Source organism: Streptomyces sp. GD-15H (assembly GCF_045291515.1).
GTDB lineage: Bacteria > Actinomycetota > Actinomycetes > Streptomycetales > Streptomycetaceae > Streptomyces.
Map to the genome: position 1 here is coordinate 4,000,344 of NZ_CP149447.1, position 114,099 is coordinate 4,114,442.

A 114,099-nucleotide genomic window follows, 5' to 3' on the forward strand; every position below is an offset into this window, starting at 1 on the left:
CGTACGTCGGGCTTGGTGCACACCTCCTCGACGACCTCCTCGACGGCACGCATGTAGGTACCGCCGTTCCAGGACTCGAAGTGGTTGCCGATGATCAGAGGTGCCCGGTTTCCGTCGTAGGCCCGCTCGAAGCCCGCGAGCAGGCCGTCCCGCATCTCGTCCCCCCACTGTTCGTGCTTGGCGGGGTCGCCCTGGGTTCTGGTGCCGGACTGGTTGACCATGAAGTTGTAGTCCATGGTGAGCTGTTCGAAGGAGTGCCCGGGGAACGGGACGAGCTGCAGCGACAGATCCCACAGTCCCTGCTTCTTCTTCGGCCACACCTGGTTGTTGACACCACTGGTGTCGTAGCGGAAGCCCAGCTCCCTCGCGGCCTTCGTGAAGTTCTCCTGGCCCTCCAGACAGGGGGTGCGGGCGCCGATCAGCTCCTTGTCGTAGTCGAAGGGGAGGGGGGCCGCGTTCTTCAGGCCGGTGTGGGTCTTCCAGGTCTTCACGAACCATTTGGCCTGGGCGATCTCGTCCTTCCACTCCGCCACCGACCACTCGCCGACCCCGCCGTCGGGGCCGCAGAAGTGACCGTTGAAGTGGGTGCCGATCTCGTTGCCCTCGAGCCACGCCAGGCGCAGCTGCTGCACGGTGGCGGCGATTCCCTCGGCGTCGTTGAAGCCGATGTCGGACCGGCCCGGCGAGTGCTGCGGCGGACGGTACAGGTCACGCTTCTCCTCCGGGAGCATGTACACGCCGCTCAGGAAGTACGTCATGGTCGCGTCGTTCTCCTTGGCGACCTTGCGGAAGTGGGAGAAGAGCTTCTGACTGTCCTCACCCGCGCCGTCCCACGAGAAGACGACGAACTGCGGGGGCTTCTCGCCCGGCTCCAGCCGCTCGGGCTTGGACAGGTGCGGCTGGGCCCCGGTGTACGCGGTGGAGCCGTCGCCGATCAGCCGGACCGTGTCCTTCGGCCCCGGCCCCGGCGCCGGCTTCGCCTTCTTCCGGCCCTGAGATTCCTCGCCGGAACCGTCGGTGCCGGTCCCGCAGCCGGCGAGCGAGACGGCACAGACCGCGGCGATCACAATACCCACGGCGATCCTTCGGGTGGCGGCCATGTCCGCCCACCTTCTTCCTTCTCCAGGGCCAACCCTGTGGGCGGCGATGTCGGGTGCTTGCCGGTCCGCGCCGACAGCGCCGCCAAAGTCGCATGGGACTGAGAAGGAATTAATACGACAAGCCGATGAAGCGCCCACTTCACCCGCGTGAGTGATTCATTACCCCATTTGCTCGGAAAGCATATGTTCGCCCTTTACCGTGAATTACGATTCGTTTACTGAGGGTTGAGATTCTTGCCGTTGAGGCTCCTCGCCGTCGTTGACCGGTCCCGTCGTTCTGGCGCCGTGACCCACGGCCGCGACCGCCCTGCCGTCGAGCGGGTCACCCCCACTTCCGCGACCGTGCAGCCCCGGAGGAGACGGGAAACATGCCAGCCTGTGTTCCCACCACTCACGCCAGCGACCCGAACCGGACCGGGCGTGCCCACCCACCACACAGCCCGCCGCCGACCGGTCCGCAATGTCGGCAACCTCGTGCCACCGCCAGGTGAGGAGAGCGGTGACGACTCGGTGGCCGCCGCCGTCGAGTACGCCGTGGAGGTGCTCGCGGTGCGCTCCATCACGGTGTGCGGGCACTCGGGGTGCGGTACCGTCCAAGCCCTGCTCGACCCGGAGCCGGGCGGTGCCCGCACTCCGCTGAGACGGTGGCTGCGGCACGGACTGCCGAGCCTGGCGCGCGTCGGGGACGAGCACGGGCTGGGCGCACCCCGGCGGGCGGGCACCGGCCGACACGACCGAGCGGCTCTGCCTGGCCAACGCCGTCCAGCAGCTCGACCATCTGCGCGCCCACGAGTCGGTGGCCCGCTCCCTGAAGGACGGAAACCTGGCGCTCCACGGCATGTACTTCCATGTGGGTGAGGCGCAGGCGTATCTCCTCACCGAGACGGCGGGGGAGGGCATGTTCGTCCGGGTACGAGCGGCGGACCTGGCGCGGTGAGGGGCCATCGCGGGTATGAGTGGTGTGACAGAGGCTGAACCGCGTGCCGCCGGCGTCCGTGGGTACGGATGACCCCCTTGGCCACGAAAGCAATCGGTTGACCTCAAAGAGTTGACCTCAAAAGGTCTAAACCACTTTGCCGTCGGCCCTTGTCAGCCCACCCCTGGGTCTGATGAGCTGTGGCCTGGGACACAACGGACACTCCGGGAAAGGCAGATGCCGTGAGCAACGAAAGCCTGGCCAACCTGCTCAAGGAAGAACGCAGGTTCGCGCCCCCCGCCGACCTGGCCGCACACGCCAACGTCACCGCGGAGGCGTACGAACAGGCCAAGGCTGACAGGCTCGGCTTCTGGGCCGAGCAGGCCCGCCGACTGACCTGGGCCAAGGAGCCCACCGAAACGCTCGACTGGTCGAACCCGCCGTTCGCCAAGTGGTTCAAGGACGGCGAGCTCAACGTCGCCTACAACTGCGTGGACCGGCATGTGGAGGCCGGGCACGGCGACCGGGTCGCCATCCACTTCGAGGGCGAACCCGGCGACAGCCGTGCGATCACCTACGCCCAGCTCAAGGACGAGGTCTCCCAGGCCGCCAACGCCCTGCTGGAGCTGGGCGTGCGGAAGGGCGACCGGGTCGCCGTCTACCTGCCGATGATCCCCGAGGCCGCGATCGCGATGCTGGCCTGCGCCCGTATCGGCGCCGCGCACTCCGTCGTCTTCGGCGGTTTCTCGGCGGACGCGCTCGCGACCCGTATCCAGGACGCCGACGCCAAGGTCGTCATCACCGCCGACGGCGGCTACCGGCGCGGCAAGCCGTCCGCGCTCAAGCCCGCCGTGGACGAGGCGGCCGGCCGCGTCGACAACGTGCGGCACGTTCTCGTCGTTCGCCGCACCGGCCAGGACGTCGCCTGGACCGAGGGCCGCGACCAGTGGTGGCACGAACTGGTGGGCCGCCAGAGCACCGAGCACACCCCGGAGGCGTTCGAGGCCGAGCAGCCGCTGTTCATCCTCTACACCTCCGGTACCACGGGTAAGCCGAAGGGCATCCTGCACACCTCCGGCGGCTTCCTCACCCAGACGGCGTACACGCACTGGTCGGTCTTCGACCTCAAGCCGGAAACGGACGTGTTCTGGTGCACGGCCGATGTCGGCTGGGTCACCGGGCACTCGTACATCGTCTACGGACCGCTCGCCAACGGCGCGACCCAGGTCATGTACGAGGGCACGCCCGACACCCCGCACCAGGGCCGCTTCTGGGAGATCGTGCAGAAGTACGGCGTGACGATCCTCTACACGGCGCCCACCGCGATCCGGACGTTCATGAAGTGGGGCGACGACATCCCCGCGAAGTTCGACCTGTCCTCGCTGCGGGTCCTCGGCTCCGTCGGCGAGCCGATCAACCCCGAGGCGTGGGTCTGGTACCGCAAGAACATCGGCGCGGACCGCACCCCCGTGGTGGACACCTGGTGGCAGACCGAGACCGGCGGCATCATGATCTCGCCGCTGCCCGGCGTGACCGACGCCAAGCCGGGCTCCGCCCAGACCCCGCTGCCCGGCATCGCCGCGACCGTCGTCGACGACGAGGCGCGCGAGGTGCCCGCCGGCGGCGGTGGCTACCTGGTCCTCACCGAACCGTGGCCGTCGATGCTGCGCACCATCTGGGGCGACGACCAGCGGTACATCGACACGTACTGGTCGCGCTTCGAAGGCAAGTACTTCGCCGGCGACGGCGCCAAGAAGGACGACGACGGCGACATCTGGCTGCTCGGCCGGGTCGACGACGTGATGCTGGTCTCCGGTCACAACATCTCCACCACCGAGGTCGAGTCGGCGCTCGTCGCCCACCCGTCGGTCGCCGAGGCGGCCGTGGTCGGCGCGGCGGACGAGACGACCGGGCAGGCCATCGTCGCGTTCGTGATCCTGCGCGGTACGGCCGCGGAGACCGAGGACCTGGTCGCCGAGCTGCGCGACCACGTGGGTGCCACCCTCGGCCCGATCGCCAAGCCCAAGCGGATCCTGCCGGTCAACGAGCTGCCGAAGACCCGCTCCGGCAAGATCATGCGTCGGCTGCTGCGGGACGTCGCGGAGAACCGCCAGCTCGGTGACGTGACCACGCTGACCGACTCCACCGTGATGGACCTGATCCAGGCGAAGCTGCCCCAGTCGACCGGCGAGGACTGAGCACGGGACGGCCGGCCGCCACGGGACGGCCGACCGCGGGAACACGGGGGCACCCTGCGCCGCACACGCGCCGGGTGCCCCCGTGACCTCCGTCACCGAAAGCCCTCGGTGCGGCCCGGAAGCACGTTGGTTAGAGTGAACACAAAGGTGGCCGCAGCACGCCACCCGCACACAAGCTGTCTCATGGAGCGCCGGGAAGTCTGGTCGGCACACGATTCGTGCTGCCCGACGACCAGAGGACCACCCCCCGTGACCGCGCCCCGCACCCCCAGCCCCACCCCCCGCAAAGCCTTCGGCCGCCTCTCCCTGCCCGAGCGGAACTTCGTCGCGAACGCGCTGCGCACCGAGACCGTCGGCGGTGTGCTGCTGCTCGTCGCCGCGATCACCGCGCTGGTCTGGGCGAACGTGCCCGCCCTGCGCGACAGCTACGAGAGCGTCAGCCACTTCCACTTCGGCCCCGAGGCTCTCGGCCTGAACCTGTCCGTCGCGCACTGGGCCGCCGACGGACTGCTCGCCGTCTTCTTCTTCGTCGCCGGAATCGAGCTCAAGCGCGAACTCGTCGCCGGTGATCTGCGCGATCCCAAGGCCGCCGCACTCCCCGTCGTCGCCGCCCTGTGCGGCATGGCCGTACCGGCGCTCGTCTACACGCTCACCAGCGGCATCGGCGGCGGTTCACTGGCCGGCTGGGCCGTGCCCACCGCCACCGACATCGCCTTCGCGCTCGCCGTGCTCGCCGTGCTCGGCACCTCCCTGCCGAGCGCGCTGCGCGCCTTCCTGCTCACCCTCGCCGTCGTCGACGACCTCTTCGCGATTCTGATCATCGCGGTCTTCTTCACCGCCGACCTGAACTTCGTCGCGCTCGCCGGTGCCGTGGTGGGCCTGGCCGTCTTCTGGACGCTGCTGCGCAAGGGCGTGCGCGGCTGGTACGTGTACGTGCCGCTCGCCCTCGTCGTCTGGGGCCTGATGTACAACAGCGGCATCCACGCCACCATCGCCGGTGTCGCCATGGGCCTGATGGTGCGCTGCCACCGCCATGAGGGTGAGGAGCAGTCCCCCGGTGAGCGCATCGAGCACCTCGTCCGGCCCCTCTCCTCGGGCCTCGCCGTCCCGCTGTTCGCCCTGTTCAGCGCGGGTGTGGCGGTCTCCGGCGGCGCGCTCGCGGAGGTGTTCACCACGCCCGAGACGCTCGGTGTCGTCCTCGGCCTCGTCGTCGGCAAGACGGTCGGCATCTTCGGCGGTACGTGGCTGACCACACGCTTCACCAAGGCCTCGCTCAGCGAGGACCTCGCCTGGGCGGACGTACTGGCGGTGGCGACGCTGGCCGGGATCGGGTTCACCGTCTCGCTGCTCATCGGTGAACTCGCCTTCGAGGGCGACGCGGCGATGACGGACAGCGTCAAGGCCGCCGTGCTGACCGGTTCGCTGATCGCGACCGCCATGGCGGCCGTGCTGCTGCGGGTACGGAACGCCAAGTACCGCAGGCTGATCCAGGAGGAGGAGCGCGACGACGACCTCAGCGGCATCCCCGACGTGTACGAGGAGGACGATCCGGCGTACCACCTGCGCATGGCGGAGATCCACGACCGCAAGGCCGCCGAGCACCGGCGGCTCGCCCGGGAGAAGACCGAACAGCGGCGCGGGCTTGCCGAAGTGCCGGGCGGGGCAGGCGAGGACCACGACGGTCCGGCATGATCTGACGAGACGGTACAAAAGTCAGGACAGTCGGAGGCACGCGGCCGGACTCGCCCGGTCCGACCCAAGTGGTCGGACCGGGCGGTCGGACGTGGCGGCCGGTCGGACATGGGCCGTCAGACGGCAGACTGAACCGTACGCAGCGGCACACAGAGGCACGCGATACGTACGCAGAAGAGGGAGACCGCGATGAGCGCACCCGACGGCAGCCCGGTCGGCGCCGAACGCAGCATCGGCCAGCTGTTCGCCTCGGCGACGGAGAACATGTCGGCGCTGGTGCACGACGAGATCGCGCTGGCAAAGGCGCAGCTCAAGCAGGACGTGAAGCGGGGTGCGACGAGCGGCGGGGCATTGACCCTGGCCGGCCTCGTACTGCTGTTCTCCCTGCCGATGCTGAACTTCGCCCTGGCCTACGGCATTCACACCTGGACCGACTGGAACCTCGCCCTCTGCTTCCTGTTGTCCTTCGCGGCGAACGTGCTGATCGCGCTCGTCCTCGCGCTGATCGGGGTCGTCTTCGCGAAGAAGGCGAAGAAGGGCCGCGGCCCGCAGAAGGTCGCCGCCTCGGTGAAGGAGACGGCGGGTGTGCTGCAGAAGGCCAAGCCGCACCCGCGTCCCGAACTCGACCTGCCCAAGAACCGGGTCCCCGAGGCGATCGAAGCTGTGGGACGCTCGTCCTCATGACGGATCCCGCCACTCCCTGGGCACAACCCCTCTCGGCCGTACGCCTCGACATCCCGGGCGGCGCCGAGGTGACCCACCGGGACGTGGCCGCCAACGGCGCGCGTTTCCACATCGCGGAACTCGGCGACGGACCGCTGGTACTGCTGCTGCACGGCTTCCCGCAGTTCTGGTGGACCTGGCGGCACCAGCTGACGGCACTCGCCGACGCCGGGTTCCGCGCCGTCGCCATGGACCTGCGGGGTGTCGGGGGCAGCGACCGCACACCGCGCGGTTACGACCCGGCCAACCTCGCGCTGGACATCACCGGCGTGGTCCGTTCCCTCGGTGAGCCGGACGCCGCGCTGGTCGGGCACGACCTGGGCGGATACCTGGCCTGGACGGCGGCGGCGATGCGCCCCAAGCTCGTACGACGGCTCGCGGTCGCGTCCATGCCGCATCCGCGGCGCTGGCGGTCGGCCATGCTCGCGGACGTCAGGCAGTCGTCCGCCATGTCCCACATCTGGGGGTTCCAGCGGCCCTGGGTCCCGGAGCGGCAGCTCACCGCGGACGACGGGGCGCTGGTGGCCAAGCTCATCCAGGACTGGTCCGGGCCGCGCCCGCCCGAGGAGAAGGCGCTGGAGAACTACCGGCGCGCCATGTGCATCCCGTCCACGGCGCATTGCTCGATCGAGCCGTACCGCTGGATGGTGCGCTCCATGGCCCGGCCCGACGGCATCCAGTTCAACCGCCGGATGAAGCGGCCGGTGCGGGTGCCGACGCTGCATCTGCACGGCTCACTGGACCCCGTGGTGCGCACCCGGAGCGCCGCCGGGTCCGGACAGTACGTCGAAGCGCCGTACCGCTGGCGTCTGTTCGACGGGCTCGGGCACTTCCCGCACGAGGAGGACCCGGTCGCGTTCTCCACCGAGCTGATCAACTGGCTGAAGGACCCGGAGCCCGACCGCTGAGCGGAGACACCCGAACAGCGGAAGTGAACACCTGTCCTACGAACGGCCAATTGCCTCGCGCATAGGCCAATTGGCGGCTCCTGAAGCGATTATCGACCATGGGTCGGGGGCAACGTCGGAGTATGGGCTGGACGCACGACTACAGTGACGCAGGCCGTGACCGCCGCTCGGCGGGCGGCAGGGGACCCCACCAGCGAGGCGGTGCACCGCACATGGCGGGTACGGACCTCAGGGTGGGGATTCCACTTATCCTCCGCCGCCGGGCCCGCTGGGTCTCGGTACGGCTGCGTCACCCACGCGGGTGACCGACGGGCCGTGCCCCGCGCGCCGCGTTCCCGCGTCGCGCGTCACGTCGTAGGCGGCTCTCGCCGCCGCCGTGGACCTCGCGCCGCTCAGAGCGCGCAGCTGTCGCTGTCCACCTGCTGGTTCGCGGCACGGCCCTTGGCGATGTCGTCCTGGATCTCGTCCACGGTGAGCGCGTACCCCGTCTCGGCGTCGTCGAGGGACTTGGCGAACACCACGCCGTAGACCTGACCCTCGGGTGTGAGCAGCGGACCGCCGGAGTTGCCCTGACGGACCGTCGCGTACAGGGAGTAGACGTCACGGCGGACCGTGCTCCGGTGATAGATGTCCGGGCCGTTGGCCGTGATCCGCCCGCGGACCCGCGCGGACCTGACGTCGTACGCGCCGTTCTCCGGAAAGCCGGCGACGATCGCGTCGTCACCGCTGCTCGCTTCCTCGGTCGTGAACCGCAGCGCCGGCGCCTTCAGGTCCGGGACGTCGAGGACCGCGATGTCCCGCTTCCAGTCGTAGAGGACGACCGTCGCGTCGTACTTCCTGCCCTCGCCGCCTATCTGCACGGTCGGTTCGTCGACGCCGCCCACGACATGCGCGTTGGTCATGACCCGGCGCTCGGAGAACACGAAGCCGGTGCCCTCCAGGACCTTGCCGCACTGCGGGGCGGTGCCCATGACCTTGACGATGGACCGCTGGGCGCGGGCGGCCACGGGGCTGCCGACCAGGGCGGGGTCGGGGGGCTGGACGTCGGTGATCGGCTCGTTCGCGAACGGGCTGAAGACCTGCGGGAAGCCGTTCTGCGCGAGGACGGAGGAGAAGTCGGCGAACCAGGTGTCGGCCTGGTCGGGCAGCGCGCGGGAGACACCGAGCAGGACCTTGGAACCGCGGACCTCCTTGCTGAGCGTCGGCAGTGTCGTACCGGCGAGGGCGGAGCCGATCAGCCAGGCGACCAGGAGCATGGCGACGACATTGACCAGGGCGCCGCCGGTCGCGTCGAGCGCTCGGGCCGGGGACCAGGTGATGTAGCGGCGCAGCTTGTTGCCGAGGTGGGTGGTCAGCGCCTGGCCGACGGAGGCGCAGACTATGACGACGACGACCGCGGCGACGGCCGCGGTCGTGCCGACCTCGGCGTTGTCCGTCATGACGTCCCAGATGACGGGGAGCACGTAGACGGCGACGAGACCGCCGCCCAGGAACCCGATCACCGACAGGATGCCGACGACGAACCCCTGGCGGTAGCCGACGACCGCGAACCAGACGGCGGCGACCAGCAACAGGATGTCCAGCACGTTCACTGCTTCCAGCCTCGCCTCGTCACTCCGGTCGCTCCCACTCGGCCGGAGTCCGGGGGCGTACGGCACGAACCGCCGTCGTCACCAGCCCCCGGACCGCACGGCACGGCGCCCACCCTGTCATGACCTCTGGTCCAGCGGGACCCGCTTGTCCCGGTCCCAGGGGCGCTCCCACCCCGCGTAGTGGAGCAGCCGGTCGATGACCCCGGCCGTAAAACCCCAGACAAGAGCCGATTCGACCAGGAACGCCGGGCCTTGGTGGCCGCTGGGATGGACCGCGGTCGCCCGGTTGTCCGGATTGGTGAGATCCGCCACGGGAACCGTGAAGACCCGGGCGGTCTCGTTGGGATCCACGACGCCGACCGGACTGGGCACCCGCCACCAGCCCAGCACCGGAGTGACGACGAAGCCGCTGACGGGGATGTAGAGCTTCGGCAGGACGCCGAAGAGCTGGACACCGGCCGGATCGAGCCCGGTCTCCTCCTCGGCCTCGCGCAGCGCGGCCCACAGCGGCCCGTCGGCCAGCGGGTCGCCGTCCTCGGGGTCGAGGGCACCGCCGGGGAAGGCCGGCTGGCCGGCATGCGAGCGCAGCGCGGTCGACCGTTCCATGAGCAGCAGCTCCGGGCCGTACGCGCCTTCGCCGAACAGGACCAAAACCGCGGACTGGCGCCCCGCGCCGTTCGCCGGCGGCAGGAAGCGGCTCAGCTGTCCCGGCGCGACCGTCTCCACGGCCCGCACCACCGGGTCCAGCCAGGTGGGCAGGCCCTCCTGGCTGAGTGTCGCCCGGCCGCCCCGGATATCGCCCGCCCGCGTCATCGCCACCCCCATCGTCCTGCCCCCTGCCCACCCGTTCCCGGCGACAGCCCCAACGCCCGGCGGCCCCTGGAACGTTCCACCGGAGATCGTTCCACCTGCGGCCGCCGTGTCTGCCCTGTCATCCGGCGCCCAGCGGCGGGGCCGGGCGGCCGCCCGCGTCGAGGTAGGCCTGCGGAGGGTTCAGGCGCTGGCCCGGGAAGCCGCCCTTCTCGTACTTCAGCAGCTTCCGCGCCTTCTCCGGGTCCGTCTCTCCCTCGCCGTACGCCGGGCAGAGCGGGGCGATGGGGCAGGCTCCGCAGGCGGGCTTGCGGGCGTGACAGATGCGGCGGCCGTGCCAGATCACATGGTGCGAGAGGTCGGTCCAGTCGCTCTTGGGGAAGAGCCCGCCGACGAAGGCCTCGATCTTGTCGGGGTCGGTCTCGTCGGTCCACCGCCAGCGGCGCACCAGGCGCTGGAAGTGCGTGTCCACAGTGATTCCCGGGCGGCCGAAGGCATTGCCGAGGACGACGAAGGCCGTCTTGCGGCCCACGCCCGGCAGTTTGACGAGATCCTCGAGCCGGCCCGGCACCTCGCCGCCGAACTCCTCCGTCAGTACCTTCGAAAGCCCTATCACCGACTTGGTCTTGGCCCGGAAGAACCCGGTGGGGCGGAGGATCTCCTCCACCTCCTCCGGGTTGGCGGCGGCCAGGTCCTCGGGGGTGGGGTAGTTCGCGAAAAGGGTGGGGGTCGTCTGGTTGACGCGCAGGTCGGTGGTCTGCGCGGACAGGACCGTGGCGACCACCAGTTGGAAGGGGTTCTCGAAGTCCAGCTCGGGGTGGGCGTACGGGTACACCTCGGCGAGCTCCCGGTTGATCCGCCGGGCACGGCGGACCAGCGCGGTACGCGACTCGACCTTGGGCGGCTTGGCTACGACCGCGGACTGCTCGGCGGCGGCCTTCTTCGCGGACGCCGCCTTCCTCGCGGGCGCTGCCTTCTTCGCGGGCGCAGATCCCATCTCGGCCGCCGCTACGCTCGCACTCGCGGTCGAATCCTTCTTCACCGGTGCCTTCTTTGCTGGTTTCGCCGTTTCCCCGCCGCCGTCGGAGCCCTGTTCGCCCACAGCGGAATCATGAGGTGCCGCCACCCGTGCGGCCCCCTGGGCCCGTGCTCTCACCGGCGATTTGGACACCCGGCCAGCCTACGACTCGGCACCGACATTCGCCCCGGCCCCTGACGATCGGCGCCCAATTGGACCCCTGCCGCTTACCCGAGCAGGCCAGTGCGGCATCCTTGTGACAGATCACACTGTTTGGACTGTCCGGCAAAATGGGCACCTCGGTCCCCTGGTACGTGGGGGACAAGACCCCCTGAGCAGGTCGACAAGGAGAGAACACGTGGACGACGTTCTGCGGCGGAATCCGCTCTTCGCGGCGCTCGATGACGAGCAGGCCGCGGAGCTTCGCGCCTCGCTGAGCGAGGTGACTCTCGCACGGGGCGACTCCCTGTTCCACGAGGGCGACCCCGGAGACCGGCTCTACGTGGTCACCGAGGGCAAGGTCAAGCTCCACCGCACCTCACCCGACGGCCGCGAGAACATGCTGGCCGTCGTCGGCCCCGGTGAGCTCATCGGTGAGCTGTCGCTCTTCGACCCGGGCCCGCGCACCGCGACCGCCACGGCGCTGACCGAGGTCAAGCTGCTCGCCCTGGGCCACGGCGACCTCCAGCCCTGGCTGAACGCCCGTCCCGAGGTGGCCACCGCGCTGCTGCGGGCCGTCGCGCGCCGACTGCGCAAGACCAACGACGCGATGTCGGACCTGGTCTTCTCCAACGTCCCGGGCCGGGTCGCCCGCGCCCTGCTGGACCTCTCCCGACGCTTCGGCGTGCAGTCCGAGGAGGGCATCCACGTCGTCCACGACCTCACGCAGGAGGAGCTGGCCCAGCTGGTCGGCGCGTCCCGCGAGACGGTCAACAAGGCCCTGGCGGACTTCGCGCAGCGTGGCTGGCTCCGCCTGGAGGCCCGCGCGGTGATCCTCCTGGACGTGGAACGCCTCGCGAAGCGCTCCCGCTGACGGGATTCCCGGCACACGTGCCGGCGGCCCCGGTGCCTCACAGGCCTCAGCGCCTGACGGGCCCCGGGGCTTTTCGATGAGCCCGTGCTCCCGCTGGACGAGTGCGTGCTCCCGCTGGACGAGCCCGTGGTCCCGCTAGATGAGCCCGTGGTCCCGCAGGTACTCCAGTTGCGCCCGGACCGACAGTTCCGCGGCCGGCCACAGGGAGCGGTCCACGTCGGAGTAGACGTGGGCGACGACTTCGGACGGGGTGCGATGGCCGTTCTCGACGGCCGTCTCCACCTGGGCGAGGCGGTGGGCCCGGTGCGCCAGGTAGTACTCGACGGCGCCCTGGGCGTCCTCCAGTACGGGGCCGTGGCCGGGCAGGACCGTGTGGACGCCGTCGTCGACCGTGAGCGAGCGCAGGCGGCGCAGGGTGTCCAGGTAGTCGCCGAGGCGACCGTCGGGGTGGGCCACGACGGTCGTACCGCGTCCCAGAACGGTGTCGCCGGTGAGGACGGCCCCGTCGGCCGGCAGATGGAAGGACAGGGAGTCGGCGGTGTGGCCGGGAGTGGGGACGACCCGCAGTTCCAGGCCGCCCACGTTGACGACGTCCCCGCCGGAGAGGCCTTCGTCCCCCAGCCGCAACTCCGGGTCCAGCGCCCGTACCTTCGTGCCGGTCAGCTCGGCGAAGCGAGTGGCTCCCTCGGCGTGGTCGGGGTGACCGTGCGTCAGCAGGGTGAGGGCGACCCGCTTGCCGGCCCGCTCGGCCGTGCCGACGACATTCCGCAGATGCCCCTCGTCCAGCGGACCGGGGTCGACGACGATCGCACGCGCGGAGTCGGGTTCCGAAAGGATCCAGGTGTTGGTGCCGTCCAGGGTCATGACCGAGGCGTTCGGTGCCAGGACGTTGACCGCGCGCGCGGTGGCGGGTCCGGAAAGGACCCCACCGCGCGGTTGGCCGGGAAGGGCTGCCGCGTCCGTCATGCGGGTGCTCCACCTGTCGGGATGTGCTTGGTGAACTCGTCGTGCCCCGGCCAGGACAGCACGATCTCGCCGTCGTCCAGGCGCGCGGTGGCCAGTACCGGCGTGAGATCCCGCGCGGATGCCGCGTCGAGCGCCTGCGCCGCCGCCGGGTACGCCGTCAGCTGGCGCAGGGTCGCGATCGTCGGCGGCATCATCAGCAGCTCACCCCGGTCGTACGCGGCGGCCGCCTCGCGCGGGGTGATCCACACCGTGCGGTCGGCCTCCGTGGAGGCGTTCCGGGTGCGCTGCCCCTCGGGCAGCACGGCGACGAAGAACCAGGTGTCGTAGCGGCGGGGCTCGAACTCCGGCGTGATCCACCGGGTCCAGGCGCCGAGCAGGTCCGAGCGCAGGACCAGTCCTCGGCGGTCGAGGAACTCCGCGAAGGACGTCTCCCGCGCGACGAGCGCCGCGCGGTCCGCCTCCCAGTCCGCGCCCGTCGTGTCACCGACCACGGAGTCGGGCGTCGGACCGGCGAGCAGCACACCCGCTTCCTCGTACGTCTCGCGTACGGCGGCGCAGACGATCGCCTGGGCGTCGGTCGCGTCGACGCCGAGCCGGGCCGCCCACCACGCGCGCGTGGGGCCCGCCCAGCGGACGTGGCGGTCGTCGTCCCGCGGGTCGACGCCCCCGCCGGGGTAGGCGTAGGCACCTCCGGCGAAGGCCATGGAGGCTCTTCGGCGCAGCATGTGGACGGCGCAGCCGTCGCCCGCGTCCCTCAGGAGCATGACGGTGGCCGCCCGCTTGGGCGTGACCGGGGTGAGGATGCCTTCCGCGAGCGCGCGGATCCGGACCGGCCACTCGGGTGGGTACCACTGCCCACCAGCCTGCGCATTCACCATGGCCGGAGGCTATCCCGGGCCGGGCGGATGTTCGAGTGCCCAGCGGGAGAAAGGGAACAAGAGAACGCGCGGCGGTGGGACGCGGCGAGGAGAGGCGGCGGACCCGGCGGACGGCACGGGCGAAGCGGCCCTCCGCCGAGTACCGGTCCGCCTCCGTCAGACGCCGACCGCCCCCGCCTGCCCGCGCCCGTCGACGCGCGTCCGTCAGCCCGCGTCCGTCAGCTCCACCTGGATCTCGACCTCCACCGGTGCGTCGAGGGGCAGTACGGCGACGCCCACCGCGCTGCGGGCGTGGACGCCCTTGTCGCCGAGGACCTCGACCAGCAGCTCGCTCGCACCGTTGAGGACGCCCGGCTGTCCCGTGAAGTCCGGGGCCGAGGCCACGAACCCGACGACCTTCACCACGCGCACGACGCGGTCCAGATCACCGGCGACGGACTTCACGGCGGCGAGGGCGTTGAGCGCACAGGTGCGCGCCAGCTCCTTCGCCTCCTCGGCCGTGACCTCGGCACCGACCTTGCCGGTCAGCGGAAGCTCGCCGTTCACCATGGGAAGCTGGCCGGCGGTGTAGACGTACCGCCCCGACAGCACGGCCGGACGGTACGCGGCCAGCGGCGGAACGACCTCCGGCAGGCTCAGCCCGAGCTCGGCCAGCTTGGCCTCGACCGCGCTCACGCCTGCTTCTCCCGCTTCAGGTAGGCGACCAGCTGCTCGGGGTTGTTCGGGCCCGGCACGACCTGCACGAGCTCCCAGCCGTCCTCGCCCCAGGTGTCCAGAATCTGCTTCGTGGCGTGGACCAGCAGCGGAACCGTGGAGTACTCCCATTTCGTCATGCGGCGACTCTAGCCGCTGCCGCCGCCTGCACGGGAAGCCCGGGAAACCCGGGAACCTCAGGAAGCCGGGAAGCCCGGGACTCGCCCCCGGATCCGACGGGGCGCGCGGGGAGGAATTAGGCTCAAAGGCGTGAGCAGGCTTCAGGTGGTCAGTGGTAAGGGCGGAACCGGCAAGACCACGGTGGCCGCGGCCCTCGCGCTGGCCCTGGCCACGGCGGGGAAGCGGACGCTTCTCGTCGAGGTCGAGGGCCGCCAGGGCATCGCGCAGGTCTTCGAGACGGAGGCGCTGCCGTACGAGGAGCGGAAGATCGCCGTCGCTCCCGGCGGCGGAGAGGTGCACGCCCTCGCCATCGACGCCGAGCGGGCCCTTTTGGACTACCTCCAGATGTTCTACAAGCTGGGCAGCGCCGGGCGGGCGCTGAAGAAGCTCGGCGCGATCGACTTCGCGACCACCATCGCGCCCGGTGTGCGGGACGTCCTGCTGACCGGCAAGGCGTGCGAGGCGGTGCGGCGCAAGGACAGGAGTGGGCGATTCGTCTACGACTACGTCGTGATGGACGCCCCGCCGACCGGGCGCATCACCCGTTTCCTCAACGTCAACGACGAGGTCGCCGGGCTCGCGAAGATCGGCCCTATCCACAATCAGGCCCAGGCCGTGATGCGGGTGTTGAAATCGCCGGAGACGGCGGTGCACCTGGTCACCCTGCTGGAGGAGATGCCGGTCCAGGAGACCGTGGACGGCATCGCCGAGCTGCGGGGGGCCCGGTTGCCGGTGGGGCGGATCATCGTGAACATGGTGCGGCCCGAGGTACTGGACGCGGCCGACCTGGAACTCGTGGGGACGGTCGAGCGTTCCTCTGTCGCGTGGGCATTGTCGTCCGCCGGTCTCGGCGGCGCGCGGCGCGGCGGGCACGCCGAGCGGCTGGTGGATCCTTTGCTCACGCAGGCGGAGGAGTACGCCGAGCGGTACGCGCTGGAGGCCGAGCAGCGCGCCGCGCTGGCCGAGGTGGATCTGCCCCTGCACGAGCTGCCGCTGCTCGCGGAGGGCATGGACCTGGCGGGCCTGTACGAACTGGCCGAGGAACTTCGCGCACAGGGTGTGTCATGACCAGCGGAAACCCGCCCGTTCCCGTACCCGGCGGAAGCCTTCCCGCCGGACTCCCCGCGCCCAGCGCGCCCAGCGCGCCCGTCACGCCCGTAGCCCCCAGCGCGCCCGTCACGCCCGTCGCCCCCGTCAGGCCCGTCACGAGTCGGAAGTATCGGAAGCAGGGGATGTCATGAGTCGCCATCCGGAACCGGCGCACACGCGCGCGCACGATCCGGCCCACCCGGCCCGCCACCACCTCTCCCCCGTACGCACGCTCGACATCGACCCACTGATCGAGGACCGGACCACCCGGATCGTGGTGTGCTGCGGCTCGGGCGGGGTCGGCAAGACGACCACCGCCGCGGCCCTGGGACTGCGCGCGGCCGAACGGGGACGCAAGGTGGTCGTCCTCACCATCGACCCCGCCCGCAGGCTCGCCCAGTCCATGGGCATCGACTCACTCGACAACATCCCCCGCCGGGTGAAGGGCATCGACGACTCCGCCGGCGGCGAACTGCACGCCATGATGCTCGACATGAAGCGCACCTTCGACGAGATCGTCGAGGCGCACGCGGACCCGGAGCGCGCTTCCGCGATCCTCGGCAACCCCTTCTACCAGTCCCTCTCCGCGGGCTTCGCGGGCACGCAGGAGTACATGGCGATGGAGAAGCTGGGGCAGCTGCGGGCCCGCGACGAATGGGACCTCATCGTCGTCGACACCCCGCCCTCCCGCTCCGCGCTGGACTTCCTGGACGCGCCCAAGCGGCTCGGGTCCTTCCTCGACGGCAAGCTCATCCGCGTACTGCTGACCCCGGCGAAGGTCGGCGGCCGTGCGGGGATGAAGTTCCTGAACGTCGGGATGTCCATGATGACCGGGGTCCTGGGGAAGGTGCTCGGGGGTCAGCTGCTGCGGGACGTACAGACGTTCGTGGCGGCGATGGACTCCATGTTCGGCGGGTTCCGTACACGTGCGGACGCCACGTTCAAACTGCTCCAGGCGCCCGGGACGGCGTTCCTGGTGGTCGCGGCCCCGGAGCGGGACGCGCTGCGCGAGGCCGCGTACTTCGTGGAACGGCTGGCCGCGGAGGACATGCCGCTGGCTGGTCTGGTGCTCAACCGGGTCCATGGCAGCGGCGCCGACCGGCTGTCGGCCGAGCGGGCACTCACCGCCGCGGAAAATCTTGAGGACTCCCGCATTGTGGATCAGGAGGACGGGAAAGCTGGAGTTCGTAACTCCCCCGATCCATACGACAGTTCAGACGTCCCCGACGGAGGCTCCCCCGCCACCGCGGACGACACGGACACAGACACCGGCACCACCGACACCGACACCGACGGGGTCGACGCGGAGCGGTCCGTCGACCAGCTCACCGCGGGCCTGCTGAGACTGCATGCCGAGCGGATGCGGCTGCTCTCCCGCGAGCAGCGCACGCGTGACCGCTTCACCGCGCTCCATCCCGAGGTGGCGGTGACGGAAGTGGCCGCGCTGCCCGGCGACGTGCACGACCTCGCGGGACTGCGGGACATCGGCGACCGGCTCGCGACCAACAGGCCGGAGCTGCCCGAGGCGCCCGAGGCCACCGCCTGACGCACGCCGCCACGGCCTGACGGACGAACAGACGAGCGGGCAGGACAGGCAGACCGGGAAACGGGCAGACGGACAGACGGGCAGTCCCAAGACGACCCGACACGGCCCGGGACGCCCCGCCGAGGACCCCCCGAGAGCCCTCAGCTCACCGCCGCGTAGTTCGCGTACACCTCGTCGTCGTCGAGGGGCACCACACCCGTCCCCCGCTCGTACTCCGTACGCGCGGTCTCCAGCAGCCGGCGCCAGGACGTCACGGTGGGCCGCCGGCGCAGCAGTGCGCGGCGTTCACGTTCCGTCATGCCTCCCCATACGCCGAACTCGACGCGGTTGTCGAGCGCGTCCGCCAGGCACTCCGTACGCACCGGGCATCCGGTGCACACCGCCTTGGCCCTGTTCTGCGCTGCTCCTTGAACGAACAGTTCATCCGGATCAGTAGTGCGGCAGGCAGCCTGCGCACTCCAGTCGGTAACCCAGCCCATACCGGCGCCGTCCTCTCCCGAATCGAGGCTCCCCCACGGCGGCAGCGGCATATTCACCGCCGCCAGTTGAGGACGTTACGGAAGGTGGGCACAGCGCAACACCCCCAGCGGGCCCAATCTTGAATGGCCCGAACGGACTATGGGTAAGCGGCAGATCACCCGGGGGAGTGACCTGGCGACATGCACGACCATCCCGGCGTTTCGGGTCAATTCCGTTGCGCCACAACGGGCACCACGTGACACACGAGGCGGATCCGGACACGCACCCCACACATCCCGAGAAAGAAAGTCGAGAAGATCCGGAACGATTCGGGGTCGCCGGACGTATTGATACGTGACCTCACTGCTGTGACAGTTGTGAGCAGCTTAGGCCAAGGCCTGTACGCCTGTCCGGAAAACGAGAACGTAGGCTGCTCCCATGCCAAAGAAGCGCTCGGGCGGTGGTCTGTCGCCAACGCAGCAGGCCGCCAAGTTCCTCGGTGTCAGTGTCCTCGCGGGTGCCGTCCTGGCCGGTATCGCACTGCCCGCCGTGGGTGCGCTGGGCCTGGCCGCCAAAGGCTCGGTGGAGAGTTTCGACGAGCTCCCCGCCAACCTCAAGACGCCCCCGCTGAGCCAGCGCACCACCATCCTGGACGCGAAGGGCGGCCAGATCGCCACCGTCTACTCGCGCGACCGCACGGTGGTCGACCTCAAGGACATCTCGCCGTACGTCCAGAAGGCGATCGTCGCGATCGAGGACTCCCGCTTCTACGAGCACGGCGCGGTCGACCTGAAGGGCATACTGCGCGCACTCAACCGCAACGCGCAGAGCGGCGGCGTCACCGAAGGCGCGTCCACCCTGACGCAGCAGTACGTGAAGAACGTCTTCGTGGAGGAGGCCGGCGACGACCCGACGAAGGTCGCGCAGGCCACCCAGCAGACGATCGGCCGCAAGATCCGCGAGCTGAAGTTCGCGATCCAGGTCGAGGAGGAGCTGGGCAAGAAGAAGATCCTCGAGAACTACCTGAACATCACGTTCTTCGGCCAGCAGGCCTACGGCGTCGAGGCCGCCGCCCGGCGCTACTTCTCCAAGTCCGCCAAGGACCTCAACCTCCAGGAGTCCGCCCTCCTCGCCGGCCTCGTCCAGTCCCCGAGCCGGTACGACCCGGTCAACGACGAGGCGGAGGCCACCAAGCGGCGCAATGTCGTCCTGGCGCGGATGGCCCAGGTCGGCGACATCTCCCAGGAGCAGGCCGCCGAGGCGTCGCAGGCACCGCTGGGGCTGAAGGTCAGCAAGCCGAACAACGGCTGCATCACGGCGGTCGCCGATGCGGCCTTCTTCTGCGACTACGTACGTGAGGTGTTCCTGAGCGACCCGGTTTTCGGGAAGGAGAAGGAGGACCGGGCCAAGATCTGGAACCAGGGCGGTCTGACGATCCGGACCACCCTCGACCCGCAGGCACAGCGGTCGGTCCATACCTCGCTCAAGGGCCACGTCAACAAGAGCGACTCGGTCGCCGCGGCGATCACCCTGGTCGAGCCCGGCACCGGCAAGATCCTCGGCATGGGCCAGTCGAAGCCGTACGGCTACGGCAAGAACGAGACCGAGATCAACTATTCGGCCGACCACAGCATGGGCGGCTCCAACTACGGCTTCCCGACCGGTTCGACGTTCAAGCCCTTCGTCGCGGCGGCCGCGCTCGAGGAGGGGCGACCGCCCACCCAGGAATACTCGTCGCCGTACGAGATGCCCTACCCCGACCCCGTCCAGACCTGCAGCGGCAAGCCCTGGATGAACCAAGAAGGCGCCACCGTCCCCAACGAGGACAAGTCGGAGGTCGGTCCGTACCGGCTGAAGGAGGCGATGGCCCTTTCGGTCAACACCTACTTCGTGCAGATGATCGCCGACATCGGTCTGTGCCCGTTGGTGAAGATGACGGACGCCCTGCACGTCGTGGAGGGCAACGGCGAGAAGCTTCCGGAGGTCCCCGCCGTCTCCCTCGGTTCCAGGGGCGTCTCCCCGCTGACGATGGCGTCCGCGTACGCCGCCTTCGCCTCCCGGGGCATGTACTGCACGCCGGTCGCCATCGAGTCGATCACCCAGAAGATCGGCGACCAGCAGAAGTCGCTGGAGGTACCGAAGTCGACGTGCTCGCGGGCGATGAGCGAGAAGACCGCGGACACGGTGAACACCCTGCTGCAGGGGGTGGTCGACTCCGGTACGGGCCGGGCGTCCGGTCTCACGGACCGCGCCAACGCCGGCAAGACGGGTACGACGGACGAGCGCAAGAACGCCTGGTTCGTCGGCTACACGCCGAACCTGTCGGGAGCGGTCTGGGTCGGCAGCGCCACCCAGCAGGTCAAGATGGTCGACATCAGCGTCGGCGGCGCCTACCACGCCAAGGTCTATGGCGGCTCGGTGCCGGGACCCATCTGGCGGGACGCGATGACCGGCGCCCTCACGGGCAAGGACGCCCCGTCCTTCAACCTCGTCGACATCCCGGACCCCGAGAAGCGTGACAAGGACCGTGATCGTGACGGCGAGGACGGTGACGACCGTGGCGACGGCAACCGTGGGAACGGCGGCCAGAACGGCGGTGTCTTCGGCGGCCTGACCGGCGGCAACGGCGGCCAGACCGGCGGCGGAGGAGCCGAACCGGACCCGACCTTCTCCCTCCCGGAGGGCTTCATCCAGGGCCCGGGGAACGGCCCCGGCGGCCGACGCTGACGGCCTGCCCCCTGGTCCGACGACAGCGGAGGGCCCCTCCTTCCCATGACGGGAGCGAGGGGCCCTCCGCTGTTGTTCGCCGTATCCGACCGACCGGCAGGTCAGCCGGCGAGCAGCTTCTTCACCGCGGCGGCCACCCGGCCGCCCTCGGCCTGCCCGGCCACCTTGGGGTTGACGATCTTCATGACCGCCCCCATGGCCCGCGGGCCCTCGGCGCCTGCCGCCTTCGCCTCCTCGACGGCCTGGGCGACGATCGCGTTCAGCTCCTCGTCGGACATCTGCTGGGGCAGGTACCGCGCCAGCAGCTCGCCCTCCGCCTTCTCCCGCTCGGCCTGCTCGGGACGCCCACCCTGCGCGAAGGCGTCCGCCGCCTCACGGCGCTTCTTCGCCTCACGGGTGATCACCTTGAGCACCTCGTCGTCGGAGAGCTGACGCTTCTCCTTCCCTGCGACCTCCTCCTTGGTGATCGCGGTGAGCGTCAGCCGGAGCGTCGAGGAGCTGAGCTCGTCACGCTCCCTGATCGCAACGTTGAGGTCGTCCTGCAGCTTCGCCTTGAGCGTGGTCATGCCCTGATTGTCGCAGGAACAGGCGGAAAGACGCCCGCACATTTAACACCCGTCGTTCCGGGGGACGTTCGGACGGCCCCCAAGCCCTGCCGCACCACCGGGGAGAAGGGACCGCCGGGCACACACGCCCCCGGGTCTGACACGATGGGCGTATGCGCGCGCGATACGGAATCCCCCTGGGAATCACGGCGGCCGGCGCCGCCGGGCTGGTGTACGCGGCGGGCTTCGAGGCCCGCTCCTTCCGGCTGCGGCGGGTGACGATCCCCGTCCTGCCCGCCGGGATGCGCCCCCTGCGCGTGCTGCAGGTCTCCGACATCCACCTGGTGAGCGGTCAGCGCAAGAAGCAGCACTGGCTGCGCTCGCTGGCGGGCCTGCGCCCCGACTTCGTGATCAACACGGGCGACAACCTGTCCGACCCCGAGGGCGTACCGGAGGTCCTGGACGCGCTGGGCCCGCTGATGGAGTTCCCGGGCGCGTACGTCTTCGGCTCCAACGACTACTACGGCCCCAAGCCGCGCAACCCCGCCCGCTACCTGATCGAGAAGGCCACGGGCCTGCACGGCCTGAACGGCAACGCCCCGGCCGTTGGCGCGATCCACAACCCGTGGGAGGACCTGCGGGACGGCTTCGACGCCGCGGGCTGGCTGAACCTGACGAACACCAGGGGCATCCTGAAGCTCGAGGGCGTCACGGTCGAGCTGACCGGCCTGGACGACCCGCACATCAAGCGGGACCGCTACACGGAGGTGGCGGGCGGCCCGTCGAACGCGGCGGACTTCTCGATGGGCGTCGTCCACGCCCCGTACCTGCGCGTCCTGGACTCCTTCACGGCCGACGGCTACCCCCTGGTCCTGGCCGGCCACACCCACGGCGGCCAGCTCTGCATCCCCTTCTACGGCGCCCTGGTCACCAACTGCGACCTCGACACCGACCGGGTGAAGGGCCTGTCCACGCACACCTCGCAGGGCCGCACGTCCTATCTCCACGTGTCGGCGGGCTGCGGTACCAACCGGTACACCCCGGTCCGCTTCGCCTGCCCCCCGGAGGCGACGCTGATGACGCTGGTGGGCCGGGAGTAACGGAGCGTGCGTCCCGTGTGGGGCCGACGGAACCGACCGGTTCCGTCGGCCCCACACGTGCTGTGCCCGCCGTACCCCCATCCAGCCCACCCGCATCGCCCCGACCCGAGCAGGACGTTCACCCCCGCTGGGGCGCACGTCCGCCCCGATACCGGGCCCCTGGTCGGCGACCGTCGCGGCCCACACCGTGTACACGGCGCTCCCCATCGCGGCGGCACTGGGCTGATTGCCCCTCTCCGCCGCAGCATCCAAACCGGATTTCGTCTCCAGCCACCGGTGGGCTAAAGTAAACGTCGTCGCCGCGACAGCAGCGACATCGGGGTGTGGCGCAGCTTGGCAGCGCGCTTCGTTCGGGACGAAGAGGTCGTGGGTTCAAATCCCGCCACCCCGACAGAGAAACAACAGGTGGGGCACCTACTCATTCGAGTAGGTGCCCCACCTGTTTCGTCCGCGTGCCTATCTGCGTGACCACCGCTCCGGACCGCGTTTGAAGATGCCCTCCAGGACTACGGTGACGTCTGGATCACGGGCCGGATCTGATCTGCTTCCGGTAGACCTCCTCGGCCACAGCCGGCGTGCCGGCGCAGCAGCGCCGCCGAGTCGTCACGAATGTCCCGTACGGCACGCACAGCGCGGTCCGCATCGTTGAGCGCCACCAGTGCGTGGTGACGGAACATCTCGCCGGCAGGCGCACGCGGTCAATTCCATGGCGCAGCGATCCACCGCCCGAGTGGGCGGGGTGGTGGACTACCGTGGTGAGCGACCGTGTTGGGCCCACGCGACGCGCGAGCGCACTGGGCCGACGGGACGCGGCACCCCAACCACGCGACCATCACGTACCGATACCGGCTGCAGGGGACCGCCAGGAAGTCGGGCACATTTTGCCTGGGTGTAGTCCCTTTTGACAAAGGATGACCCAGGCATGATCACGCTCACCAAGGAAGACGGCCCGGCCGACCTGGACGGAGTGACCCACCTGTCCATCGGCGTCTCCTGGGACCCCACCGCCGGCAGCAGTGGCGGGGTGCTGGGCAAGCTGCGCCGCAAGACCGGCACCGACCTCGACCTGATCGCCATCGCCGCGCAGGGCGGGGACCCGGTGCGCCTGGCCGGCCTGGACTCGCTCGACCCCATGGGCAACGGCTCCCTGGTGCACAGCGGCGACAACCAGACCGGGCACGGGGACGGCGACGACGAGACGGTGACCGTCGAGTTCGCCCGGATACCGCCCCACATCACGTCGATCGTGTTCGTCGCCGCCGCCTTCAAGAAGGGCAGTTCCCTCCAGAAGGCACGCAACATCAGCTTCAAGGTCTACGACGCGACCGGGGGCAGCTCCCAGCAGGTCGCCGACATCTGGCCGAGCCTGCTCAGCCAGGACAACGGCTGCGCCGTGGCCAAGGCGATCCGGGTCGGCGGCACGTGGAAGCTCGAAGTGATCAATGAGACGGGCAAGATCAAGCAGGGTGACGAGCATGCCCTGATGCGCTTCGCCGTCAGCAAGTAGCACGTCCCCGGGGCCGGCAGGGACAGGTGGCCATTCAGACATTCGGCATAGGGGATGTGGTGAGCCAGCTGCTGCTCCATGGCGAGCGCTCGCGAAATCCGCTGGCGCGGACCGTGCAGTTGACCGGGGACCGGTTGCGGAGGGGCGGAGGCATCACTCCGTTGAGTGAGCTGAACCTCGGCGCCATGGCTGAGGCGTTCCAGCGCGGGCGCTGACTCGGGGGCGGCGGAGTGGAGCGCTCGCTGGCGCGGCTTGCGCAGGGGCCCGGGGTCGTCCCGGTGATCCGCGTCACCGGGACCGCCACGTTGGTGAAGGTGCGACAGGCTGCCGACTTCGCCCACAGGCCTGGGGAGTTGGCGGTCCGGTGGTGTGGTGGGCCCGGCCAGGTGGCCACCCTCGCGGACCGGGCCAGGTCCGAGGGCGTCCCGCTGTGGATCGCGCGGCGCTTCGCGCCGGGGCCCGCCGGGCCCGTCGCGGTCGCTGTGGACCGGCGTCTGATACGCGTGGACGTGTGGGGGCCACACGCTCCCGTGGTACGGATCCGGGCGCCGTACGGCTTCCACCGCGACACCCCCGAGCCGTCCAAGTGACCGCGTCTGACGGTCGGCGAGGTGACGGCGGTGACGGTGAGGGCGGTGGGGGTGATCAGCCCCGGTGCGAGCCGTCACGCGGCGGCCGGCCGGCCGAGCCCAGGTACCCCTGAGGGGTATACGCTGGGAGTATGGGAGCCGCCAGGGTCCTCGTGGGACACGAAGGGGGATGAAGGTCATGGACCACGGCACGCACTACTCCGGTACCTCACGCGGAGAACGCGGAGAACGCGCAGAACGCGGGCAGCACCCCAGCGGCCACGCGAACGCCGCGTCCTGGCCGACGGCGGTGAAGGCGACGCTGCACTGCCTGACCGGGTGCGTCATCGGTGAGGTCCTCGGCATGGTCATCGGCACCGCCCTGCTGTGGGACAACGTGCCGACCATGGCCCTCGCCATCGCCCTGGCCTTCGTCTTCGGCTACTCCTTCACGCTCTTCGCGGTGATACGCGCCGGACTGTCCCTGAAGGCCGCGGTCAAGGTCGCGCTGGCCGCCGACACCGTCTCCATCGCGGTGATGGAACTGGTCGACAACGCCATCATCGCGCTGACGCCGGGAGCGATGGAGGCACACCTGTCGGACGGGCTGTTCTGGTCCGCGCTGCTCGGCGGCTTCGTCGTGGCTTTCGTGATCACCACGCCGGTCAACAAGTGGATGATCGGCCGCGGCAAGGGCCACGCCGTCGTCCACGCCTATCACTGACCTGCGCGCACCACCGCTCGGGCTGTCGCCTCGCGGCGCCGGCGCCGGCCGTGGCGCGTCATCCCGCGGGGCTTGATGATCGACAGGGTCACGGCGCCGAGCAGGACGACCAGCGCGGCTGCCGCGTTGACCACGAGCTGGATACGCAGACCGGCCTGTTCGCCGCCGGACAGCGTCGCCCGTGTCACCACGTCGGCCATGTGGCCGATGGGCTGCATGTGTACCAGCAGTACCAGCGTCGCCAGCACCGTGATCAGCAGTTTCGCCAGGACCCAGTAGTGCCGTAGCAGCCCCCAGGCGGTACCCAGGGACTGGACGAGACCGGTCAGCAGCGAGGCGATGCTCAGCGGGACGAGGACGTTCCAGCCGGTCAGTTCCATCGCCAGGTAGGCGGCCCGCACCGTCTGAGCGTCCCGGCTTCTCAGACCGGTGACGGCCAGAGCAAGGAAGACAGCGACCGCGCCGAACCAGCCCACCGAGACGGAGACGTGGACGGTCAGCGCGGCCCTGCGCACGCGGGGCGGCATCACCGGGCGTGGCCTCCCATACCTCCGCCGGCCAGATGTACGGCCAGGAACAGGACGACCAGGACCACGACGACACCGCCGGAGACCTTCACCCACAGCGGCATACCGGGCTCGTCGGCCGGGTCCCGTGAAGAGGAGGTCGAGGGCGTGTTCATCAGCGGGGTCCTTGTCTCGCGCTTCCGGCAGGAACCCCACTCAATCATTTTTCGAGACACACTGTCTACAATCGATTCAAGGTGTCGCAGCACGAGGCGGTCGGCCCGCATACTGGTGGGATGCCGAAGCTGTGGGACCAGACGGTCGACGCGCACCGCCGCGCCGTACGCGAGACGATCCTGGACGCCGCCGGTGAACTGGTGAGTGAGCACGGCCTGCGCGCGCTGACCATGTCGCAGGTCGCCGAGCGGGCGGACATCGGCCGGGCCACGCTCTACAAGTACTTCGCCGACGTCGAGGCGCTCCTGTTCGCCTGGCACGAACGGCACGTGGCCACGCACGTCGCCCGACTCGCCGAGGTACGCGACCGCATTGGACCGCCCGGTGAGCGCCTGCGGGCCGTGCTCGGGGCGTACGCACTGATCGCCCACGAACAGCACAGCAGTGACCTGGCGGCGCTGCTGCACCGCGGGGACCACGTGGCACAGGCCCAGCAGCATCTGCACGCCCTCGTCCGCGACCTGCTCGCCGAGGCGGCGGCCGATGGCGAACTGCGCGACGACGTCGCACCGGAGGAGATGGCGGCCTACTGCCTGCACGCGCTCACCGCGGCCGGCACCCTCCCGTCGAAGGCCGCCGTCCACCGCCTGGTCGACCTCACCCTGTCAGGGTTGCGCCCCTCCGCCTGACAGGCCGGACGCGGTGACGATCCAGACGTGCCCGGGTACGCGGACCCCTTCGGTGGCCAAAGCGTTTCGGTTCACTCGAGATCCGACCAGAGCGCAAGGACTCGTGTGTGCGACTGGGGTGGCGGGGATGCAGCAAGCCCCGCCCCGAGTCCACGGTCTAACCCATCTGTTGCATCTGTTGCGGCTGGTGCTACTGATTCGGTTGGTGCGGCTGTGCTCCCGTCGAGACCTGTCCCGGGACCAGATGGCGGAGGATCCGGGGCAGGTCCGTCGGGGCCGCGGCGAGGCGGACCGGGGTGCCGGCGTCGTCGAGTTCGGCGACGTGCCAGGTGCTGGGGACCAGGTCGCCGTCGCTGCCCTGAGCGAGACGGACCTTCCCGAGGGTGAGGCGCCCCGGCGGGACCGGCTTCGCCGCGAAGCGGCCCGGACCCGGGTGCGGGACGACGGCGGGCGGACCGCCGCCCAGGGCGATGTGGGTGCCGAAGTGGTGGGGGTTGTAGTCGGTGGCCTCCAGGAAACGGGCCGGGAGGAACACCTCCTCGTCACCGTCCGGGCCGGCGGACCCCCTCCCTTCCTCGGGCACCCGGGCGCGGGTCGCGCGCCACGCCCAGGCGAAGAGGGCCAGCGATGCCACTCCGCCCGCGACCGGCCACACGGTCGTCCGCGGTGAGGTGAACAGCGTGGTGGGGTGCAGGTAGCAGAGCGGGAGCAGCCACAGGGCCGTACCGACGAGCACCGCCACGAAGGGCAGGGCCGCGGGAAGGACCTCGCCGTCGGGGCGCCGGCGGCTCCGCAGCGTCAGCAGCACCCGGGCGGCGGGGTAGCCGGCGACGAGGGTGAGGGCGACCGCGGCGACCGTCACGCTGCCGGGGGTCGGAATGTGCTCGCGCCAGACGTGGCGCTCACCAGCGACCTCCCTCACGCTGCCGTGCCAGAAGGTCAGTTCGACGTCGTCACCGGCGCGGAACGCCTGCGCGGCCTCCTGGGAGACCCGCAGCCGCTCCAGCGGGCGGGCGTCGGTGAAGTACAGCCAGCTGCCCTGCTTGGGGCGTTGCGATTCGGTGTGCTCGATCACCGCCGGGAGCGTCGTCAGGCACGCCTCTCCTCGTTCCGCGGCGGGGGTCTCGGCGGTGCACGGTACGGCCGAGTTCCAGGCCTGCCGGCCCTCCTCGGCACTCGGGACGAACGACGCGACCAGGCCCGCGACCGCGAGCAGCAGCACACTCACGACGAGGGAGCCGATCCAGCCGCGCCCGGTGGTCCGGTACGAGATGACGACGAGGGGACTCGACTCCGGGGTGCCGTGCCGACGGTGCAGCGCCCGGAACGCCTCCAGCGTCTCGTCGAACTCCGGGTCGGGGGTGGTGTAGCTCATCGGCAGGGCAAGGGTCCACTTGCGCCCGCCACGCGGTACCACGATGAGGCGGCGGACATCCTGGACCCGTGGGTCGTTCGCGTGTTTCAGGCGTACGCGCAGATCGGCGATGTCGCTCCAGCGCACGCTCCTGCGGTGCAGCAGGCTGCGGGAGTGCACACCGTGGGCGTCGGCGCGGACCCGCACGGTGACCTTGTGGAGTGCCGTGACCGTGGCCAGGGCGGGCAGCAGGGCGATGCCCGCCCATGCGATCAGGCCCGTGAGGGCCCACATCAGCACGGCCGCGGCCGTTCCGGCCGCACCGAGTCCGACGAGGAACCACCGGAAGCCCGTCCACTCGGGTCGGCAGGTCACTTCCCGGGTATCGCTCATGTCCGGGATTCTGTTCGTCGCACGGCCGTGCCCGCCGGGGCGGCGCCCGGCAGTTTTCCGTCCTGACACATTGCCGATCGCTCACCGGGGCAGCCGGTGACATGGTGGCAGCAGCGGCAGTGAACAGCGGCAGCAAGCAGCTGCACGGGAAGGGGCACGACATGATCATCTTCGGTACCAAGGGATATCTGTACCAGCTCGCGATACTGACACTGGTGTGTGCCCAGTGCGGGAATCCCTCCGCGCACGCGCTCAGGAAGCGGGTCACGAAGTTCACGCTGTTCTTCGTGCCGCTCTTCCCGGTCTCGACGAAGTACTCGACACAGTGCACCTTCTGCGGCGCCGAGTCGAAGGTGACCGCGGAGCAGGCCGAGCAGTTGCAGGCGCAGGCCGCGGGCGCCCCCGGCGGGGGCAGCCGTACGGACAGCCGCCCCGGCCGCACCAGCAGCCGTACCGGCCGTGAGGGCGGCACGGCCCCTGGTACGTCACGTCGGCACGGCGCTTGGTACGCCGCGCTCCTGGTACCCCCATCTATGCTCCACGCGGTTGTTCCGTATGCGCAGATGACAGGTAAGGAGCGGATGCCTCGATGGTGTTCAAGCGGCTGCTCGGTTCGCCGGGTGCGGGCGGGCCCACGGTCGACACGGTTCTGGAGCCGGGGCCCGTCCGGCCCGGCGGAACACTCGCCGGACAGGTACGGCTCGTGGGCGGTGGTGCCGCGCTCGACGTCGAGCAGCTGACCCTCGCACTCGTGGCCCGGATCGAAAACGGGAATGGCGGGAGCGGCGGGAACCAGGTGCCCGCCGTCCTGTTCGAGCGCTTCACCCTCGGTGGTGGGTTCCGGCTGGGCGAGGGCGAGACCCGCACCGTGCCGTTCGGGGTGACGCTGCCGTGGGAGACACCCGTCACCGAGCTGGACGGCCGGGACCTGGGCGTCCGGCTCGGTGTGCGGACCGAACTGGAGGTGGCCGGGGCGCGGGACTCGGGCGACGGCCTCGATCCGCTCGGCGTCGGTCCGCTGCCCGCCCAGGAAGCGATCCTCGAGGCGTTCCAGCGGCTCGGCTACGGTTTGCGGTCCGCCGGTCTCGAGCACGGGCGCATCGGCGGCACCGGGCAGCGGCTGCCCTTCCACCAGGAGATCGGGCTGACCCCCGCGCCGCCGTACGCGGATCGGGTGCGCGAGATCGAGCTGACCTTCCTGACCCACCCGGGCGGCATCGACGTCGTACTGGAGGCCGACAAGCGGGGCGCCGTCCCGGACAGCGACGAGTACCCCGGGCACGACGCGCTCAGCCGGTTCACCGTCGGCCACGACGACACCCGCGACTGGACCACCGAGGTCGACGGCTGGGTGCGTGAGCTGGTCGAGCACCGGGAGGCGTACGGCAGCGACAGCGCGTACGGACACGACGCACCGCACGGCAGGCAGGCCGAGGGCTGAGCCCTTCCCCTGCCTTCCCCGGCCTCCGACTCTCCTGATTCTCAGGTCTCCCCTGACTCCCCCTGCCTTCCGTACCCCCCGCCCCTCACAGCGCTGTCGCCGTGCGGAGGATCCAGAACAGGGTCACGGCCGCGTTGGCCGAGGACATCGCCGATACGGCCGTACCGGCGGCCGCTCCCCAGGCGGCCAGGCCCACCGAGGTGAACACCTCCGGCCAGGGACCCGTCGCCGGAGCCGGGGCGAGCAGCGCGGCCACCCGGCGGGGAACCGGCCCCGGCGCCGCGAACGGCGCTCCGGACGCCGCGAACGCCGGCGGGGGCGGGCCGGACCGGGAGGCGAGCGCCGCCTTGCCGATGGCGGTGGCGACGGTACGGCGGTCACCAACCGCACGGGCCGCCTCCTCGTCCGCCCAGCGTTCCGCCGCGTACGAGACCGCCGTACGCAGCGGGCGCAGGAACGGGTTGGCGTGCGCGGCCAGCCGGACGGCCAGCAGGAAGCGGTGGTGGCGCGCGGTCAGGTGGGCGCGCTCATGGGCGAACAGAGCACGGCGTTCGCCGGGGGCCAGGTGGTCCAGGAGAGCGGTGGTGACCACGACCCGGTCCCGGCTCGGACCGCCACCCGGAAGCGCGTACGCGTACGGGGTGCCGTCGGGCAGGACCGCCACCTCCGTGTCCGGCAGGCCGGCCAGGGCACGGTGGGCGCGCCGGCGGGCGCGGCCGTGCCGCCACAGCGTGCGCGCACAGACCAGCAGTACCGCGCACAGGGCCGGGATGGCCGCCTTCCCCACGACCTCGTCGTAGGGGACCGCCGCCCGCACCTCCGGGTCCGACCAGCCGTCGGGCAGCGGGTTGCCGGGCAGGGTGGCGGTGCCGACCACCATCACCAGGCACAGGCACACCGTGCTGCACACCGCCATCACCGCCGCGACCCAGGTCAGCATCCGGGTCGCGGTCCGCGGGTGCAGATGCTGTTCGGCGAGCCGGGCGATCGGCCATGCCGTCAGCGGCAGGACGAGCGGAAGGAAGACGAACACCCCCATGAGGTCTCAGTCTTCCCCGTCGCTCCGGGGCTGACCCAGCAGTTCCCTCAGCAGCCGTTCGTCGTCCGGGCCGAGACCGGTGACGAAACTGGCCAGGACCGCCTCCCGGTCGCTCTCGGCGTCCAGCACCCTGCGCATCCGGTGCGCCGCGAGGCCGGCGTGGTCGGAGGCGGGGGTCCAGGCGAAGGAACGGCCGGCGCGTTCACGGGTGACCGCGCCCTTGGCCAGCAGCCTGGTCAGGATCGTGATGACCGTCGTGTAGGCGAGGTCCTGGCCCAGGCGCTCCTGCACCCAGCCGGCCGTCGCCGGGCCGTCGGCCTCCCGGAGCGCCGACAGCACCAGTGCCTGCAACTCGCCCTGTGCCCGACGCCGGTGGCGCTGACCACGCCCCTGCTCGCCCTCGACCACGGCCTGTCTCCCTTCCGCCGCCTTCCCGTTCTCGGGCGGTCATCGTATAGACGTGCGGACGCCGTCAAATTCTCTACATTGCTGTAAATTCTACGGGCGGCATCCGGTAACGGCTCACGAGAAGGACGGACCCCCATGTTCGGGTTGAGCGAACTCGCGATCATCCTCATCGTCGTCATAGCCGTTCTCGGCGCGAAGAAGCTGCCCGAGCTGGCCCGCTCGGCCGGTAAGTCCGCCCGCATCCTCAAGGCCGAGGCCCGCGCGGCCAAGGAGGACGAGCGGGAGGACCAGGCGCGGAACCAGGGCCGGCAGCCGGATGCCCCTCACGTCATCCAGGGCGAGACCGTCACCCGGGACACGGCCGCCGACAGCCGGACCCAGCAGCAGCGGCACTGAGCCGGAGCCCGGAGCCGGTCGCCTGCCAGTCCGTTGAGTCCCTTCAGCCGTTCCAGACCTCGTCGTACGGGTCGGGTGGGGCCGGGACCGGCTTCGCTGCCGTGACCTCGAAGTAGGGGACGGGACCGTCGTTGACCGGGTCCTTCGTCCGGCGCGGGGTGTAGGTGCCGCTGATCTCCAGCCAGGCGTCCGGCCGCAGGACCGGGGGGACCTCGCCGGTCAGGGCGATCTTGACCGGCTGGGCGTCCGCGGCGCGGCAGCTGAGGGACATCCGGACCAACTGGGGCGCGCCGGCCGGGTCGAGGGCGACGAAGCCGGTGATCCTGAGGGTGCGGTCGCGGAGGTGGCGGCCGTCGTCGTAGACCGCGCGTGCCGCGTACTCCCCGACCCCGAGGCGGAGCGTGTCCCCGGCGGGGAGGTCCGGGAACCTGAACGGTTTCTGCAGCGCCGTGCCCGTGTGGGTGGCGCTGTACGAGCCGAGGGCCGGTGGTGCCACCAGGATCAGGGCGAGGGCGGGGAGGGCGAGGAGCCAGGCGACACGGGGTTCCCGATGGCCGTGATCGTGACCGTCTTCCCGGTCCCGGTCGTGGTCCCGGCCCCGGCCTCGGTCCCGGTCATGGTCCCGGTTGGGCCTTCGGCGGGTGCCGCGCCACTCGTACCAGACCGTCGCCGCCGCCGTCACGACGAGTACCGCGCCGGACAGCAGGAGCAGCGGGCGCAGGCCCGCCTTGACGTAGCGCAGGTGGAGGTCGGTCAGGCCCGCGTGCAGCACGGTCGCGCCCAGGAGGAAGAGGAGGGCCGCCTGGGCCTGGCGGTTCAGGTTCAGGTTCGGTTTCACAGCAGGACCGCTCCGGTCAGGGCCGAGACCGCCACCGCCAGGACGAGGGTCGCGGGGGCGAAGCGCAGGGTGAAGCCACGGCCGAACGTGCCCGCCTGCATGGCGAAGAGCTTGAGGTCGATCACGGGACCCACCACGAGGAAGGTGAGCCGGGCCGTCAGCGAGAACTGGGTCAGGGAGGCGGCCACGAACGCGTCCGCCTCCGAGCAGATCGACAGGAGGACGGCCAGCGCCGCCAGCACCAGCACCGACAGCACGGGGTTGTCGGCCGCCGACCGCAGCCAGCCGGCCGGGACCACCGCCTTCAGCGTCGCCGCGGCCATCGCGCCGACCACCAGGAAGCCACCGGCGTGCATCACGTCGTGCCGGACCGATCCCCAGAACGCGGCGCCCCGGCGCTGCCCCTCGTAGGACGGACGGGACGGCGGGCGCAGCCAGTCCGCGCGGCCGTGGCGCTGCCACAGCCAGCCCATCGCACACGCCACCAGCAGGCTCGCCACGAAGCGGGCGAGGACCATCACGGGGTCGTTCGGAAAGGCGACCGCCGTCGCCGTCAGCACGATCGGGTTGATCGCGGGGGCGGACAGCAGGAACGCCAGCGCCGCCGCCGGTGCCACTCCCCCGCGCACCAGCGCTCCCGCCACCGGCACGGACGCGCACTCGCAGCCGGGGAGCACCGCACCCGCCGCGCCCGCGACCGGGACCGCCAGGGAGGGGCGTTTCGGCAGGGCACGGGCGAAGAAGGACGGCGGGACGAACACGGCGATCGCCGCGGACAGCAGGACACCGAGCACCAGGAAGGGCAGTGCCTGGATCAGCACCGCGACGAACACCGTCATCCAGCTCTGCATCACGGGCGCGGCCAGGGCCCGACGGAGGGGGTCCTGGGACATCACGGCGAGGAGCAGGAACAGAACGAGGAGGAGAGGGGAGTTGACGTGGCGGGGCTCCCCGACGGCCCGGGCGCCCCGGTGGCGGGCAACTTGGTGACGGCCACGGGCCGGGTACCTCCCACATCGCACGCGAGGGCGAAGCGGGGCCGCTCCTGCCCCGTCCCGCCTTCTTGCCTTCTTGGTACGAAGCGAAGTGCGGCCCCGTTCAACGCCGTTCACCGAGTGCTCCTGGAACCGCCTGCGTGTATAAGGCAGTCTTTCCTCTCGTGGTGAGCCTTCCGAATCAGACCCTGCCGGACGATCCCCCCGCACACATGGTGGTGTGCGGTGACGACGGGCTCGCGCATCGGCTCGCCGCCGAACTGCGGGGCGTGTACGGCGAACAGGTCACCCTCGTCGTGCCGCCGTCCGGACTCCGGGTGCGGGAACCCGTGGTCGGGCGGGCCCGCGCGGCCTCCGCCGCCCTGCTCGACCGGTTCGTGAACGCCACCGTCAACCGCGGCAACGGCGGTTCCGACGGCGCCTCCGACCAACGGCTGGTGGAGGCCGCCGAGCCGACCGACGCCGTACTCGCCGAGGTGGGCGTGGCGCGGGCCGCGGCACTGGCCCTGGTGTACGACGACGACGAGACCAACATCCGCGCCGCCCTCACCGCCCGCCGGATCAACCCCCGGCTGCGCCTCGTGCTGCGCCTCTACAACCGCCGCCTGGGCCTGGCACATCGAGGAACTGCTCGACCAGGCAGCCGAGTTGGCCGGCGGCGACACGCAGGGATACGGGGACCCCGTCGTCGACACGTCCACCACCGTGCTGTCGACGCCGACACGGCCGCACCCGCCCTGGTCGCCACCGCGCTCGTCGGCACCAGCAAGATCGTCGACACCGACGGGCTGATGCTGCGCGCGGTGGAACGGCGTCCGCCGCGCCCCGGCGAGGTGGCCGATCCCGGGCTGTGCACCCTGGCGTTGCTGTCCGCGACGAGCAACGACCCGGGCGGGTCGGAGGGTTCGGAGGACAGCGGCGATCAGGGGCCGCAGATGCTGCCCGACGCGGAGGCCGTCGCGGCGGCGACCGGACGCGGCACGATGGTGCTGGAGCAGGTGTCGTACTCCGGGCCGCCGTTGCCGGCGGTGCGGGCCCAGGTGCCCCCCTTCGCCTCCCTGTTCTCGCAGCGGCTGCGGTGGTCGCTGGCGGGGCTGGCGGCGGCCGTGGTGGCGCTGGCGGTGACACTGACCCTGGTCACGAAGGACCATCCGCTGCACGCCACGTACGTCACCCTGCTCGACCTCTTCGCGATCAACGAACCCGCGCACAACGAGTCCAAGGGCGAACAGATACTGCAACTGCTTTCGGGACTGGTCGGGTTGCTGCTGCTGCCGGTGATGCTGGCGGCGGTGCTGGAGGCGCTGGGGACGTTCCGTACCGCGTCGGCGCTGCGGAAGCCGCCGCGCGGACTGAGCGGGCACGTGGTGCTGCTGGGGCTCGGCAAGATCGGCACCCGGGTGCTGACCCGGCTGCGTGAGCTGCACATTCCCGTGGTGTGCGTCGAGGCCGACCCGGAGGCCCGGGGCATGGCCACGGCGCGGCGGCTGGGCGTACCGGTGGTGCTCGGGGACGTCACCCAGGAAGGCGTGCTGGAGGCCGCGAAGATCCAACGGGCCGACGCGCTGCTCGCGCTGACCAGCGCCGACACCACGAATCTGGAGGCCGTGCTGTACGCGCGGTCCGTGCGGTCCGATCTGCGGGTCGTCCTGCGGCTGTACGACGACGAGTTCGCGACGGCCGTGTACCGCACCCTGCGGGCCGCGCACCCCGGCGCGCTGACCCGGAGCCGCAGCGTCTCCCACCTGGCCGCGCCCGCGTTCGCGGGGGCGATGATGGGTCGGCAGATCCTGGGGGCGATCCCGGTCGAGCGGCGGGTGCTGGTGTTCGCGGCACTGACCGTGGGCGGGCATCCGCAGCTGGAGGGCAGGACGGTCGGCGAGGCGTTCCGGGCCGGGGCGTGGCGGGTGCTGGCCCTGGACACGGCGGCCACGGCGGTACGCGCGCCGGGCACGGACGGAGACGGGGACGGAAACCGCGACGGAAACGGACCCGGGGACAGGGGCGGGGGCGGGAACGGCGACGCCGGCCCGGTGGCGGCAGGATCGTCGGGGCTGGTCTGGGACCTGCCCGACACGTACGTCCTGCGCAGCGAGGACCGGGTGGTGCTGGGCGCCACCCGGCGGGGGCTGGCGGAACTGCTCCGGCGCAGGGGAAGGGAGCGGGCCGGGGCGTGACGTGAACGCGGGCGGCCGGTGCTTCCCGGGCCGCAGCCCGGGAAGCACCTCTGTCCTCGGCGCCCTCGGCCCTCCCCCTCCGTGCTCAGCCCTGCTTCCCCAGGTACCGTTCCGCGAAGTCCAGTTCCAGGCGTACCTGCTTGATCCGCTCGTCGACCACCAGGGAGCCGTGGCCCGCGTCGTAGCGGTAGACCTCGTGCGGGGCGTCGCGGGACTGGAGGCGGTGGACGTAGTTCTCGATCTGGCGGATCGGGCAGCGCGGGTCGTTGACCCCGGCCGAGATGTAGACCGGCGCCTTCACCCGGTCGACGTAGGTGATCGGGGAGGACGCCTCGAACCGCTCGGGAACCTCCTCGGGGGTGCCGCCGAGGAGCGTACGGTCCATGGCCTTCAGCGCCTCCATCTCGTCGTGGTACGCCATGACGTAGTCGGCGACCGGGACCACCGCGATGCCCAGCGTCCACGCGTCGGGCTCGGTGCCGAGGCCCAGGAGGGTGAGGTAGCCGCCCCAGGAACCACCGGTGAGGATGAGGCGGTCCGGGTCCGCGAGGCCCGAGGTGATCGCCCACTCACGGACCGCGGCGATGTCCTCCAGCTCGATCAGGCCGACCCGGTGCTTCAGCGCGTCGGTCCAGGCGCGGCCGTAACCCGTGGAGCCGCGGTAGTTGACGCGGACCACCGCGTAGCCGTGGTCGACCCAGGCGGCCGGTCCCGCGGCGAAGGAGTCGCTGTCGTGCCAGGTGGGGCCGCCGTGGATGTCGAAGACCGTGGGCAGCGGGCCGCTCGCGCCCTCGGGCTTCTGGACCAGGGCGTGGATCCGGCCGCCGGGGCCCTCCACCCAGACGTCCTCGACCGGCACCGAACCGGGCGACTTCATGCCCGGCGGGTCCAGGACGACCCCGCCGGCCGTGGAGCGGACCGCCGACGGCTCCGCCGCCGACGACCACAGGTACTCCACGCTGCCGTCCGGGCGGGCCGTCGCGCCCGAGACCGTGCCGGGCGGGGTGTCGATCTCCACCAGCTCGGGGCCGGCCAGGTCGTAGCGGAACAGTTCGCTGCGGGCCTCGAAGCTGTGCGCGATCAGCAGGCCCGTGCCGTCCGGGAACCACTCGGCGCTCACGTCACCCGGCAGTTCCAGGGCGAGGTCCGTCTCCTCCCCCGTCGCCACGTCCCACACCAGGGGCTCCCAGCGACCGCGCCGCTGGTGACCGATGAGCAGACGCGTGTCGCCGTCGACCGGGGCGAAGCCCAGCACCTCCAGGCCCAGCTCCTCGGTGCCGCCCCTGGTGTCGTCCAGTTCGGCGACCGTCGTGCCGTCGGGGCGCAGCACACGCAGCGCGGAGTGCATCGCGTCGCCGTGCTCCGTGTGCTCGATGGCGATGAGCGAGCCGTCGTGGGAGAGGTCGCCGACGCCCGCCGACTCGCGGTGCCGGTAGAGCTCCACGGGCTCCTCGCCGGTGCGCACGAGGTGGATCGTCGTCCCGTCCTCGTCCGTGGAACGGCCCACGACCGCCGTGCGCCCGTCCCGGGCGAGGACGAGACCGGCCGGGTACGAGGCGTCCAGGCCCTCGGCGGCGAGCTCGTCCGCGCCGCCCGCGAACCGCTGCCGGCGCCAGACGCCGAACTCGTCGCCGTCCTTGTCGTCGAACCACCAGATCCACTCGCCGTCCGGCGAGAGCACGCCGTCCGTGGTGCCGTTGGGCCGGTCCGTCACCTGGCGCTGCTCACCCGTCGACCGGTCCCAGGCATACAGCTCGTACGTCCCCGTCGCGTTCGACACGAACAGGGAACGGTCGGGGGCGTCCTCCGCCCAGTCGGGCAGGGACACCCGGGGCGCCCGGAAGCGCTTCTCCCAGTCGGGCATCCGCTCGCCCTGTTGTACTCGCTCGGTCCGGTCCGTCCGCCGCGCCGGTGCGCCGGACCCGTTGCTCTCAGTCATGACCCCATACTGCCCGCCCCGGAGGGTGTCGCGCCGCCGAGGCCCCCAGCCTGTGGACAACCCGCACCGGATCTCCCACCGGAGCCGCCACCACCGGGGCCACCACTGTTCCCCCGGGCAACCCCCACGGGCCACTGGGGCCGCCCCCGCGAACCGCTCCTTCCGCGCGGCCCCGTACCGTGGGAGCGTGTACCGGTTTCTGCTGACGCCCCGATGGTGGGGGATCAACGTCTTCGTGCTGCTCGCCATCCCCTTCTGCATCTTCATGGGTTCGTGGCAGCTGGGCCGGTTCGAGGACCGCGTCGAGAACCACCGCGGCGCCGAGGAACAGGCCGCCTCCGCCCAGCGGGACCAGGCCCGGCCGCTGGACACACTGCTGCCGGTGACCAAGGCGACCTCCGGCAAGCAGGCCACCACGAGCGGCCACTACGAGGAGCAGCTCCTCGTGCCCGACCGGGACCTCGACGGCAAGCACGGCCACTACGTCCTGACCCTGCTGCACACCGACTCCGGCAAGGTACTGCCCGTCGTCCGCGGCTGGCTGCCCGGCGAGCCCGACCCGGCCGGGGCGCCCGCGCCGCCGGCAGGCGAGGTCACCGTCACCGGGGCGCTCCAGGCGTCCGAGACACCCGGCAGCAACGGCGTCAGCACCCGCAGCGGCCTGCCGAACGGGCAGACCGCCGCGATCAGCGCGGCGTCGCTGGTGAACCTGGTGCCCCACGACATCTACGAAGCGTGGATCACGCTCAACGAGGGCGACTCGGGGATGCGGGCGGTGCCCGCGGCCGCGCCGGGCGGTACCGGGCTGGACCTCAAGGCGTTCCAGAACCTCGGCTACACCGCCGAGTGGTTCGCCTTCGTGGGCTTCGTGGTCTTCATGTGGTTCCGCCTGCTGCGTCGCGAGGTGGAGCTCGTCCGGGACGCGGAACTGGGCCTGGCCGCGGAGGAGCGGCAGGAGCGCGAGCCGGAACCGGACGAGAAGCGGTCCAGCCCGTCAGAGGTGTGACCGGGACCGGGACGTTCGTCCCGGTCGGCTCGTCGGCGTCAGCTCGTCAGCAGTCCCGTCCAGTAGACGGTGCCCGCGCAGGCGTTGGCCACCGTGGCGGTCGCCGTGCCCCCCGTCGCCGCGGTGTACGTCACGGTCACACTTCCCTCCACCGGACCGTCCGCCTTGAGGAGCTGGGCCGCCGTTCCGGTGTCGCCGCCCGTGGACATGCCACTAGTGGTCGTGGGGTCTTCCTGCGAGGGGCTCGGGTCGGGTGAGGGTTCGTCGGTGTCGCCCCCCGTGTCGCCGCCGGTCCCCCCGCCCGTGGGACAGGTCTCGGAAGGCACCCAGGCGAACTTCACGTCGTACGTCTCACCCGGCTTGAGCACCAGCCCCGCGGACTCCAGCGACGGGTCGGGCAGGTCGGCCGCAGCGTCCCCCGCCACATGCCGGGCCGAGCCCACCCTGGCGGGGTCGGCCGCACCCAACGGAGTCACGCTCACGCTTCCGGGCCCGCCGACGCTACAGCTCGCCGCGGACACGTTGCCGACCCGGAAGGAGCCGTAGACCGCGCCGGTCGAGTCGGGCGCGACGCTGCTCGCGACGGCCGGTCCGAGCTGCGCGGCCGTGCAGGCGGTCACCCTCGCCGCCGCGCTCGACGAAGGGTCCGCCCCCTCGGGTTCGCCCGTGCTCGAGCCGGGTCCGGCGCCCTTCTCCCTGTCCTTCTTCCCGTCCTTGTCGGTCCCCTCGACCCGGTCCGAGGTACCGCCCGCGGTGGTCTCGCCGCCGTCGGGGTTCTTGCCCTCGCCGGTGCCGCCCTGCGCCTCCGAGGCGTGGCCGACGGCGGACGGGTTGGCGTCCGAACCGGTGACGTGGGAAACGTGCACGAGGGCCGGGACGGCCGTGCCGAGGAAGAGGGCCGCGGCCGCCGCGCCGACGAGGATCTGCCGCTTGCGCGCCCGGCGGGCGGGGACCGCGCGCCGCAGGTATTCCAGCGAACCGTCGCTCGGTGCCAGCTCTCCCACCGAGCGGTGCAGCAGACTCCGCACTTCCAGCTCGTCCAGCTCGGCCAGCCCGGCCGACTCGACCGGCTCGGCCGGTCGGTCCGAGTCGGTCAGCTGGTCCGAGTCGATCGGCTCGTCAGGGTTGAGCCGATCCGCGCCCCGGTCGGGGCCCCGGTCGTCCAGGCCGTCGTTCACAGTTCCGTTCCCAGCGTGCGATTGCTTCGACTGCCGCCCGGGTGGGGACACCAACCCACGCAGTACGCGCAGGCCGTCACCACCGGACGGACTCGGGCCGTCGGCCCCGGACCCGTCCCCACCCCCGGACGTGTCCTCGGGCACGCGTTCGTCGGGCTCACGTTCCTCAGCCTCAGCCGCGCGCTCCCCAGGCCCGCGCTCCTCAGCCGCGCACTTCTCGGGCCCCTCCTCCTCCGGCCCGCGCTCCTCGCCGCGCGTATCCCTGTCGCCGCTCATACCGGTGCCCCCATGGCCACCCGCAGCGCCGCGATCCCTCGCGAGCCGTACGCCTTCACCGAGCCCAGCGAGATGCCGAGCGTCGCCGCCACCTGCGCCTCGGTCATGTCCGCGAAGTACCGCAGCACCAGCACCTCGCGCTGACGGCGCTGCAGTCCCTTCATCGCCTTGATGAGGGAGTCGCGCTCCAGCTGGTCGTAGGCGCCTTCCTCCGCGCTCGCCATGTCGGGCATGGGCTTGGAGAGCAGCTTCAGGCCGATGATGCGGCGGCGCAGCGCGGAACGGGAGAGGTTGACAACCGTCTGACGCAGATACGCCAGGGTTTTCTCCGGGTCCCGGACGCGTTTGCGGGCGGAGTGGACGCGGATGAACGCCTCCTGGACGACGTCCTCGCACGAGGCGGTGTCGTCGAGGAGCAGCGCGGCGAGGCCCAACAGCGAGCGGTAGTGCGCGCGGTAGGTCTCGGTGAGATGGTCGACGGTCGTGCCGGCTGCCACGACGTCCTCGGCACCGCCGTCACGCTGACTGGGTATGCGGGCGGGCCGCGTCGCTGGCATCGGCGCGATCACCGGCATGCCACTGGACGCACCGGCCTTGCGGGGTCGGAGAGCCTGGCGGGGCGGGCGTAGAGCCGTGCCACGCGGCGTTGTGAAGTCGAGTACCTCAGCCACGCCAGTTGGACACACTTCCCCCATGAGGGTTGTACGTGCCGCGCGTCACGTTTGCCGCGCCCGGCGCCGGCCGACCGCCGTCCACGCCAGGCAGCACCATCGACAGCACACCGAATGCCCTCATGCGTCCCGCTCTTCCCCTATATTTCATATGAACGGACGTCCCCACGTCCGGTTCCAGACGTCCCCACGTCTGAAAAGACCACCGCGTCCCCACGCACCCGACCACAGGGGTGACCGCAAAGACGCTTCCCGCCCCTCGCTCGGTTGCGTGGGGCGGGAAAGTAAATCTTCAACTGTCGGCCGGTCAGGATCAAGAGATCCTAGCCATCCTGGCCGGATCACATGAGGCACGCAGATTCTACAAACTCATCCCTGTGACCAAGGGTTATTTACGCCTCGGCCGCCACGAGTTCGGCGATTTGCGCGCTATTGAGCGCGGCGCCCTTGCGTAGGTTGTCACCGCAGACGAAGAGTTCGAGCGCCGTCGGGTCGTCCAGCGCCCGCCGTACCCGCCCCACCCACGTCGGATCGGTGCCGACGACATCGGCGGGCGTGGGGAACTCGCCCGCGGCGGGATTGTCGTAGAGCACGACGCCGGGCGCCGTGGCGAGGATCTCGCGGGTCGCGTCGACGGTGACCTCGTTCTCGAAGCGGGCGTGCACGGTGAGCGAGTGCGTGGTGATCACCGGCACCCGCACACAGGTCACGGCGACCGGGAGCCGCGCCAGGCCGAGGATCTTGCGGGACTCGTCGCGGACCTTCATCTCCTCCGAGGACCAGCCGTCCTCGCGCAGCGACCCGGCCCACGGCACGACGTTCAGCGCGACCGGCTCCGCGAAGGGTCCCGTGTCGTCCCCCACCGCCCGCCGTACGTCACCGGGGCCGGTCCCCAGCTCCGTACCCGCGACCAGGGACAACTGCTCCCGCAGGGTGCGCACGCCCGCGTGCCCTGCGCCGCTGACCGCCTGGTACGAGGAGACGACCAGTTCGCGCAACCCGAACTCGGCGTGCAGCGCGCCCACCGCGACGATCATCGACAGGGTGGTGCAGTTCGGGTTGGCGACGATCCCGCGCGAACGCATCCGCGCGGCATACGAGTTGACCTCCGGGACGACGAGCGGCACCTCCGGGTCCATCCGGAAGGCGCCGGAGTTGTCGACCACCACCGCGCCCCGCGCGACGGCGACGGGCGCCCACCGCTCGGCGACCTCGTCGGGGACGTCGAACAGTGCGACGTCGATCCCGTCGAAGGCCTCCTCGGTGAGCGCCACGACCTCGACCTGCTCGCCGCGCACGGCCAGCTTGCGGCCGACCGAGCGCGGCGAGGCGATCAGTCGGATCTCGCCCCAGATGTCCGCCCGCTGGGACAGGATCTGGAGCATGACCGTGCCGACGGCCCCGGTCGCTCCCACGACCGCGAGTGCCGGCCGCCCGGAGCGCTTCATCAGCGGCCGGTGCCCCCGTAGACGACGGCCTCGTCGCTGTCGGCGTCCAGCCCGAAGGCGGTGTGCACGGCGCGGACGGCACCGTCCACGTCGTCCTTGCGGGTGACGACCGAGATACGGATCTCGGAGGTCGAGATCAGCTCGATGTTCACGCCCGCGTCGGACAGCGCGGTGAAGAAGTCGGCGGTGACCCCGGGGTTGGTCTTCATACCGGCGCCGACCAGCGAGATCTTGCCGATCTGGTCGTCGTAGCGCAGGGACTCGAAGCCGATGGTGCCCTTGTTCTTCTCCAGGGCCTCGATGGCCTTGTGGCCCTCGGTCTTCGGCAGCGTGAACGAGATGTCCGTCAGGCCCGTGGAGGCCGCCGACACGTTCTGCACCACCATGTCGATGTTGATCTCGGCGTCGGCGATCGTGCGGAAGATCGAGGCCGCCTCGCCCGGCTTGTCCGGCACACCGACGACCGTGACCTTGGCCTCGGAGGTGTCGTGTGCGACACCGGAGATGAGCGCCTGCTCCACCTTCTTGTCCCCTCGCTGAATCGGCTCACTGCTGACCCACGTGCCCGGCAGTCCACTGAAGGACGAGCGGACGTGGATCGGGATGTTGTACCGGCGGGCGTACTCCACACAGCGGTGGAGCAGCACCTTCGACCCGGAGGCCGCCAGTTCGAGCATGTCGCCGGTCGAGATCCAGTCGATCTTCCGGGCCTTCGGCACCACCCGCGGGTCGGCGGTGAACACGCCGTCGACGTCGGTGTAGATCTCGCACACCTCGGCGTCGAGGGCGGCCGCCAGGGCCACCGCGGTGGTGTCGGAGCCGCCGCGGCCGAGCGTGGTGATGTTCTTGCCCTGCTGGCTGACGCCCTGGAAACCGGCGACGATGGCGATGTTGCCCTCGTCCACCGAGGCGCGGATCCGGCCGGGCGTCACATCGATGATGCGCGCTTTGTTGTGGACCGAGTCGGTGATGACACCTGCCTGGCTACCGGTGAAGCTCTGGGCGTTGTGGCCCAGGTTTTTGATCGCCATGGCCAGCAGGGCCATGGAGATCCGCTCTCCCGCGGTCAGCAGCATGTCGAGTTCGCGCCCGGCAGGCATCGGGGATACCTGCTCGGCGAGATCGATCAGCTCGTCCGTCGTGTCGCCCATCGCGGAAACCACGACGACCACCTGGTGGCCGTTCTGCTTGGCTTCCACGACCCTCTTGGCGACGCGCTTGATGCCTTCGGCATCGGCTACGGAGGAGCCTCCGTACTTCTGCACGACAAGGCCCACGTGCGCTCCTCGCTCAATCCGTCGTTGTCCCACGTTTTGCGCACATGTCTGCACACCGTGGTCGGCTCATTCTATCGGGCACCCGAAAAACGCCTCGCCGATATCGCATCGTGAGATTCTCCGGCGCCCGTGCAGGGGGGCTCATGCCCAGCCCGACGCCGACCACTCGGAAAAGCGACCTGCGTCACACCCTCGCGGTCGCTCACACCTTCACGGCCGCTCCACGAGAACGCCCTCCCGCCCCGCACAGGCGGCCAGCGCCCTGACGTCCCCCGGAGCGTCGGTGAGGATCGGCGCCTCGTCGTGGGCGAGGGAGGCGAGCACGACGCTGGCGTCGATGACGTCGGAGGTCTTGTTCCTCTGACAGAGCACGGCCGCCGCCTTGGCGCCGGACTCCGTCAACGGCGCCACTCGGCAGCCGCTCAGCGCCCAGTGCAGCATCGCCGCCGAGGCGCTCTCGTCCCAGCACTGCGCCGGCACGCCGGCCGGAACGATCGGGATGTCCCCCCGCAACAGCAGCGCCTTGTGGCGCCTGAGGAATCGCCGGTCGTTCTTCGCGGCGGCAATGAGCGCGCCGCTGTCGTAGACGACATGACTCATGCGCTGCGCCGTTCCTCGCCGGGTCGCTCTTCGCCTGCGCGCTCGAAGAGGCCTGCCGCCCAGGCATCCGCCTCGGCCATCTCCGACTCGGTGAACGGCCCGTACGTCGCCCCGTACTCCGCCATCGCCCGCAGACCGGCGCGGATCAGGCGGGTGCGGAGACGTGGAGCCCGGGTCCTGTGGGGGTCGCCTTGGAGTCGCGGACGTGGATGGTGGGGGCGAGGGCGACTTCCACGCAGCCTCCACCCTCGTCGTCGCCGTAGCTCGACTTACGCCATGCCGGCGCTACTTCGACGCAGTCGCCGCCCTCGGAGTCGCTGTAGCTCGACTTGATCCAGCGCAGTTGGTCACTCATGACTGATCCACCATCCGCTCGAGGAAACGGGTCTGCTCGGGGAGCTGGTCGCCGACCATCTGATCGAGGCGACCGACGAGGATGCCGGGCCGATCGTGGCCGAAGCGGGCCGGGGGCGGTGGGTGTACTTCCTGCTTCCGCCGGGAGCCGTGCAGCGGTGCGACTGGCCGCTCGGGGTGCAGCGGCTCGGTGGCCGGGACGACCGCACGGTCACCTACATCGGCATCCCCACGCTGGACGGCGACACCTGGCCGCTGCGCTGGTACAGCGCGCCGACGGCGACCGCACCCCACGTCGAGCCCGAGGCGTTGCTCCCGTTGTTCCGCGCCCCGGTCGGGCCCCACCCGCCGTTCGGTCGCGGCACCCGATCGTCACCGTGATCCTTGCCCGCGTGCCCATGTGCACGCTGTCGTTCACGCGGGCGGACGCCGGCAGTTGCCCTTGTCGGGGCTTCGTGATGGCGGAGCCGGGGGGCGGGCACCTGCACCCCTGCGCACGGGTCACCCACCGGAAACGTGAGCACTTCGGCCGGAACTGTTCATAGAGCGCCCATATGAGCGTCAAAGTGACACTTGCCCGCCGACTGCTCACGCCTCCAGCGAAGGGATCCCTCCCCCGTCCGCCGTGTCGGGAGCACCGGTTCCGTTATGTGACCGGGCGCATGCCCAGGGAGGTGCCGAGCTCCTCCGCCATGACCCTGCCCGCCTCGAATTCGAGGGTGTCGTCGCCCATGCCCTGGTCGGTGTCGAGGCCGTCGAGGGCGGCCAGGGGCTGGTCGAGGCGGACGTGGGCGACGACGGACTGCAGGGCCCGCAGGGTCGCCGACGCGGTGGAGCCCCAGTTGGAGAAGTAGGAGAACTGCCACCACCACAGCGCTTCCGTGGTGCGGCCGGCCCGGTAGTGGGCCATGCCGTGGCGGAGGTCGGTGATGACGTCGGTGAGGTCGTCGGAGATGCGGGCCGGGACGGGCGCCTTGCGGGGCTCGTAGGGGTCGAAGACCTCGGAGTAGACGTCGACCGGCTCCAGCAGCCGGGCGAGGTTCTCGCGGAGTTCGTCCACATCGGCCTCCGGGCCCCCGTCGGGCTCGTAGCGCTCCTCGGGGACGATGTCCTCGTGGGCGCCCAGCCGGCCGCCGGCCAGCATGAGCTGGGAGACCTCCAGCAGGAGGAAGGGGACCGCCGAGTCGGGCTCGTCGCCCCTGGCGACCTCGGTGACGGCGACCAGGAAGCTCTCGATCTGGTCCGCGATCTGGACCGAGAAGTCGTCCGGGTCCCGGTCGGTCGCGTGCAGTGTGGCATCAGACATCTAGAAGTCGTCTCCCCTCGAAGGCGCGACCGAGGGTGACCTCGTCCGCGTACTCCAGGTCGCCGCCCACCGGGAGGCCGCTGGCCAGACGGGTGACCCTCAGACCCATGGGCTTGATCATGCGGGCGAGGTACGTGGCCGTGGCCTCGCCCTCCAGATTCGGGTCCGTGGCCAGGATCAGCTCGGTGACCGTGCCGTCGGCCAGCCGGGCCAGCAGTTCCCGGATGCGCAGATCGTCGGGGCCCACCCCGTCGATCGGACTGATCGCGCCGCCCAGGACGTGGTAGCGGCCCCGGAACTCGCGCGTGCGCTCGATGGCCACGACGTCCTTGGGTTCCTCCACGACGCAGATGACCGCACGGTCGCGGCGGGTGTCACGGCAGATGTTGCAGAACTCCTCCTGCGCCACATTGCCGCAGGTCGCGCAGAAGCGGACCTTCGCCTTCACTTCCATCAGGGCGTGGGCGAGACGCCGCACGTCCGTCGGCTCCGCCTGCAGGATGTGGAAGGCGATCCGCTGGGCGCTCTTCGGACCGACGCCGGGCAGCCGCCCGAGTTCGTCGATGAGGTCCTGTACCACGCCTTCGTACAACGGACTGCCGTCCTTCCTGGAATTCCTTCAGTACGTACCGTAGAGGCCCGCGCCCCGTCTTAGAAGGGCAGACCGGGGATGCCGCCGCCCAGGCCCTGGGCCAGCGGGCCGAGCTTCTGCTGCTGGAGCGTCTGAGCGTTCTCGTTGGCCGCCTGGACGGCCGCGACGATCAGGTCCGCGAGGGTCTCGGTGTCCTCCGGGTCCACCGCCTTCGGGTCGATCTCCAGCGACCGGAGCTCACCACCGCCGGTGACGGTGGCCGTCACCAGGCCGCCGCCCGCCTTGCCGTCGACCTCCATGTGCGCGAGTTCCTCCTGCGCCTTGGCCAGGTCCTGCTGCATCTTCTGGGCCTGCTGGAGCAGCTGCTGCATGTTGGGCTGGCCACCACCGGGGATCACGATTCAGCTCCTAGGTCGGTCCGTCCGTACGGGACTTTCTCGTTCGGCACGAGCCTACGTGGTCCGGGCAGCCGTCGCCCCAGCACTCTTTCGAGTGAGTCCCGGTCGAGCCCTCTACCTGATCACGGCCCTCTTTCGGGCGGAAGAGCGGCCGAACACCCGATGCCCCCACCCGTTGGGCGGTAGGAAGGGCGCGGCACGTCCGCGCCAGACGTCGGGCAGACGTCGAGCAGGAGTCGGCAGGGGTCAGTAGGGAGTACGGGGTGGGTCAGCCGGAGATGCAGCCCGAGGGCCGTCCGCAGGACGGCCCCGGCGAGGGGGCGGCCGGGCTGCGGCCGGGCGATCTGGCCGGGCGGGTGTTTCCGCTCGGGGACTGGGGCGAGCCCGTGCTCCGGTTGGACGAGCTGTACCGGTGGGTGGAGCGGGGGGCGCTGGACACCGCCGCCTGGTACCTCGCGGACCGGGTGTGGAAACGGCGCTGCGCGCGGGCCCTGCGCACCGGGACCGCGGTGGGAGCGGTCACCGGGGCGGCGCTGCCGCTGCTGGATCTGACCCGGGTGGCCGACGGGGTCACTCCCTGGGGGTACCTGGCGTTGCTGCTCGCGGTCGCGTGTGGGGCCGCTGACCGGTTCTTCGGGGTGACGTCCGGCTGGATGCGGGACGTGGCGACCGCGCAGGCGGTGCAGCGGCGGCTTCAGGCGTTCCAGTTCGACTGGGCGTCGGAGTGCGTCCGCGAGGTGCTGGGCCCGGCCGAGGGCACCGCGAGCGAGGCGGCCGAGCGGTGCCTGTCGGTGCTGCGGCGGTTCTCGGAGGACGTGAGCGAGCTGGTGCGGGCCGAGACGGAGGACTGGATGACGGACTTCCGCGGCAGGGTCGTGCCGTCGGGCGTCCGGGGTGCCGTGGCGGGCACGGGCCGCCCCGAAGCGCCCGCGCCGCACGGCCGCTTCCCCGCCCCTCCGGGCCCGGCCCGGCCGAACATGCCCCGGCAGCGCCCTCCGGAGCCGAGGTAGTCGGGGCAGCGGGATTCGTGGACCGAGGTTCGCCGAACGTTCGACAGCTCTCGGTGAGAGCGGAGTGGGCCGGATGCCTCAGTTCCGGGTGTAGGTGAGCTGGTCGCCGTTGCTGGTGTTCACGCGCTGGAGGGAACCGTCGGGGAGGAGGGTGATCTCGGTGGCGGACCCCGGGGTGCAGGCGCTGCGCGGCTGACCGACCGTCACGGTGGACGGGCCGATCCGCAACCGGTCGCCGGAGCCCGGCGCGCTGGAGAGGCTGCCCTCGAACACGCAGTGGTAGGTGCCGTTGCCGGTGGGCCCGTCGGCGACGAGGGACATGACCGTGTCTCCCACCTCGCCCTGCTGGATGGTCAGCTCGCGGGTGTGCAGCCCGCTCGCGTTGTCGATGGTCGTGGACCAACTGCCCAGGTACCCCGTCGGGATCACCCCGTCCGCCGCCGGCGAGGTGCCGGGCCGATCCGTCCCGCCGGACTCGCCCGTACCGCCTGATCCGTCCGGCCCGCTCGAGGCCTTCCCGTCGGTCGCCGTGCCCGTGGGACTGCCGCCGACGCTGTTGCCCCCGTCGCCGTTGCTCATGAGCGCGTACACCGTGCCGCCGGCGGCGATCGCGACGACCAGCGCGATGACGACGAGCAGCGCGGGGAACGGTCACTGCGCGGTGTCTGCGCCGGACCGTACGGGGGCGGGGTCGGGCCGAAGGGCGGTGGGCCGTGGGGCGGGGTGGAGCCGGCGGCCCCGTAGGCGTGGTACGGGTAGCCGTGGCCGGGGGACCGGGGGTGCGGTTGGGCGTGCGGCTGGGGATGGCCGTACGCGGCGGGGACCTGCCCGGCCGCCGGGCTGCCCGGGGTCGGGCCCGGGGGCGGGGTGGTGTTCTGGCCGGCGACCAGGGTGGGCAGGTGGTTCACCGGCGCACCGTCACCGGGGGCGCCCGGCGCGGGCGGGGCGAATGCATGGGGCGGGGACTCCGGTGGGGCGGAGCCGTCGGTGGCGGGGGCGTGTTCGGGGGTTGCGGCGGGCGCGGCGCCGTCCGATCCGGGCGGCGTGGGCGGTGCGGGTTGCCCGGCGGCTCCGACGGCCCCTGCCGCTCCCGCTGCCGATCCCGCTCCGACGGCTCCACCGGCGTTTCCGCTGCCCGGTGGGGCGGTCGGGGGTGCCTCCGGGTCCTCCGCTTCCAGCAGCCGCACGGCGTGCCGGCCGAGCTGTGCGACCAGGGCGCTCGGCAGCCAGGGATCGCGGGAGCGGCCGTCGACGACGGTGTCCTCGGCGCCGGTGCGCTCCAGGATCTGGTCGAGCGTGGGGCGGTGGGCGGGGTCCTTCTTCAGGCAGTCCTTCACCAGGCCGGCGAGGCCCTCGGGGACCCGGCCCAGGTCGGGTTCCTCCTGGGCGATGCGGAACATCAGGGCGTGCACCCCGCTGTTGGCGGTGCCGAAGGGAAGCTCGCCGGTGGCCGCGTAGGCGAGCACCGAGCCGAGGCAGAAGACGTCGCAGGCGGAGGTGATGCGGTCGCCGCGCACCTGCTCCGGCGCCATGAACCCGGGCGAGCCGACGAGTGCGCCGGTGCGGGTGAGTCCGCCGTCGGTCACGGTCTCCCTCGCCCGCGCGATCCCGAAGTCGATGACGCGCGGCCCGTCGATGGTGACGAGCACGTTGGACGGCTTGAGGTCGCGGTGCACGATGCCGGCGGCGTGGATGTCCTTCAGCGCGTGCGCGAGACCAGCGGCGAGAATGCGTACCGAGCGCTCGGGCAGCGCGCCGTGGTCCTGCCCGACGACCTGCTGGAGACTGGGCCCTGCGACGTACCCGGTGGCGACCCACGGCACCGGGGCCTCGGTGTCCGCGTCCAGCACCGGAGCGGTCCAGGCGCCGCCGACCTGCCGTGCGGCCTGCACCTCCTGGCGGAAACGGGCCCGGAACTCCTCCTGCTGGGCCAGCTCCTCACGGACCAGCTTGACGGCGACGGTGCGTCCCCGGTCGGAACGGGCCAGGTAGACGTACCCCATTCCGCCGGCCCGAGCCGCGCGAGCAGCCGGTACGCGCCGACTCTCCCCGGGTGCCGACCGCCGGGCGCCCCCATCGCGTCCCCCGGTTCATGCCTTTCCATCGTTGCGCCGCCTTCCCCCCACAGTGAGCAACAGCCCGAGGATAGTGCGGGCCGGGGCCGGGGGAGTCGGGCGCCGTCTACGGTTCCGTAACAGGCGGGCCGAGCTCGTCGAGCGCGGTGGACAGGCGTTCCAGCGCGTGGACCGCCTGTGCGAGCTCCGCTTCGCCGAACGCCTTCGCCAGTCGTTCGGCGAACGCGGCGTGACCGGGGTTGATCACTGCGACGGCCGCGCGCCCCTGCTCGGTGACGGCGAGTAGCTTGGCACGGCGGTGGGCCGGGTTGGGCCGGTATTCGGCGAGTCCGCGCTCCACCAGCAGGTCGGCCGTACGCTGCACGCTCTGCCGGGTGATGCCCATGGCGCGGGCGACCCCGGAGACGGGCAGCGGTTCGCCGAGGACCGCGCCGAGCACCTGCCACGAGGCGGCGGTGAGTCCGGCGGGCCGGGCCAGCTCCTCGGCGACCGCGAGGAACTGGCCGTTCAGCCGGAAGACACCGAGCGCGCCGCGGCTGAGCAGGTCCTGCTGCTCCCGGCTCACCGGGCCAGGGCCTTCTCGAGCTCGGCGTACGCCTCGGGGTCGGAGTCGTGGAAGAGGCGGTACCAGGCGTCGATCACCGGTTCGTCGTAGGCGCCGACCAGGCGGAAGACCTCGCGGGCGAAGGCGACGGGTTCGGTCGGTCCGGCGGTGACGAGTCCGCCGTCGGTGACGGCGTCGGCCTCGACGTACCGCTCGCCGCCGGCGTATCCGGTCGCGGCCAGGTAGAAGGAGGCGGCAGCGGTGTGCGCCCGCTCGTCGAGCAGGCCCTCGCGGGCGAGTCCGGCGGTGGCACCGCAGATGGCGGCGACGGGCACACCGGCGTCGAGGAAGGCGCGGGCGGTGCGGGCGAAGGGGGCGAGTGCGTCGCCCTCGTCCCACAGGTCGGCCCCGGTGAGGATGAGGAGCGAGCTGTCCTCGGGCCGCAGTTCCTCGAGCGCGAGGTCGGGCAGCACCCGCAGCCCGCCGGCGCTGGTGACGGGCGCTCCGGTGGGGGCGACGGTACGGACCTCGAACCCGGCGAGCGCGAGGTGCGCGGTGGTGTGACCGGTCTCCCAGTCGGCGTAGGTGTCGTAGACGGCGAGATGGGCGGGCTTGCGGGTCATGACGTTCCCTGGGGGGTGCCGGTGGATGCCGCGGATGCCGTGGGTGTGACGGGGGCCGAGGGCATCCGACGCCTCACCCATTGACAGCATGCTGACATTTAGGCAGCACGCTGTCAACAAGCAGCGGGTCGGCCGTCGACGGCCGTCGACAACCTGTCGCGGAAAGCGGCGATCCGCAGACAGGCCGCCGATGTCGTGCGGCCGGTGCCACGGCCTACCCTCGGCCCCATGACTCCTCAGCCGAACCCCGAGGTCGGGGCCGCCGTGAAGGCCGCCGACCGTGCGCACGTCTTCCACTCCTGGTCCGCGCAGGAGCTCATCGACCCGCTCGCCGTCGCCGGGGCGGAGGGGTCGTACTTCTGGGACTACGACGGCCGGCGCTACCTCGACTTCAGCAGCGCGCTCGTCTACACCAACATCGGTTACCAGCACCCCGAGGTCGTCGCCGCGATCCAGGAGCAGGCCGCGCGGATGACGACGTTCGCGCCCGCGTTCGCCATCGAGGCGCGGTCGGAGGCGGCGCGGCTGATCGCCGAGCGGACGCCGGGGGACCTCGACAAGATCTTCTTCACCAACGGGGGCGCGGACGCCGTCGAGCACGCCGTGCGCATGGCGCGGCTGCACACCGGGCGGCCCAAGGTGCTCTCCGCGTACCGCTCGTACCACGGCGGCACCCAGCAGGCCGTGAACCTCACCGGTGATCCGCGCCGCTGGGCCTCCGACAGCGGAACGGCCGGGGTCGTGCACTTCTGGGCGCCCTTCCTGTACCGCTCCCGCTTCTACGCCGAGACCGAGGAACAGGAGTGCGCGCGGGCGCTCGAGCACCTGGAGGCGACGATCGCCTTCGAGGGGCCGTCGACGATCGCGGCGATCATCCTGGAGACCGTTCCGGGAACGGCGGGGATCATGCCGCCGCCGCCCGGTTACCTCGCCGGGGTCCGTGAGCTGTGCGACAAGTACGGCATCGTCTTCGTCCTGGACGAGGTCATGGCCGGGTTCGGCCGGACCGGCACGTGGTTCGCGGCGGACCTGTTCGACGTGGTGCCGGATCTGATGACCTTCGCGAAGGGCGTGAACTCCGGGTATGTGCCGCTCGGCGGCGTCGCGCTCTCCGGGGCGATCGCCGACACCTTCGGGAAGCGGCCGTACCCGGGTGGGCTGACGTACTCCGGGCATCCGCTGGCCTGCGCCGCGGCCGTCGCGACGATCAACGTCATGGCCGAGGAGGGCATCGTCGAGAACGCGGCACGGCTCGGCACGTCGGTCGTCGGCCCCGCGCTGCACGAGCTCGCGGAACGGCACCCCAGCGTGGGCGAGGTCCGCGGGGTCGGCATGTTCTGGGCGCTGGAACTGGTGCGGAACCGGGAGACCCGGGAGCCGCTGGTGCCGTACAACGCGACCGGCGAGGCGAACGCCCCCATGGCCGCGTTCGCGGCTGCCGCGAAGGCGGGCGGGCTGTGGCCCTTCGTGAACATGAACCGCACCCATGTCGTGCCCCCGTGCAACACGGACGAGGCCGAGCTGAAGGAGGGTCTGGCGGCACTGGACTCGGCCCTGTCGGTGGCGGACGAGTACGTGGAGTGACCCGGCGTCCCGGCGCCCTCGTGCCCGCCGTGGTCCCGTGCCCGCCGTGGTGCCGTGGGCCGGTGGCCCCGGCGGGCACTCGAACAGGCTCGGGAGGGTGAACGCGTAGGGTGGCGGCACCGTGGACAGATGTGTGCACGCCATTCGAACGCGATGAGGGAGACGCCCGACCATGCCCGGCACCGGCGGCAACGGCGCGGTGACCCGCAGCACGCTGCGGCAGCAGATCGCCGACGCGCTCCGTGACGAGGTGCTGGCCGGGCGGCTCCAGCCGGGACAGGAGTTCACCGTCAAGGAGATCGCCGACCAGTACGGGGTGTCCGCGACCCCCGTGCGGGAGGCACTGGTCGATCTGTCGGCGCAGGGACTGCTCGACGCCGACCAGCACCGGGGGTTCCGGGTGCGCGAGTACTCCGTCGACGACTTCCGCGGCATGATCGAGGCCCGCGGCCTGGTGATCGACGGGATGTTCCACGCCCTGACCGACCCCGACGGCCGCCTGGTCTCGCTCCGGCCCGAGGAGCCCCGGGTCGCCGCCACGCTCGCCGGGGTCCGGCGGCGCGGCGAGGAGGCGCAGCGGTCGGCCCACGCCGGGGACCTCACCATTCTGATCGGCTACGACCTGCGCTTCTGGCGCGAACTCGGGGCCCTGTTCGGCAACCCCTACCTCACCGCCTTTCTGCACCGGCTCCGCGTGCAGACCTGGGTGTGCATGGTGCAGCATCTGCGGCACTTGCCCGATCTCCGGGGACGGCTGTGGTCCAAACACACCGATCTGGTCGATGCCCTGTCGCGCCGTGACACCGATTCCGCGCGCGCGGTCATCGAGTCGTACAACGCCCACTCCCTGACCCTCGTCGAGCAGCTCCCACCGGACTGAGCGGCTGCCGATCGACTCGGGACGGAAGCCGGAGCCCGGGGGCGGCGCCCGCGTCGTCTGTGTTCGTATGGGTAGGGGACCTGCACGAGGGGAGCCGCCCTCGCCCCGCGCCGATACCCTTCTCTGACCTACCCCTTCTGTGCGAGGAGCCCTCTTTGGCCTGTGACCTGTGGCTGGTACCGCTCGTCGACGTGTTGTGCCACACGCCCGACAATCCGTTCGCCGAGGAACTCGCGCAGTACAACAAGGTGCTCGCCGAGGCCGGGCTGCCGCCGGTGCCGGTGTACCAGTACATGCCGGGACTGTCCGGCGAGGTCGCCCCGGTCGCGGGTTTCGACTACGACGCGCTGCACTTCCTGCGGCGCACGTATCTGCTCCAGGTATGCGGGCTGCCGGTCACTCCGGTGGGCGAACTGGGCAGTGACTACGAGCAGTTGCTGGAGATGTTCGAGGCGACGGCCCAGCAGTCGCACCTGGTCTGGCACTACGACCACGCCGGGGCCTACGTCCCCGTGGACTTCCCGACCCCGCTCTCCAGCGACGAACTCCTCGCCGGCGGCGGTCCGCTGGGCTCCTCCCACGCACTGCTGCGGGAACTGGAACTCGTCGCCCCGGCCCTCGGCATCGACCCCGCGAATCCCCCGGCGGCGCCGGAAGCCCCGCAGGGACCGACCGAGCTGGAGGAACCCGCCGTCCCGGCCCCGTACGACCCCAGCCCCTTCGCCCGCGAACGCCACGTCTGGCTGGGCCTGCACGCGGCGGCGACCCGGAGCCTGGCGCAGGGGTCGATGATCGTCTTCAGCTGAGACGTCGCCGGGCCCGAATCGGCCGGCCCACGGTCCCGCACTGCCGCCCGGCACAGGAAGCCGGACGGCAGCAGACCAGGTCAACGCTGACGCGGCAGCCTAGTGACGTGCGGCAAGCGCGGGAATCCACCAGGCTCAGGGACGTGAAACGTCCCGGTGACCACGCCGGTCACCGGGACGGGGAGTACGTACCGCTCGGCCTACAGGAACGAGTTGATCTCGATCGTCTCGTCGCGGCCCGGGCCCACGCCGATCGCGGAGATCGGGGCGCCGGACATCTCCTCCAGGGCCTTGACGTAGGCCTGGGCGTTCTTCGGGAGGTCGGAGAAGGACTTCGCCCCGGTGATGTCCTCGGACCAGCCGGGGAGCATCTCGTAGACCGGCTTCGCGTGGTGGAAGTCCGACTGGGAGTAGGGGAGCTCCTCGACGCGCTTGCCGTCGATCTCGTAGGCCACGCAGACCGGGATCTGCTCCCAGCCGGTGAGGACGTCGAGCTTGGTGAGGAAGAAGTCGGTCAGGCCGTTCACGCGGGTCGCGTAGCGGGCGATCACCGCGTCGAACCAACCGCAGCGGCGGTCGCGGCCGGTCGTGACGCCCCGCTCGCCGCCGATGCGGCGCAGCGCCTCGCCGTCCTCGTCGAACAGCTCGGTCGGGAAGGGGCCGGCGCCGACGCGGGTCGTGTACGCCTTGAGGATGCCGATGACCCGGCTGATCCTCGTCGGGCCCACACCGGCGCCCGTGCAGGCGCCGCCCGCGGTCGGGTTGGACGAGGTGACGAAGGGGTACGTGCCGTGGTCGATGTCGAGCAGGGTGCCCTGGCCGCCCTCGAAGAGGACCACCTTGTTCTGCTCGAGGGCCTCGTTGAGGACCAGGACGGTGTCGGCGACGTAGGGCGCCAGCTTCTCCGCGTAGCCCAGCAGCTCCCCGACCACCTGGTCCACGGCGATCGCGCGCCGGTTGTAGAGCTTGGTGAGCATCTGGTTCTTGACGTCGAGCGCCGCCTCGACCTTCTGGGTGAGGATCGACTCGTCGTACAGGTCCTGGACCCGGATGCCGACGCGGTTGATCTTGTCGGCGTAGGTCGGGCCGATGCCGCGACCCGTCGTCCCGATCTTGCGCTTGCCGAGGAAGCGTTCCGTCACCTTGTCGACGGTCACGTTGTACGGCGTGATGATGTGCGCATTGCCGCTGAGCAGGAGCTTGGACGTGTCGACGCCCCGCTCGTTCAGCCCGCTCAGCTCGGAGAGCAGGACGGAGGGGTCGACGACGACGCCGTTGCCGATGACCGGAGTGCAGCCGGGGGACAGGATTCCGGAAGGGAGCAGGTGGAGGGCGTACTTCTGATCACCCACGACTACCGTGTGGCCGGCGTTGTTGCCGCCTTGGTAGCGCACCACGTAGTCGACGGAACCACCGAGCAGGTCCGTCGCCTTTCCCTTGCCTTCGTCACCCCACTGAGCACCGAGCAGCACAAGTGCGGGCACGCGCGTACACCCCTTCCGGGCGGGGCATGTCCAGGGTCAGGGGCGTACGCGGTGGATCTCCGCCGCGTGCACCGCGACCACCGTTGGCCGCCAACCGTCGGACCGGGTGCCCCGGAATAGACGAAGCCCCTGCGCAAAAGTGCAAAGGGGCTCTTGCACAAAGATGCTACCCGAGGAAGCGAGGCATGGCCGAGGTGGCGACTTCCCCGACGTCCGATCAGCTCCTGGTGGTCATCGATCCGGTCGCCCGCCGCAGGGACGGCGAGTCCGTGCGCATCGCGAAAGACGTGCTCAGTGGGGGTGCGACGACGAAGGTCTGCCTGCCGGACGGGCCGGAGGAGTTCGCCCGCGCGCTGGCCCGGCGGGGTTCCCGGCGCCCGGTGGTGGTCGGCGACGACCGGGCCCTGATGCGGGCGGTGGGGCTGCTGCACCGGCAGCGCGAGCTGACCGGCTGCGCGCTGTCCCTGGTGCCGGTCGGCGGCGCGCTGTCCCTCGCCCGGTCACTGGGGGTGCCCACGGGGACGGTGGCGGCGGCGCGGGCCGTCCTGGACGGCGCCGAGCGGCGGATGGACCTGCTGGTGGACGACAGCGACGGCGTGGTGCTCGGCGCCGTACGGATTCCGCCGACCGGCACGGCGGGGACGGCCGACGCGGCGGGCACGGCAGGGGTTCGGGAGGAGGCCGGGGCGGGGCTTCCGTGGCTGCGGACGTACCAGTCCCTGGTGCGGACCCTGGTGGCGGTCCGGCCGTCCCGGATCGCCACCGCTCCCGAGGGCGGGCCCTCGCGGCTGCGCGTGGAGGTCGACGGGGAGACACTCGTCGACCTGCGCCAGCCGGTGGAGGCGGTCTCCGTCGTCCCCGGCCCCGGTGGGAGAGCCCGGGTCGAGGTGCGGCCGGTGTCCGTCGGCGCGGAGGCGTCGCCCCTGCTGGCCGAGGGGCACACGGTGACGGTGTCCGGCGCACACTTCCGCTACCGGGCGGACGCCCTGGTGTCGGGCCCCGTACGGACCCGGACGTGGGTGGTCCGGAAGGACGCCTGGGGGCTGACGCTGCCGACGTGAGCGAGCCCTCCTCGGCCGTGCGTCGGGCTCACTCCCGGCCGAAGTGCTCCTCTCGGTGGGCCCGCCAGCGTTCCATCATCGACTCGATCTCCTTCTCGGCGAACTCGAAGAAGGCCAGGGTCTCCGCCAGCCGGCGGCCCGCCGGGGTGTCGCGGCCCAGACTGGTGACGCCCTCGCGCAGGGCTTCCTCCCAGCGCCGGATGACGGCCTCGCGGTTGGTCAGGGCCTCGTACCACTGGTCGCCGTGGACCCGGTACCGCTCCCGGCGCGAGCCGGGCTCGCGCTCGCGGGAGACCATGTGCTGCTGCGCCAGATAGCGCACCGCGCCGGAGACCGCGGCTGGTGAGATTTTGAGCTGCTCCCCCAGTTCGGCGGAGGTCCGGACCCCGGTGTCGGAGGCGAGCAGGGCCGCGAAGACCCTGGCCGGCATGCGCGGCAGCCCGGCCACCACGAGCTGCGCCGCGAAGTGCTCGACGAACCGGGAGACCGCCTCGGGGTCCCGCTCCGGCCGCCCCGTCTCTTTGGTCATGACCCGCTCATCTCTCCCGTCGGCCCGTACGTGTCCTGTCCGCCCCGCTCAGCGCGCCCGTGACACATCCGCTGCTCAAGTGAGGTCGGGGCGGTCCAGCCCAACATTTACGCACTTCCTTATCTTCACAAATTTGTGAAACAAGCGTACCTTCCGATGCATGACGAAGGCCATCACCGTGTCCGGACTCCACAAGTCGTTCGGTCGCACGCGCGCGCTCGACGGTCTCGACCTGGACGTCGAATCCGGCGAGGTCCACGGCTTCCTGGGCCCGAACGGCTCCGGCAAGTCCACCACCATCCGCGTCCTGCTCGGTCTGCTGCGTGCCGACTCGGGCACCACCCAGGTGCTCGGCCTCGATCCGTGGGCGGACGCCGTGGAGCTCCATCGCCGCCTCGCCTATGTCCCCGGCGACGTGGAGCTGTGGCCGACCCTCACCGGCGGCGAGGCCATCGACCTGCTGGCGCGGCTGCGCGGCGGCCTGGACAGGAAGCGTCGCACCGAGCTCATCGAGCGCTTCGACCTGGACCCGACCAAGAAGGGCCGCGCCTACTCCAAGGGCAACCGGCAGAAGGTCGCCATCGTCGCCGCGCTCGCCTCCGACGCCGAGCTGCTGCTGCTCGACGAGCCGACCGCGGGACTGGACCCGCTCATGGAGGTCGTCTTCCAGGACGTCATCGGCGAGGCCAAGGCAGCGGGCAAGACCGTCCTGCTCTCCAGCCACATCCTGGCCCAGGTGGAGAAGCTCGCCGACCGCGTGAGCATCATCCGGCTGGGCCGCACCGTCCAGTCCGGCACCCTCAGCGAGCTGCGCCACCTGACCCGCACCACCATCGAGGTGGAGACCGAGCGGCCCGCCGCCGGCCTCGGCGAGCTGCCCGGCGTTCACGACCTGCAGACCCTCGACGGGGCCACCGGCCGGGTCCGTTTCGCCGTCGAGGGCGGCCAGGTCGACGGAGCGGTCCGCAAGCTCACCGAGTTCGGCATCCGCAGCCTCATCAGCCACCCGCCGACCCTGGAGGAGCTGATGCTCCGCCACTACGGCAGCGAGCTCGCCGCCAACGGGCACGGTACGAACGGAGACCCGCGATGACCACCGCGACCGCCGCCCCCGAGGCTCCGGCACCCGCCGGACCGGTCGCGGGCGGCAACGCGCTGGCCGGGACCCGGACGCTGATCCGCTTCGCCCTGCGCCGGGACCGGATCCGGCTCCCGGTGTGGGTCCTGGCCCTGTTCCTCGGCACGCTCGCCACGGCGGGCAACTTCAAGACCCTGTACAGCGACCCGGAGGACCGGGCGAACGCCGTCCGGAGCATGGACAGCCCGGCCGGCCTCGCCATGTCCGGCCCCCGCCACTACCTCGACGACTACGACTTCGGCTCCATGCTGGGCCACCAGATGCTCGGCTTCATGGCCGTCCTCGTCGGCCTCATGAGCGTACTGATCATCACCCGGCACACCCGCGCCGAGGAGGAGACCGGCCGCGCCGAGCTGGTGCGCTCGACCGTCGTCGGCCGCCACGCCCACCTCGCCGCCGCCCTGTCCGTCGCGGTCCTGGCCAACCTCGCCCTGGCGCTGCTGCTGGCCTTCGGCCTGGCCGGCATGGGGCTCGAGGACGGCGGCACGGCAGGCTCGCTGCTCTACGGTTTCGGCCACGCCGCCGTCGGCCTCGTCTTCGCCGCCGTCGCCGCGGTCACCGTCCAGCTCACCGCGCACGCGCGCGGCGCGTCCGGTATGGCGCTCGCGGTCATCGGCGTCGCCTACGTGCTGCGTGCCGCCGGCGACAGCGGCGAGAACGGCACCCTGTCCTGGCTGTCCCCGATCGGCTGGGTGCAGCGCAGCTACCCGTACGTCGACAACCGCTGGTGGCCGCTGCTGCTCTGCCTGGCGTTCGCGGTGGTGTGCGCGGCGGCGGGTTTCGTGCTCTCCACCCGGCGGGACGTGGGCGCGGGCCTGCGTCCGGAGAGGCTGGGCAGCCCCACGGCCTCCGACGCGCTCAGCACCCCGCTCGGCTTCGCCCTGCGGCTGCACCGCGGCATGCTGATCGGCTTCAGCTCGGGCCTGTTCCTGATGGGCGCGATGTACGGATCGATCCTCGGGGACGCCGAGGACATGCTGAAGGGCATCGACGAGCTCCAGGAGGCCCTGGACCGCATCGGCGGTGCCGGCGTCGCCGAGTCGTTCGCCTCCATGGTGATGGTCGTCCTCACGGTCGTGGCGGCGGTGTACGTCGTCATGGCGGCCCTGCGGCCCCGCTCCGAGGAGACGGCGGGCCGCGCCGAGCCCCTCCTCGCCACCGGCCTCTCGCGCGCCCGCTGGGTCGGCGGCCACCTGGCCGTGGCCATGGGCGGCGGCACCTTCGTGCTGCTGATGGCCGGGCTCGGCTTCGGCATCGCGGGCGCGGCCTCGACCGGTGACGGTTCGCTGTTCCCGAAGCTGGTGGGGGCGGCCCTCGCCTACGCGCCCGCCCTGTGGGTCACGGTCGGTGTGGCCGTGGTGCTCTTCGGCTGGTTCCCACGGGCGAGTCAGGTGGCCTGGGTCGTGCCGGTGTACGCCTTCGTGGTCGGCTACCTCGGCCAGATCCTCCAGTTCCCGAGCTGGATGAACAACCTCTCCCCGTTCGGCCATGTCCCCCGGCTCCCCGCCGCGGACATGAACTGGCTCCCCCTGCTCCTGCTGTCCCTTGTCGCCGCCGGTCTGGTGTGGCTGGGCCTGGCGGGCTTCCGGCGGCGGGACCTCGAGACGAAGTGACCGTGCCGCGGCCCTGCCCGGCGGGACTCGCCCCCGACGGGCAGGGCCGGCGCGGCGTGGGCCGGTGACCTGACCACCCTGCGGCTTTGCGGGCTCGCGCCCTTGAATCGACCGCCCAGTGCCGCTGGGGACTGCATTTTCGCGGCCACTTGAACCGGCCCCGCACCGCTGCTGAGAAGAGGTCAGCCGCCCGTCATACACCGAGGCGGGCGAAGCCTCGCAGGTCCCGGACTCACGACCTCGTACAGCGCCCAGGCCGGGGGTCGGCGCGAGTACCCCTCGAAATCCTCGAGCGAGTCGGACGCCCGCGGCCAGGGCATGCCGCCCACACAGTGCGGGCCTTCGTCGTGTGGTGGGATGCGGCCTCGACATGTGCGATGCCGGGACACTCGCCCACGCCCCGGGGATGACACACCGTCCCGAAGGCGTGAGCACTTTGGCTACCGCTGTCCCGATGCCGCTCGTTCGAGCGCTCACGTGACACATGCCCGCCGACTGCTCACGCTTTTCAGCAAGGCGTCCGTCTCCGGCCCCGCGGTGTCGGGACCGCGGGGCTCCCCTGCACCACCCGGTGGGGCACCACTCATCGCACGAACGCGATCCCTTTGGGGGTATGTGCGTAAGAGGTCGCGCAGACAGGCGCGGTGGTGGACCCCGACAGCGAAGCGGGCACAGGTCTTGGTGATCATGGAGTTGCGACGCTCTGTGATCACCGGGAAGACCTGTGCCCGTGCTGCCCTCACGGCTGACCGAACCACTCTGGGGCCGATTCGCGGTCCTGCTGCCCGAGCGGCCGGAGTACCCCCCGGACCATCCGCTGGGCTGCCACCGCCCCGCATCAGCGACCGGATCGTCTTCGACAAGCTCCTGCAGCTGCTGCGGTTCGGCTGCTCCCACCAGGCGATCGCCGACACGACCTGCTCGGCCACCACGGTCCGAGGTCGCCGCGACGAGTGGACCCGGCTCGGCGTCCTCGCCCGGCTCAAGCAGATCGCGCTGGAGTCCTACGACCGGATCGTCGGCCTCGTCCTCGACCAGATCGCCGTCGACGGCTCGATCACCAAGGCTCCCGGCGGCGGCGAGGTGGCCGGGCGTTCCCCGGTCGACCGCGGCAAACAGGGCCTGAAGCGCTCCGGAATGACGGACGGTCACGGCATCCCGCTGGGCCGCGTCCTGGCCGGAGCCAACCGCCACGACTCCCCGCTGCTCGCTCCCGCACTGGACCGCCTGGACGACCTCGGACCGCTGCCCGCCGACATCACCGTCCACCTGGACGCCGGCTACGACTCCGACACCCGCACCCTGCTCAGCGAACGCGGCCTGCACGGCCGGATCGCGCACAAGGGTGAGAAGGCGCCGATCCAGGCCAGCCAACGCTGGCACGTGGAGCGCACCCACGCCTGGCAGAACGCCTTCCACCGGCTCGCGCGCTGCTCCGAGCGCCGGGCCACCGTCATCGGCGCCTCCTTCGACCTCGCCGACACCGTCATCGCCGTACGTAGCCTGATCCGCCGGGCATGGACGACCCACCGCTGGGACGAACGCCCGCACCGCCGCCCATGGCCAGCCCCCTGTGCGGGGTCTTGCGCGGCCAGAGACCGGACCACTGCGATCGACACATTGCGGGAGGCCCTGGCCTCGCGGGGCGTTCCACCTCGGCCGTGTGGAGGACACGCGTTGGCGGGCTTGATCGTATCCCGCACACCTGGTGAGCCGTCAGCGAACGCAGACACGGCCGCCGGGGCGACCGTGCAGGCTGGGGGGCATGGATGTGATCGAGGTACTGCCGAGGCTACGCATGCTCCGCTTCCCGGTGGGGGCGGCCTATCTGTGGCGGGACGACGACGAGCTGACCCTGATCGACACCGGGACGGCGGACTGCGCGGCGCGGATCGAGGAAGTACTGGACGGCGAACTGCGGCGGCTCGTGCTGACGCACTGGCACGAGGACCATACGGGCTCGGCCGCCGAACTCGCCGCCCGGCACGGCGCGGAGGTGATGGCTCATCGGCTGGAGGCGCCGGTGATCCGGGGCGAGGCGGCCGGGGCGCCACCAGTACTGGAGGAGTTCGAGGTACCGATCCGGGCGGCTCTTCCGCCGCTGCCGCCGGCCCCACCGTGCCGGGTGGATCGGGAGGTGGAGGACGGCGATGTCCTGGAGTTCGGCGGCGGGGCGGTGGTGGTCGCGGTGCCCGGGCACACGGACGGGTCGATCGCGCTCCACCTGCCCGGGCCGAGGGTACTGTTCACCGGCGACGCGGTCGCCAATGTCGGCCGGACCATGCTGGGGGTCTTCAACACCGACCGCGCCCGGGCCATCCAGTCGCTGCACCGGCTTGCCAAGCTGGAGGTCGACACCGCGGTCTTCGGGCACGGTGACCCGATGACGCACGGTGTGGCGGCCGCCCTGCAAGGAGCAGCCGCCTCAGCGGTGTGACGAAGGTCGGCTCTTCCGCAGGCCGGGCGGTTTGATCCCGGAGGCCGAACGGCCTCGTTGTCCCACTCCCAGCGCCCTGATGGCAGCGCAGGCACAGGCCCCTCCGATGGTCACAGAGCGTTGCCACTCCGTGATCACGGAACCTGTGCCTGTCCCGTCTGCCCACCGGCCCCAGCAGCCGCCTGTCCGCGCGACCTCTGAACTTCGCTTTTTACTTCCAGGGGCGGTTTGCCCTGGAAGTAAAAAGCGAAGCTGAGGTCCCGTTCGTGGAACGGGCCCGGTACCCCGCCCTCCCAGAGGTGACGCGGCCCGGGACGGCGGACTCAGACCTCGACCGCCAGCCCTTCCAGCCCCCTGATCACGAAGTTCGGCTTGCGCTTCGGCTCCTCCGCCAGGCGCAGCGCCGGGGCCTGCTCCAGCAACGCCCTCATGGACGCCGCGAGCTCGATACGGGCCAGGGGTGCGCCGATGCAGTAGTGGATACCGGCGCTGAAGGAGATGTGCGGGTTGTCCGCACGGGTGAGGTCCAGGTGCCCAGGGTCGGTGAAGAAGGCCGGGTCGTGGTTGGCGGAGCCGAAGAGCATGGCGATCTCCGCGCCCCGGGGGATCACCGTGCCGTCGATCTCGATGTCGTCCAGGACCCAGCGTTCGAACAGCTGGAGCGGGGTGTCGTAGCGCATCAGCTCCTCCACTGCCGTGGGGACCAGGGAGTGGTCCGCGCGGAGGGCGGCCAGCTGGTCCGGGTTCCGGAACAGCGCCCACCAGCCGTTGACCGTGGAGTTCACCGTCGCCTCGTGGCCCGCGTTCAGCAGCAGCACGCAGGTGGAGATCATCTCCTGCTCGGTGAGCCGGTCGTCGTCCTCGTCGTGGGCCGCGATCAGCCCAGAGACCAGATCGTCGCCCGGCTTCGCGCGACGCTCGGCGATCAGCTCCCGGAGATAGTCCGAGAACTCGACCGAGGCCCTGACGGCCTTCACCGCCGACCCCTCCGACGGATTCAGCTCGTACATCCCGCAGATGTCCGCCGACCAGGGGCGCAGCGGGGCCCGGTCGGACTCCGGGATGCCCAGCATCTCGGCGATCACCGCGACCGGGAGCGGTTCGGCCACGTCCCGCAGCAGGTCACCGCCGCCGGCGTCGACCAGCGCGGCCACCAGGTCCGCCGCCAGCCCTTCGACGTACGGCTTCAGCCGCTCCACCGTGCGCGGGGTGAACGCCTTCGACACCAGGCGCCGGATCCGGGTGTGGTCCGGCGGCTCCAGGTCGAGCATCCCGTGGTCGTTGAGGGTGTGGAACGGCTCGTGCTCGGGCGGCGGCGCCGTCCGGCCGAACTCCTCGTGCGTGAAGCGGTGCTGGTACGTCCGCCCCAGCCGCCGGTCGCGCAGCAGCGCCGAGACGTCCGCGTGGTGCGGCACCAGCCACTGGTTCGTCGGCTCGAACCAGTGCACCCGCCCCCGTTCCCGCAGCTCGGCATAGCCGGGATACGGATCGGCGACGAACGCCGGGTTTCAGGGGTCGAACGCGAGGTCGGGTTCAGCCGTCATGCCCGGACCATAGGACGCCGACCGGCCCTGTGCCCAGAGCCCCCATCGAAAGCGGCTTCCCCTGACGGCGATGTGGGAGACCGGCAGGGTCTGCCCCCTTGCGACCTGCGGGCGGGCGCGGGACCGAACAGCACCTTGGCCGGATGCGCACCCGCGCTCATGGCGTTTGCCGTACGAGGCAGGAAACTCTGGCCATGTTCAGCAGACGATCAGCCGCAGCAGCTGCAGTTGCCCTTGTCGCGATGGCTGTGGCCGCGTGCGGAACCCAGCGGGGCGAGCAGACGCAGTCGGCGAGTCCTCCGCCTTCCTTGACCGAGGAGGCCACTGACCGGGTGGGGTCACGCCCTCGGTCAGGGGTGACGCTTCACGTGCTCGATGAAGGCGGCGAAGGAGAGGGCGGGGACGGAGAGGACGGCGCGGGCGGGGGCCTTGGAGTCGCGGATGGCTATGCGGGGGTGCGCCTCCGCGATCTCGACGCAGGTGTCGCCGTCGCCGCCGCCCGAGTAAGTGGACTTACGCCAACGCATGGCCTCAGTCATGTCTCGCCTCACAGTTCCTTCGACAAGCGGTGGATGAAGTCCCGCGACGCGGTGGGAGCCAGCGACGCGTCCCGCATTCTAAGAAACAGCGTTCGAAGTTGCTTCAGTTGTGCGTCCGCATCGATGAAGGCGACTCCGGTGGGGGCATCCCGCAGACCAGTGTCCAATTGAGGCACCGGACCACCCGCGTACATCATCGAGATCCCGGCGCCACCAAAGCCGTCCTGATCGAACGGGATGACCCTCACCTTGGCCTGGCCCTGCTCGATTCGGTCCAGGATCTGCTGGAGTTGAGCGCGGGAAACACTGCGCCCGGCCACGCGGACCCGAAGAGCGCACTCGTGGATCAGCGTCTCGTACGAGGTCGCGTTGTCGCCTGCGATCACAACACGTCGCTTCATCCGGTGTTCCACCCGAGGGGCCAACTCGCTATCGGGCAGGCCGGGATGCACGTACGTATAGAGCGCGCGTGCGTAGTCGGCGGTCTGCAGCAGCCCTGGAACGTGCGTGATCACGACCTCTCGCAGGAACATCGCATGGTGCTCGACTTCGGCGGTGTCCTGGAACACCGGCGGCAGTACTCCCCGGTACTCCTCCCACCAACCGCGCGTCCGGTCGGTCGCCATGGCCACGAGCGCATCGATCAACGCCTCGTCCGTGCAGGCATAGTGAGCCGCGAGCCGCCGCACCCGTTCTTCGCTGACACCGGCGAAGCCCAACTCCATCTGGCTGATCTGAGCCGAGGTCGAATTCAGCAACCCGGCTACCTCGCGCGCCTTCAGTCCAGCCGCCTCGCGCAGACGTCGCAGCTCGGCACCCAGACGCACCTGTCGCCCGGTGGCATGACTTCTCGGCGGCATCCGTCCTCCTCAACACCCCTGTTGGCGCTCCTCATTCGGGTGTCAGACTACGACAACCGGTTGCAGTGGCGATAATTATTGCCGTACCGTCAGTGACGCGACGCACACGCTGCGAAACACCGGGGTACCGGAAGCGCACCGCTCCGTCCTGTCATGACGGCTGCGGCAATGACACCGCCCGGTGGCTGCGACGCCCCCTCACCTCACCGAACGGAGTCGACGCATGCCCGAAGACGAGCCTTGGGAGTACTCCCTGTACATCCCGAACGACCTCCGCGCCGTCACCATCAGTCGCCGCACCCTCCGTCTGATCCTCACGATGCACGGCCTGATCCGCCTCGTCGACGTCGCCGAACTGCTGGCAACGGAGCTGATCAGCAACGCCGTGCTGCACACCAAGGGGCCTGCCGCGCTGCGGGTGCGCTGGTCGGCCGGCGTGCTGCGGATCGGTGCGTGGGACGCGGATCCCGAACCTCCGCCCGCTCCTGCGGGGTTGGCCGGCAGCGTCACCGATGAGGACGGCCGAGGGCTTGCCCTGGTCAGGGCCTGCTCCAACCTGTGGGGCTGGCAGCCGCTCTCCAGGTTCGGCAACCGGGGCAAGTACGTGTGGTGCGAGCTATCCGGTCAGCCCGGTGTCACCAGCCGCGCCTCGTAGGCGAAGACGGCTGCCTGGGTGCGGTCCCGGAGGCCGAGTTTCACCAGGATGCGGCTCACGTGGGTCTTGATCGTCGACTCGGCGACCACCAGCCGTCCGGCGATCTCCGCGTTCGACAGGCCCTGCGCGATGAGTACCAGTACCTCGGTCTCCCGCTCGGTCAGGTCGCCGTACGCCGCCTGCGCGGCCGGTATCAGCCGCGGCGCCTCGGACAGCTTGGAGAACTCGGTGATCAGACGTTTGGTCACCGTGGGGGCGAGCAGCGCCTCTCCGGACGCGACCACCCTTACCCCGTCGGCGAGTTGGCGGGCCGAGGCGTCCTTGAGGAGGAAGCCGGAGGCGCCCGCGCGCAGCGCCTGGTAGACGTACTCGTCGAGGTCGAAGGTGGTCAGCACCAGCACCTTCGCGGCGCCGTCGGCGGCGACGATCTCGCGGGTCGCCTCGATGCCGTTCAGCTCGGGCATGCGGATGTCCATCAGGACAACGTCGGGGGCGAGTTCGCGGACCCGGTCCACCGCCTCCCGGCCGTTGACGGCCTCGCCGACGACCTCGATGCCCGGCATCGCGTTCAGCAGGACCGAGAAACCCTCGCGCACCATCATCTGGTCGTCCGCGATCAGGACGCGGATGGCGTGGTCGCCGTCGCTCATGCCTCTCCCTCGTTCGCCGAGGCGACCGGCAGGAACACCGCGACCTCGTAGCCGCCGTCGTCGGTCGGGCCGGCCGTCATCTCGCCGTTCAGCATGCCGACCCGCTCGCGCATGCCGGTGACGCCGTGTCCCGCGCCGGGCGAGGGTTTCACCAGGTTCGGCGCGGGCGCCGGGTCGTTGACCACGCGGAGGCCGAGGCCGCCGAGGACGTACCCGATCTCGACCCGGGCGCTCGCCCCCGGCGCGTGCCGCAGGCTGTTGCTCAGCGCCTCCTGCACGATCCGGTACGCCGACAGCTCCACGCCCTGCGGCAGCTCGCGCACCGCCCCGGTCACCACCTTCTCCACGTCCAGACCGGTGTCCCGCACATTGGCGAGCAGGGCGTCCAGGTCGGCGAGGGTGGGCTGCGGGGCGTCGGGGGCCTCGTAGTCCTCGGCGCGGACCACGCCGAGGACCCGGCGCAGTTCGGTGAGGGCGGCCACCGCGTTCTCGCGGATGGTGGCGAAGGCGCGCTCCAGCTCGGGCGGCGGGTTCTCCACCCGGTAGGGCGCGGCCTCGGCCTGGATGGCGACGACCGACATGTGGTGCGCGACCACGTCGTGCAGCTCGCGGGCGATGGTGGTGCGCTCCTCCAGGAGCGTGCGCCGGGAGCGTTCGTGCGCGGTGACCGTCTGCTGGGCGGTCACCTCCTGCTCGGCCGTCCGGCGAATGTGCCAGACGGCCACGCACAGCAGGATCAGCGCGGAGTAGACCAGCATGGGGGCGGTGTTGGTGCCGTGATAGTACGGATCGACCGGGCCGAGCAGGATCTCGGCCAGGCCCCCGTACAGCGCCGTGAGCGCCCACATCCAGGCGGTGGTGCGGGGCCTGGTGCGCAGTGCGACGACGGTCAGCACCGTGAGGTGGCAGACGAAGGAGCCTGGCCACGGCCAGTCGCCCCAGGTGTTGCCGAACAGGGTGGAGACGGCGGTGGCCCCCATGGACAGCCAGAACGCGCCGACCGGCCGGACGAGGGTCATCAGGATCGGGACCCCGGCGAGCAGACCGAGGATCACGCCGAAGGGGCCGTCGGAGACGCCGAACGCCAGGAGGGCGATCGCGACGATCAGGGCGTGCGGTGCCCAGCCCGCGTACTCCCGCAGGCGGCCGGGCAGCAACCGCACCAGGCGGCCGTTCGTCTCGCGGCGCGGGAGCGGGCGATAGTCGAACGCGTGGTGGATCAGGTCCTGGCGCAGCCCGCGCAGGGCGTTCTGGGCCAGCCGGTACTCCGGGCTGCGGGTCTTGGCCCCGTCCCCGGGCGGCGAGGCCGCGGGGCTCGGGCGGGTCGTCTCGGTCACGGTCACACGTTAGGCCGACCGGGGGACCGACGTCGTCCCCGGTGAGAGGGGTCCTGGGGCATCCGTCTCAAGTACTACGAGGCGGCACCGGACAGCGCGACGGACCCGACCGGGCACCCGGTTGCCCAGTTCACCAGGCGAGTTGGGCGATCTCCTCCGCCACCACCGCGCACGCGTCCGCCGCCGGGTCGATCAGCGGGAAGTGACCGGCGTCCTCCAGCAGCGTCAGCCCGACCACCTCACCGGCCTTCGCCGCCGCTTCCGCGTACGACTCGGCGACCACCTGCGGGACGTCGATGTCGCCCCGGCCCTGGACGAGGACCGTGGCGATACCGGTGGGCAGCAGCAGCGCCGGGTCCGCGTACGGCCGGCGCTCCACGAACCCCTCGTCACCGCCGAGGAGTTGGCGTGCCGCGCCGCCGCAGACGTCCAGCTTGTCGGCGATCGCGAAGTCGGCGATCGGGGCGAGCGCGACGACCCCGCGCAGCGGGGCGGGACGGTCGGTGCGCCAGGGGGCGGCGGTGGGCAGGACGTGCCGGGCGGCGGCCCACAGCGCCAGATGTCCGCCGGCCGAGTGGCCGGTGAGCACCATGCGGCGCGGGTCGGCCGCCGGCAGGTGCCGCCGGGCCAGCTCGGGCAGCGCGTCCAGCGCGGCACAGACATCGTCGAAGGTGGCGGGCCACCGGCCCGCGACCGGGTCCCCGCCTGCCTCGGCCCGGCACCGCGCCGGTACTCGACGTTGGCCACGGCGAAGCCCCGGCGGGCCAGGAAACCGGCGAACGGGCTGATGTGCCGCCGGTCGTAGGGTGCGCGCCAGGCACCGCCGTGCAGCACGACGACCAGGGGGCGGGGCCCCCGCCGGTCCCGTCCGCAGCCCGTGGGGCGTAGAAGTCGACCACCTGCTCCGGGTCGTCGCCGTAGGCCGCGGTGGTGTCGGGTTCGACGGGCGGATGGGAGAAGGCCGACTCCTCCTCGGCGGCGGCCCGGGCGGCTGCGGAGTCGTCCGTCATTCTCCAACCTCTCAGCGATGAAACGTACTTGGCGGACGAGAGAAGACTTCGGCCGTTGGCCGGGACGGTATCAGCCCGATGACAGGCATGGACATGGGGATATCACGCTCGGTGAACGTCCTGCGGAGCGGGGGCGGCAGCAGTCGGCAGCACACCTCCCGCACCGACATCCGCCCCGCGCCCGCACCGCGCGGACACCGCCCCGGCCGGCCCGCCGCCTACGCCCCGGTCCCCGCCGAGACCTCCGTCGAGACCTCCGCCAGGACATCGGCCAGTACCCGGGCCGCCCGCTCCACGTCCGCGAAGCCGACGTACAGCGGGGCGAAGCCGAAGCGGAGCACGTCCGGTCGGCGGAAGTCGCCGACGACCCCGCGCCCGATCAGCCGCTCCATCACGTCACCGGCGCCCTGGCAGCGCAGGGCGATCTGGCTGCCCCGCTCCCGGTGCGCACGCGGGGTCACGCACTCGACCCGGCCCTCGGGGGCGTACGCCTCGACGCACTCCAGGAAGAAGTCCGTCAGCGCGAGGGACTTGGCTCGCACCGCCTCGACCGTGACGTCGTCCCAGACCTCCAGCGCCGCCTCCAGGGCGAGCATGGAGAGGATGTCCGGGGTGCCGACCCGCCCGCGCGGCGCGCCCGGCGCCGGTTCGTAGTCCGGGCGCATCCCGAAGGGCTCCGCGTGGGAGTTCCAGCCGGGCAGCGGGGAGTCGAAGAGGTCCTGCAGGTCCTCGCGCACGTAGAGGAACGCCGGTGAACCGGGTCCGCCGTTCAGGTACTTGTAGGTGCAGCCGACCGCCAGGTCCACGCCGTGCGCGTCCAGCCCGACCGGCAGCGCGCCCGCGCTGTGGCACAGGTCCCAGACGACGTACGCCCCCACCAGGTGCGCGGCGGCCGTGAGCATGGGCAGGTCGTGCAGCCGGCCGGTGCGGTAGTCGACGTGGTTGAACAGCACGGCGGCCGTACGGGTGCCGAGCACGCCCGGAACCTCGGACGGGATCGCCGGGCGCAGCGTGCAGCCGGTCATCCGGGCCGCCGACTCGGCGATGTAGCCGTCCGTGGGGAACGTGGTCGCGTCGACCACGATCTCGTTCCGCCCCGGGTCCGTCAGCCGCGCCATCCGCACGGCGGCCACCAGCGCCTTGAACACGTTGACGCTTGTCGAGTCGCCGACCACGATCTGCCCGGCCGCCGCCCCGACCAGCGGCGCGATGCGGTCGCCGATCCGCTCGGGCGCCGTCCACCAGCCGCTCTCTGTCCAGGACCGGATGCGCAGCTCGCCCCACTCCCGGCGGACCACGTCCTCGATCCGGCCGGGGACGGCGACGGGCAGCGCGCCCAGCGAGTTGCCGTCGAGGTAGACCGCGCCGTCGCCCTCCTCCCGCACGAATTCGGCGCGCTTGACGGCCAGTTCGTCGGCCGCGTCCAACTTCTCCGCCTTCAGCTCCAGCTCAGACATGGGATCGCGCCGTCCACAGCTCGGGGAACACGTTCTTCCGCGCCCGCTTCTCCAGCCAGGCCACCCCGGCGGAGCCTCCCGTGCCCGCCTTGGCGCCCATCGCGCGGCGGGTGGCGACCAGGTGGTCGTTGCGCCAGCGCCACACCAGTTCGGCGACATCGGTCAGCGCCTCGCCCAGCCGGGCGGTCTCGTCCCGTTCGTCACCCGAGTAGACGGCCGCCCAGACGGCCTCCACCTGCGGCGACGGCTCGTACCGCCGGGCCACGTCGCGGCTCAGGACCTCGTCGGGGACGGGGTGCCCGCGCCGCGCGAGCAGCCGCAGCACCTCGTCGTACAGGCTCGGCTCGTGCAGCACCTTCTCCAGCTCGGCGTGCGCCCGCGGCGCACCCCGGTGCGGAACCAGCATGGACGCGGACTTTTCGCCGAGCAGGAACTCCAGACGCCGGTACATCGCCGACTGGAAGCCGGAGCCCTCGCCGAGCGCACCGCGGTAGGCGTTGAACTGCGCGGGGGTGAGCTGTCCGAGCGGCTTCCAGGAGGCGTTCAGCGCCTCCAGTTCCCGCACGGACCGCTTCAGCGCGTCGATCGCGGTCGGTACGTCGTCGCCCCGCAGCGCGTTCGCCGCCGTCTCCCACTCGTGCACGATGACGGTGAACCACAGCTCCATCACCTGGGTCGTGACCAGGAAGACCATCTCTCCGGGATCGTCGGAGAGGGTGTGCTGGAGGTGGGTGAGGACATCGGCCCTGACGTAGTCCTCGTAGGGGGTCGTGCCCTCGAAGTCGAGATGCGGGGTCTCCGGCTCAAAAGCCTCGTGGGACATCGCTGTCTCCTGAAATGTACTCCGGGTAGCGGTCCGCCCCTGCCGTTACCGACACGGGGGCCCCGGTCCCCACGGTGCATCCTCCGTAATGGTCCCCACGACCGCAAGGTCTGCCCGGTGCGAACCCCGCGCCGGGCCTGCCGGGCCTGCCGGGCCTGCCGGGGGCCCGATTCCCTGAGACGATCGGGTCATGGGCCGCGGAATGCGTAACGGTCACAAGGAGTCGAACGGCCACAGGGAGTCGGGCGGCCGCAAGGAGCCGACGGAAAGGGAGCGGCGGCTGCGTGGGCTGCCCGCCGCGATCATCGCGGCCGCGCTCGTCCTCAGCTTCTTCACCCGGGGGAGCCTCAACACGTTCCCCTTGCTCGTGGCCGCCCCGGTGGTGGCCGCGCCACTTCTTTCCCTGCGCGGGACGGTCGCCACCGGCGTGGCGGCGAACCTCGTGGGACTCGGCCTCGTGCTCCTGAGAAGAGAGCCGACCGACGACGAGCTCGTCCCGTTCACCAGCCTGGTCATTCTCACCGTCGTCGCAGCGCTCCTCAACGTGCTGCTGGCCCGCGACCGGGCGGAGTTGAGAACGAGCCGCGAGGTGGCGGCGGTGCTGCAGCGTGCGGTGCTCCCGGAGCTGCCCGACCGGGTGGGACGGCTGGCCGTGGCCACCCGGTACGAGGTCGCCCACAGGGAGGCGGCCATCGGAGGGGACTTCTTCGCGATCAAGGAGACTTCGCACGGCATCCGGATGCTCATCGCCGATGTCCGCGGCAAGGGGCTCGAGGCGATCCGTACGGTCAACGTCCTGCTCGGATCGTTCCACGAGGCCAGCTACCACCGACCGGATCTGCCGGGCGTCGTCCGGCAACTGGAGGACCGGATGCAGGAGATCATCAGCCGGTCGAGTGGAGAGGAGGCGGAGTCGTTCACCACGGCCGTCATCGCGGAGCTGCCTCCCGACCACTCCGTGCTCCGCGTCGCCAACCGGGGCCACTCGGCGCCCCTGCTGGTCCACGACGGCAAGGTGCTCCCGCTGGAACCGACCACACCGGCGCTGCCGCTGGGCCTGGGCATGCTCGGCGGCGACGAGGTCCCGGTCGACCTGTTCGACCTGCCCTCCGAGGCCACGCTGGTGCTGTACACCGACGGCATCAACGAAGCCCGCGACGCGGACGGTGTCTTCTTCGACCCCGTTCCGGTGCTCTCCCGGCCACTCCCGCCCGATCCGGACACGGTCCTCGGCACCGTCCTCGACGCCGTCTTCCGGCACACCGAGGGACGTCTGCAGGACGACGCGGCCCTCTTCGCCGTCACCCTGGACCCGCCCGCGCCGACCGCCTCGGACACGTCGGTCGCCACCGCCCTGGACGCGCCGCTCTCCACAGCCCTGGACGCGCCCGTCTCCACCGCACGGCCCCGGGATGACGGCTCGCCGTAGGTGGCAGACTGGCGTCATGACCACTCAGAAGAACCTGCTCGGCGGCCCGGACCCGACACATCTGCCGGAGAACGAGGAGGCGTACCGCCTGCTCGCCGAGGACTCCCTGCCGCCCGCCGAGGTGGTGGCGAAGTTCCCGACGTTCTCGCTGGCCTGGGCCATGCTCGCCGATGACGCCTTCGAGGCGGGGCGAGTGGTGGAGTCGTACGCATACGCCCGAACGGGTTACCACCGGGGGCTCGACGCGCTGCGCCGGGCCGGCTGGAAGGGCCACGGCCCCGTCCCGTGGAGCCACCGCGCCAACCGCGGTTTCCTGCGCTGCCTCGCCGCCCTCGCCCGCGCCGCCGAGGCGATCGACGAGAAGGACGAGGCGGAGCGGTGCCGCCAGTTCCTCCAGGACAGCAGCGCCGAGGCGTACGAGGAGCTGAAGCGGGCCTAGGTTCCGGACTCCCGGGGCCCAGGCGGCGGTGGTGTTTCACGTGAAACACCACCTTTCCGCCCCATCTCGGGCTCGGCCTGGGTCTCGGTCTCGGCTTCCAGTGGAGGTACGGCCACGCTGCCGTGGATGCGGCATTCGGGACGCCGACAGCCCGGCGCGGGACGCCGTACGGTCGCGAAGGCGAGGGCCGAGCCCACCACCAGGACCCCGGCGCACAGCACCATCGCCCGCCGGAACGCGTCGTCGAAGGCGTCCGGCAGCCGGTACGCCTCCGGCCCCATCCCGACCAGCAGCGGCAGCGCGGCCACCGCCACCAGACCGGCCGCGCGGGCCGCCGCGTTGTTGATGCCGCTGGCCAGGCCCGCCCGCGCGGTGTCCACGGCGGCGAGGACGGTCGCGGTCAGCGGCGCCACCAGGGTGACCATGCCGAGGCCCAGCACCAGCAGCGCCGGCAGCACATCGGTCACATACGAGGCTCCCGGACCCACCCGCGTCATCAGCAGCATCCCGGCGGCACACAGCAGCGGTCCGACGGTGAGCGGGATGCGCGGCCCGATGCGGTCGCCGAGTTCGCCGGAGCGGGCCGAGAGCAGCAGCATCATCGCGGTCGTGGGCAGCAGGGCCGTACCGGCGGCGAGCGCGGACCAGCCGACGGCGACCTGGAGCTGGAGCGCGGCGAGGAAGAAGAAGCCGCCGAAGGCCGCGTACACGCACAGCGTGACGACGTTGACCGCCGTGAACTGGCGGGAGGCGAAGATGTCCAGCGGCATCATCGGATACTCGCGGTGTTTCTCGACGGCCACGAAGGCGACGGCGGCGGCCAGTCCGGCGACCCCGGCGACGGCGACCACGAGGGCGCCCTCATCGGCCTCGATCAGCGCGTACGTCACCAGGGCGAGGGCGAGCGCGCCGAGGACCGCGCCGAGCACGTCGAAGCGGCCGGTGGCCTGCTGCCCGCCGTCCGACTCCGGGACGTGGCGTACGGCGATCGGGGCGCACAGCACGGCCGGCGGCACGTTGATCAGGAACACCCAGCGCCAGCCCGGCCCGTCCACCAGCCAGCCGCCGAGGAACGGGCCGACCGCCGCGCCGATCCCGCCGAAGCCGGACCACAGGCCCACCGCCCGGCCCCGGTCGTTGGGGTGGAAGGACGCCTGGATCAGGGCGAGCGAGCCGGGCGTGAGCAGTGCGCCGCCGACGCCCTGCAGGGCGCGGGCGGCGATCAGCGCACCGGCGTTCGGGGCGAGACCGCACAGCAGGGAGGCCGTCGCGAACCACAGCACCCCGACGACGAACACCTTCCGGCGGCCGAACCGGTCACCCAGCGCCCCGCCCAGCAGGATCAGCCCGGCCAGCGTGACCAGGTACGCGTTGACCGTCCACTGCAGGGCGGCGAGATCCGCGTCGAGGTCGCGGCCGATGCGCGGGAGGGCGACGTTGACGACGGTGGAGTCCAGCAGGGCCATGCTGGAACCGAGCACCGTGGTGAGCAGAATCCACTTGCCCTGCGGGGAGGCCAGCCGGACATCGGCCATGCAGGGAGCATACGGAAGCGGGTCAGGCCCGGCACCATGTGCGCCGGGCCCGACGCACTCGTACGAGCGACTACTTGATCCTGGTGCCCGTGGAGCGCAGGTTCTGGCAGGCCTCGAGGACGCGGGCGGACATCGACGCCTCGGCCAGCTTGCCCCAGGTGCGCGGGTCGTAGGTCTTCTTGGAGCCGACCTCGCCGTCGACCTTCAGGACACCGTCGTAGTTCTTGAACATGTGGTCGGCGACCGGACGCGTGAAGGCGTACTGCGTGTCCGTGTCGATGTTCATCTTCACGACGCCGTTCTCCAGCGCGGTGAGGATCTCCTCGGCCGAGGAGCCCGAGCCGCCGTGGAAGACGAAGTCGAACGGCTGCGAGCCGGCCGGCTTGCCGTACTTGGCGGCGGTGCCCTCGTTGAGCTCCTTCAGCAGCTCGGGACGGAGGACGACGTTGCCCGGCTTGTACACACCGTGCACGTTGCCGAAGGACGCGGCCAGCAGGTAGCGGCCCTTCTCGCCGAGGCCGAGCGCCTCCGCCGTACGGATCGCGTCGTCGACCGTGGTGTAGAGGGAGTCGTTGATCTCGTGCGAGACGCCGTCCTCCTCGCCGCCGGTCGGGGTGATCTCGACCTCGAGGATGATCTTCGTGGCGCGGGCGCGCTCCAGCAGCTCCTGGGCGATGCTCAGGTTGTCGGCGAGCGTCTCGGCGGAGCCGTCCCACATGTGGGACTGGAACAGCGGGTTGCGCCCGGCCTTGACGCGCTCCTCCGAGACGGCGAGCAGCGGACGGACGTACCCGTCGAGCTTGTCCTTCGGGCAGTGGTCCGTGTGCAGGGCGATGTTGACGTCGTACTTCTCGGCGACGATGTGCGCGAACTCGGCCAGGGCGACCGCGCCGGTCACCATCTCCTTCTTGTGCTGGCCGCCCAGGAACTCGGCGCCGCCCGTGGAGATCTGGACGATGCCGTCACTCTCCGCCTCGGCGAAGCCGCGCAGTGCCGCGTGCAGAGTCTGGGACGAGGTGACGTTGATGGCCGGGTAGGCGAACTTTCCTGCCTTCGCCCGGTCCAGCATCTCGTTGTAGGCCTCGGGAGTTGCGATGGGCATCTGTCCGCTCCTTATGCGTGCGGTGTGGCGTACTGGGTGCTGTCGGCCCTGACCTGGAACCTTGGATGCGACGTCGTTGTCGGCCCCATCTTCCCAGACTTGTCCGGCTGGTCGACGGTGCAGGTCAAGTCGTTATGTCGGGTGATGTCGGGCGGAGAACCGGCCGATCGGCCGAAACTCCGGCCGAGACGCAGGTCGAGACGTCGGCCGAAACTCCGGCCGAGACGTCGGCCGAGACGTCGATCGCGACCTCAGTCCAGGCCGAGCTGGTCCTTGCCGAAAGCGAACAGGTACGGCACCCCGGCGCCCTCCTGGATCTTCTCGGCGGCGCCGGTCGCCCGATCGACGATGGTCGCGACGGCCACGACCTCGCCGCCGGCCTCACGCACGGCCTCGACGGCGGCGAGCGGAGAGCCGCCGGTGGTGGAGGTGTCCTCGACGACCAGGACCCGGCGGCCCCGGATGTCCGGGCCCTCCACACGCCGCTGCAGACCGTGCGCCTTGGCCGCCTTGCGGACCACGAAGGCGTCCAGCCTCCGGCCGCGCGCGGCGGCGGCGTGCAGCATGGCGGCGGCCACCGGGTCGGCGCCCATGGTGAGGCCGCCGACCGCGTCGAACTCCAGCCCGGCGGTGAGGTCCAGCAGCACCTGGCCGACCAGCGGGGCGGCCTCGCCGTCCAGGGTGACGCGGCGCAGATCGACGTAGTAGTCGGCCTCGAGACCCGAGGAGAGGGTCACTTTGCCGTGCACCACGGCCTTGTCCTTGATCTGCTGCAGCAGCGCGCCGCGTACGTCACTCATGGCAGCCAGGGTAGACGGCCTCAGGGCCTGCGCCAGGTCCAGGTGGTCGCGGCCTCCAACGGCTCCAGCGGGGTGACCAGGCGCGGGTGGGTGTTCAGCCCGTCGGGCGGCCCGGTCTGCGGCTCCACGCAGACGGCCTCGCGCTGCTCGTCGTAGACCACCACCCACTCCTCGCGGCTGGTCACCTTCAGCTCCAGCCGCCCCGGCCAGGTGAGGGTGACGTCGACGCCGCCCGGCATGCCGAAGCAGTCGTCCCAGGGGCCGGGCCGGGGATCGACACGGTTGCCGGTGGGCAGGTGGTCGTCGCCGCGCTCCTCCTGCCACGCGGGCGTGAAGTCGATGCGCACACCCGCCGTGTCCGCGGCGTCCGCCGTGTCCGCGGCGTCCGCCGTGTCCGCGGTGCCGAGGACGCGGTTGAACCACGGGTGCCAGCCGATCTGCGCCGGGAAGGAGGACTCGTACGTCTCGACGGCCATGGCCAGGGTCAGGGAGTCCGCGCCGAGCGTGATCACCTGCGTCACCCGCCCGGAGTACGGCCACGGCTCCACGAGGTCGTACGTGAGCACGGCCTCGTGGGCGCTCGCGCGGGCGGTGCGCCAGGCGGTGTCACGGACGGTGCCGTGGATGGCGTTCGGCGGGGCGTTCAACGGCATCTGGTGGACGGTGGCGCCGTTCCAGAACCGGCCGTCCCGGATCCGCCCGCACCAGGGAACCATCGGGAAGCACCCGTAGCGGTCGCCCTGGCGCAGCAGTTCGACGTCCCCGACCCGCAGTCCCGAGACCCGCCCGCCGTTCCCCGGCCGCACGGTGACCTCCGCGTCGCCCGCGGTCAGAGTGATGTCCTTGTTACTCACGGGACGACCCTACTGGGGTGTTCAAGAGGCTTTCCGCGGTTCGGGCCGGGCCCGCGCGCCCCGGGGTCCGCCGGGGCGGGGTTCAGCGGTGTCTGCGCAGTGCCCGCACGGCGACGATCGCCGAGGCCACCGCCAGGGCGGCCGCCGGAACGGCCCAGCGCAGGGAGGTGGCCGCGGCGACGGTCTGCGGGGCGGGGACGGGGGCGTAACGGCCCCGGGGCGGGGCGTGGTCCACCTCCTCGGCGCTGCGGCCGATCATCGTGCGCCGCGCGTGCGCCGCCTCGGCGACGGCGTCGTCGGCGTCGCCGATGTCGTCGACCTCATACACGTCGTCTGTGAGGTCGGTGTCGTCCACGTCGGCCACATCGTCCCCGGCCTCCTCCTGGGCCTCGGGGTCGAGGGACGGCAGGGGGATCTCCGTGTCGAAGACGGAGGCCGGCTCGGGGGCGGGGGGTTCCTGCGCGGGAGACTCGTCCGCGGGCGCCGCGTCAGCACGCGCCGCGTCCGCGGGGGGCTCCCCCGCTGTCGCTCCCAGGTTCTCCGCGAAACGGTTCAGTAGACGGGTCAGCGCCGATGCCACCGCGTCCGCCGGCAGCTCCGTGACCCGGCCGTCGGCCGTCGCCGTGCCGTCGACGGTGAGCGTGGCGCCGCCCTCCGTGGCCAGCGGGCGCAGCCGCAGCGCCAGTCTCACCGCGCCGGTACCGCGCGTCTCGACGGCGTCGCCCTCGACGGCGTAGGAACCGTCCTGGCGCCGGGACACCCGCACGGAGCCCCGGTAGGTGAGGGAGTGGCTGCCGATGCGGAGCTTCAGCCGGCCGGCGATCGGATCCGCACCGGCGTCGTGCTGGAGCCCCGGCACCGCGCGGGCGACCCGTGCGGGGTCGTCCAGCGCCTCCCTGAGCCGCTCCACCGGAACCGGAACGAACACCTCGTGCTCCATGACTGCGGAGCCTACCCATGGCGAAGCCGGGCTGTATCCCCGTCGGCGCGAAAGGGCGGTACGTCGGGATGTGAGCCGGCTCAGCGGGCGTACCTGGGATGCAGCAGCGTCGACGGGGGAAGGCCGGGAACACGGGTGCGTGCGGCGGCTCGCGCACCGGCCGCGAGGGAGCTGTCGGTGAGGGTGCGCGGGCGGGGGCCGGACGGGTCCAGGCGCAGCTCGGGGACCGTGCGGGCGGCCAGGACGAAGCCCCGGTCGCCCCTGCTGTACGGGCTGGTGCGGAAGCCGGCCGAGCGGACCGTCGACTCCACCGTCCAGAACGCCCGGGGGCGGGACGCCACCGGCCCGGCGTGCACCACGAGCCGTCCGCCGGGCGCCAGGACGCGCCGGGCCAGGCCGTAGAACTCCTGCGAGTACAGCTTGGTGCTCTCGGTGACCTCCGGGTGCGGCAGGTCGGAGACCACCACGTCGTACGCCGCCGGGGGCGCCCGGCGCAGCCAGTCGAAGGCGTCCGCGGTGCTGACGCGTACGCGCGGGTCGTCGAGGGCGTGGTCGTTCAGCGCGGACAGGGCCGGGTCGTGGCGGGCCAGCCGCACGACGCCCGCGTCGAGTTCGACGACGTCGACCCGCCGCACGCCCCGGTGGCGCAGCACCTCGCGGGCGGCCAGTCCGTCGCCGCCGCCGAGGACGAGCACACGCGCGTGCGGACCGGTCATCGCGGGGTGGGTCAGCGCCTCGTGGTAGCGGAGTTCGTCCCGGTTGCCGACCCGCAGGCGGCCGTCGAGGAACAGGCCCAGGGGGCGGCCGCCGAGGCCGCCGGTGAGCACCACTTCCTGCACGTCGGTCTGCAGGGCAACCCGGACGTCCGAGCCGTACATGGCGTGGCGGGCGGCCCGTTCGAAGTCGTCGACGAAAAGAACGGCCGAGGCGAGGACGGCCAGCACGCAGAGGTTGGCGACCACCAGCAGCCGACGTGCACGGCGGGTCAGATCCTGCCGGAAGAGTCCGAGCACCAGCGCGCCGCCGACCACCGTGTTGACCGCGCCGGTGATCAGCGTCCCCGTCAACTGGCCCAGGAACGGCAGGAGGAGGAAGGGGAAGGCGAGCCCACCGACGAGAGCGCCGACGTAGTCCGCGGCGAACAGGTCGGCCACCGCGCCGCCCGCGTCCTGGCGGCGGATCCGCTGGATCAGCTCCATCAGCAGCGGCACCTCGGCCCCGATCAGCAGGCCGACGGCGAGGGAGAAGGCGACCAGCAGAACATGCGGTCCGTGGGTCCACGGACCGCCCCAGGCTCCGGTCCAGGCGAAGACGGCGTACAGGGCCATCGCGCTGCACCCGCCGACCAGGGCGAGCGCGGCCTCGACGGCGCCGAAACCGGCCGCCGCGTGCCAGGCGCAGCCGCTTGGCGGCCAGCGAGCCGATCCCCATGGCGAAGACCATGACGGACAGCACGACGGACGCCTGGGTGACCGAGTCCCCCATCAGGTACGAGGCGAGCGCGAGGAGTTCGAGTTCGTACACGAGTCCGCAGGCCGCACAGACGAACACGCCCGCGAGGACCAGGAACCGGCCGGTGCCCTGCCGCACCGGCAGCCTCAGCGAGCTGCCCGGGGGGCTGCTGTCGTCGCCGCCGTTGCCGCCCGGCCTGTCCCGGGGTTGTGCGGAGCGGGACGGGGCGGGGGCCTGCGCTTCGATCACCCCTGCGACGTTACGTTACGCCTCCGGCGCGGACCGTCACCCACACGTGTGGTGTCTGTTTATCCCTGACCGGTTCCGGTACCAGTGGGAACCTCCGCGCGGGCACGCTCCAGAGCCCTCCCAGGGCCCCCAGGGCCCTTCCAGAGCCTTTTCCCAGAGCCCCCCAGAACCTCTCCCGAGAGCCCCTCAGACGGCTGCCTTCACCCGTACGCCCACCCTCGTACGGGTCACCACCAACTGGCCGTCCTGGGGGTAGGCGTGCCAGGTCCGCCAGTGGACCTGGTTCTCGTGGCGCTGGGCGAGCATCGCGGTGAACGCGTGCGGGCTCCCGGGGAACACCCCGGCGAGACCGTGCGGATGGTCGGAGACCAGGGCGAGCAACTCCTGTGCGCGGCCCCCGAAGGAACCCGGGGAGAGCATCTCCACGTGGGCGGCGAATTCGTACTCCCAGTCGCCCACCCGTTTGGCGACCCCCAGCGGAAGGGGCGTACTGCTGCCCGGAATGCACGCCACCGTCTCCGAACAGACGCCCCGCTCCTCTTCCAGCAGCACCTGGTGGGACGCGCCGAGGAGCCTCAACTGGACCTTGGCCCCGGTCAGTTCGAGATCGAGCGTGGCCAGCGCGGGAAGTGGCTCGCGCCCCAGGGCCCAGGCGAGGTCGGCCGCGCGCGTGTCGGTGTAGGAGGTGGTCAGAGTCGTGAGCATGGGTCGGCTCCGCAAACGCACAAGGAGAGGGGCGGGAGAGGGAGATATGGGGGCGGTCGCACCCCGGTCGCACCCGGGGGGTTCGGCCCGTCAGCCCGGTCGGCCGGTCGGAAATGAGGTCCGCAGGGAGTCCGAGGGCTGTGTTGGTGATTCAGAGGGAATCACGAACTGCCGTGCCGCCACAGCGTTTTTACCCAACTTCGTGGGCTTTCCATCCCCTCGGGGGCTCTCCAGGTCACCTGTTCAACCCGGCGCACTCCTGGCGCACACCTGGCGCATACGCGGGTGCACCGCACGGTGGGCCCGCCCCGGGCGCGGACCCCACCGTCGCGGACGCGTCACCCCGGCACGGAGGCGGGCCCCCGTCAGCTGCCTCCGCCGCATCCGCCGCCGCCCCCGCACGACGACCCGCCCCCGCACGACGATCCGCCGGAGGACGAGTCACTTCCGCAGGACGCCCCGCCGGAACTTCCCCCTGCCTCGCCGGCCCACCAACTGCCGCGCCGCTGCCTGGACGCCCCCACCCGGCGGCCGGGATGGCGCGCCGGGGCCACCACGAGCGCCTTGTACAGCACGAAGACCAGCGCGAAGAGCAGAACCAAGGTGATGCCGATGACCATGGCGCCACCGTCCTTTCGTCCCCGTGAATCCCCCGAAGCGACCCCCCGTGGGTGCCTCGCTCACGTGTGTGGACGGGAGATGCCCGCTGCCCGCACGACCCAAAGCAGAGTTGAGGAAGTCCAGAGGTTCGGCGCAGGATGACCGGCATGACCTCCAGCGCGCGCCCCTTCCTGAACCGCCGGCTCGCCGAGTTCGGGACCACGATCTTCGCGGAGATGTCCGCCCTGGCCCTGCGGACCGGCTCCCTCAACCTCGGCCAGGGCTTCCCCGACACCGACGGCCCCGAGGAGATCAGGGAGGCGGCGGTGCGGGCGCTGCGGGACGGCCGGGGCAATCAGTACCCGCCCGGCCCCGGCGTCCCCGAGCTGCGCACCGCCGTTGCCGCGCACCAGCAGCGCCACTACGGCCTGTCCCTCGACCCCGACACGGAGGTCCTGGTCACCGCCGGCGCCACCGAGGCGATCGCCGCCGCGCTGCTCGCCCTGCTGGAAACCGGCGACGAGGTGATCGCCCTGGAGCCGTACTACGACTCGTACGCGGCCTGTATCGCCATGGCGGGCGCCACGCGCGTGCCGGTCACCCTGCGCCCACGCGAGGGCCGTTTCCGCCTCGACCTCGACGAGCTGCGCGACGCCGTCACCGACCGCACCCGCCTGCTGCTGATCAACACCCCGCACAACCCGACCGGCACCGTCCTCACCCGCGAGGAACTGTCCGCGATCGCCACGCTGGCGGTGGAGCGCGACCTGCTGGTGGTCACGGACGAGGTGTACGAGCACCTGGTCTTCGGCGACGCCGAACACGTACCGCTGGCGACCTTCCCGGGCATGCGGGAGCGCACGGTGACCATCTCCAGCGCGGGCAAGACGTACTCGTTCACCGGCTGGAAGGTCGGCTGGGTTACCGGCGCCCCCGATCTCGTCGCCGCCGTCCGCTCGGCCAAGCAGTTCCTGACGTATGTCGCCTCCGGGCCCTTCCAATACGCCGTGGCCGAGGCCCTGCGCCTGCCCGACTCCTACTTCGCGGACTTCCGCGCGAACATGCTGGCCAAACGGGACCTGCTCGCGGGCGGCCTGGAGCGGGCGGGCTTCAAGGTCTTCCGCCCGGCCGGCACGTACTTCATCACCACCGACATCCGGCCCCTTGGTGAGAACGACGGTTTCACCTTCTGCCGTGCGCTGCCGGAGCGCTGCGGGGTGGTCGCGATCCCCAACGCGGTCTTCTACGACCACCGTGAGCAGGGCGCACCCTTTGTTCGCTTCGCGTTCTGCAAGCGGACAGGCGTACTGGAGGAGGCGGCCTCCCGACTCAAGACGCTGGCTGCCTGACAGCCACAGCCGTACCAGCAAATGTACCGGCCACACGGCCTGGTTGCTCCGAGCCGCCGCGCACCCGCACTCGACTGCCGCCTGGTCGACCGGGACGCCGGTGATCGGCAGTCGTATCACGCAGCCCGCCTGTCGGCGGACACACTTCCCTCAGCGATCAACCGGCGACGCCAGGCCCGGTGACAGCGCCCCCGGATCATGCAGGACAGGGGCAGCAAAGAGTCATACCGGCCCCGAAGGATACGAACCCGAGCTGGGCTCTACGAAGAAGGTGATGTGCGGGCAGTAGCCCTCCTCGGCCAGCCAGGCGCGGGCCCGGCCGCGCTGCCGCTCATCGCAGAACCGGTGGTACCGGCTCCAGGAGCGCTCGTCACCAGCGAGGACGTCCTTGAAGCGCCGGAAGACGCCCCGCCCACCGATGGCGATCCGCAGCCTGTCGGCAAGGGCGGCGTCCTCGACCTCTTCGATGAACAGCTCCATGTCCCGGTACCCGGCCCGGGACCCCAGAGCCGGCACGTACAGCCATCGCTCGGAATCGTCGTCCTCCTCGGCCCCGGGCCCAGGCCCCAGCTCATCGGTGAAGGCAGGCCAGCACTCCCCGGTGGTCAGATCGATCCGGCCACCGGACTCGGCCGGGTCGCCCTCCAGCAGCATGGCGAGCATCTCCAGATCGACCGCGAGCGGGCGCAGGAGGGGGATCGCCGCGTCTCCCGTGGCCGCGCGCAACCGGTCCGCCAGCTCCCCATCGCCCCGGAAGCCGCGCTCCTGGAGCGCGCCGAGAAACAAGGCCGCCATCTCCGCAGCCCCCGGCAGGCCCTGCGCCGCGGCCCCGGCCACACCATCGCCGGCCAGCTGCAACACCTCACGCACGGGTCCACGACGCAACGCCGCAAGCAACGCCACTCCGTCCTGCGCGTGGAGCGCGCCACGCAGGGCCCGCAGCCCGTCCTCGCCCCATCCCTCAACCACGACCCCGACGGTAGCGCGCCACCGAGGACGTACGACGCCGGGACCCATCGGTTTCCCTCCGCCCGGCTCCGTGCCAGTGCCAGCGCACCCGGCGCCTGGGGGGCAGACGGTGTTGCCCGGTCAGCGGCGCCGCTTGCGGCCGCTCTTGCCTGAGGAGCGCCGAGCCTTCCGGGCGCGACCGACGCGGGCGCCGTGGGTACCCAGTGCCCGGGCCGCCAGCTGCCTGAGCTCTTCGAGTCCGGCCCGGTCCGGGTGCGCGGAGTCCAGTGCGGCGGCAACCGCCTCCCTGGCCTGGGAGCCCTGGGTGCGCAGCGCCTCCTCGGCGCCGTCCCGGCCGCCCGCCAGCTCCACAAGCTGAAGCAGGCTCTCGGCGAGCACCAGCAGATACTCGGCATCGGTCATGTCCTCGGGGGGCAGCAGTTCACGCTGAGCCAGTGCGTTCAGCGCCAACGGCGCCAGCTGTGTGTCTCGCCGCAGCGTGCGCAGCAGTCGCTCGCCCTCGCCGTCCGGCAACGCCACCTGCAGTACGTCGAGCATCGCCTGCGCACGTGCGCGGAAGGCCATGGTCCCTACAGCGTCCGTCAGTTGCTGCAGAGCGGCATCCCGCTCCCCGCGGGCCGAAAGCCAGCCGGCCAGCTCCGTGCTGGCGGTATCCGGGTCGTAGTCCTCGGCCAGCGCCCCCAGCAGACCGGCCGCCGGTACCTGAGCCAGCTCACCGACCAGCGGTGCGTCCCGGCCGGCCGCCAGCAGCCGCTGCCGTACGGCCCGGGTGCCCAGTTCGGTGAGACGGATGAGCTCCACCGGCCCTGCCGTCAGCTCTTCACGCCGGGCATCGGCGCGCTCCTGCGGCGCCGGATCCGCTGCCGCCCCCGCAACACCCAGCAGTTCCGCAAGCTCCGGCGGCATGTCCGCGGGCAGTTCGGGTCCAGCCTCGGAGAGATCGACGTCCAGGAACACCGGGTCGGCCATCCCGTGGTCACGCTTGATCGCCCCCAGGTCGTCCAGCATGGCGAGTACCGTGCGCAGGTCCCGGTCGGCGTGCTCGAACCACATCCGGTGCCGGAGGTCCGATCCGCTGTCCAGCTGGAAGCGGGCCCGGTAGGCCAGGTGCACGGAGTCGCGCAGCCGCGGCCAGGGCATCGGGTACGGCAGGCTGTAGAGCGTGTTCAGCACATCCTCCAGCACGTCCTCGTACGCATCGAACAGCATCGACTCGACGTGCCAGCCGCTGCGCGCCCCGATCAGGGCCTGCCGCAGCTCGAAGCACGCGTCGAAGGCGCGCAACCACAGCTGAAGCGGGTCGGCCAGCACCGGCCGGGCCCTGGCCACCGCGTACAACCGCCCCTTGGCCACCCGGACCAGCCGCGCCTTCTTCGCCCACTCCACCAGCAGCCCCAGCCGCGGCAGGTCGGCCGAAGATCGCACGCCCTCGGTCTTGTCGCCGGTGCTCAGCGCATCCACCAGCTCGCGGGCATCCGCCATCCGCAGCCGTCCCGTTCCCGTCACCGCCCGGCCGTCGCGCCCCGCCCACTGGGCGAGCCCGCGCAACTGCGACACGATCGCCGACACCTCGGCCCGTCGTCGCAATTCGTTGTCCGTGGGGAGCGTCACGGGCAGCTGTGGTTCGGCCCGGGCCGAACCGGACGGCGCGCGGCCGGTCAGCCGTTGCTCCATGATCGCGTCGAGGGTCTGCTGATCGTAGGCGACCTCCCCGCGCTGTGCCCGGTCCGCGAAGCGCTGCAACGCCGCCCCGTCCCGGATGTCCACGCCCTGCTCGGCGGCTGTCGTCATCCAGTACTTCGCCAGGCCCCAGCGGGTGCGGTCCGCCATCGCCACCGGGTACTGTTCCGCAGCCGCGTCGACCGCGGCGAGGGAGTCCTCAAGTACGGGGCCGCGCGGGTCCGCCAACTGCATGGCGTGCAGATAGCGCAGCAGTGTGCGCAGTGTGCCCGGGGCGTCGCCGCGTTCCTCCCCGGGGAGTTCGGTGACCTGCCGGGGAAGCCAGGAGAGGAGCAGCTCTTCCACGTGCCGCGGCTCCCACCACCCGAGTCGGCCATCGACAGTCGCCCGGTGCCGGTACTCCAGCGTCGCCTCGGCCAGGAAAGCGTCCACCGGCAGGCCCTGCTCCCCGGCCCACCGGACCAGCCGGTCGACCAGCAGTCCACACGCCGCCTCGAAGTCCTCATCGGCCTCGGGTTCGATCCGCATCCGCATGAAATTCGTCCAGCCTGTCCGCAGCAGTCCTTGCCGTACCACGCTATCGCCGAACCGGGGCCGACAAACCCGGCCGAGGACGAGCGGCCCGCTGCCTCAACGGCACTGCGTGGCGGTTGGCGCCCGCAGCACACGCGGCTTCGAACTTCCTTGCCCCGAACCGGACTTCGCCGTACGGACTCGCGGCACAGAACGGTCCGCTTCCCTGGCCGACCCCGATCGACGAAAGGTCGGGGCCCAGCCGGCTGCCCGGACCAGGAACGACCACGTCCGATGGCAGCGGTGCCAACGGCACGGGCCCGGCGCACCGGAGTCCGTCGTCAGCGGGCGTCCGCCTCGGGCTCCGGGCGCGGGAGTTCGTCGAGGTCGAGGGTGAAGGTGCGGCCGTCGGCCAGGGGGATGGGGAGCTTGCCCGTCCCGTACTTGTGGGTGTGTGCCGCGATGTAACCGGTGGCGGTCGGCTGAGTGTGGAGGACAACTTCCTGGGCGTAGGGGTCCACGATCAGGTAGACGGGGATGCCGTAGCGGCCGTACTTCGCGGTGCAGTCGTCGTAGTCCTTGCGTGCGGAGGAGGTCGAGACGACCTCGGAGATCAGCAGGACGTCCTCGAAGCTGTAGCGCTTTCCCTCCCGGCGGGCATCCTCGCGGAGGATCGTCAGATCGGGGGCGGAGTTCTCGTCGGCGGGGAAGTCGATGTAGACGTCCGAGGCGGTCTTCGCGTGGCGTCCGAGGGACACGACCGTGTCGTACTGCATCGACTTGATCGTGCTGGAGTGCTCGAAGCTTTGCGGAGTCATGATCACCTTTCCGTCAGCTCCGAACAGGACCGTGTACCCCTCGGGGAACTCGGTGTGCATGATCGCGTCGACGCTCATGGACGGCTCCTTCCCGTGTGGGGTCAGGATACGGCGGACAGCGCCGTGTCATCGAGCCCGGCGGTACAACTGTGAGATCAGCTGGACAGGCTCCGCAGCCGCCACAGCTCCGTCGTCATGGGGCTTGCCGCGTGGCACGCGAATAGGCGTACGAACGACGAGTCGGCTGGGTGACGGGACCGCCCGACCTGGTGACGGCGGTCCGCTCGGCCAAGCAGTACCTGACCTACGTCTCCGCGGGCCCGTTCCAGTACGCGATCGCCGAGGCACTCGCGCTGCCGGAGTCGTACTACACCGCGTTCCGCGCGGACCTGCGGGCCAAGCGGGACCTGCTGGCGGCGGGCCTGACGGAGGCGGGCTTCGGGGTGTTCCGGCCGGCGGGCACGTACTTCATCACCGCCGACATCCGTCCCCTGGGCGAGACCGACGGCGAAGCCTTCTGCCTCGCCCTGCCGGAACGCGCCGGCGTCGTCGCCATCCCCACCTCGGTCTTCTACGACCACAGGGAGGCCGGCGCCCCGTACATCCGCTTCGCCTTCTGCAAACGCACCGAGGTACTGGTGGACGCGGCGGAACAGCTCCGCAAAGCATTCACGCACTGACTGCCGTCCTACGGGACCGGTCGTCACGTTCCTCGTAGGGCTTTGTTAGGTACCCCGATTGTTCGTGCGTAGGTAGTGTTGTGATCTTCTTTCGGGTGTGACACCGGAGGAGATGGAGACGGTCCGCCCGCGCCTGGAGGCGTTCGCGGCCGAGATGCTGGGCTCGCTGCCGCGGCGGGACCAGCGGGCCAAGGGTGAGCTGTACCTGCGTGGGCTGATGCTGGACGGCAAGCGCAAGTCGATGCAGCCGATGGCCGAACGCCTGGGCGTGGACCACCAGCAACTCCAGCAGTTCGTCTCCTCCTCCACCTGGGACTGGGTCAAGGTCCGTGAGCGGATGGCCCGTTGGGCCGCCGCCCACATCTCGCCGGAGGCGTACGCCATCGAACGACGTGGGCTTCCCCAAGGACGGCTACGACTCCCCGGGGGTGGCCCGGATGTACTGCGGCGCGCTGGGCAAGCGCGGCAACTGCCAGATCGGCGTCAGCGTCAACCTGGTGTCCGACCGCGCCTCGGCGGCCGTCGACTGGCGCCTGTTCCTGCCCGAGAGCTGGGACGACGCCCAGCACGCCGGCGATGTGCTGCTGGCGGAGGCGATCCGGCACCGACGTGCCAGGGCCGGCATCCCCGAGGCCGAGCGGCACCGGGAGAAGTGGCGCCTGGCCCTGGACATGCTCGACGAAGTGCGCGGGGACTGGGAACTGCCGGACCTGCCGGTCGTCGCCGACGCGGGATACGGGGATGCCACCGGCTTTCGCGAGGGGCTGACCGAGCGCGGCCTGGCCTACGCCGTGGCGGTCAAGGGCACCACCACCGCTTACCCGGGTGACGCGGTCCCCGAGCGCCCGCCGTACTCCGGTCGGGGTCGCCCACCCGTCCCGACCTACCCCCAGCCGCACACCACCTTGCGCCAACTCGCCCTGGATGCAGGAAGGTCGGTGGTGCGGACGGTGACCTGGCGCCAGGGCAGCAGGGTCGGCAAGCACAACCCCCGCGCCGAGATGCGCTCGCGCTTCCTGGCGCTGCGGGTCCGCCCCGCCAACCGCACCATCCGCCGCTTCGCCGACGGCTCCCTGCCCGAGTGCTGGCTGCTGGCCGAGTGGCCACCGGGCTCCGCCGAGCCCACCGACTACTGGCTGTCCACCCTGCCTGCCGACACCCCGCTGCGTGACCTGGTCCGGATCGCCAAGATCCGCTGGAGAGTTGAGCACGACTACCGCGAGCTCAAGGACGGCCTGGGCCTGGACCACTTCGAGGGCCGCAACTACTCCGGCTGGCACCGGCACACCACCCTCGCCTCCCTCGCCCAGGCGTTCTGTACCCTGCTGCGACTCGACCCAAAAGTCCCTGCGCCGGCCTGACCCTGTACGCGGTCCTCCGCGAACTCCAGGCCCTCCTGGCCACCTGGGCCGGCGCCTGCTCGATATGCGGCCGGCCCGCACCGACACCAGAACCACACCACAGGACCTAACAAAGCCCTACTCGTTGTCTGCCGCGCCTCACCCACCCGGGACTTTCGCGCTGGAGACCGCCCGGTCACGGCCGTCGTTCCGGCGCTTGCCGCACCACAGGGACCGACGTACAATTTTCTGTACGTGAAAGGAGGGTCGATCGTGAAGACCATGACGTATTCCGAGTCGCGCGCGCGGTACGCCGAGGTACTCAACTCCGTCACCGACGACCGCGAAGAGGTCGTTATCACCCGGGCGGGACATGACCCGGTCGTCATCGTCTCCCTTGAGGACTACGAGTCCCTGAAGGAGACGGCGTACCTGCTGCGAAGCCCGGCGAACGCCCGGCGCCTGCTCGCGTCCATCGACGAGCTGGAAAACGGCGGCGGCACCGTGCGCGAGCTGGCGACCGACGAATAACGGCCGCGAATGAAGATCACCTTCTCCTCCCGCGCCTGGGAGGACTACCTGTGGTGGCAGCTTCAGGACCGGAAGATCCTGAAGCGCATCAATACGCTCATCGCGGATATTTCCCGGAACGGCAACGAGGGGATCGGCAAACCGGAACCGCTCAAACACGGATTCCAGGGCTACTGGTCGCGCCGCATCAACGACGAGCACCGGCTGATCTACAAGGCCACCGAGGACGGCGTCCTGATCGCACAGTGCCGCTACCACTACGAGAGCTGACAGGACTCAAACGGGTCCAGCACAGCCCCTGCCGGTGTCGGCAACGCAGGATCGTGTTCCGCCGGGTGGTGCAAGCGCGCTTCAGGTTTCGGTCCATTGGCTGGCTGCACCACCCGGCGGGACGCCATCTCACGCAGCAACCACACAGGTCGGCAACGGACGAGAGCTGGGTTCTGGGTCCTTACCGGATCACAACAGGGACACGGTGGTCAGGTCCTCCTCGGCGCGCCCGGCTTCATCGGCGGCGCTGGGATCCGACTTTGGTCGCAGACCTGCGCAGCCGCTTGGCAAGCGTCTTGTCCCGATCCCTCAGCTGTCGACCTGCCGCTTCCAGGACGGCCCCGGTGGCGGGGTGGTCGCAGCGCCACAGATCGTCGGCGGCCTGCTCCAGGAGAGGCAGCACCAAGTCCTCCTCCTGGTCCAGAAACGCGGCAAGTGCCTCGTCCGCTACGCCCAGCGGGCCCCACAGATGGTCCACGAGCCCCCACAGTTGGAGTTCCCGACCCTGCCCCTCGGGGATCTCACCACGGCCGGCCAGCGCGATCGCCGCGGTCTCGGCACAGCCAGGGACCCGTGAGGCCGCAGCTTTACGCAGGACGGCGAGCGCCTTGGGCTCATCGAGTTCTGCCAGCACCGGCGGGGCGGCCAGGCGACGGAGGGCCGCATCGGCTTCCAACCCGGCGCAGGCGTCGATGAGCTGGACAGCGGCCGGGCCCTGGCCCCGATGGCTGATCCATCCGGTGATCTCGGCGTGGGCGGCGTCCTGGTCGTAGTCGAGCAGGGCGTCCAGCAGCGTCGGGGCGTCGGCGTCGGCCAGTTCGCCGATCAGCGGAGCCTGGTATCCCTCGGCGAGCAGGTACTCGCGCAGTCCGTGGCGTCCCAGTGGTGTGAGCCTGAGCCGTGCCCCGGCGGGCGGGGTGCCGTCGCTGTCTTCGGTGCTCGCCTCGATGCCGAGGATGCCGAGGAGGGTGTGTTCGCGCTGCCGGCTCGTCTCCGGGCCGGTCTCGACCTCCGCTGCCTGGTACTCGGCGAGGATGAGGGCCGCCTGCTCGAGGATCTGCAGGAGGAACAGCTCGACCAGTCGTGCCTCCTGCTTCGGGAGGCCCTCGCGGAGTGCGCCGACGAGCAGCGCCGGGTCCAGCCATTCGCCGTCGGGAACCTCGTACAGTGCCCGCAGCACCACCGCTGCCAAGCCGTCTCCGTCCTCGTCCTGCATGCCCAGCGCGGCCGGCAGCCACGGAGGCAGACCGAGGTTTTCGAACTCGTTCAGGGCGTCGAGTTCGTCCTCGAGGGCCTGGCACCAGGTCTTCAGCACTCCCTCGTCCCCCGCGGTGGCAGGCAGGTCGGCACCGGGACGGGCGGTGCCTGCGCTGATCTCCACCAGGCCCGCGTACAGAGCGAGCTGCCAGGGGCCGTCCAGGCAGGGCAGGTCGCCGGAGCTGCGCAGGCGGGCCAGCCGCTCGTCGCGCTCCGCGGGCCGCAGTGCTCCCAGCTCGTCGTCCTGGGCCCACAGCTCGAGTTCCTGGACGGCCAGGCGGCCCAGTGCGGGCTTGAGCACATCCCGGGACGTGACGGCTCGTCCGCTCCGGCACCAGTGGGCCAGGCGGAGCGCGGAGGCGATCAGCGGTACCTTCCGGGCGGCTGCGGCGAGCTCCGCGCGCGGTGCCAGGGAGACGGGTCGCACCGGGACGGACTCCACGGCGAGGTCCTCGTCGTACTCGTCGTCGTGTACCTCGCCGCAGGAACAGCGCCGCCCGCTGGAGGCGGCTTCGGCCGGGCCGAGCTTCCCCGCGGTGCGGGGGTGGCCGTGGGCGGCCGCGGGTCCAGTTCGGCCAGTTTCCGGTCCAGGGCGTCACGGTCGAAGCAGGCGGGGTCGAACCCCTCCTCGCGCAGGGTTTCGACCAGGTCGGTCCATGGCTCGGGGGCCGGTGCGCCACGGTCCACGACGGCGTCGAGTACGGCCTGCAGCCCCCAGGCGCCGCCGGTGTCCTCGGCACAGGGCATGGCACGGCGTCCACCGGTGCAGCGGACGCGTCGGTCGGGGGTGGACGCGGGGAGGGTCTTCTCCAGGGTGATCCGGTGCCGCCAGTCGTCGCCGAAGTCGTAGGTGTACTCCAGCCGACCGCCTTCGTAGGGCAGTACCTCGGCCACGGTCACGGACTCCTCGTCGGCGTCGCGGAAAGGATCGTGGTCCAACGGGCCGTCGAAGTCGACGAATTGGCGGCCGGAGGAAGGTTCGGTGAAGGAATGCAGGTGCGAGTCGTCCCAGCCGAAGCATGCCTGGATGATGTCGTGCAGACAGCCGAGCGAGGTGTCGGCGGGCAGGGTGACCCGGCGCCAGATCGGCGGGCTGGTGTCTCGCAGAGCGATCTTCAACTGGTAGGTCGGCACGAGCTTGGCGGTCACGGCGAAGGGTTCCCTCAAGGCGGAGACGGATTCCGGCACCGATGAGAGGCCACAACCGCAAAGGTGTCGCGGCCGTCTCTGCTGGGTGCCGGTGACATCTTCCCGCACTGCGCCGAGTGAGCGAAGCACTTCTGGCACGCGCTGCCCGTCTGCGGGGATAGCCTTGACCCGCCGAGGGCTCGCGGGTGACCTGCGCCCTCCCGAAACAGTTGCAGGAGCCTGTGCCAGGAGTGGGCGTAGTGGCGAAAGTTTACCCGTCGGCGGAGCAAGAGTCGACAGCTCCGGACTGGGAACGGATGGTCGCCTGGCTGCCGGAGCTCGCCCGGGGCGAGGCGGTGTTCCTTCCCGCGGATCCGCCCCGGATGGGCCGGATGGCGTTCTGGACGCCCGGGAGTGAGCCGCCGGACCTAGGGGTGGAACCCGAGGAACTCACCGTGGTTCGCCCGCACGGTTCATCCGTGCGCCGGGCGCGGGTGGTCGCCGTGTTGCTGCCGGTGGAGCAGGCGCTGCCGCTGTTGACCCGCTGCCGGGCACTCGGTGCGGACGGCAGTGGGCGGGCGTCGGCCGGTACCGCGTTCTGGGGCACAGCGGCCCTGCTGGGATTGCGGCTGCTCGCCCGGGGCCGGATGCTGCCCGGGGTGTTGCCGGAAGGATTCGACGCGTGGCGGATCGGCCCGCTGGACACCGAGGACCACGAGCGGCTGGCTTCCCTGGCCGCCGCCATACCTCCCTGGGCCCGCGCGGTCGCGGTTCCCGGGCTCTCCCCCCTCACGCTTCCGGCGGCCGAGCCGCTGCTGCGGGCCTTCCTGGACGCCGTGGCCGATTCCCTCGCCCGCCCTCCCGCCGCCCGCCAGGTGACCGGCGGACCGGCGTTCGCGGTCCGAGCTCCGCAGTCCGTGCCCGAGCAGCGAGGCTGGGCGGCGGAGGTCGCCGCCGGCCGCGACGCGGGTCTGGCGGTGTCGCTGCGGCTGGAACTGGGCCGCGCGGACTCCTTCCGAGCCGTGGTCCAACTGCGCAGCCTGGCCGATCCCACGGTGCTCGCCGACGCCGCGGACCTGTGGTCCGGCAGGGCCACCGCCCCCGAACTGTTCGGTCCACGGGCCAAGGTGGACACGCTGCTGACGCTGCGCCGGGCCGCCCGTGCCTGGCCCCCGGCCGGCCGGATGCTGGACTCCGCCGCCCCGGCCGGTCTGGAGCTGTCCGACGAGGAGGCCCAGTCGCTGCTGGGCGACGCGGCCGAAAGCCTTGCCGCCGCCGGCGTCGCCGTGCACTGGCCCAAGGAGCTGGTACGCGAGCTGACCGCTTCCGGCGTCCTGGAACCCGTACGCCGCCAGGGGACGCAGTCCTCGGCCGCGTCCTTCCTGTCCTCCGGCGGCCTGCTGGACTTCCGCTGGCGGGTCGCTCTCGGGGACCAGGAGCTCACGGAGGAGGAGCTGGAACGGCTGGTCCAGGCGCACCGGCCGATCGTGCGGCTGCGCGACCAGTGGGTGGTCGTGGACCCGGAGTTGGTCCGTCGGCTGCGACGGGCCGCGCAGTCCAGGACGACCTCGCTCACCCCCATCGACGCCTTGGGCGCCGCGCTGACCGGCAGCGTCGAGGTGGACGGCGAACAGGTGGCGGTCACTGCGAGCGGCGTACTGGAGGAGCTGCGCTCCCGGATCGCCGCCCCCGAGGAGCGCGCCGCGCGCGAGCCCCAGGGGCCGCCGAAAGCCCTGGCCGCGACGCTGCGCGACTACCAGCTGCGCGGCCTGAACTGGCTGCATCGGATGACCTCGCTCGGCCTGGGCGGCTGCCTCGCCGACGACATGGGCCTGGGCAAGACCGTCACTCTGATCGCTCTCCATCTGCGTCGCCAGGAACGGAAAACCACCGCCGGCCCCACCCTGGTGGTCTGCCCCGCCTCGCTGCTCGGCAACTGGGAGCGCGAGATCCAGCGCTTCGCGCCGGCCACCCCGGTGCGCCGCTTCCACGGCCCCGGCCGCGACCTGGCCGGCCTCGGCGGCGGAGCGGACGGCGGCTTCGTCCTGACCACCTACGGGACCATGCGCCGCGACGCCGAACGCCTCACCGGGCAGCCCTGGGGTCTGCTCGTCGCCGACGAGGCCCAGCACGTCAAGAACCCGCACGCGCTCACCGCCCGGGCCCTGCGCCGGATCCCCTCGCGGGGGCGGGTCGCGCTGACCGGCACCCCGGTCGAGAACAACCTGTCCGAACTGTGGTCACTGCTCGACTGGACCACTCCCGGCCTGCTCGGCACGCTCACCTCCTTCCGTGACCGCTACGCCACGGCCGTCGAGGGCGACCGCGACGAACAGGCCGCCCGGCGGCTGGCCGCGCTGGTCCGCCCTTTCCTGCTGCGCCGGCGCAAGGCCGACCCCGGCATCGCGCCCGAACTGCCGCCCAAGACCGAGACCGACCAGCCGGTGTCCCTGACGAAAGAACAGGTCTCGCTGTACGAGGCGCTGGTACGCGAGCTCATGGCCGAGATCGAGGAGAAGCAGGGCATCGCCCGGCGCGGCCTGGTGATGAAGCTCCTCACCGGCCTGAAGCAGATCTGCAACCACCCCGCGCAGTTCCTGAAGGAACCAGCGGGCGTCAAGCTCCCGGGCCGCTCGGGGAAACTGGAACTCCTGGACGAACTCCTGGACACCGTCCTGGCCGAGGACGGGTCGGCCCTGGTCTTCACCCAGTACGTGGCCATGGGCGCGCTGATCGAGCGCCACCTGGCCGACCGCGGCGTGGACACCCTGTTCCTGCACGGAGGCACCACGGTCAAACGCCGCGAGGAGATGGTCGACGCCTTCCAGAGCGGCGAGAAGAAGGTGTTCCTGCTGTCCCTCAAAGCCGCCGGGACCGGTCTGAACCTGACCCGGGCCGGACACGTCGTCCACTACGACCGCTGGTGGAACCCGGCCGTGGAGGACCAGGCCACCGACCGCGCCTACCGGATCGGACAGACCCAGCCGGTCCAGGTGCACAAGCTGATCGCCGAGGGCACTGTGGAGGACCGGGTCGCCGAGATGCTCCGGCAGAAGCGGGAACTGGCCGACTCGGTGCTCGGCTCGGGCGAGGCGGCGTTCAGCGAACTGAGCGACAGCGAACTGGCCGAACTGGTCACACTGCGAAGGACGGGACGATGACCAGGCGTAGCCGGCCGGGCAAGTCGGCCGCCCGTACCTTCGAGGCACTCCCGTCGGCCAAGGGCAGCCGTGCACCCTTCGCCGAGTCCTGGTGGGGCCGCGAATGGCTACGCTCCCTGGAGGAGTCCTCCCTGGACTCCGGCCGCCTTTCGCGCGGCCGGACCTACGCGCGCGGCGGCGCGGTCGGACCGGTCACCGTCGCCCCCGGCTCGGCCGCCGCCCCGGTGCAGGGCAGCCGCCGCACCCCGTACCGCTCCACGGTCCAGGTCGAGCGGCTGACGGACCGGCAGTGGGACCAGTTGCTCGACATGATCGCCGAGCGGGCCGCCAACATCGCCGCGCTGCTGGACGGCGAGATGCCCACCGGGCTCGCCGACGACGCCGCAGCCGCCGGCGTCCCGCTGCTGCCCGGCCCCCGGGACCTCGACCCCGAGTGCAGCTGCCCCGACTGGGGCTACCCCTGCAAACACGCCGCCGCCCTCTGCTACCAGGTCGCCCGGCTCCTGGATCGCGACCCCTTCGTGCTGCTGCTCCTGCGGGGTCGCGGCGAGCGGGAGCTGATGGACGAGCTCGGCCGCCGCAACACCGCCCGTGCCTCCGCCGAAGCCGCCGCGTCCGCAGCGACCGCAGGCGCGGCTCCGGCCGCGCTCCCGGCCCGGCCCGGTGATCCAGCCGGGCCCGCCTTCGCCTCCCGTACCGCGCTACCGCCCCTGCCCGGCCCGCCGCCGCTCCCCGATCGGCCCGGCCGCGGCCCCGCGCTGGTGGATTCCGCCGTCCCGGAGCCCGGTGTGGACCCGGCCGCCCTGGAACTGCTCGCCGTCGACACCGCGACGCGTGCCCATCACCTCCTCGCCGGAGCTCTCGGCACACGGCACGCCGATACCGCCCCACCCGCCCCGCTCACCGAATGGCAGGACGCCGTCCGCCTCGCCGCCACTCACCCCACCACGGACGTCTTCGCCAGGATCGCCTCGAACTGCGGCCGCACCCCCGGCGAACTCGCAGCCGCCACCCGTGCGTGGCGACACGGCGGCGCAGCATCCCTGGACGTGCTGGAAAGCCCCTGGAACCCACCCGCCTCCCGCCTGGAACGCGCCCGCGAGGCGCTGCGCGCGGACTGGGCCGACGGCAGACCACCCCGGCTCCGCTCCTGGCGCAACCGCTGGACCGTCGAGGGCCGCGACAGCCAACTGCGGCTGGGCCGCGACGGACTGTGGTACCCGTACACCAAGGACCGAGGCACCTGGTGGCCGGCCGGACCACCCGACGCCGACCCTGCCGTCGTCCTGACCGCCCTCCTCGCAACCTGACCCGCGCCGCAGGCAAGTAGGTGTACGAACGACGAGTCGGCTGGGTGACGGGACCGCCCGACCTGGTGACGGCGGTCCGCTCGGCCAAGCAGTACCTGACCTACGTCTCCGCGGGCCCGTTCCAGTACGCGATCGCCGAGGCACTCGCGCTGCCGGAGTCGTACTACACCGCGTTCCGCGCGGACCTGCGGGCCAAGCGGGACCTGCTGGCGGCGGGCCTGACGGAGGCGGGCTTCGGGGTGTTCCGGCCGGCGGGCACGTACTTCATCACCGCCGACATCCGTCCCCTGGGCGAGACCGACGGCGAAGCCTTCTGCCTCGCCCTGCCGGAACGCGCCGGCGTCGTCGCCATCCCCACCTCGGTCTTCTACGACCACAGGGAGGCCGGCGCCCCGCCTCCTCCAACACGCCCTTCTGCAAGCAGAAGGGCGTGTTGGAGGAGGCGGGGCGGCGGCTGAAGGCGGCTGAGCGGGCCTGAGCACGAAGGAGCCCGGTTCCGGGCGCGACCTCGAGGTCGGTTCCGGGCCGGGCTCCTTCACGCGTACGCGCGGGAAAAGGGCTCCCTACTCGTCGTCGGGCTTCTCCGCGTCGTTGATCTCCTGCTCCAGGCCCAGCTGCTCGACGAGCCACTTGTCGAACTCGATCGCGGCCCGCACCCAGCTGACCGTCGAGGAGACGAAGTGCTCCAGGCTGACGCCCATGCCGATGAGCATCTGCGCCTCACCGATGAGACGGACGGTGCCGTCGTCGTGGGTGTGGGTGTAGACCTTGGGCCACAGGGTGCGACGGTTCCAGTCGTCGATCGACTCGAGCAGCTGCTGCTTCTCCTCGATCTGGTGCGGGCGGTCGTAGAAGGTCCGCACGGAGAAGATCTGCTGGTCGTCCTCCCCACGGAACATGAAGTAGGTGCGGAACTGCTCCCACGGCGCCGCGAGGTCACCCTCGTCGTCGACGACGTACTTGAGCTCCATCTGGTCGAGGAGCTGCTTCACGAGGTCCTGATCCGGGACGACGGGGCCCGCCGGTCCTTGGGGCTGCGGCTCGGGCTGGCCCCCGAAATTGGGAATCGAGGACGGGTCGATGGACATGCTGGGACACTCCTGCGGTCGTCTGGCGTCCGGCCGTGGATGTGGGACCAGACGTATTCCCCACCCTCTCTCTCTTGGCCCGTGCCGGGCAACCTGCCTGGCCGATGGGCTTTCGCCGCGGTCCGGTCTCCATGACCACATTTCGTCGACCATGGAGACCGGGCCCTTGGACCACTACAGCGTCTTGCCCGCCGCCGGGCCCACCAGGAGGCCCGCGCCGGAGCGGTCCACGCGGACCGTGTCGCCGTCCTTGATCTCGCCGGAGAGGATCTCCTTGGCGAGCCGGTCCCCGATGGCGGTCTGCACCAGACGGCGCAGCGGACGGGCGCCGTAGGCCGGGTCCATGCCCTCCTCCGCCAGCCAGGCCAGCGCCTCGGGGGTGACGTCCAGGGTGAGCCGGCGTTCGGCGAGGCGCTGGGCCAGCCGGTCGAGCTGCAGCGCGGCGATGCGTTCCAGCTCGGCCTTGGTCAGCGCGGAGAAGACGACCAGGTCGTCGAGCCGGTTGAGGAACTCCGGCTTGAAGGAGGACCGTACGACCTCCAGCACCTGTTCCTTCTTCTGCTCCTCGGTGCTGATCGGGTCGACCAGGAACTGGCTGCCCAGGTTGGACGTGAGCACCAGGATCGTGTTGCGGAAGTCGACCGTGCGGCCCTGGCCGTCGGTGAGCCGGCCGTCGTCGAGGACCTGGAGCAGGATGTCGAAGACCTCGGGGTGGGCCTTCTCCACCTCGTCGAGGAGGATCACGCTGTACGGCCGCCGTCGCACGGCCTCGGTGAGCTGGCCGCCCTCCTCGTAGCCGACGTAGCCGGGCGGGGCGCCGACCAGGCGGGCCACGCTGTGCTTCTCGCTGTACTCCGACATGTCGATGCGGACCATCGCCCGCTCGTCGTCGAAGAGGAAGTCGGCGAGCGCCTTGGCCAGTTCGGTCTTGCCGACGCCGGTGGGGCCGAGGAAGAGGAAGGAGCCGGTGGGGCGGTCCGGGTCGGCGATTCCGGCGCGGCTGCGGCGTACGGCGTCGGACACCGCCCGTACGGCCTCGAGCTGGCCGATGAGCCGCTTGCCCAGCTCCTCCTCCATGCGCAGCAGCTTCTGCGTCTCGCCCTCCATCAGGCGGCCGGCCGGGATGCCGGTCCAGGAGGCGACGACGTCGGCGATGTCGTCGGCGCCGACCTCCTCCTTGACCATGGTGTCCTTGGCGGCCTCCTCCTCGGCCTCGGAGGCGGCCTCCAGGTCGCGCTCCAGGGCCGGGATCTCGCCGTAGAGCAGCTTGGAGGCGGTGTCGAAGTCACCGTCGCGCTGGGCGCGTTCGGCCTGGCCGCGCAGTTCGTCGAGCCTCTCCTTCAGCTCGCCGACGCGGTTGAGGGACTGCTTCTCCTTCTCCCAGCGGGCGTTGAGGCCGCGCAGCTCCTCCTCCTTGTCGGCGAGGTCGCGGCGCAGCTTCTCCAGGCGCTCGCGGGAGGCCGGGTCGGTCTCCTTGCCGAGGGCCAGTTCCTCCATCCTCAACCGGTCGACGGCGCGCTGGAGCTCGTCGATCTCGACGGGCGAGGAGTCGATCTCCATGCGCAGCCGGGAGGCGGCCTCGTCGACGAGGTCGATGGCCTTGTCGGGCAGGAAGCGGGAAGTGATGTAGCGGTCGGAGAGGGTCGCCGCCGCCACCAGGGCGCTGTCGGCGATCTGCACCTTGTGATGGGCCTCGTAGCGGCCCTTCAGGCCGCGCAGGATGGCGATGGAGTCCTCGACGGACGGTTCGGCGACCAGCACCTGCTGGAAGCGCCGTTCGAGCGCCGGGTCCTTCTCGATGCGCTCGCGGTACTCGTCGAGGGTGGTGGCGCCGACCATGCGCAGCTCACCGCGGGCGAGCATCGGCTTGAGCATGTTCCCGGCGTCCATGGCGGAGTCCCCGCCGGCCCGGCTCCGACCACCGTGTGCAGCTCGTCGATGAAGGTGATGATCTGCCCGTCGGATTCCTTGATCTCCGCGAGGACGGTCTTCAGCCGCTCCTCGAACTCGCCGCGGTACTTGGCCCCGGCGACCATCGCCCCCAGGTCGAGCGCGACGAGCCGCTTGTCCTTCAGCGACTCGGGCACGTCGCCCTTGAGGATCCGCTGGGCGAGCCCCTCGACGACGGCCGTCTTTCCGACGCCGGGCTCACCGATGAGTACGGGGTTGTTCTTGGTGCGGCGGGACAGCACCTGCACGACCCGCCGGATCTCCTGGTCCCGTCCGATGACCGGGTCGAGCCTGCCCTCGCGGGCGGCTTCCGTGAGGTCGGTTCCGAACTTCTCCAGGGCCTTGTACTGGCCCTCCGGGTCGGCTGTCGTCACCCGGCGTGCTCCTCTCGCCTGCTGGAAGGCATCCTGCAACTTCTTCGCGGTGGCACCCTGCCCCGTCAGCACCTCGCCGGCGGCGCCGCCCTTCGCGGCGATGCCGAGCAGCAGGTGCTCGGTGGAGAGGTACTCGTCCCCCAGGTCACGCGCGCGGGACTGGGCGTCGGCGATGACGGCGAGCAGTTCGCGGTTCGGCTGGGGCGGCGCGACGGTGGACCCGGTGACGCTCGGCAGGCCGGCGAGGACGCGTTCGGCTCCGGCGCGTACGGCCGCCTGGTCGGCGTCGACCGCGGCGAGCAGGTCCGTGATGTTCTCGTTGTCCTGCCCCTGGAGCAGGGCAAGCAGCAGATGGGTGGGGGTGAGGTCGGGGTGCCCCTCGGTTACGGCCCGGTTTCCGGCGGCGTTGATCGCGTCCCGGCTCCGGTTGGTCAGCTCGGCGTCCACGTTCGCGTTCTCCTCCTTGCGATGACCGTACAGCGGCCTTCATGGCTGACTCGGTCAGCGTACACAAACTTGAGTCTATTCCACTCAAGGCGGCGACGGGAGGGTCGGCGAGGCTTCGTTCCCGCTTCCCGGGCCTCCTCGGCCTCCCACCTTCCGGCGCGACCGCGCCCCGCGCACGCCGACGACGGACGGGGCGGGCCACGGACAACGCAGCGGCGCGAGGCGCGAAACGGGAGACGGGAGAGACGGCCGGCGCGAGGCGCGAGACGGGCGTGAAGACCCGGGCCGAGAGGGGCCCGGGCACAGAAGGACGGCCGACGGCCGCCGACAGTGGGCGCCACGGGCGGCCGGGAGCACGCGGCGGGGCCGGAACACCACAAGCGGGACGGGACGCCCGTGGCTCGCTCCGGACAGGACGCCACCGTCGCCCGATCCGGCGGCGCGGGGGGCAGCGAGAGCACGCTCACACGTGCGAGAAGGCAGGGGGCGGGACCGAGGTGAGAGCCGGTACGGCCGGACGACCGGTTTCGGCCATCGCTCGACCCTGCCCATACCCGGAGGTACCACCGAAAACTACAGTGGCGTCACCGTGTTCAGGTCACGGTGACGCCACTGCGGGGGGAAGCACCTGAGCGATCTTTTACGACGGGGGAATCGCGTCAGGCGCTGCGGGGGGTGGCCGAGATGGTCCGATGGACCGGGGAGTCGGACTCCACCTGCTCGTGGTCCCGCTGGTCCAGGTTCACAAAGATCATTCCGTACCGGATGGCACACCGCACGGGCTGCGGCGCCCCCCGAGGGCGCCGCAGGCACCGGTACGCCCGTACGTCTCCGTCCTCGTCCCGCGTGACGACGACCGGTTCACCGAACACGGTCACCATCAGCGAATCACCGCTGTGGGGGATGGCGGTGACCAGGTCGATGAAGTGCCAGCCGGACCGGTAGGCGGTCGCCATCTCGCGACGGAAGGAGCGGTCGTCGGGTGGTGTGGTCATCGCCATCAGTCCCAGGTGCTGTCGGCCGGGGAGGCCGGCCGCTCGTCCATGGCGGCCACAGAAGACTGAGTGCTGCCCACGTGATGCGCGCCGCTCTCCGCACCGGAGGGGCCGGCCAGGGTGCCGAAGGCCACAACGGCGGAAAAGGCGGCGACAAGCACCGAGCGAAGCATTCTCTTACGCATAGTCGGCTTCGTCCTCACTTGAAGGTCCCCTCTATCCCCCGTCCGATAAGACGATGGCTCATTCGGGCACGTCATGGCCACACAATCGGTGCATCATGTTCCTGCACGTTCAGGACCCTGGGGGGTGGAGATTTGGCAACAAACGGGACTAAGGCGACACATCCCCATCCGGTGACCGAGCTGTGCCCGGAGGGGAGCCGCCTCTACGCGGACGCCCTCCGCGCCGGACACATACTGCGCACGGACGCCGAGACCGCCCCCTGCCTGAGGGAATTCGCTCTCCTCCATCCCGATCCCGACGACCCGAGCCGCCTGCGGCCGGTACCGCCCTCGGTCGCCCTGGCCCAGCGGCTCAACCCCATCGAACGCGAGATCACCGAACAGCGGCGGCTGTCCATCACGCTCGCCGAGGCCTTCGAGCCGTTCATGGACATCAGCGCCCAGGAGACGAGTCCCACCCACTCCATCACCGTGCTGGAGGGTCTCGACCGAATCAACACCGCACTCGGCCTGGCGACCGCCCAGTGCCACTCCGAGATGCTCACGGTGCAGCCGAGCGGCCATCGCCGCCCCGAGAACCGGCTCCTGGAGGCGCTGGAACGGGACCGGCCGCTGATCGAACGCGGGGTGCGGATCCGGACCCTCTACCAGCACACCGCCCGGTTCAGCCCGGACCGGCTGGCCTACGTCGACCATTTCACCGACGGCAAGGTGGAGTACCGCACCATCGACGAACTCGTCGAGCGGCTCGTCATCTGTGACGAGACCGTCGCCTTCATCCCCATCCGTGAGGATCGGCAGGTGGCCCTCGAACTCCGCCACCCCGGCCTGGTCCGCTATCTGGTCAAGGTCTTCGAGTTCATGTGGAACCGAGCCGTCCCGCTGACCGCCGGCGCCCCCTACGAAACCGCGCCCGACGGCATCACCGAGATCCAGCACTCCATCGCCAAGCTGCTCGTGGAGGGCCACGTGGACGAGGCCATAGCCCGACGCCTCGGCATGAACGTACGTACCTGCCGCGCCCACATAGCCAAGCTGGCGTCCGCCCTGGGCAGCGGCAGCCGTGCCCAACTGGGTTACCTGATCGCACAGTCGGGGATCCTCAAGCAGGAGCAATGACACCGGGGAGCAAGCTGCGCGTGACGGGGAAGGCGCACGACCACGAGGTGGAGCAGGTGTGCGAGAAGGGCCTGAACCTGTACACACGCGCACTGCGCCAGGGCCGCATCCCCGCCGACGAGGCCGATGAGATTCCCTGTCCCCTCGTCCTCGGGCTCCTGAACCCGGCGCCCGACGACCGGAACCTGCTGGAACCCGTGGCGCCGGGTGTCGCGCTGCACCGGCTCCTGCGGGCCTCCGCCGACCGGATCGCCGAGGAGCGGCGGCGGGAGGAACGGCTGACCGAGACATTCGCTTCGCTGGCGCGGAGGGAGGGCGTCCCGGACATGCCGTCGAGCGCGTCCGCGATGAAGGTCCTGGAAGGCGTCGAAGGCATCAACCGGGCGCTCACCGACGCCATGGCCGACGCCTCCCGGGAGCTGCTCTGCGTCCAGCCCAACCTCCACTACACCGACGCCAGGGGCCGTCGGGCGCAGCCGCGGGCCCTGGCCCGCGATCAGGCGCTGCTCGACCGCGGCGGACGCATCCGTGCCCTGTACCAGCACACCCAGCGCCATCTGCCGCTCATCCACTCCCGCTACGAGCGGCTCAGGGGCGACGTCGAGGCACGCAGCCTGGACGAGGTCACCGACCGGCTCATCGTCGTCGACCGTGCCGTCGCCTTCATGCCGGCCGACAAGGAGGCCACACGCGCGCTGGAGATCCGCCAGCCGACCGTGGTCGGCTTCCTCGTCACGGTGTTCGACCGGCTCTGGCGGCTCGCCACCCCCATGTACCCCGAGGCCGCTCCGCAGCCCTCCGTCAACGGCGTCACCCCCCGCCAGCACGCCATCGCCGCGCTGCTCGTCGAGGGGCACACCGATGCCGTCATCGCGGAACGCCTCGGCATGAACATCCGCACCGCCCGCGAGCACATCGCCAAGCTCGCGGCGACGCTGGGCAGCGGCAGCCGTGCTCAGCTCGGGTATCTCATCGCGCGCTCGGGGATTCTCGTCCGGGAAGAGTGACCATCGTCCGGCGCGCGCCGTCCAGGCCGGCCTGCGCGATACGCACGCCCAGTTGGGTACGGCTGGCCGCGCCCAGGGTCTCCGAGAGGCGGGCGATGTGCGCCCGGCAGGTGCGCACACTGATGCCGAGGCGCTCCGCGATCACCGCGTCCTGGTGGCCCTCCGCCAGCAGCGCCGCGATGGACTGCTCACGGTGCGAGATGCCCTCGATGCCGGTGTCGGGCAGCGGGGCGGTCAGCGGGATGGCGAGCCGCCACAGCCGCTCGAAGACCGTGCCCAGGTATTCCACCAGCGCCGGGTGCCGCAGCTCCAGCGCCATCGTGCGCTCGGCGTTGGCGGGGATGAAGGCGACCGTGCGGTCGAAGAGGATCAGCCGCTCGATCACCTCGTCCAGCGTCCGCGCCTCCACCGCGTCGCCCATCAGCTCCAGGTACGTGTGCAGCCCCTGGCCGTGCCGGGCCACATGCGTGTAGAGGTCCCGCATCCGCACCCCGCGCCCGCGCAGCGCCGTCGCCCGGTGCAGTCCCTCCGACAGCTCCGCCTCGCGCCGGATGCCGCCGGGCTGGACCGTGAGCACCTCGGTGGTGCACGCCTGCGCCGCCTCGTCCATCGAGGCCTGGATACGGGCCAGTCCGTCCAGCACCCGGATCGCCGGGCCCTCCGTGGCCGAGGGGGAGGCGGGCACCTGGTGGCCGAGACCGGCGTACCACTCGAACGCCGCGACGGCCGAGCCCACCCGGCGCTGGCTCGCGCTGACCTCGTCGTACATCCCGCGCAGCAGCCGGGTCATGACCTCCTGCGGGGCGGTCGGCACCAGCCAGTCCATGTCGTCGGGATCCGGGTGCAGCAGGGCCAGTTCCATCAGGCAGGGCACCGGCTCCGCGTCCCGGCGCGGCACCCGGCCGCGCCGTACGGCCCGGGAGTACACGCGGTCCCCGGCGTCGCACAGTCGGTCAGCACCATGCGGATGCTCGTCCGTCCCGCGCCCGGCCATCGCCCGCTCCACCCCCGGTTCCGCCACTTTCCGATGCGCCACTATGCGCGGACACCCCCGGCTCCGCAACACGACTCCCGTCGGTGCGGCGGCCGGCAAGCATCGGTATGACCCGCTGTCTCCGTGCCTGACGCGGTCACCTCGCCACCACTGGACGGGCGGCCGCGGGCGGCCGAAAAAACGCCGGAACGGCGGGACTCGGGGTGGTGACGGGACAACACCGCCGGGGAGCACGGTGATCCGCGCGCCCTTGCAGAACGTTCACGCACCCCGGACGGAAGACGCGGCGGCCGGCGGCTACTTCAGGCCGGCCGCGGCGCACGCCTCCTTGTACTCCGCCGTGCAGATGTCCGCCACCTTGTAGATCTCGTCGGCGATGACCGTGTCCTTGATGTTGCCCTTCGTCAGGGCGACCACGGGCACGAGCTGCGCCGGGATGTCCTTGTGCGTGGGGCTGTCGACCCGCTCGCGGGTCAGCGCGTCGAACTGGATGCTCTTGCCCTGGACCCGCGCCACGGCTATCTCCGCGGCGTTGTCGGCCTCCAGCGGGTAGGACTTGTAGACGCTCATGAACTGCTCGCCCGCGATGATCCGCTGAACCCCCACCAGTTCGGCGTCCTGCCCGGTGATCGGGGGCAGTTCGGTCACCCCGGCGGCCTCGAGTGCCTTGATGATGCCGCCCGCCAGGGTGTCGTTGGCCGAGTAGACGGCGGCGATGTTGTCCTTGCCGATCGCGTTGATCGCCTCGGCCATGTTGGCCTCGGCGTTCTCCGGCTTCCAGTCCTTGGTGTCGTAGGACTTGGCGATGGTGACCTTGCCCTTGAGCTCCGACAGCGCGCCCGCCTTGAACTGCTTGGCGTTCGGGTCGGTCGGGGAGCCGTTCATCATGACGATCTTGCTGGTGAGCGCGTCGTCGCCACCGAGTTTCTCCAGCAGGGAACGGCCCTGGACCTCGCCGACCAGCTCGTTGTCGAAGGAGATGTACGCGTCGATCGGGCCCTCGGCCAGCCGGTCGTAGGCGATGACCGGGATGCCCGCGTCCTTAGCCTGCTTCACGTCCTCGGCGACGGCACGCGAGTCGACCGCGTCCAGCACGATGACGTCGACCCTGTCCTCGACCATCTGCTGCATCTGGCTCGACTGCTTGTCGGCGTCCGCCTCGGCGTTGGCGTAGGCGACCTTCCCCTTGTCATTGGTGAGCGACTCCACCTTCTTCTTGAAGATGGGGTAGTCGAACTGCTCGTACCGGGTGTTGGCCTTCTCCGGGAGCAGCAGCCCGACCGTGATGTCGTCACCCTTCGTGGGGCTCGCGTCGTCGCTGCTCCCTGTCGCGTTGATGACGCCGCAACCGGCAAGCATGACGGACATCGAGGTGGCGGCCACTGATATGGCGATACGACGCATGCGAGGGCTCACTTCAGGTGCGTTTTGGACGTGGGCACAACATTGCGGCCCATGTGACTGAAAAGCCAACGCTTCAGCCACCACTGGCGTCAAGACCAACTACTTAACGAGATGAACACAACACGGTGCGCTGAAGTCGTGAGGACCCGGCGAAAGACTCGCACAGACGCCCAGGAGAAGCACACATGCGCTGATCACAGGCGCGCGCGGGTCCTGCGCCGGGCGCACGGGACGGCGGGTGAGGGGGCGTCAGCAATGTGCGCACATGTGAAAGGCCCGGAGGTTCGGACGAACCTCCGGGCCTTTCAGGACACTTCACTTTTCAGCCGAACGGAACTTCCCCGTCAGGCCGGGTCGTTCGCAGGGCGGTGTGTTGCCGGAGCCCGGCGCGTCCGTCGGATCAGTCGGGCTGCTGCTGACGCTTCGGCCGCCACACCACCAGCGCGCTGGTCTGCTGCACCTCCTGGTACGGCACCAGGTCCCGGCGGTACGACGCGTGCACCGCGGCCTCGCGCTGCCGCATGGTCGCCGCCGCGCCGTCCAGCGCGCCCTCCAGCTCCGCCACCCGGGCCTGCAGCGCGACGACCTGGTTCTCCAGTTCGATGATGCGCTTGATGCCGGCCAGGTTGATGCCCTCGGCCTGCGACAGCTGCTGCACCTGACGGAGCAGCTCGATGTCACGGGCCGAGTAGCGGCGGCCCCGGCCGGCGGCGCGGTCCGGCGAGACGAGCCCCAGACGGTCGTACTGGCGCAGGGTCTGCGGATGCAGACCGGAGAGCTGGGCCGCCACCGAAATGACGTAGACCGGCGTGTCCTGCGTCAGTTCATACGGATTGTGTCGACGGCCGTCCATCTCCATCAAGCTCCCTTCGCGGCCTGGAACAGCTCCGCCCGCGGATCCTCACCCGCGATCGCCTCGCGATACGCCTCCAGTGCGTCACGAGCCTTCCCCGGCAGGTCCTTGGGAACACTCACCTCGACGGTGACCAGCAGATCGCCGCGCGAGCCGTCCTTGCGGACCGCTCCCTTGCCGCGGGCCCGCATGGTCCGCCCGTTGGGCGTCCCCGGGGGCAGCTTCAGCGTGACCGGCGGACCGCCGAGCGTCGGGACGCGGATCTCCCCGCCGAGGGCCGCCTCCGGATAGGTGACCGGGACGGTGACGGTGAGATTGTCGTCCCGGCGGCCGAACACCGGGTGGCTGCCGACGTGCACGACGACGTACAGGTCGCCCGCCGGGCCACCGCGCTCGCCCGGTGCGCCCTTGCCGCGCAGCCGGATCCGCTGGCCGTCGCTGACGCCCGCCGGGATGCGCACCTGCATCGTCCGCGAGGACTTGGCCCGGCCGCTGCCCTTGCAGATGTCGCAGGGGTTCTCCGCGATCAGGCCGCGGCCCTTGCAGTCCGGGCACGGGTCGGTGAGCGAGAAACCCCCGCCGCTGCCCCGGGCGACCTGTCCGGTGCCGACACAGGTCGGGCACACGCGCGGTGTGCCGTTCTTGTCGCCGGTGCCCGAACAGCCCTTGCAGGCCTGCTGGGAGGACATCCGCAGCGGGACCGTCGCCCCCTCGATGGCCTCGGTGAAGCTCAGGGTGACCTCGGACTCGATGTCCTGGCCGCGCCGGGGCTGGGTACGCGTGGTGCCGGTGCCGCCGCGGTTGAACAGCCCGCCGAAGACGTCACCGATCCCGCCGCCGAATCCGCCGGCACCTCCCTGGCCACCGCCCTGGCCGCCTCCGAAGAGGTCACCCAGGTCGAAGTTGAACGACCCCCCGGCGCCGCCCGCTCCCGGCCCTGGCCGGAAGCCGCCGCTGCCGAAGAGCGACCGGGCCTCGTCGTACTCCTTGCGCTTCTTGGCGTCGCCGAGGACGTCGTTCGCCTCGGAGATCTCCTTGAACCGCTCCTCCGCCTTGGCGTTGCCCTTGTTGGCGTCCGGGTGGTACTCGCGGGCGAGTTTCCGGTACGCCTTCTTGATCTCTGCCTCGGTGGCGTCCTGAGGGACGCCGAGGACCTTGTAGTAGTCCTTCTCGATGAAGTCCTTGGTACTCATCCCCGACGTCCCTCCTTCCTTGCCCGCCGGGGCGGACCGGCCTGTTCTGCCCGCCCCGGCTTCCTCACGCCCGCTGAGGCGTCAGCCCTCCTGGGGGCCACCGGTCTCCTTCTCGTCCGCCGCCGCCTCGGTCTCCTCCTCGGCCGGCTTGTCCGGCTGAGCGCCCGGCTGCGGCTCGGCCACGGCCACCCGCGCGGGGCGGATGGTGCGCTCACCGATGCGGTACCCGGGCTGCAGAATCGCCACGCACGTCGTCTCGGTGACGTCCGGGGCGTAGGAGTGCATCAGGGCCTCGTGAACCGTCGGGTCGAAGGGCTCGCCCTCCTTGCCGAACTGCTGCAGGCCCATCTTCGCCACGGTCGACTCCAGCGACTCGGCGACGGACTTGAACCCGCCGACCAGCTCGCCGTGCTCCCGCGCGCGGCCGATGTCGTCGAGCACGGGCAGGAGCTCGGTCATGAGGTTCACCGCGGCGACCTCCTTGACCGCGATCCGGTCGCGCTCGACCCGGCGGCGGTAGTTCTGGTACTCGGCCTGGAGGCGCTGGAGGTCCGCGGTGCGCTCATCGAGCGCCGTACGCACCTGGTCCAGCTGGGCCACCAGCCCGGCGTCGGGACCCGAGTCCCCGGCCGGGGCCGCCGCCTCCTCCGCGGAGGGGGTGGCGACCTTCGGCTCGGCGTCATCGGTCGGAACGCCTGAGGGGACGTCGGGCTGCTGCGACTGTTCGTCGAAGCCCGGGGTCTCCTCGGTCACGCCGCACCGTCCTTACGTTCGTCGTCCACGATCTCGGCGTCGACCACATCGTCGTCCGCCCTGGCGTCACCGGCACCCGCACCGGCTCCGGCGGCACCGCCCGCGGCCTGGGCGTCGGCGTACATGGCCTGGCCCAGCTTCTGCGAGACGGCGGCGACCTTCTCCGTGGCGGTGCGGATCTCGGCGGTGTCCTCGCCCTTGAGCTTCTCCTTCAGCTCGGCGACGGCGCCCTCGACCTCGGTCTTGATCTCGCCGGGAACCTTGTCCTCGTTGTCCGCGAGGAACTTCTCGGTCTGGTAGACGAGCTGCTCGCCCTGGTTGCGGGACTCGGCGGCCTCGCGGCGCCGGTGGTCCTCCTCCGCGTACCGCTCGGCCTCCTCACGCATGCGGTCGACCTCGTCCTTCGGGAGCGAGGAGCCGCCGGTGACGGTCATCTTCTGCTCCTTGCCGGTGCCGAGGTCCTTCGCCGTGACGTGCATGATGCCGTTGGCGTCGATGTCGAAGGAGACCTCGATCTGCGGGACGCCGCGCGGCGCCGGGGGCAGACCGGTCAGCTCGAACATGCCGAGCTTCTTGTTGTACGCGGCGATCTCGCGCTCGCCCTGGTAGACCTGGATCTGCACCGACGGCTGGTTGTCCTCGGCCGTGGTGAAGATCTCGGAGCGCTTCGTCGGGATCGTGGTGTTGCGCTCGATCAGCTTGGTCATGATGCCGCCCTTGGTCTCGATGCCCAGGGACAGCGGGGTGACGTCCAGCAGCAGGACGTCCTTGACCTCGCCCTTGAGGACCCCGGCCTGCAGCGCGGCACCGATCGAGACGACCTCGTCGGGGTTGACGCCCTTGTTGGCCTCCTTGCCGCCGGTCATCTCCTTGACGAGCTCGGCGACGGCGGGCATCCGGGTGGATCCGCCGACGAGGACGACGTGGTCGATCTCGGACAGCGCGATGCCGGCGTCCTTGACGACGTTGTTGAACGGCGTCTTGCAGCGCTCCAGCAGGTCCGCGGTCAGCTGCTGGAACTGGGCTCGGGTCAGCTTCTCGTCGAGGTGCAGGGGGCCCTCGGCGGAGGCGGTGATGTAGGGCAGGTTGATCGTGGTCTCGGTGGACGAGGACAGCTCGATCTTGGCCTTCTCCGCCGCCTCGCGCAGCCGCTGGAGCGCCATCTTGTCCTTGGCCAGGTCCACGCCGTGCCCGGACTGGAACTGCTTGACCAGGTAGTCGACGACGCGCTGGTCCCAGTCGTCACCACCGAGGTTGTTGTCACCGTTGGTGGCCTTCACCTCGACGACGCCGTCACCGATCTCCAGGAGCGAGACGTCGAACGTACCGCCACCGAGGTCGAAGACCAGGATGACCTGCTCGTCCTTGTCGAGGCCGTACGCCAGGGCGGCGGCCGTCGGCTCGTTGACGATGCGCAGCACGTTCAGACCGGCGATCTCGCCGGCTTCCTTGGTCGCCTGACGCTCCGCGTCGTTGAAGTACGCCGGGACGGTGATGACCGCGTCGGTCACCTTCTCGCCCAGGTAGGCCTCGGCGTCCCGCTTCAGCTTCTGGAGCACGAAGGCGCTCATCTGCTGCGGGTTGAAGTCCTTGCCGTCCAGGTTGATCTTCCAGTCGGTGCCCATGTGGCGCTTGACCGACCGGATGGTCCTGTCGACGTTGGTCACGGCCTGACGCTTGGCCACCTCACCGACCAGCACCTCACCGTTCTTCGCGAAGGCGACGACGGAAGGCGTGGTCCTGGCGCCCTCAGCGTTGGTGATGACGGTGGGCTCACCGCCCTCCAGAACGCTGACGACGGAGTTAGTCGTGCCCAGGTCGATGCCGACCGCACGTGCCATTTCGATTCCTCCAGCTGACTTGAGTGGAACAGGCTCAAGCATGCCTGACGTCCGGCGCCGGGTCAACAGAGCTGAGTCGAACGGACTCAACTCTTATCCGTTCCTTACGCGCAAGGAGGGGCCGACCTGCGATTTCCTCGAGACGGGAGCCGGGAGCGAGGCGGGAGCACGGTGGAACCGAGGGGGGAGTGAGGCGAGAGCGAAGCGGGAGCCCTCCGCGAGCCATCCGCCAGGAGCGACTCCCGGGCCGCCCGCATTCGCCCCTTCGGCCATTCGACCCTTCGGCCCTGGAGCCTCAAGACAACGGTCTACGGACACAAGTGTGCGGCACAGATATAAGTTAGTGGGATATGCCCAGATTCGCGGGGCGTGACGCGGTCACATCCGGGACGCCCCCCAAGGCAACCCTCAGCGACCCAGATCACCCCGCACCCGGCTACAGTGCGGCCGGAGTTAGGGGTAGTCTCAGACGGACTGTATAAGTTACCGATTAGTAATGTCGGGAATCCCGTGGCAGGAGCCCCGACCAAACCCTCGCAGGCCCGAGGAGCCCCCATGCAACTCGCCGCGATCATCGTGTCGCTGGTCCTGACCGTGGTCGGCGTTGCCCTGCTCGCACGCGCGACCGGCCAGTTCGTCCGGTACTTCCAGCTGGGCCAGCCGGTCCCGGCCGGCACCCGGACCGACAATCCCTACCAGCGCAGCGTGACCCTGGTGCGGGAGTTCCTCGGCCACACGCGCATGAACCGGTGGGGCGTCGTCGGCATCGCCCACTGGTTCGTGGCCATCGGCTTCCTGACGCTGCCGCCGACCATCGTCACCGCCTACGGCCAGCTGTTCCGGGCCGACTGGACGCTCCCGGTGCTCGGCGGCTTCCTGCCGTACGAGATGTACATCGAGTTCATCAGCGCCATGACCACCCTCGGCATCGCCGTGCTGATCGTCATCCGCCTGCTGAGCCTGCCCTCGCGGCCCGGCCGCAAGTCCCGGTTCACCGGCTCGAAGATGGGCCAGGCCTACTTCGTCGAGTACGTCATCCTCACCATCGGCCTGGCCATCTACGTGCTGCGCGGCCTCGAGGGCGCCCTGCACCACGTGGACGGCTACCAGGCCGCGTACTTCGCCTCGTACCCGCTGGTGGTGGCCTTCCAGGGGCTGAGCCTGGCGACGCTGCAGAACCTGGTCTACCTCTTCGCCATGATCAAGCTGAGCACGACCATGATCTGGATGATCACGGTCAGCCTCAACACGAACATGGGTGTGGCCTGGCACCGCTTCCTCGCCTTCCCGAACATCTGGTTCAAGCGCGAGGCCACCGGCGACACCGCGCTGGGCGCCCTGCAGCCGATGACGTCGGGCGGCAGGCCGATCGACTTCACCGACCCCGGTGACGACGACGTCTTCGGCGTCAGCCAGGTCGAGCAGTTCTCCTGGAAGGGCCTGCTGGACTTCTCCACCTGCACCGAGTGCGGACGCTGCCAGTCGCAGTGCCCCGCCTGGAACACCGGCAAGCCGCTCTCCCCCAAGCTGCTGATCATGAGCCTGCGCGACCACGCGCACGCCAAGGCCCCCTACCTGCTGGCCGGCGGCGGCAAGACGATGGAGGGCGAGGAGAAGGCGTCCGAGGAGCAGCTGGGGGACGTGCCCGCGGCGGCGCTGGCCGAGGCCGAGCGCCCGCTGATCGGCACCCTGGAGGAGAACGGCGTCATCGACCCGGACGTCCTGTGGTCCTGCACCACCTGCGGCGCCTGCGTCGAGCAGTGCCCCGTCGACATCGAGCACGTCGACCACATCGTCGACATGCGCCGCTACCAGGTCATGATCGAGTCCAGCTTCCCCTCGGAGGCGGGCACCATGCTCAAGAACCTGGAGAAGAAGGGCAACCCCTGGGGCCTGGCCAAGAAGCAGCGCCTTCAGTGGACCAAGGAGGTCGACTTCGAGGTCCCGGTCGTCGGCAGGGACCTCGAGGACCTGTCCGAGGTCGAGTACCTGTACTGGGTCGGCTGCGCCGGCGCCCTCGAGGACCGCGCCAAGAAGACCACGAAGGCGTTCGCCGAACTCCTGCACATCGCGGGCGTCAAGTTCGCGATCATGGGCGGCGACGAGAAGTGCACCGGCGACTCCGCCCGCCGCCTCGGCAACGAGCCGCTGTTCCAGGAGCTCGGCATGGAGAACGTCTCCGCGCTGAACATGGCGTTCGGCGAGGAGACGGACGAGGCGGGCAGGGTCACCGACCAGTCGCGGAGGCCCCGGTCGGCGAAGAAGATCGTCGCCACCTGCCCGCACTGCCTCAACACCCTGGGCAACGAGTACCCGCAGCTCGGCGGCGACTTTGAGGTCATCCACCACACCCAGCTGCTCCAGCACCTGGTGGACGCGGGCAGGCTGATCCCGGTGACCCCGGTGGAGGGCCTGATCACCTACCACGACCCGTGCTACCTGGGCCGGCACAACAAGATCTACACGCCGCCGCGCGAGATCATCGCCAGCGTCCCGGGCCTCAGGAACGAGGAGATGCACCGGCACAAGGAGCGCGGCTTCTGCTGCGGCGCCGGCGGTGCGCGGATGTGGATGGAGGAGCGGATCGGCAAGCGCGTCAACGACGAGCGCGTCGACGAGGCGCTCGCCCTGAACCCGGACATCGTCTCCACCGCCTGCCCGTTCTGCCTGGTCATGCTGACCGACTCGGTCAACGGCAAGAAGAACGACGGCAAGGCCAAGGAGTCCATCCAGGTCGTCGACGTCGCCCAGCTGCTGCTGGAGTCGGTCAAGACGCCGCTCGACCCGGCGGGCGAGTCGGAGGCGGAGAACGCCCCGGAGCCGGAACCGGTGAAGTAGGCACGAAGGCGCGTACGCACGTAGGCGCCCAGGCACGAAGGGGCCGTCCTGCAGGACGGCCCCTTCGTCATGTCCACGTACAACCATCCGCGTCCTTCGCCGGTCTCCTCGCCGACGATCACCCGTGAACCGCAGGCCGTCCACCCACACGGTCGCTCCCTCTCCCGGAGACCCACATGCGCAGACGCACCGCCGCCCTGGCCGCCGTTCTCCTGGCGAGCGGCCTCACCCCCGCCGTCCTCGCCACCCCCGCCTCCGCCGCCGTCGCCAAGCACTACGACGACTTCAACGGCGACGGCCACCGCGACCTCGCCTACCGCGGCAACAGCGACGTGGACCGCACGGGCGGCACCGTCACCATGGTGTACGGCACCAAGGGCGGCCTCGACACCACCCGCCCCCAGCTGATCCACCAGGACAGCGCGGGCATCCCGGGAGCGGGCGAGGAGGACGACTTGTTCGGTGAGTCCCTCGCGAGTGCCGACCTCAACAGGGACGGCTACGCGGACCTCGTCGTCGGCAACCCCAGCGAGCATGTCGGCAGCACCAAGTACCGGGGCACGGTCACCATCGTCTGGGGCTCGAAGTCCGGCCTGTCCGGCGGCACCAACGTCACCCCCAAGTCAGGGGCCGCCGGCCACTTCGGCCGCGACGTGGCCACCGGCGACTTCACCGGCGACGGCTCCCCCGACCTCGCGCTGATCGGGGGCGAGGAGGCATGGCTGTACCGCGGCCCGTTCACCAAGTCCGGCAGGACCGGCAGCGTGAGCAAGGTCGACAAGACGGGAGGCGGCTGGTACTCGCACGGCCTCGCCGCGGGCAAGGTCAATGGCGACGGCCGGACGAACCTGGTGCTT

At 71.0% G+C, this 114,099-nt stretch carries 97 protein-coding genes, 1 tRNA gene and 12 pseudogenes (2 of these 110 running past the window's edge); 47 read left to right on the forward strand and 63 right to left on the reverse strand.

Features of this window, described 5'->3' with window-relative positions; all coding sequences use genetic code 11:
- On the reverse strand, positions 1-1,100 hold the 5' portion of the coding sequence (locus WJ438_RS18660; RefSeq protein ID WP_406726260.1) for a hypothetical protein. The gene continues 178 nt to the left of window position 1, outside the view; only the first 1,100 of its 1,278 coding nucleotides appear in the window; its start codon is at positions 1,098-1,100; its stop codon lies off the left edge, out of view.
- A 453-nt stretch (positions 1,101-1,553) separates the two neighbouring features.
- Between WJ438_RS18660 and WJ438_RS18665 the strand changes: the two are divergent.
- From WJ438_RS18665 to WJ438_RS18690, 6 genes and pseudogenes are all read left to right on the forward strand, one after another.
- Positions 1,554-2,037, forward strand: a pseudogene (locus WJ438_RS18665) (carbonic anhydrase); the annotation flags it as partial.
- Positions 2,038-2,258: 221 nt separating this feature from the next.
- A complete protein-coding gene (gene acs, locus WJ438_RS18670; protein WP_406726261.1) occupies positions 2,259-4,214 on the forward strand; it encodes an acetate--CoA ligase in 1,956 nt (651 codons plus the stop codon).
- 249 nt (positions 4,215-4,463) lie between these two features.
- The gene (nhaA, locus tag WJ438_RS18675) at positions 4,464-5,906 is read left to right on the forward strand and encodes a Na+/H+ antiporter NhaA (RefSeq protein WP_406726262.1); all 1,443 of its coding nucleotides are present in this window, start codon (positions 4,464-4,466) and stop codon (positions 5,904-5,906) included.
- Between the two features lie 189 nt (positions 5,907-6,095).
- Positions 6,096-6,590, forward strand: a complete 495-nt coding sequence (locus WJ438_RS18680) for a phage holin family protein (RefSeq protein ID WP_406726263.1) — start codon at positions 6,096-6,098, stop codon at positions 6,588-6,590.
- Positions 6,587-7,537, forward strand: coding sequence for an alpha/beta fold hydrolase (locus WJ438_RS18685; RefSeq protein WP_406726264.1), 951 nt, complete (start codon positions 6,587-6,589; stop codon positions 7,535-7,537). The genes WJ438_RS18680 and WJ438_RS18685 overlap by 4 nt, the downstream gene beginning before the upstream one ends.
- Positions 7,538-7,659: 122 nt before the next feature.
- Positions 7,660-7,842, forward strand: coding sequence for a hypothetical protein (locus tag WJ438_RS18690; RefSeq protein WP_406726265.1), 183 nt, complete (start codon positions 7,660-7,662; stop codon positions 7,840-7,842).
- A gap of 87 nt (positions 7,843-7,929) precedes the next feature.
- Here WJ438_RS18690 and WJ438_RS18695 read toward each other — a convergent pair whose 3' ends face one another.
- The 3 genes from WJ438_RS18695 to nth form a co-directional block, all read right to left on the reverse strand.
- On the reverse strand, positions 7,930-9,129 hold the full coding sequence (locus WJ438_RS18695) for a MarP family serine protease (RefSeq protein WP_406726266.1): 1,200 nt from the start codon (positions 9,127-9,129) through the stop codon (positions 7,930-7,932).
- Positions 9,130-9,246: 117 nt separating this feature from the next.
- Entirely contained in the window at positions 9,247-9,942 is a 696-nt protein-coding gene (locus WJ438_RS18700; protein WP_406729731.1) for an NUDIX hydrolase, read from the reverse strand.
- A 118-nt stretch (positions 9,943-10,060) separates the two neighbouring features.
- Positions 10,061-10,936 carry an endonuclease III gene (gene nth, locus WJ438_RS18705; RefSeq protein ID WP_406729732.1) on the reverse strand — a complete coding sequence of 292 codons (876 nt, stop codon included), beginning with the start codon at positions 10,934-10,936 and terminating at the stop codon, positions 10,061-10,063.
- A 379-nt stretch (positions 10,937-11,315) separates the two neighbouring features.
- On the opposite strand from nth, the gene WJ438_RS18710 reads away from it, so the two are divergent.
- A complete protein-coding gene (locus WJ438_RS18710; protein WP_406726267.1) occupies positions 11,316-11,990 on the forward strand; it encodes a Crp/Fnr family transcriptional regulator in 675 nt (224 codons plus the stop codon).
- Positions 11,991-12,125: 135 nt separating this feature from the next.
- Here WJ438_RS18710 and WJ438_RS18715 read toward each other — a convergent pair whose 3' ends face one another.
- The 4 genes from WJ438_RS18715 to WJ438_RS18730 form a co-directional block, all read right to left on the reverse strand.
- Complete coding sequence (locus WJ438_RS18715; protein WP_406726268.1) at positions 12,126-12,956, reverse strand: MBL fold metallo-hydrolase; 831 nt, start codon at positions 12,954-12,956, stop codon at positions 12,126-12,128.
- Entirely contained in the window at positions 12,953-13,834 is an 882-nt protein-coding gene (locus WJ438_RS18720) for an NUDIX hydrolase (RefSeq protein WP_406726269.1), read from the reverse strand. Before WJ438_RS18720 ends, WJ438_RS18715 begins: the two co-directional genes overlap by 4 nt.
- A gap of 204 nt (positions 13,835-14,038) precedes the next feature.
- Entirely contained in the window at positions 14,039-14,509 is a 471-nt protein-coding gene (locus WJ438_RS18725; protein WP_406726270.1) for a RidA family protein, read from the reverse strand.
- On the reverse strand, positions 14,506-14,667 hold the full coding sequence (locus WJ438_RS18730) for a DUF4177 domain-containing protein (protein WP_019355547.1): 162 nt from the start codon (positions 14,665-14,667) through the stop codon (positions 14,506-14,508). Before WJ438_RS18730 ends, WJ438_RS18725 begins: the two co-directional genes overlap by 4 nt.
- A gap of 130 nt (positions 14,668-14,797) precedes the next feature.
- Here WJ438_RS18730 and WJ438_RS18735 point away from each other — a divergent pair, with 130 nt between their 5' ends.
- On the forward strand, positions 14,798-15,775 hold the full coding sequence (locus WJ438_RS18735; RefSeq protein WP_406726271.1) for an ArsA-related P-loop ATPase: 978 nt from the start codon (positions 14,798-14,800) through the stop codon (positions 15,773-15,775).
- A 169-nt stretch (positions 15,776-15,944) separates the two neighbouring features.
- Positions 15,945-17,342, forward strand: coding sequence for an ArsA family ATPase (locus tag WJ438_RS18740; protein WP_406726272.1), 1,398 nt, complete (start codon positions 15,945-15,947; stop codon positions 17,340-17,342).
- A gap of 140 nt (positions 17,343-17,482) precedes the next feature.
- Here the strand turns inward: WJ438_RS18740 and wblA are convergent, their stop codons facing one another.
- Positions 17,483-17,821: a transcriptional regulator WblA gene (wblA, locus tag WJ438_RS18745; RefSeq protein WP_181383401.1), complete on the reverse strand. Its 339-nt coding sequence runs from the start codon at positions 17,819-17,821 to the stop codon at positions 17,483-17,485.
- 418 nt (positions 17,822-18,239) lie between these two features.
- Here wblA and WJ438_RS18750 point away from each other — a divergent pair, with 418 nt between their 5' ends.
- Positions 18,240-20,528 (forward strand): transglycosylase domain-containing protein, encoded by a 2,289-nt coding sequence (locus WJ438_RS18750; protein WP_406726273.1) that lies wholly within the window; start codon positions 18,240-18,242, stop codon positions 20,526-20,528.
- Between the two features lie 101 nt (positions 20,529-20,629).
- Here WJ438_RS18750 and WJ438_RS18755 read toward each other — a convergent pair whose 3' ends face one another.
- Positions 20,630-21,094 carry a GatB/YqeY domain-containing protein gene (locus WJ438_RS18755; RefSeq protein ID WP_406726274.1) on the reverse strand — a complete coding sequence of 155 codons (465 nt, stop codon included), beginning with the start codon at positions 21,092-21,094 and terminating at the stop codon, positions 20,630-20,632.
- A 152-nt stretch (positions 21,095-21,246) separates the two neighbouring features.
- Here WJ438_RS18755 and WJ438_RS18760 point away from each other — a divergent pair, with 152 nt between their 5' ends.
- The 6 genes from WJ438_RS18760 to WJ438_RS18785 all read left to right on the forward strand — a co-directional run bounded on the left by WJ438_RS18760 (position 21,247) and on the right by WJ438_RS18785 (position 24,973).
- Positions 21,247-22,173: a metallophosphoesterase gene (locus tag WJ438_RS18760; protein ID WP_406726275.1), complete on the forward strand. Its 927-nt coding sequence runs from the start codon at positions 21,247-21,249 to the stop codon at positions 22,171-22,173.
- A gap of 317 nt (positions 22,174-22,490) precedes the next feature.
- A tRNA-Pro gene (locus tag WJ438_RS18765) sits at positions 22,491-22,564 on the forward strand.
- Between the two features lie 531 nt (positions 22,565-23,095).
- On the forward strand, positions 23,096-23,680 hold the full coding sequence (locus WJ438_RS18770; RefSeq protein ID WP_406726276.1) for a TerD family protein: 585 nt from the start codon (positions 23,096-23,098) through the stop codon (positions 23,678-23,680).
- Positions 23,681-23,706: 26 nt separating this feature from the next.
- Positions 23,707-23,895, forward strand: a complete 189-nt coding sequence (locus tag WJ438_RS18775; protein ID WP_406726277.1) for a hypothetical protein — start codon at positions 23,707-23,709, stop codon at positions 23,893-23,895.
- Between the two features lie 171 nt (positions 23,896-24,066).
- Entirely contained in the window at positions 24,067-24,270 is a 204-nt protein-coding gene (locus WJ438_RS18780) for a hypothetical protein (RefSeq protein ID WP_406726278.1), read from the forward strand.
- Between the two features lie 178 nt (positions 24,271-24,448).
- Positions 24,449-24,973, forward strand: coding sequence for a DUF4396 domain-containing protein (locus WJ438_RS18785; RefSeq protein WP_406726279.1), 525 nt, complete (start codon positions 24,449-24,451; stop codon positions 24,971-24,973).
- Here the strand turns inward: WJ438_RS18785 and WJ438_RS18790 are convergent.
- Complete coding sequence (locus WJ438_RS18790; protein WP_406729733.1) at positions 24,967-25,500, reverse strand: hypothetical protein; 534 nt, start codon at positions 25,498-25,500, stop codon at positions 24,967-24,969. The two genes, WJ438_RS18785 and WJ438_RS18790, sit on opposite strands and share 7 nt — an antisense overlap.
- Positions 25,500-25,655, reverse strand: a complete 156-nt coding sequence (locus tag WJ438_RS18795; protein ID WP_406726280.1) for a hypothetical protein — start codon at positions 25,653-25,655, stop codon at positions 25,500-25,502. The genes WJ438_RS18790 and WJ438_RS18795 overlap by 1 nt, the downstream gene beginning before the upstream one ends.
- A gap of 120 nt (positions 25,656-25,775) precedes the next feature.
- Here WJ438_RS18795 and WJ438_RS18800 point away from each other — a divergent pair, with 120 nt between their 5' ends.
- Positions 25,776-26,345, forward strand: a complete 570-nt coding sequence (locus WJ438_RS18800; protein WP_406726281.1) for a TetR/AcrR family transcriptional regulator — start codon at positions 25,776-25,778, stop codon at positions 26,343-26,345.
- Positions 26,346-26,535: 190 nt separating this feature from the next.
- Here the strand turns inward: WJ438_RS18800 and WJ438_RS18805 are convergent, their stop codons facing one another.
- Positions 26,536-28,092: a PH domain-containing protein gene (locus WJ438_RS18805; protein ID WP_406726282.1), complete on the reverse strand. Its 1,557-nt coding sequence runs from the start codon at positions 28,090-28,092 to the stop codon at positions 26,536-26,538.
- 161 nt (positions 28,093-28,253) lie between these two features.
- On the opposite strand from WJ438_RS18805, the pseudogene WJ438_RS18810 reads away from it, so the two are divergent.
- Positions 28,254-28,555, forward strand: a pseudogene (locus tag WJ438_RS18810) (zinc-ribbon domain-containing protein).
- Between the two features lie 126 nt (positions 28,556-28,681).
- Entirely contained in the window at positions 28,682-29,533 is an 852-nt protein-coding gene (locus WJ438_RS18815; RefSeq protein ID WP_406726283.1) for a sporulation protein, read from the forward strand.
- An 85-nt stretch (positions 29,534-29,618) separates the two neighbouring features.
- Here WJ438_RS18815 and WJ438_RS18820 read toward each other — a convergent pair whose 3' ends face one another.
- Positions 29,619-30,572 carry a M56 family metallopeptidase gene (locus WJ438_RS18820; RefSeq protein WP_406726284.1) on the reverse strand — a complete coding sequence of 318 codons (954 nt, stop codon included), beginning with the start codon at positions 30,570-30,572 and terminating at the stop codon, positions 29,619-29,621.
- Between the two features lie 6 nt (positions 30,573-30,578).
- Positions 30,579-30,980, reverse strand: a complete 402-nt coding sequence (locus WJ438_RS18825; RefSeq protein ID WP_406726285.1) for a BlaI/MecI/CopY family transcriptional regulator — start codon at positions 30,978-30,980, stop codon at positions 30,579-30,581.
- Positions 30,981-31,115: 135 nt separating this feature from the next.
- Between WJ438_RS18825 and WJ438_RS18830 the strand changes: the two genes are divergently transcribed.
- Positions 31,116-31,376 carry a twin-arginine translocase TatA/TatE family subunit gene (locus tag WJ438_RS18830; protein ID WP_406726286.1) on the forward strand — a complete coding sequence of 87 codons (261 nt, stop codon included), beginning with the start codon at positions 31,116-31,118 and terminating at the stop codon, positions 31,374-31,376.
- Positions 31,377-31,419: 43 nt separating this feature from the next.
- Here the strand turns inward: WJ438_RS18830 and WJ438_RS18835 are convergent, their stop codons facing one another.
- Positions 31,420-32,196: a TIGR03943 family putative permease subunit gene (locus tag WJ438_RS18835; protein WP_406729734.1), complete on the reverse strand. Its 777-nt coding sequence runs from the start codon at positions 32,194-32,196 to the stop codon at positions 31,420-31,422.
- A 14-nt stretch (positions 32,197-32,210) separates the two neighbouring features.
- On the reverse strand, positions 32,211-33,236 hold the full coding sequence (locus tag WJ438_RS18840) for a permease (RefSeq protein WP_406726287.1): 1,026 nt from the start codon (positions 33,234-33,236) through the stop codon (positions 32,211-32,213).
- A 185-nt stretch (positions 33,237-33,421) separates the two neighbouring features.
- Between WJ438_RS18840 and WJ438_RS18845 the strand changes: the two are divergent.
- A pseudogene (locus tag WJ438_RS18845) lies at positions 33,422-35,386 on the forward strand (potassium channel family protein).
- An 85-nt stretch (positions 35,387-35,471) separates the two neighbouring features.
- On the opposite strand, the gene WJ438_RS18850 reads toward WJ438_RS18845, so the two are convergent.
- The gene (locus WJ438_RS18850; RefSeq protein WP_406726288.1) at positions 35,472-37,325 is read right to left on the reverse strand and encodes a prolyl oligopeptidase family serine peptidase; all 1,854 of its coding nucleotides are present in this window, start codon (positions 37,323-37,325) and stop codon (positions 35,472-35,474) included.
- A gap of 187 nt (positions 37,326-37,512) precedes the next feature.
- On the opposite strand from WJ438_RS18850, the gene WJ438_RS18855 reads away from it, so the two are divergent.
- Positions 37,513-38,331, forward strand: a complete 819-nt coding sequence (locus tag WJ438_RS18855; RefSeq protein ID WP_406726289.1) for an SURF1 family protein — start codon at positions 37,513-37,515, stop codon at positions 38,329-38,331.
- Between the two features lie 38 nt (positions 38,332-38,369).
- Here the strand turns inward: WJ438_RS18855 and WJ438_RS18860 are convergent, their stop codons facing one another.
- From WJ438_RS18860 to WJ438_RS18890, 7 genes are all read right to left on the reverse strand, one after another.
- The gene (locus WJ438_RS18860) at positions 38,370-39,509 is read right to left on the reverse strand and encodes a hypothetical protein (protein ID WP_406726290.1); all 1,140 of its coding nucleotides are present in this window, start codon (positions 39,507-39,509) and stop codon (positions 38,370-38,372) included.
- A gap of 272 nt (positions 39,510-39,781) precedes the next feature.
- Entirely contained in the window at positions 39,782-40,456 is a 675-nt protein-coding gene (locus tag WJ438_RS18865) for a SigE family RNA polymerase sigma factor (RefSeq protein ID WP_406726291.1), read from the reverse strand.
- A gap of 392 nt (positions 40,457-40,848) precedes the next feature.
- Positions 40,849-41,904: an aspartate-semialdehyde dehydrogenase gene (locus tag WJ438_RS18870; protein WP_406726292.1), complete on the reverse strand. Its 1,056-nt coding sequence runs from the start codon at positions 41,902-41,904 to the stop codon at positions 40,849-40,851.
- On the reverse strand, positions 41,904-43,181 hold the full coding sequence (locus WJ438_RS18875; protein WP_406726293.1) for an aspartate kinase: 1,278 nt from the start codon (positions 43,179-43,181) through the stop codon (positions 41,904-41,906). The genes WJ438_RS18870 and WJ438_RS18875 overlap by 1 nt, the downstream gene beginning before the upstream one ends.
- 210 nt (positions 43,182-43,391) lie before the next feature.
- A complete protein-coding gene (locus WJ438_RS18880) occupies positions 43,392-43,781 on the reverse strand; it encodes a twitching motility protein PilT (protein WP_406726294.1) in 390 nt (129 codons plus the stop codon).
- Entirely contained in the window at positions 43,778-43,906 is a 129-nt protein-coding gene (locus tag WJ438_RS18885; protein WP_406726295.1) for a hypothetical protein, read from the reverse strand. The genes WJ438_RS18880 and WJ438_RS18885 overlap by 4 nt, the downstream gene beginning before the upstream one ends.
- 20 nt (positions 43,907-43,926) lie before the next feature.
- A complete protein-coding gene (locus WJ438_RS18890; protein WP_406726296.1) occupies positions 43,927-44,136 on the reverse strand; it encodes a DUF397 domain-containing protein in 210 nt (69 codons plus the stop codon).
- Between the two features lie 95 nt (positions 44,137-44,231).
- Between WJ438_RS18890 and WJ438_RS18895 the strand changes: the two genes are divergently transcribed.
- Positions 44,232-44,516, forward strand: a complete 285-nt coding sequence (locus WJ438_RS18895; RefSeq protein ID WP_406726297.1) for a hypothetical protein — start codon at positions 44,232-44,234, stop codon at positions 44,514-44,516.
- Between the two features lie 265 nt (positions 44,517-44,781).
- Here the strand turns inward: WJ438_RS18895 and WJ438_RS18900 are convergent, their stop codons facing one another.
- Genes WJ438_RS18900 through WJ438_RS18910 form a run of 3 tightly spaced genes read right to left on the reverse strand, consistent with a single transcriptional unit; the run spans position 44,782 to position 46,431 of the window.
- Positions 44,782-45,441: a DUF5063 domain-containing protein gene (locus WJ438_RS18900; protein WP_406726298.1), complete on the reverse strand. Its 660-nt coding sequence runs from the start codon at positions 45,439-45,441 to the stop codon at positions 44,782-44,784.
- Positions 45,434-46,033 (reverse strand): recombination mediator RecR, encoded by a 600-nt coding sequence (recR, locus tag WJ438_RS18905; protein ID WP_406726299.1) that lies wholly within the window; start codon positions 46,031-46,033, stop codon positions 45,434-45,436. The genes WJ438_RS18900 and recR overlap by 8 nt, the downstream gene beginning before the upstream one ends.
- Before the next feature lie 59 nt (positions 46,034-46,092).
- A complete protein-coding gene (locus WJ438_RS18910; RefSeq protein WP_406726300.1) occupies positions 46,093-46,431 on the reverse strand; it encodes a YbaB/EbfC family nucleoid-associated protein in 339 nt (112 codons plus the stop codon).
- A gap of 263 nt (positions 46,432-46,694) precedes the next feature.
- Here WJ438_RS18910 and WJ438_RS18915 point away from each other — a divergent pair, with 263 nt between their 5' ends.
- A complete protein-coding gene (locus WJ438_RS18915; protein ID WP_406726301.1) occupies positions 46,695-47,441 on the forward strand; it encodes an SLATT domain-containing protein in 747 nt (248 codons plus the stop codon).
- 78 nt (positions 47,442-47,519) lie between these two features.
- On the opposite strand, the pseudogene WJ438_RS18920 reads toward WJ438_RS18915, so the two are convergent.
- From WJ438_RS18920 to WJ438_RS18930, 3 genes and pseudogenes are all read right to left on the reverse strand, one after another.
- Positions 47,520-49,545 (reverse strand): annotated as a pseudogene (locus tag WJ438_RS18920) (serine/threonine-protein kinase).
- Between the two features lie 77 nt (positions 49,546-49,622).
- Positions 49,623-50,081 carry a MarR family winged helix-turn-helix transcriptional regulator gene (locus tag WJ438_RS18925; protein ID WP_406726302.1) on the reverse strand — a complete coding sequence of 153 codons (459 nt, stop codon included), beginning with the start codon at positions 50,079-50,081 and terminating at the stop codon, positions 49,623-49,625.
- The gene (locus WJ438_RS18930) at positions 50,078-50,683 is read right to left on the reverse strand and encodes a DJ-1/PfpI family protein (protein ID WP_406729735.1); all 606 of its coding nucleotides are present in this window, start codon (positions 50,681-50,683) and stop codon (positions 50,078-50,080) included. Before WJ438_RS18930 ends, WJ438_RS18925 begins: the two co-directional genes overlap by 4 nt.
- Positions 50,684-50,911: 228 nt before the next feature.
- On the opposite strand from WJ438_RS18930, the gene WJ438_RS18935 reads away from it, so the two are divergent.
- The 3 genes from WJ438_RS18935 to WJ438_RS18945 all read left to right on the forward strand — a co-directional run bounded on the left by WJ438_RS18935 (position 50,912) and on the right by WJ438_RS18945 (position 53,953).
- On the forward strand, positions 50,912-52,267 hold the full coding sequence (locus tag WJ438_RS18935) for an aspartate aminotransferase family protein (protein WP_406726303.1): 1,356 nt from the start codon (positions 50,912-50,914) through the stop codon (positions 52,265-52,267).
- Between the two features lie 172 nt (positions 52,268-52,439).
- Positions 52,440-53,147, forward strand: coding sequence for a GntR family transcriptional regulator (locus WJ438_RS18940; protein WP_406726304.1), 708 nt, complete (start codon positions 52,440-52,442; stop codon positions 53,145-53,147).
- Positions 53,148-53,302: 155 nt separating this feature from the next.
- Positions 53,303-53,953: a hypothetical protein gene (locus WJ438_RS18945; protein WP_406726305.1), complete on the forward strand. Its 651-nt coding sequence runs from the start codon at positions 53,303-53,305 to the stop codon at positions 53,951-53,953.
- A 200-nt stretch (positions 53,954-54,153) separates the two neighbouring features.
- On the opposite strand, the gene WJ438_RS18950 is transcribed toward WJ438_RS18945, so the two are convergent.
- Positions 54,154-55,437 (reverse strand): adenylosuccinate synthase, encoded by a 1,284-nt coding sequence (locus WJ438_RS18950; RefSeq protein ID WP_406726306.1) that lies wholly within the window; start codon positions 55,435-55,437, stop codon positions 54,154-54,156.
- Positions 55,438-55,622: 185 nt separating this feature from the next.
- On the opposite strand from WJ438_RS18950, the gene WJ438_RS18955 reads away from it, so the two are divergent.
- Positions 55,623-56,498 carry a diacylglycerol kinase family protein gene (locus tag WJ438_RS18955; RefSeq protein WP_406726307.1) on the forward strand — a complete coding sequence of 292 codons (876 nt, stop codon included), beginning with the start codon at positions 55,623-55,625 and terminating at the stop codon, positions 56,496-56,498.
- A 28-nt stretch (positions 56,499-56,526) separates the two neighbouring features.
- On the opposite strand, the gene WJ438_RS18960 is transcribed toward WJ438_RS18955, so the two are convergent.
- Positions 56,527-57,027, reverse strand: coding sequence for a GbsR/MarR family transcriptional regulator (locus WJ438_RS18960; RefSeq protein ID WP_406726308.1), 501 nt, complete (start codon positions 57,025-57,027; stop codon positions 56,527-56,529).
- Positions 57,028-57,187: 160 nt separating this feature from the next.
- On the opposite strand from WJ438_RS18960, the gene WJ438_RS18965 reads away from it, so the two are divergent.
- The 4 genes and pseudogenes from WJ438_RS18965 to WJ438_RS18980 all read left to right on the forward strand — a co-directional run bounded on the left by WJ438_RS18965 (position 57,188) and on the right by WJ438_RS18980 (position 62,215).
- Positions 57,188-58,120: an ABC transporter ATP-binding protein gene (locus WJ438_RS18965; RefSeq protein ID WP_406726309.1), complete on the forward strand. Its 933-nt coding sequence runs from the start codon at positions 57,188-57,190 to the stop codon at positions 58,118-58,120.
- Positions 58,117-59,778 carry an ABC transporter permease gene (locus tag WJ438_RS18970; RefSeq protein ID WP_406726310.1) on the forward strand — a complete coding sequence of 554 codons (1,662 nt, stop codon included), beginning with the start codon at positions 58,117-58,119 and terminating at the stop codon, positions 59,776-59,778. The genes WJ438_RS18965 and WJ438_RS18970 overlap by 4 nt, the downstream gene beginning before the upstream one ends.
- 724 nt (positions 59,779-60,502) lie before the next feature.
- Positions 60,503-61,338: pseudogene (locus WJ438_RS18975) on the forward strand (IS5 family transposase); the annotation flags it as partial.
- A 205-nt stretch (positions 61,339-61,543) separates the two neighbouring features.
- Complete coding sequence (locus WJ438_RS18980) at positions 61,544-62,215, forward strand: MBL fold metallo-hydrolase (protein WP_406726311.1); 672 nt, start codon at positions 61,544-61,546, stop codon at positions 62,213-62,215.
- Between the two features lie 323 nt (positions 62,216-62,538).
- On the opposite strand, the pseudogene WJ438_RS18985 reads toward WJ438_RS18980, so the two are convergent.
- The 3 genes and pseudogenes from WJ438_RS18985 to WJ438_RS18995 form a co-directional block, all read right to left on the reverse strand.
- A pseudogene (locus WJ438_RS18985) lies at positions 62,539-63,759 on the reverse strand (cytochrome P450).
- 350 nt (positions 63,760-64,109) lie between these two features.
- Complete coding sequence (locus tag WJ438_RS18990) at positions 64,110-64,298, reverse strand: DUF397 domain-containing protein (protein ID WP_406726312.1); 189 nt, start codon at positions 64,296-64,298, stop codon at positions 64,110-64,112.
- Positions 64,299-64,306: 8 nt separating this feature from the next.
- Positions 64,307-65,158 (reverse strand): helix-turn-helix domain-containing protein, encoded by an 852-nt coding sequence (locus tag WJ438_RS18995; RefSeq protein WP_406726313.1) that lies wholly within the window; start codon positions 65,156-65,158, stop codon positions 64,307-64,309.
- Between the two features lie 223 nt (positions 65,159-65,381).
- Here WJ438_RS18995 and WJ438_RS19000 point away from each other — a divergent pair, with 223 nt between their 5' ends.
- Complete coding sequence (locus tag WJ438_RS19000; RefSeq protein WP_406726314.1) at positions 65,382-65,813, forward strand: ATP-binding protein; 432 nt, start codon at positions 65,382-65,384, stop codon at positions 65,811-65,813.
- On the opposite strand, the gene WJ438_RS19005 is transcribed toward WJ438_RS19000, so the two are convergent.
- The 5 genes and pseudogenes from WJ438_RS19005 to WJ438_RS19025 all read right to left on the reverse strand — a co-directional run bounded on the left by WJ438_RS19005 (position 65,783) and on the right by WJ438_RS19025 (position 71,090).
- Entirely contained in the window at positions 65,783-66,463 is a 681-nt protein-coding gene (locus WJ438_RS19005; RefSeq protein ID WP_406726315.1) for a response regulator, read from the reverse strand. The two genes, WJ438_RS19000 and WJ438_RS19005, sit on opposite strands and share 31 nt — an antisense overlap.
- On the reverse strand, positions 66,460-67,800 hold the full coding sequence (locus WJ438_RS19010) for a sensor histidine kinase (RefSeq protein ID WP_406726316.1): 1,341 nt from the start codon (positions 67,798-67,800) through the stop codon (positions 66,460-66,462). Before WJ438_RS19010 ends, WJ438_RS19005 begins: the two co-directional genes overlap by 4 nt.
- Before the next feature lie 130 nt (positions 67,801-67,930).
- Positions 67,931-68,810: pseudogene (locus tag WJ438_RS19015) on the reverse strand (alpha/beta hydrolase).
- A gap of 218 nt (positions 68,811-69,028) precedes the next feature.
- Positions 69,029-70,267 carry a kynureninase gene (gene kynU, locus WJ438_RS19020; protein WP_406726317.1) on the reverse strand — a complete coding sequence of 413 codons (1,239 nt, stop codon included), beginning with the start codon at positions 70,265-70,267 and terminating at the stop codon, positions 69,029-69,031.
- Entirely contained in the window at positions 70,260-71,090 is an 831-nt protein-coding gene (locus WJ438_RS19025) for a tryptophan 2,3-dioxygenase family protein (protein ID WP_406726318.1), read from the reverse strand. The genes kynU and WJ438_RS19025 overlap by 8 nt, the downstream gene beginning before the upstream one ends.
- Positions 71,091-71,280: 190 nt before the next feature.
- Here WJ438_RS19025 and WJ438_RS19030 point away from each other — a divergent pair, with 190 nt between their 5' ends.
- Both WJ438_RS19030 and WJ438_RS19035 read left to right on the forward strand, forming a co-directional pair.
- The gene (locus tag WJ438_RS19030; protein WP_406726319.1) at positions 71,281-72,519 is read left to right on the forward strand and encodes a PP2C family protein-serine/threonine phosphatase; all 1,239 of its coding nucleotides are present in this window, start codon (positions 71,281-71,283) and stop codon (positions 72,517-72,519) included.
- A gap of 16 nt (positions 72,520-72,535) precedes the next feature.
- The gene (locus WJ438_RS19035) at positions 72,536-72,958 is read left to right on the forward strand and encodes a DUF3151 domain-containing protein (RefSeq protein ID WP_406726320.1); all 423 of its coding nucleotides are present in this window, start codon (positions 72,536-72,538) and stop codon (positions 72,956-72,958) included.
- Here the strand turns inward: WJ438_RS19035 and WJ438_RS19040 are convergent.
- The 7 genes and pseudogenes from WJ438_RS19040 to WJ438_RS19070 form a co-directional block, all read right to left on the reverse strand.
- Positions 72,955-74,493: an MFS transporter gene (locus WJ438_RS19040; protein WP_406726321.1), complete on the reverse strand. Its 1,539-nt coding sequence runs from the start codon at positions 74,491-74,493 to the stop codon at positions 72,955-72,957. The genes WJ438_RS19035 and WJ438_RS19040 overlap by 4 nt on opposite strands.
- Positions 74,494-74,563: 70 nt before the next feature.
- Positions 74,564-75,595 (reverse strand): class II fructose-bisphosphate aldolase, encoded by a 1,032-nt coding sequence (fbaA, locus tag WJ438_RS19045; RefSeq protein ID WP_406726322.1) that lies wholly within the window; start codon positions 75,593-75,595, stop codon positions 74,564-74,566.
- A 251-nt stretch (positions 75,596-75,846) separates the two neighbouring features.
- Positions 75,847-76,395 carry an orotate phosphoribosyltransferase gene (gene pyrE / locus WJ438_RS19050; protein ID WP_406726323.1) on the reverse strand — a complete coding sequence of 183 codons (549 nt, stop codon included), beginning with the start codon at positions 76,393-76,395 and terminating at the stop codon, positions 75,847-75,849.
- Positions 76,396-76,415: 20 nt separating this feature from the next.
- On the reverse strand, positions 76,416-77,249 hold the full coding sequence (locus WJ438_RS19055) for an aldose 1-epimerase (protein WP_406726324.1): 834 nt from the start codon (positions 77,247-77,249) through the stop codon (positions 76,416-76,418).
- Positions 77,250-77,331: 82 nt separating this feature from the next.
- Positions 77,332-78,189 carry an SRPBCC domain-containing protein gene (locus tag WJ438_RS19060; RefSeq protein WP_406726325.1) on the reverse strand — a complete coding sequence of 286 codons (858 nt, stop codon included), beginning with the start codon at positions 78,187-78,189 and terminating at the stop codon, positions 77,332-77,334.
- 80 nt (positions 78,190-78,269) lie between these two features.
- Positions 78,270-79,890, reverse strand: a pseudogene (locus tag WJ438_RS19065) (polyamine aminopropyltransferase).
- Between the two features lie 186 nt (positions 79,891-80,076).
- Entirely contained in the window at positions 80,077-80,595 is a 519-nt protein-coding gene (locus WJ438_RS19070; RefSeq protein WP_406726326.1) for a DUF2617 family protein, read from the reverse strand.
- Between the two features lie 758 nt (positions 80,596-81,353).
- Between WJ438_RS19070 and WJ438_RS19075 the strand changes: the two genes are divergently transcribed.
- Positions 81,354-82,544: a pyridoxal phosphate-dependent aminotransferase gene (locus WJ438_RS19075; protein WP_406726327.1), complete on the forward strand. Its 1,191-nt coding sequence runs from the start codon at positions 81,354-81,356 to the stop codon at positions 82,542-82,544.
- 222 nt (positions 82,545-82,766) lie between these two features.
- Here WJ438_RS19075 and WJ438_RS19080 read toward each other — a convergent pair whose 3' ends face one another.
- The 3 genes from WJ438_RS19080 to WJ438_RS19090 form a co-directional block, all read right to left on the reverse strand.
- Positions 82,767-83,513 carry a UPF0158 family protein gene (locus WJ438_RS19080; protein ID WP_399805718.1) on the reverse strand — a complete coding sequence of 249 codons (747 nt, stop codon included), beginning with the start codon at positions 83,511-83,513 and terminating at the stop codon, positions 82,767-82,769.
- A gap of 120 nt (positions 83,514-83,633) precedes the next feature.
- Entirely contained in the window at positions 83,634-85,727 is a 2,094-nt protein-coding gene (locus WJ438_RS19085) for a hypothetical protein (protein ID WP_406726328.1), read from the reverse strand.
- Positions 85,728-86,047: 320 nt separating this feature from the next.
- Positions 86,048-86,602, reverse strand: a complete 555-nt coding sequence (locus WJ438_RS19090; RefSeq protein ID WP_406726329.1) for a Uma2 family endonuclease — start codon at positions 86,600-86,602, stop codon at positions 86,048-86,050.
- A gap of 158 nt (positions 86,603-86,760) precedes the next feature.
- On the opposite strand from WJ438_RS19090, the pseudogene WJ438_RS19095 reads away from it, so the two are divergent.
- The 4 genes and pseudogenes from WJ438_RS19095 to WJ438_RS19110 form a co-directional block, all read left to right on the forward strand.
- Positions 86,761-87,204, forward strand: a pseudogene (locus WJ438_RS19095) (aminotransferase class I/II-fold pyridoxal phosphate-dependent enzyme); the annotation flags it as partial.
- Between the two features lie 97 nt (positions 87,205-87,301).
- A pseudogene (locus tag WJ438_RS19100) lies at positions 87,302-88,565 on the forward strand (IS701 family transposase).
- Positions 88,566-88,817: 252 nt separating this feature from the next.
- The gene (locus WJ438_RS19105; protein WP_384989016.1) at positions 88,818-89,075 is read left to right on the forward strand and encodes a type II toxin-antitoxin system Phd/YefM family antitoxin; all 258 of its coding nucleotides are present in this window, start codon (positions 88,818-88,820) and stop codon (positions 89,073-89,075) included.
- A 9-nt stretch (positions 89,076-89,084) separates the two neighbouring features.
- Positions 89,085-89,345: a Txe/YoeB family addiction module toxin gene (locus tag WJ438_RS19110; protein ID WP_406726330.1), complete on the forward strand. Its 261-nt coding sequence runs from the start codon at positions 89,085-89,087 to the stop codon at positions 89,343-89,345.
- A gap of 235 nt (positions 89,346-89,580) precedes the next feature.
- Here WJ438_RS19110 and WJ438_RS19115 read toward each other — a convergent pair whose 3' ends face one another.
- A complete protein-coding gene (locus WJ438_RS19115; protein ID WP_406726331.1) occupies positions 89,581-91,044 on the reverse strand; it encodes a hypothetical protein in 1,464 nt (487 codons plus the stop codon).
- A complete protein-coding gene (locus WJ438_RS19120; RefSeq protein WP_406726332.1) occupies positions 90,966-91,751 on the reverse strand; it encodes a plasmid pRiA4b ORF-3 family protein in 786 nt (261 codons plus the stop codon). Before WJ438_RS19120 ends, WJ438_RS19115 begins: the two co-directional genes overlap by 79 nt.
- 296 nt (positions 91,752-92,047) lie before the next feature.
- Here WJ438_RS19120 and WJ438_RS19125 point away from each other — a divergent pair, with 296 nt between their 5' ends.
- From WJ438_RS19125 to WJ438_RS19135, 3 genes and pseudogenes are all read left to right on the forward strand, one after another.
- Complete coding sequence (locus WJ438_RS19125; RefSeq protein WP_406729736.1) at positions 92,048-94,891, forward strand: DEAD/DEAH box helicase; 2,844 nt, start codon at positions 92,048-92,050, stop codon at positions 94,889-94,891.
- Positions 94,888-96,201 carry an SWIM zinc finger family protein gene (locus WJ438_RS19130; protein ID WP_406726333.1) on the forward strand — a complete coding sequence of 438 codons (1,314 nt, stop codon included), beginning with the start codon at positions 94,888-94,890 and terminating at the stop codon, positions 96,199-96,201. Before WJ438_RS19125 ends, WJ438_RS19130 begins: the two co-directional genes overlap by 4 nt.
- Before the next feature lie 32 nt (positions 96,202-96,233).
- Positions 96,234-96,679, forward strand: a pseudogene (locus WJ438_RS19135) (aminotransferase class I/II-fold pyridoxal phosphate-dependent enzyme); the annotation flags it as partial.
- Between the two features lie 85 nt (positions 96,680-96,764).
- On the opposite strand, the gene WJ438_RS19140 reads toward WJ438_RS19135, so the two are convergent.
- The 4 genes and pseudogenes from WJ438_RS19140 to WJ438_RS19155 all read right to left on the reverse strand — a co-directional run bounded on the left by WJ438_RS19140 (position 96,765) and on the right by WJ438_RS19155 (position 101,216).
- Positions 96,765-97,289, reverse strand: coding sequence for a YbjN domain-containing protein (locus WJ438_RS19140; RefSeq protein ID WP_202279999.1), 525 nt, complete (start codon positions 97,287-97,289; stop codon positions 96,765-96,767).
- Between the two features lie 174 nt (positions 97,290-97,463).
- Positions 97,464-100,060, reverse strand: a pseudogene (gene clpB, locus WJ438_RS19145) (ATP-dependent chaperone ClpB).
- 659 nt (positions 100,061-100,719) lie between these two features.
- Positions 100,720-101,055 (reverse strand): hypothetical protein, encoded by a 336-nt coding sequence (locus tag WJ438_RS19150; RefSeq protein ID WP_406726334.1) that lies wholly within the window; start codon positions 101,053-101,055, stop codon positions 100,720-100,722.
- A 5-nt stretch (positions 101,056-101,060) separates the two neighbouring features.
- Entirely contained in the window at positions 101,061-101,216 is a 156-nt protein-coding gene (locus WJ438_RS19155; RefSeq protein ID WP_406729975.1) for a hypothetical protein, read from the reverse strand.
- 156 nt (positions 101,217-101,372) lie between these two features.
- On the opposite strand from WJ438_RS19155, the gene WJ438_RS19160 reads away from it, so the two are divergent.
- Complete coding sequence (locus WJ438_RS19160; RefSeq protein WP_406726335.1) at positions 101,373-102,359, forward strand: helix-turn-helix transcriptional regulator; 987 nt, start codon at positions 101,373-101,375, stop codon at positions 102,357-102,359.
- Positions 102,356-103,366, forward strand: a complete 1,011-nt coding sequence (locus WJ438_RS19165) for a helix-turn-helix transcriptional regulator (protein ID WP_406726336.1) — start codon at positions 102,356-102,358, stop codon at positions 103,364-103,366. Before WJ438_RS19160 ends, WJ438_RS19165 begins: the two co-directional genes overlap by 4 nt.
- On the opposite strand, the gene WJ438_RS19170 is transcribed toward WJ438_RS19165, so the two are convergent.
- From WJ438_RS19170 to dnaK, 6 genes are all read right to left on the reverse strand, one after another.
- On the reverse strand, positions 103,329-104,360 hold the full coding sequence (locus WJ438_RS19170; protein WP_406729737.1) for a LuxR C-terminal-related transcriptional regulator: 1,032 nt from the start codon (positions 104,358-104,360) through the stop codon (positions 103,329-103,331). The two genes, WJ438_RS19165 and WJ438_RS19170, sit on opposite strands and share 38 nt — an antisense overlap.
- 297 nt (positions 104,361-104,657) lie before the next feature.
- Entirely contained in the window at positions 104,658-105,764 is a 1,107-nt protein-coding gene (locus WJ438_RS19175) for a sugar ABC transporter substrate-binding protein (protein ID WP_406726337.1), read from the reverse strand.
- 400 nt (positions 105,765-106,164) lie between these two features.
- Complete coding sequence (locus WJ438_RS19180) at positions 106,165-106,617, reverse strand: heat shock protein transcriptional repressor HspR (RefSeq protein ID WP_406726338.1); 453 nt, start codon at positions 106,615-106,617, stop codon at positions 106,165-106,167.
- Between the two features lie 5 nt (positions 106,618-106,622).
- Positions 106,623-107,810 (reverse strand): molecular chaperone DnaJ, encoded by a 1,188-nt coding sequence (gene dnaJ, locus WJ438_RS19185; RefSeq protein ID WP_406726339.1) that lies wholly within the window; start codon positions 107,808-107,810, stop codon positions 106,623-106,625.
- An 81-nt stretch (positions 107,811-107,891) separates the two neighbouring features.
- A complete protein-coding gene (gene grpE, locus WJ438_RS19190) occupies positions 107,892-108,563 on the reverse strand; it encodes a nucleotide exchange factor GrpE (RefSeq protein WP_406726340.1) in 672 nt (223 codons plus the stop codon).
- Positions 108,560-110,404, reverse strand: a complete 1,845-nt coding sequence (gene dnaK, locus WJ438_RS19195; RefSeq protein WP_406726341.1) for a molecular chaperone DnaK — start codon at positions 110,402-110,404, stop codon at positions 108,560-108,562. Before dnaK ends, grpE begins: the two co-directional genes overlap by 4 nt.
- Before the next feature lie 555 nt (positions 110,405-110,959).
- On the opposite strand from dnaK, the gene WJ438_RS19200 reads away from it, so the two are divergent.
- Complete coding sequence (locus WJ438_RS19200; RefSeq protein ID WP_406726342.1) at positions 110,960-113,242, forward strand: (Fe-S)-binding protein; 2,283 nt, start codon at positions 110,960-110,962, stop codon at positions 113,240-113,242.
- A gap of 176 nt (positions 113,243-113,418) precedes the next feature.
- A protein-coding gene (locus WJ438_RS19205) for an FG-GAP and VCBS repeat-containing protein (RefSeq protein WP_406726344.1) crosses the window boundary here: on the forward strand, positions 113,419-114,099 show its 5' portion. Its footprint extends 663 nt past the window's final position; 681 of the gene's 1,344 nt are visible here — the first part of the coding sequence; the start codon lies at positions 113,419-113,421; its stop codon lies beyond the right edge, outside the window.

Bases quoted from the DNA above. Each gene is read 5' to 3' on its own strand.
- WJ438_RS18680 (WP_406726263.1), top strand. From the start codon at position 6,096: ATGAGCGCACCCGACGGCAGCCCGGTCGGCGCCGAACGCAGCATCGGC.
- WJ438_RS18685 (WP_406726264.1), top strand. From the start codon at position 6,587: ATGACGGATCCCGCCACTCCCTGGGCACAACCCCTCTCGGCCGTACGC.
- WJ438_RS18690 (WP_406726265.1), top strand. From the start codon at position 7,660: ATGGGCTGGACGCACGACTACAGTGACGCAGGCCGTGACCGCCGCTCG.
- WJ438_RS18700 (WP_406729731.1), bottom strand. From the start codon at position 9,942: ATGACGCGGGCGGGCGATATCCGGGGCGGCCGGGCGACACTCAGCCAG.
- nth (WP_406729732.1), bottom strand. From the start codon at position 10,936: ATGGGATCTGCGCCCGCGAAGAAGGCAGCGCCCGCGAGGAAGGCGGCG.
- WJ438_RS18715 (WP_406726268.1), bottom strand. From the start codon at position 12,956: ATGACGGACGCGGCAGCCCTTCCCGGCCAACCGCGCGGTGGGGTCCTT.
- WJ438_RS18720 (WP_406726269.1), bottom strand. From the start codon at position 13,834: ATGGTGAATGCGCAGGCTGGTGGGCAGTGGTACCCACCCGAGTGGCCG.
- WJ438_RS18730 (WP_019355547.1), bottom strand. From the start codon at position 14,667: ATGACGAAATGGGAGTACTCCACGGTTCCGCTGCTGGTCCACGCCACG.
- WJ438_RS18740 (WP_406726272.1), top strand. From the start codon at position 15,945: ATGAGTCGCCATCCGGAACCGGCGCACACGCGCGCGCACGATCCGGCC.
- wblA (WP_181383401.1), bottom strand. From the start codon at position 17,821: ATGGGCTGGGTTACCGACTGGAGTGCGCAGGCTGCCTGCCGCACTACT.
- WJ438_RS18750 (WP_406726273.1), top strand. From the start codon at position 18,240: ATGCCAAAGAAGCGCTCGGGCGGTGGTCTGTCGCCAACGCAGCAGGCC.
- WJ438_RS18755 (WP_406726274.1), bottom strand. From the start codon at position 21,094: ATGACCACGCTCAAGGCGAAGCTGCAGGACGACCTCAACGTTGCGATC.
- WJ438_RS18760 (WP_406726275.1), top strand. From the start codon at position 21,247: ATGCGCGCGCGATACGGAATCCCCCTGGGAATCACGGCGGCCGGCGCC.
- WJ438_RS18770 (WP_406726276.1), top strand. From the start codon at position 23,096: ATGATCACGCTCACCAAGGAAGACGGCCCGGCCGACCTGGACGGAGTG.
- WJ438_RS18785 (WP_406726279.1), top strand. From the start codon at position 24,449: ATGGACCACGGCACGCACTACTCCGGTACCTCACGCGGAGAACGCGGA.
- WJ438_RS18790 (WP_406729733.1), bottom strand. From the start codon at position 25,500: ATGCCGCCCCGCGTGCGCAGGGCCGCGCTGACCGTCCACGTCTCCGTC.
- WJ438_RS18795 (WP_406726280.1), bottom strand. From the start codon at position 25,655: ATGAACACGCCCTCGACCTCCTCTTCACGGGACCCGGCCGACGAGCCC.
- WJ438_RS18800 (WP_406726281.1), top strand. From the start codon at position 25,776: ATGCCGAAGCTGTGGGACCAGACGGTCGACGCGCACCGCCGCGCCGTA.
- WJ438_RS18805 (WP_406726282.1), bottom strand. From the start codon at position 28,092: ATGAGCGATACCCGGGAAGTGACCTGCCGACCCGAGTGGACGGGCTTC.
- WJ438_RS18815 (WP_406726283.1), top strand. From the start codon at position 28,682: ATGGTGTTCAAGCGGCTGCTCGGTTCGCCGGGTGCGGGCGGGCCCACG.
- WJ438_RS18820 (WP_406726284.1), bottom strand. From the start codon at position 30,572: ATGGGGGTGTTCGTCTTCCTTCCGCTCGTCCTGCCGCTGACGGCATGG.
- WJ438_RS18830 (WP_406726286.1), top strand. From the start codon at position 31,116: ATGTTCGGGTTGAGCGAACTCGCGATCATCCTCATCGTCGTCATAGCC.
- WJ438_RS18850 (WP_406726288.1), bottom strand. From the start codon at position 37,325: ATGACTGAGAGCAACGGGTCCGGCGCACCGGCGCGGCGGACGGACCGG.
- WJ438_RS18870 (WP_406726292.1), bottom strand. From the start codon at position 41,904: ATGAAGCGCTCCGGGCGGCCGGCACTCGCGGTCGTGGGAGCGACCGGG.
- WJ438_RS18880 (WP_406726294.1), bottom strand. From the start codon at position 43,781: ATGAGTCATGTCGTCTACGACAGCGGCGCGCTCATTGCCGCCGCGAAG.
- WJ438_RS18885 (WP_406726295.1), bottom strand. From the start codon at position 43,906: ATGGCGGAGTACGGGGCGACGTACGGGCCGTTCACCGAGTCGGAGATG.
- WJ438_RS18890 (WP_406726296.1), bottom strand. From the start codon at position 44,136: ATGAGTGACCAACTGCGCTGGATCAAGTCGAGCTACAGCGACTCCGAG.
- WJ438_RS18900 (WP_406726298.1), bottom strand. From the start codon at position 45,441: ATGTCTGATGCCACACTGCACGCGACCGACCGGGACCCGGACGACTTC.
- WJ438_RS18930 (WP_406729735.1), bottom strand. From the start codon at position 50,683: ATGACCCGCAAGCCCGCCCATCTCGCCGTCTACGACACCTACGCCGAC.
- WJ438_RS18935 (WP_406726303.1), top strand. From the start codon at position 50,912: ATGACTCCTCAGCCGAACCCCGAGGTCGGGGCCGCCGTGAAGGCCGCC.
- WJ438_RS18940 (WP_406726304.1), top strand. From the start codon at position 52,440: ATGCCCGGCACCGGCGGCAACGGCGCGGTGACCCGCAGCACGCTGCGG.
- WJ438_RS18955 (WP_406726307.1), top strand. From the start codon at position 55,623: ATGGCCGAGGTGGCGACTTCCCCGACGTCCGATCAGCTCCTGGTGGTC.
- WJ438_RS18960 (WP_406726308.1), bottom strand. From the start codon at position 57,027: ATGACCAAAGAGACGGGGCGGCCGGAGCGGGACCCCGAGGCGGTCTCC.
- WJ438_RS18965 (WP_406726309.1), top strand. From the start codon at position 57,188: ATGACGAAGGCCATCACCGTGTCCGGACTCCACAAGTCGTTCGGTCGC.
- WJ438_RS18970 (WP_406726310.1), top strand. From the start codon at position 58,117: ATGACCACCGCGACCGCCGCCCCCGAGGCTCCGGCACCCGCCGGACCG.
- WJ438_RS18980 (WP_406726311.1), top strand. From the start codon at position 61,544: ATGGATGTGATCGAGGTACTGCCGAGGCTACGCATGCTCCGCTTCCCG.
- WJ438_RS18990 (WP_406726312.1), bottom strand. From the start codon at position 64,298: ATGACTGAGGCCATGCGTTGGCGTAAGTCCACTTACTCGGGCGGCGGC.
- WJ438_RS18995 (WP_406726313.1), bottom strand. From the start codon at position 65,158: ATGCCGCCGAGAAGTCATGCCACCGGGCGACAGGTGCGTCTGGGTGCC.
- WJ438_RS19000 (WP_406726314.1), top strand. From the start codon at position 65,382: ATGCCCGAAGACGAGCCTTGGGAGTACTCCCTGTACATCCCGAACGAC.
- WJ438_RS19005 (WP_406726315.1), bottom strand. From the start codon at position 66,463: ATGAGCGACGGCGACCACGCCATCCGCGTCCTGATCGCGGACGACCAG.
- kynU (WP_406726317.1), bottom strand. From the start codon at position 70,267: ATGTCTGAGCTGGAGCTGAAGGCGGAGAAGTTGGACGCGGCCGACGAA.
- WJ438_RS19025 (WP_406726318.1), bottom strand. From the start codon at position 71,090: ATGTCCCACGAGGCTTTTGAGCCGGAGACCCCGCATCTCGACTTCGAG.
- WJ438_RS19030 (WP_406726319.1), top strand. From the start codon at position 71,281: ATGGGCCGCGGAATGCGTAACGGTCACAAGGAGTCGAACGGCCACAGG.
- WJ438_RS19035 (WP_406726320.1), top strand. From the start codon at position 72,536: ATGACCACTCAGAAGAACCTGCTCGGCGGCCCGGACCCGACACATCTG.
- WJ438_RS19040 (WP_406726321.1), bottom strand. From the start codon at position 74,493: ATGGCCGATGTCCGGCTGGCCTCCCCGCAGGGCAAGTGGATTCTGCTC.
- fbaA (WP_406726322.1), bottom strand. From the start codon at position 75,595: ATGCCCATCGCAACTCCCGAGGCCTACAACGAGATGCTGGACCGGGCG.
- pyrE (WP_406726323.1), bottom strand. From the start codon at position 76,395: ATGAGTGACGTACGCGGCGCGCTGCTGCAGCAGATCAAGGACAAGGCC.
- WJ438_RS19060 (WP_406726325.1), bottom strand. From the start codon at position 78,189: ATGGAGCACGAGGTGTTCGTTCCGGTTCCGGTGGAGCGGCTCAGGGAG.
- WJ438_RS19070 (WP_406726326.1), bottom strand. From the start codon at position 80,595: ATGCTCACGACTCTGACCACCTCCTACACCGACACGCGCGCGGCCGAC.
- WJ438_RS19075 (WP_406726327.1), top strand. From the start codon at position 81,354: ATGACCGGCATGACCTCCAGCGCGCGCCCCTTCCTGAACCGCCGGCTC.
- WJ438_RS19085 (WP_406726328.1), bottom strand. From the start codon at position 85,727: ATGCGGATGCGGATCGAACCCGAGGCCGATGAGGACTTCGAGGCGGCG.
- WJ438_RS19090 (WP_406726329.1), bottom strand. From the start codon at position 86,602: ATGAGCGTCGACGCGATCATGCACACCGAGTTCCCCGAGGGGTACACG.
- WJ438_RS19110 (WP_406726330.1), top strand. From the start codon at position 89,085: ATGAAGATCACCTTCTCCTCCCGCGCCTGGGAGGACTACCTGTGGTGG.
- WJ438_RS19125 (WP_406729736.1), top strand. From the start codon at position 92,048: ATGGTCGCCTGGCTGCCGGAGCTCGCCCGGGGCGAGGCGGTGTTCCTT.
- WJ438_RS19130 (WP_406726333.1), top strand. From the start codon at position 94,888: ATGACCAGGCGTAGCCGGCCGGGCAAGTCGGCCGCCCGTACCTTCGAG.
- WJ438_RS19140 (WP_202279999.1), bottom strand. From the start codon at position 97,289: ATGTCCATCGACCCGTCCTCGATTCCCAATTTCGGGGGCCAGCCCGAG.
- WJ438_RS19150 (WP_406726334.1), bottom strand. From the start codon at position 101,055: ATGACCACACCACCCGACGACCGCTCCTTCCGTCGCGAGATGGCGACC.
- WJ438_RS19165 (WP_406726336.1), top strand. From the start codon at position 102,356: ATGACACCGGGGAGCAAGCTGCGCGTGACGGGGAAGGCGCACGACCAC.
- WJ438_RS19170 (WP_406729737.1), bottom strand. From the start codon at position 104,360: ATGGCCGGGCGCGGGACGGACGAGCATCCGCATGGTGCTGACCGACTG.
- WJ438_RS19175 (WP_406726337.1), bottom strand. From the start codon at position 105,764: ATGCGTCGTATCGCCATATCAGTGGCCGCCACCTCGATGTCCGTCATG.
- WJ438_RS19180 (WP_406726338.1), bottom strand. From the start codon at position 106,617: ATGGACGGCCGTCGACACAATCCGTATGAACTGACGCAGGACACGCCG.
- dnaJ (WP_406726339.1), bottom strand. From the start codon at position 107,810: ATGAGTACCAAGGACTTCATCGAGAAGGACTACTACAAGGTCCTCGGC.
- dnaK (WP_406726341.1), bottom strand. From the start codon at position 110,404: ATGGCACGTGCGGTCGGCATCGACCTGGGCACGACTAACTCCGTCGTC.
- WJ438_RS19200 (WP_406726342.1), top strand. From the start codon at position 110,960: ATGCAACTCGCCGCGATCATCGTGTCGCTGGTCCTGACCGTGGTCGGC.